Genomic DNA, 115,343 nt, shown 5'->3' with positions numbered 1-115,343 from the left:
ATCCAATTTTCAGGCATGGCAAGTGATCGAAGCACAATGGACTAGCGAACGCAAAAATACCGCACGCTTTGTATCCGAGCAAGCCCCGTATTCCATATTGAATCGAAGTATCGAATTCGATCTGCTTGCCGCAACCGCAAAATACGGAATGGGCGTAATGGTTTGGAGCCCACTTTCGGGTGGTCTGCTAACGGGAAAATACCGCTCGGGAGAAGCGGTTGCCCCAGATTCAAGAGCAGCGAGTTCTCTAGGGAAACTTTCAACAGTTGTAGATCCGAATCGAGAAGAAAATCGCATCAAGTTCGAAGCCATTGCTAAGCTCCAAACCCTTGCAGATGAAGCAGGATTAACTTTGCCACATCTTGCCATGGCATTTACACAAGCTCACTCGTCAGTTACTTCTGCTATAGTGGGGGCAAGAACAATTGAGCAACTACGTGAAACGCTAAAAGGCAGCGACATCCGATTAAGCACTGATATCCTGAATGCGATAGATGCTATCGTTCCGCCAGGAATAACCCTGGATGCCCTGGAAAAAGGTTGGTCGCCTGATTGGTTACAAGCAGACCGAAGAATCCTGGGTTAAATATATAAGACAGACCTCATACCTGTAATGTATTCACTTTTTTTTAAATCTAGTTTGCCGATCCTTCACTACATTGTATAATGATTATTCGAGGTGATGACGATGGCAAGATCAAAAGAATTTGAAGTTAATGAAGTATTAGATAAAGCAATACACCTGTTTTGGGCACAAGGATATGAGAAAACTTCAATGCAAGATTTGGTTGAGTTTATGGGCATTCACCGAAGAAGTATCTATGATACCTTTGGGGATAAGCATGCCTTATTTATGAAAGCTCTCGAACGATATGAAACGAAGCAGACCAGCAAAATGAGGTTTCTGATTGAAAAACAAGAACCGATCAAAGAATTAATTCGGGAGTTGTTTGAGGCGACAGTAAGAAATGAAGGAGAACCTCTAGGGTGTTTTCTCGTGAATTCAGGCGTGGAACTCGGCGTGTTGGATCCTGAAGTTGCATCCTTAGTTGATGAGAGTTATTCGCGAACGGAGGAACTCTTGACTAACCTTGTTCTGAAGGGTCAACAATCGGGTGAGTTCAAGGCTGACTTTGATCCTGTAGTTATTTCTCATTATTTAATGAATGCGTGGTTGGGGCTACGCACGTTGGTTAAGACAACAACAGATCAGCAAAAATTAAAGAATATTATTGATATGACACTGTCCGCGTTAGATTAAAAGTGGATTACAGCATGACAGGCAAAAGGAGTCACCTCAATGGAGGACTGTTTGTTTCCGTGATACAAGTCCTTTTTTGTCCCATTAACAAATGAAAGAACTTGTATCTTATGCCTCAAACAAGTCAAGGAATATCGCTCCAAAATTAAAATTCTTAGTCATAAAAAATTCTTTACTGTTCGTTCTAAAATTGTTATGCTAATAGCAAGTTAGATTTAACTGTTTCTTTACCCTAATAAGAATGATCGTTCTAAATAACTCTTTAAAACTCATTTACACTAATCTGCATGTTATGAAGGAGAGAATATTATGAAGTATACAGTTATTACAGGAGCAAGTTCAGGGATTGGATATGAAACGGCATTGGCGTTTGCTGCACGTGGCAAAAACTTAATCTTGGTAGCTAGAAGATTGGATAAATTAGAAGAACTCAAATCAGCAATTCTGGAAATTGATCCTACTATAAATGTTATTGTTCGTACAAGTGACCTGTCTGTTACAGATCAGGCCTACACACTATATAACAATTTAAAGGAATACCAAATTGAGACCTGGATTAACAATGCGGGACTCGGTGAAGCTTCTTTTGTAGTTGAACAGAATTTAGATAAAGTTGAAACTATGCTACGTGTTAACATTGAATCCTTGACAATCCTTTCTACACTATATGTTCGAGATTATGCTGATGAAGAAGGAACTCAGTTAATTAACGTCTCATCCGCACTCGGATATGCTATTGCTGTTGGGAGTGTTGCTTATTCTGCATCTAAATATTACGTTAGTGCCTTCACAGAAGGACTTGCAAAAGAACTAGAAATAAAAGGTGCAAAACTAATGGCAAAGGTTTTAGCACCAGCTATAACAGAAACGGAATTTGTGAAGAAATCATTAGATGCAGAAGATTTTGATTATAAAGCAAACATGCCTAAGTACCACACTGCCAAACAAATGGCGGGCTTCATGGTGGATCTTTATGACAGCAACGAAGGGATAGGGATTGTAGACCAGAACTATAATTTCAATCTCAGAGGTCAAATATATCCGATCATTTCAGAATTTTAAATTCAATTTATAGATCTGTTGAGTTTATTGAAAGAGGAGAGTATCCAATGAAAAAGTTGTGAAGTAAAACGAAGATTGGAAAAATGGAGCTGCCACATCGTTTAGCAATGGCACCAATGACACGTAGCAGATCGCAAGAAGATGGCACACCAGGAGAGCTAACACCTCTTTATTATGCTCAGCGTGCATCAATGGGACTCATTATTACGGAGGGTACACAACCTTCTGATGATGGTCAAGGGTACTTATGGACACCTGGGATTTATACGGATAAACATATTGAAGGATGGAAAAAGGTTACCGATGCAGTGCACGAAGCAGGTGGATATATGTATATTCAGTTAATGCATGCTGGTCGTATGTCGCATCCTGATAATACACCACATCATCGCCAACCTGTTGCACCATCTGCAATCGCGCCTGGTGTAGAGATGTTTACTGCTAAAGGTATGCAGGAAATCCCCGTTCCCCGTGAGTTAAGTGTAGAGGACATTCAAACGACTATAGCAGATTTCCGGAAAGCAGCAGCAGCGGCTATTAAAGCAGGTGCGGATGGCGTTGAAATTCATGGAGCCAATGGTTATCTGATTAATCAATTTATCGGAGAAAACTCGAATACACGAACAGATCAATACGGGGGATCTATAGAAAATCGTGCTCGCTTTGCGATCGAATTAACAAAAGCCATCGTCGAAGAAATTGGAGCAGAAGCAACAGGCTTCCGTATTTCGCCAGGGACACCTCTAGGTGGGATCCAAGACGGAGAACAAGGTCCTGAACTTTATCGCTATCTTGTAAAGGAATTAGCTCAATTGGATCTGGCTTACCTTCATGTCATGCATCTAGGAAATGAAAAGCTGCTCCAAGACATTCGCTCAATATGGACGAATCCATTGTTAGTCAATCGTGCAGGACGGGCTCTGGAAGATCTTAGCACGGATTTAGATAGTGGCCTTGCTGATATGGTGCCCGTTGGTGTGTGGTCATTAGCCAATCCAGATTTGGTGGAACGACTTCAAAAAGGAGCGCCATTGAACGAAGCAGACCCGACAACATTTTTTGGTCTGGGGAGTAAAGGTTACACGGACTATCCGACGATACGAGAATTAGAATCGCAAGAGGGACTACAATAGCAAAAAAGTGGAACATGGCGTACAACCGTAAATTGTACGCCATGTTTTTAGCCAATAGTTTCATGGTTATGCTATCTCCAAATTAGCAAAGGAAGAGGATGAATATGAGAGCAGCACAAATACAGAAATATTCAAAAAAAATCCAAGTGGAGTTAAATGATGTTGACATGCCACAGATCAACAACCATGAGGTGCTTGTCAAAGTAAAGGCAGCAGGTGTAAATCCACTGGATATCCTAAATTTGAATGGTAGTGTTCGGATGATTGCTGACTATAAGTTGCCATTAACTTTAGGGAATGAACTATCTGGGGTTATTGAAGCTGTTGGTGATGATGTTTTGAATTTTAAGGTTGGTGACCCTGTTTATACGAGGTTGCCGCTTAATAAAATCGGTGCTTTTGCCGAGTATGCGGCCGTAAATGAAGATGCTTTATCCATCATGCCTGAAAATCTATCTTTTATTGAAGCTGCTGCTGTACCCCTTACTGCCTTGACTGCTTATCAAGCATTGCACGATGTACTCCATGTCCAGCCGAATAAAAAGCTATTCATTCCTGGAGGAACCGGAGGATTTGGAGCTATGGCAATCCCCATTGCCAAATCACTGGGGTTATTTGTTATTACAAGTGGAAGTGAAAGAGGCAGATCACGTATACTGTCGATCGGGGCTGATCAGTTCATAAATTATAAGGCAGAGAATTATGCTAACATACTGTCCGATATCGATTATGTGATCGACACCTTGGGGACCAAAGAGATCAAAGCTGAACTGGGTATTTTAAAACCACAAGGGAAATTGGTATCATTGAAAGCCGGACCTAATTATCGCTTTGCGGTTGACAATCGTTTTCCCCTGTGGAAAAAAGCATTGTTTGGTCTGGTGGGTGCTCGCTTAGATTCTTTAGCACGCAAGAATCAAAATGAATATCATTTTTTATTTGTGCAAGCCAATGGAAGTCAATTACAAGATATCACTAAACTTGTTGAACAGAAAAATATAAAGCCCTCAATAGACTCGGCTTATACGTTTGGTGACATTAACAAGGCGTTGATTAAAGTGTCGACGGGCCACTCCCAGGGCAAAGTGATTGTGACCTTCTAAGTAAGTTCTAGTTCACATACTTCTCTATCGTGCTTCGGACTGCTCCGGGACCTGCCAGCATCTCATGAAACATGGCTTCAATCTTGTCGCCCAGACCGATTTCATATAATCGGACACCGAACAGTTTGTCATCCTCGAGGAGGCAGCGAACCTCGGAGGTCTGATCGCCCAGCTTCGTATTCTGCAAATATCCCTGCAACGTATCCAGTAACGGGTCCGGACTGAGTGTGAAGGGTTCTCCTTGATCATCCACTCCCAGCAAATAGCGACACCAGATCGCAATGGTCAAGGGAATAGCAGTCAAGTTCGTAGGATCAAGCCCTGCTGTGCTAGCATAAGACTTTATGGTTTCCCCAAAACGGATGCTCATCTTTTGAGAGGTATCTGTTGCAATCCGCTGTGGCGTATCCGGAATATAGGGGTTGGCGAAGCGTTCCTGCAATACCTCGTCAATAAATGGTTTCGGTTGGATAATACCGGGATCAACTACAACAGGCAAACCTTCCTTGTAGCCGATGGTTTCCACCAGACGACGCAATGTCTGATCCTTCATTTCATCTGCAATGAGCTCATACCCAAGCAGACACCCAGCGAGGGCCAGCGCTGTATGCAGCGGATTGAGACAGGTAGTGACTTTCATCTTCTCCACTTTGTCCACCGTATCCCGATTCGTGAAGATGATGCCAGCTTCCTCCAGTGCAGGTCTCCCGTTCGTAAACTTGTCTTCAATGACCAAATACTCGCTAACCTCAGCATTGACAAAGGGAGCCGTATACGTATGCCTGGAGGTAACGATTAACTCCATGTCGGCTAACCCCAGTTCCTGAAGAGCAGACTGTACTTGCAAGGAAGGGCGGGGGGTAATTTTGTCGATCATGGTCAGGGGGAAGGTTATTTTCTCCTCATTCTGCAGATAGTCTGCAAATCCTTCCTTTACCAGGCCTCTGCGAGTCCACTCCTTGGCGATGGCAATCATACTATCCTTTAACAGATCGCCGTTATGGGAGCAATTATCCATGCTCACAAAAGTCATTGGAAGTCGCCCCTTTAGATAACGCCGATAGGCAAGCGAAGTAGCTATGCTCATCACATGCGCTGGTTGTTCAGGGCCATTCATCAAATCCCTCTCTACAACAGCCAGATACTTGCCGTCGGGCCCGGTCAGAGCGTATCCTTTTTCCGTGACAGTAAAGCTGGCCATCTGCAGGGACGGATTCTCAAATATTTCAATCAGACGGAGGTAGTCGTCTGGACGATTCTGCTCTGCCGCGATTTCCTCAATGATGCTTGCGACCACGCTCTTGTGAAATCTTCCGTCTGCACTCATCAACACCAGTAAGGTTAAATTGTCGTAAGGCTTATAGGCTTTGTCGATCATTTCAAAATCAAAGGCTTCGGCTGCAATAATACCTGTATCCGCTTTCAAGTTATTCAGTAGTTGTTGCTGCGCATTGGCTATCAACCCTCGAAAAATATTGCCTGCTCCGAAATGCACCCATTGCGGTCGAAGTCGGGTGTTATGGGCTACAAGCTCCAGATCATATTTCGGCAATTCAATACCTGCTGCTTCCCAGGCCGCCTTATCTAAAAGGCCTTTCCGGTCAAGTTGGAGCATTTATTTCACTCCTTTGCCTTGAGAGAGACTATCCCAGACACCAAGCAAGTACATAACTCCCAGTGCACGGTCATACAAACCATAGCCTGGCCGACAATTCTTTTCTTCCCCCCATAGATGTCTGCCGTGATCTGGACGTACATATCCCTGATAGCCGTTCTCATGATAAGCTCTAACTATTTCCGGTACATCGACGCTTCCGTCCTTCCCGCGATGTGACACTTCAATAAAGTCTCCATTCTCAAACGCCTTGACATTACGAATATGCGCAAAATGAATACGATCATGAAACTCCCGAATCATGGCTGGCAAATCATTCTCAGGATTGCTTCCCAGTGAGCCTGTGCAGAAGGTTAGACCATTATATGGACTGCTCACTGCGTCTAGGATGCGCCGGATGGTCTCACGACTCCGGACAATTCTCGGCAATCCGAAGATGGGCCATGCTGGATCATCAGGATGAATGGCCATCTTGATGTCAGACTCCTCGCAGACCGGGATGATGCGCTCAAGAAAATACTTTAGGTTGTCAAACAACTTGTCTTCTGTGACATCCGCATAAGCAGCAAAAAGTTCATCCAGTCTCGCCAACCGTTCCGGTTCCCAGCCAGGCATGGTGAACTTCCCAGCTCCCTTGAGAATCCGATCCACCATTTGGCGGGGATCATCAGTAATGGCAGCCTTTTCATAAAAGAGGGCATTGGACCCGTCAGGCAGTTCCTTGTACAGCTCTGTTCTGGTCCAGTCAAAGACAGGCATAAAGTTATAGCAAATCACCTTAACTCCCACTTTGGCTAATTTTCGAATGGTGTCGATATAAATGTCAATATATTGATCGCGGGATGGTAGGCCGATTTTGATATCATCGTGGACATTTACACTTTCTACGACCGCCGAACTAAAGCCCTTGCTCGTAATCTGATCAGCTACCTCCTGAATTCGCTCCATTTCCCATACTTCACCAGCTACCTTATCATGTAAAGACCAGACAATGCCCATAACTCCAGGAATTTGCCGGATATGGTCCAGCGTAATATTGTCGTTGCCTTCTCCATACCATCTCCAGGTCATATTCATAACGATACCTCCCTGATTATATTTCGTCTGTCTTGTATACAAGATTGAGTTGATCATAAATTATAGGGTTTGTTCTTGTCAATGATAATTATAAAGGGATTTATCACCTCAAAATGCTTTATAATAGTTCTAGATTTATAAAGTGAAGGTAGGAATGAAATGTTGACGAAAGAAGAAATCAAGCAGCTTTTGAAAAATGATATTTTGTCACTGACTTTAAAGCCGGGTACTCTACTGAGTGAGACGACTTTGTCAGAACGCTTCCAGCTGTCCAGAACTCCGCTACGCGATGTATTAAAGTGGCTTGCGCTCGAGTCCTACATTGATATTTATCCCAAGAAGGGGAACATTGTGTCCTATATTGATCTGGAGTCCGTTGAGCAAATTATTTACTTAAGAAGCGCATTGGAAAAGGAGATTATGAAGGAGCTTTCTTCGCAAATTACATTAAGCGATGTGCAGGAGCTGAGCGATATTCTGGACAGACAGAGAGCTGTGATCGAAGAAGATCATGCGACGGATCAATTTCTCAGTTTGGATGATCAGTTCCACCAAACCATGTTCCAATTGGTGGGGCGGGAGTTTCTTTGGCAGCTCATTCAGCAGTCAAATGTTCACTATATCAGATATCGCAAGCTGCATATGCTGGAAACAGGGAAGCTGATGGGCATCTGGCATGAGCACCAAGCTATGCTTGAATACATGCTGAATAAGGAAACAACCAAAATGGATGATCTGGTTCATCATCATCTTAGAGAGGATATCCATTCGCTCGATTTTCTTCGGAAGTTCGCTGATTATATCAAGAAATAAGGCGGCTAGCTTAAATTAACTTGTATGAATATTGAGGAAGTGGGGGAGTCATGGAGGCTGTTCTACGAGTTGGATATATCGGTGAAAGAGCGAGTAAGAAATGCGAGACTGCAGCAAAATTTATGGGCGGAAACGAGCTGGCCTTTGTCATTCCGTTTTTGCTCGTGAGTATTGTTATTTACCGTCAGGCGGTGGCCAAACTGGAGGAATTCTCACAGGAGTTTTCAGACTTGTATACATGTCAATTGAAAAAATACTGTATTTCTATGATTTAAGTGAAAAATGCCAGACCAATTCTAGATTATAAAGGGGGTAACCGTATGTGTAGATATGCAATATGCGGCCCATATAAAGATATCTTTGCCTGCTTTACCTGCAGGAAAGTATATAAGCAGACATCACGGTTTGAAATGCCGAAGGATGAATATGAACGGATTGTCCATGTCTGTCCGCAATGCCAGGCATCCATGCATGACATGGGTCATGATTTTCAGGCCCCGAAGCAAACGGATATCAAACAGTGGAAAAAGGTAGAGCTACTATATCAACAAGGATACACTTACCACTCCTGCGGCTGTGGTGGCCCCGGGTACAGACCCTCTCGGCTGCTAGAGGTGCCTGGATTTCTGGAAACACAGCGAACGTTTGAGAATAAGGGAGAGGCGCTGCTGTACCGGCTTTTGCAAAGCTAGAACAAACGTAAGTGAAAGTAAATTTGGCAAAGGGAACAAACGTATTTTGAAGCGTATCCAACAATTCGAAGAAGTCTACTCGTGGACAGGTTTTCTATCGGAATTTGTTTGATCGAGCAAAGCAGGTGTTGTAAGGTAGATCGACTTGGAATGAGATAATATTCTATGTCATGCAGCACCTGTCGGGTAATAAGAATTTCATCCCATTCATTGCTGCGAAATCGCGGCTTTTTTTATTTTAAGAAGTGATAGCGGAAATCAAAAAAGAACCTGGATAGTTTTATCAGGTTCTTTTATATTGCATATAAAACAGACACGATGATATAATCAGATTATCTTTTATAAAGATGTAGTAGACATAAATAACACATCTTACAATTAAATCTTACCATGCCGCTAAACTCTTGTCAAATGTTTTTTTCTCAATTTAATGGTTAGGAGAGATGTTGAATGAATTCACTGGTTCTCGATTTTCAAGAAATGGATAACACTCAGCTTTTGCTTGTTGGTGGAAAAGGGCTACACTTAGGGGCATTAACCAAAATGGAAGGAATACAAGTGCCAGAAGGGTTTTGTGTTACAACAGTGGGATATCAAAAAGCCATCGAACAAAACGAAATGATTCATGCTTTGTTGGATCGGCTAACCACGCTTAAAGTAGAAGATCGAGAACAAATTTATGGAATTAGCAAGAAGATTCGACAGGCCATTATGGAAGTAGCCATTCCTTCCGATGTTGTGAAAGCAGTTGCTCACTATCTCTCCCAGTTTGGCGATGAATATGCTTATGCCGTGCGTTCTAGTGCGACCGCTGAGGATTTGCCGCATGCTTCTTTTGCTGGTCAACAAGACACTTATTTAAATATTATCGGCAAAGAATCCATCTTGGAGCATATCCGCAAATGTTGGGCTTCTTTATTTACGGAACGCGCGGTAATTTACCGAATGCAGAATGGATTTGATCACAGCCAAGTTTATTTATCTGTTATCGTTCAAAGAATGGTGTTCCCACAGGCTTCAGGGATTTTATTTACCGCTGATCCCATCACTTGCAACCGAAAGCTGCTCTCTATCGAAGCCAGTTTCGGACTTGGAGAAGCACTGGTCTCTGGCTTAGTCTCTGCCGATTGTTATCAAGTACAGGAAGGGGAAATCGTCGATAAGAGGATAGCAACCAAAAAATTGGCTATCTATGGACGAAGAGAAGGCGGAACAGAGACTCAACAAATCGATCTCGATCAGCAAAGGACTCAAACCCTTACGGAACAACAAATTTTACAACTGGCACACATTGGAAGACAGATCGAAGAACACTTCGGCTGCCCCCAAGACATCGAATGGTGTTTGGCTGATGATACATTTTATATTGTCCAGAGCCGGCCGATCACCACTTTATATCCCATTCCTGAAGCAAATGACCAGGAGAATCACGTGTATGTATCTGTCGGTCATCAGCAAATGATGACTGATCCTATTAAACCACTGGGGATATCTGTTTGGATATTAACAGGTGCCACGCCCATGTTTAGAACTGGTGGCGGAAGGCTGTTTGTGGATATCACGATGGGCCTGGCTTCACCGGCTGGCAGGCAAAATTTATTGGATGTTCTAGGGCACTCCGATCCGCTCATAAAAGACGCGCTTATTACCATCATAGAGCGGGGAAATTTTATAAAATCGGACCCATATGACACAAGCGAACCGGGGCCCGTTAAAAGCCATAAGGGTATGTCGTCTGCGGATATTTTGGAAGAAGCAGGAAACGACCCGGAAATTGTTGCTGTTTTGATTAAGAGTAGTGAGACATCGTTATCAGCATTAAAACATAATATCCAAACGAAATCAGGATTGGATGTATTTGATTGTATCCTGGAAGATATGCAGCAACGGAGGCAGCGAGCGTCAGAACTGAAAAATTTGAATGTGATTATGGCCGCCATGCATGCTTCAGCATGGATCAATGAAAAAATGAATGAATGGTTAGGTGAAAAAAACGTAGCAGACACACTTTCCCTATCTGTACCTAACAACGTCACTTCGGAAATGGGTATGGAGCTACTGGATGTTGCAGATGTGATTCGTCCCTATCCGGAAATAATTGAGTATTTACAACAGGTAAAGGATGATAACTTTTTGGATGAACTGGTTCAATTCGAAGGTGGGCAGCAGGTGCGTGATGCTATTGCTGTTTATCTCGACAAATATGGAATGCGATGTGCCGGGGAGATCGATATTACAAGAACACGCTGGAGTGAAAAACCAAGTACACTGGTACCTATGATCCTCAGTAACATTAAAAACCTTGATCCTGGCGCCAGTAAACGAAAGTTTGAGCAAGGGCGACAGGAAGCTTTGAACAAAGAACAGGACTTATTAGCCCGATTGAAACAATTACCGGGTGGTGAACAAAAAGCCGAAGAGACAAAACAAATGATCGACCTGATCCGGAACTTCATCGGTTATCGTGAATATCCGAAATACGACATTGTTAGTCGCTACTTTATTTATAAACAGGCTTTACTAAAGGAAGCGGAACGACTCGTACAAGCCAACGTTCTTCATGAAAAAGAAGATATTTACTATCTGGCTTTTGAAGAATTGCAGGAAACCATACGCACAAATAAACTGGATTACCAGGTCATCGACAAACGAAAAGATGAGTACAGATTATATGAAAAACTAACTCCGCCACGTGTTATCACGTCTGATGGCGAAATCATTACGGGTCAGTACAAACGAGAAAATATCCCTGCCGAAGCTATTGTAGGCCTCGCTGTTTCTTCGGGTATTGTAGAGGGGCGGGCACGTGTGATCCTGAATATAGAAGGGGCTGATCTGGAAGATGGCGATATACTAGTCACCGCCTTTACCGATCCTAGCTGGACTCCATTGTTTTTATCCATAAAAGGCTTGGTTACGGAGGTGGGTGGACTGATGACCCATGGAGCCGTTATCGCACGTGAATATGGCTTGCCAGCCGTTGTCGGAGTGGAGAATGCGACCAAACTGATAAAAGATGGGCAACGAATTCGCGTGCATGGAACCGAAGGGTATATCGAAATATTGTAATGGCTAAATACGCTAAGTAATAGCCTCTGTCATAATGGACGGTATTAAATGCAACCTGTCATGGATAAAAGGGCGATTATCCTGTCGTCCTTTTATCCATGACACAAAGTACTCCCCAAAAATATCAACTGATTTTAATTTTTGGGGGGAATAATTTAAGAACTTATTTATTTGGTGATCGAAAAAACACATTATTTAATGTGTAACAATAATCAGGAACCTTTAGGAGTTATCAATGGTTTCCCTTGCTGCGATCAACACAATGATTTATACATAGCTGATCCGATCTAAATCTCTTGTGCTGCTGTGTGATTATTTATGATCATCTAATTTATGCGTGCATGCAGAGGAAGACACACGGAAGTGTTTTTATTCAACAAAATCCAAAAGTGATTTCTATGATGTCCTACGTTATTGGGGTAAAGTGACAGACTTGACTTGAGCAGAGGTATTTCCGTAAATATCTTTAGCCAGCACGAGAATATGCAGCGTATCGGCCTGGTAGGCACCATCCTGCTTATATTTAGTAGTTGGAAGCGTTGCTGACCAATTGGTTTTATCTTCTGTAATAACGACACGAATGCCATTGACATAAACTTTAAGCTGTGCGATATCGCTTTGATCTGTGACTGAACCTTCCAAAGCGAGAACATCATCCGTGATTGAAGCATTCAACTTAAGTTCAGGGGTTCCTGTTTCCTTGCGTTTAGAGGGTGGGAGAGAAGTTTGCGGGTTATAGGAAAAGGTTTCATCCTCAAGCGCTGGCGTGCGTGCTGCAATAGGACGGTTTTTGGTAGCCTGCTCATAGGAATAAGCGTAACGAAGCAGGTCGTTATCGCTGTATGCGGCACCTGCCATTGTCAGATTAACGGGCATTCCGGTATCCTTCATAGCGCCCATACTCACAGACACACTTGGGATCCCGTACTCGCGTAGAATAAAATTCGTATTGGAGAAATAGTTGCCATTCTCCCAAGCCTCCTCATAGGATGTTTCATTCACATCGGAGTCAGCTTTACCGATATTCGAATTTGCCGGAAATACAATAAAATCAAGGTTGTTTTGCTTCATCCAATTTTCAAAATCAATCTTTCGTACATTTTCAAGCCCCCGTAGTCCTTCTTGAAACTGAGGAATTTGTTCGTAAGGGGTGACGCCTTTCTTTATGGTTTCAATAAATACGTCATAGTGGCCAAGGTCTCTGCCACGTTTGGCATCTACCGAACCGGGTGGATTCGGGAAGACGGTTGCAGGGTCTATATTAGCCCATGATGGGAAATTCGGATCGTCCACACTTTTAAGGAATTCCTCAGCTGCATAGGGATTAAGCAGCCCGAATTCCTTTTCAGCCCACTTTGCCGGCATTAAACCACGTTCTTCAGGTGTTTTCGCTGTTGCCCGGTCCTTCTCGCTGTTGGCCTGCAAGGGGAAGTCAACTTCCACAACCTCAGCTCCAAGAGCAGTTAAATCCTTTACAGCTTTTTCCCATAATGCCTGTATCGAAGGTCTGAATTTGATCGGAGTTGAGGTTTCATGGTCCTTACCGATATAGATTTTCGGAACGCCAATGCGTTTGCCTTGCAAAGCTTGAATATCTCGTAGTTCTAAATAGGATTTGGGACGGACACTGTTGACAGAAGGGAGCCGAACGGCTTTCTGTTCTCGCCAGAAATCACCCTTGGTGATCTTATCTTCTACAACGATCACGTCAAGCAAGCGGAGCATGTCCTCGATAGTCCTCGTATGTGGCACAACGACATCCCGTATAGGGAAGAGCGGCCAATTCCCCCGAATGGAGATTAGCCCTCGCGATGGCGTGTAGGCAATTAAACCATTGTTCGATGCTGGTGATCTTCCAGAGGATACCGTTTCTTCCCCCATGCCGAAGGCAGCGAGGTTGGCGGCTGTTGATACACCAGATCCGTTTGAGGAGCCGGAGTACCAGGCTGCAGCCAAATAATTTGGATTGTACGGACTTTCAGCACGGCCATAAACACCTCTTTGCATTCCCCCTGCTGCCATTGGTGGCATGTTGGTTTTACCAATGAGCACCCCACCGGATTTACGTATCTTCTCTACTGTAAAGGCATCCTCCTTTGCCATCAAGTTTTTGAAAGCCGGAGATCCAGAAGCGACAGTGAGTCCCTTAACCTTGTAACTGTCTTTAACCGTGTAGGGGATGCCTTGCAGAGGCCCGGTCTTAATACCTTGTGCCCTTAGTTGATCAGCCTGAGCAGCTTCTTTTAGTACGTCGGGGTTCAGAACAGGGATGGAATTCAGTCGAATGCCACTAGAATCATAGGCATATACCCGGTTAAGGTACAGGGCGGTGAGCTCGACACTTGACAGTGCTCCTGACTTCATCGCTTCCTGCATTTGAGCAATCGTAGCCTCTTGCAATTGAAATGTGACTAGAGAGGAGGCGGGGTCACTAGTTTTACTAGAGGATGAGGGTGAAGGAGCGGCGGATGCAAGCGGGCATCCCGTGAAAGTTAAAATCATACCAACTGCAATCCATTTGCAATAGTTGCTGACTACATTCCTTGTATTCGCTTTTAGCGTTCGTGCGTACATAGCATTTCACTCCTTAAAATTAGGTAGTATCAGGAATTTAAAAAGAGGGGGATGAGAAAGGCACTTTTATAGCATAAATGTTTCTAATTATACTACTAATTTTCATGTAGAATGTCAATTTTTGTAATGCGCAATACAAGGAAATTCGCTACTTTTAAGTGTGAAATCTAGTAATCCATGATTCAGATTGTTGCATCATCGCTGATTCAAGTTTTGAAATGAAAACGACACCGTTTTGGTGCCGTTTTTTCGCGGGAGGAGGCAATAGAGGCTTAATTCTTACGTTTTAATTTATGACTTGATTCCTTTTTAACAGCTCCCATAATTGATCAGCCACATCATTTGGCGATTGAGGCATGTTATTCAGAATCCACCATTGCTTCAGAAACAAGTAAGGTTGAACGTTTGGTATAGGAATAGGTTAAAAACCGATTGGACATAATTAAATGTGTTGGTGAACGGTTCTGGAAGGAAATATATGCGTACATATCATGACATTTTAATTCCTGCACCAATGAATAAAGAAGTAATTTTAGTAGGTAACTTTGTGTCAATGTACAACAGAAGTCTACATTATCTATATTTACATATGTACAAAATACGGGTTTTGTGAACATGTATAAAGAAAACCGTATAACAGCTTGGCTTTAGCGTGTTGTTGTACATTTGTACATTGACACAAAGTTCCTTACTTAAGCAGTTTAATCGGAATTTTGAGTAACTTAGTTTTTTTCTCCAAGCGAATGAGGTGATTTTTTTATTATCAAACTAAGTAGGAAACTTTGTGTCACTTATTTGACGAGCCCTACATTACTTATCCATATTATTAACCGTATTTCACATTTCTTCATCTGTTAAATGTGTATAGATCATGATTGTTTGTATTGAGGAATGTCCTAATTGGTTCTTCAATCTAGGCACATCATTGCTCTCTAAGTGGTAACGCGTTGCAAATGAATGTCTTAGAGAATGCACGATTAATGCTGGTTTTCCAAAAGCTGAAGCATACTTTTCAATTAGTTTTTCAATGGATCGCTGAGTTAAACGTCGGCTTTTTCCTTTACGACCTATGGGAGCTGCAATAAACAAAAAGCTTTCATTTTTTTCTGGGATATATCTGGATTCTCTAATCTGCAGATAAGTAACTCAAAGTTCGCATAATTTTGTAATCTCGAATAAATTTATCTTTTTCATTTGTCCTTGCTTAATGATGCTTATGAAACAATCGTTTCTGTGAGCATCATATCCAAAAAGGGAAATTAACTTATATTTCAATCATTCCCAAGAATTATGGTGTATTAGATTATTTAGATTACGACGTCTCTCCCAATTCACTTGCTCTAGGATTGGTTTTGTAGGATAAAAATCCGTATAACCTAATGAAACCAAAGCAATAGGATCAATATGTGGTGGAATATTTAGTATTTCCCGTACGTCTGTTTTCTTGTAAAAACTCACCCATCCCATAGCTATTCCTTCTGCATAAGACGCCAACCACATATTTTGGATACAACAGGCGACGGATAGAATATCTGTTTCAGGAATAGAATTTCGCCCAATTACATGTCCCCCACCTCTAGTTGGATCACATGTAATACAGATCGTTATAGGTGCTTCCCTTATACCCTCTAATTTTAACGAGAGAAATCTTGTCTTTTTTTCATCTTCATAGTGTATGGACAAGGCCTGTATTTCTTTATGACATGCATACGCCAATCGTTCTTTAACTTCTTGAGAGTCAATTACAATAAAATCCCAAGGTTGCATAAAACCAACGGAAGGTGCATGATGACCAGCCATTAATATGTTGTTTAACTTATCTTTGGATATGGGTTTTCCATTAAATGATCGAATATCTCTCCTTTCAAAAATGGCTTTAAATATTCCTTTTCTTTCATTATCATTTAACAATTTAATTCCTCCCTTAAAACAAAAATCCCCAGAATGCGCCAGTACTCAGATTATTATGACAGGGTTTCAGGTTCAAGTTTACATTGAAGTTGGTATTTTATGATATAACTCTTATGCTTGAAATCAATATTATCTCTTGCAGTTCATTATCAATCCATAGTCTAAACTGCCTGACCCTCAAAACAACGAACTACGATCACAAAATTATAAACTTTTCACAGACTGACTCAATTGAACAACCCCACATAAACTATCTGGGACTTCAAAGTCCGGCTTATCTAAAGATAAGGCTTTAACTTATCAATTGCGACTTGGAACAAATCATCCGGCAGCAGTTTATAGATATTGCCATCGATCACGTACATCTGCGTTGTCTTCCTGCGCTGACCAATAATTAAAATAGCCGAATAGTCGTTTTTCTTCCCGGCTTTGATAGCTGATCCAATGTACTTGGCAAGTTCCATTTCCTCAAACTCAGGCAACCTGTCCCAATACATGAGATTCTAAAATATGTATTCATCGCTTGCTGCACATCAAATAATAATAGTCCAAATACTCGCTCCATATAATCAGCGATTCTGCAAATACCTTGGCATTGTCAAGAACTCTTTCTATATAGGTCACAAAATCTGGTTGTAGTGCTTCTCCAAGTGCCACAGCTTTTGCTGCAATGACATTCATAAGTGGGCTCCCCTTGTATCCCTGGGATCAACACCATAAGAAACAAAATTATAAAAAAGTTATAGGAAACCATTATGATATCGCTTTGGGACTGCAAACCGGCAGCGGTAAGACTCTAGTTAGAAAGGTAACCCCAAGAAAGAGATTTTCGAAACAGTTACGAGTTCGCTGGCATTGGCGGCATCCAGATAATCCGCCCCCAATGCCAGAATTAGATTGTATTGTTCCTCACGCGACGCTTTGCCCTCTCAATGCACAGTCGGCCGTGGACAGTGGCTCCACTTTTGTGAACACGACAAAATCGGCGTCAACTTCATTAAGTGATCGTGCAACTTTATCCCAAATTCCCATTCATTTCGTGGAGGAGTGTCCGGTAACCATTATTGAATCAATCATTCACTCTTTGATATGCCTGAATCCCAATCTTCAAGCGCTGCAATCCATCAACTAGTCGTTTTTTAGGGCAGGCGTAGTTCAATCGAATGAAATCGTATCCATTGCCGCCATAAATGGCGCCCTCCGTGACATACAGCCCCGTTTCTTTCCTTATGAATTTACACAGTTGACTTACATTAGAAGTTATGTTCCGGCAATCGATCCAAGCCAAATAAGTCGCTTCCGAATGGATAATTTGGAGCTGCGAAAGTTTACTAGCCAAATAATGTTCGAGATATTGCTTGTTCGCCATGAGATATTCCAATAAGGCTTGCAGCCAGGGTTCGCCTTCCGTAAAGGCAGAGATTGCTGCTTCAATCGCAAAAAAGTTAGGTTCGGCCACTTCATCGGTGTTAATGCCACGGTGTACAAGTTTACGAATCTTCGAATTCGGCACGATAATACTTGAAGTTTGAATTCCCGCAAGATTGAAAGTTTTCGTCGGCGCCACACAGGTGATGCAATTTTGGGCGATCTCTTCCGATATTGAAGCGAAAGGAATGTATGGGTGGCCTGGGTGTGTTAAATCGCAGTGAATTTCATCGGAAAGGATAAGGACCTGATGCTTGACGCAGAGCGTGCCGAGTTTCTCAAGAATTTGTTTGTCCCACACTTTGCCTATGGGGTTATGCGGATTGCAGAAAATCATAAGCGTTGTGTCAGAATCGGCTAGCTTTTTCTCCACATCGTCAAATTCGATCGAATATCCATTGTCTTTGTAAATCAACTCACTTACTAGAACTTCTCGTTGATTGTTCTTTATGGAGTTGTAGAAAATGTTATAGACAGGCGCAAGCACTAGCACTTTGTCACCGGCTTTGGTCATTTTGCGTACGATAGATGATATTGCCGGCACTACCCCCGTGCAAAACATAATCCATTCTTTTTGGATCTGATATTGATGTCTCTTTTCCCACCAATGGGCAACCGCATTATAATAAGTATCTGGTATCGAGGTATATCCATAAATATGATGGTCTAATCTCTTTTGCAGAGCATCGACTACAGCAGGCGAAGTCTCAAAATCCATATCCGCCACCCACATCGGCAGCTCTTCTGGTTCAACATCCCATTTATAAGAGTTAGTGGCCAAACGGTTCGTCATTTCATCAAAATTAAAGGACAAATCGATCACCTGCTATATCCAGCTCATATCGGGTGTAGGCAGCGTTGATTTCTTCGTCATTGATGATGATTTCGCCGATATCCTTTGCTTTGATTTTCCCTGAGATTGGATTTTTCACGCTATCAATTGAGGTCTTGGTTTCCACATCAATGGTTGAATATTCGAATGCCAAGTCGGTATTCAGAATCGTTCCGTTCTCGATTACGAGACGGTCCATGTAGCACATTCCCTGATTGCTTTCGATAGTACAGTTGATAAAGGAGATGTTTTTCGAATTCCAGCCTAAATATTCTCCGATGATCAATGAATCATAGACGGTGACATTCTCGCAATTCCAGAAGGCGTCCTTTGAAATAATCTTCGCATTGCGAATCTCCATATCCTTAGCTCCGTCGAATGCGTAGTTCCCCGCTAATGTGAAATTGTCGATATTGATATTTGCACTATTCATTCCAAAGTAATCACCTTTTGCGGTCACATGATGCAAGTGAATATCTTCGCAATTCCATAAGGTTTCTTGCGCGTTGGGCAGATCGACATACGTCAGTCGGATTCCGCTCGAACGCCGAAATGTCTTTGGCGCCTCTATTACGCTGTCACTGATGACAATTTGATGTGTATACCATATTCCCGATCGGGCCATATCAAGGAAAGTGCTACGATTAACACGAATATTATTGCAATACCACAAGGGATACTTCCATTTAAAAATGCTATTATCGATAGTAATATCGTTGCTTTCCTTCAGGGGGGACTCGCCATCTGCAAAAATGGAATTAGTGACCATGAGGTTCTTTCTCTTGAAAAGTGCTCGTTCTCCGGTAAGCATTTGTTGATCGATCGTTTGCATAATACTGTCTCCAATCGCTCAGTACTAGCTTCAAATCTTCTCTGACCCCATAATTCACAGAATAGCAACAGAGGGTTTCAGATTTATTAGAAGCTTCTATATAAACGGCAGCATCGACGGCTGCCGTTTATATGTGTTAATTCATTTATTATAGCTTAATATATACTTCATCCAGTACGGGTTCTAACCAATCTGTTTGTCCTGGTGTAAGAGCTAAGTGAACAAACCAGCTGTCCTTTGTAGCCCCATGCCAATGTTTAATGAACGCTGGAATGTTTACCACATCGCCTGTTTTGAGTAATTGAGCTGGCCTTCCTTCTTCTTGATACCACCCCTCACCGCCAGTAACTAACAACACTTGCCCAGTGTGATGAGAGTGCCAGTTGTTGCGGGCACCGGGAGCAAAGGTTACATTCCCGATTGCTGTATTGAGTGGTGCTGGATCGGTAAACACCATTTGTAAGTACGCGTCTCCGATAAAGTTTTTTTCGACTTTTTGACCCAATGGGAAGAGTGTGCTATGGCTTAAGTGCTCGTTCTTCATTTTTCATCTCTACTTTCTTATATTTTTAACGTTATCCAACTTGAGCTGTTGGTCGAATGATCATCTCATTAATGCCCACATCCGATGGTTGCTCGATGGCAAAGGCAATGGCACGTGCGATGCTGTCTGCATCGATTGCTATCTTGTAAAAATCATCTAAGCCCGCTTTCATTGCCGGATCAGTTGTCGTCTCCAGCAGTTCGCTGGTCACAGCCCCCGGCGAAATATTGGTCACACGAATATTTGTACCACTCATCGCTTCTTCTTGACGCAAGCCTTCAGAGATTGCTCTTACGGCATGTTTGGTACCACAATAAACTGTCCCGCCTGGGTAGATGTTGTGTCCAGCCACGGATGAAAGGTTAATAATATGACCTGATTTCCGTTCTCTCATAGATGGAAGGACTGCCCCGATTGCGTACAATACCCCTTTGATATTGACATCGATCATTCGGTCCCATTCATCAACCTTTTTCAAAGCAAGAAAAGCCTGCGGCATGATTCCAGCATTATTGACTAAAACATCGATTTTTCCAAACTTGTTAAGCGCATATGCAGCAAGATCTTCCATTTGTTGGTGTAAACTTACATCCGTCACCTTATACACAGCTTCTCCACCGCTTTGTTCAATTTCATCTTGTAGTTTCTTTAACCGGTCTTCGCGGCGAGCGGCAAGAACCAATTTTGCACCTTTAGATGCCAGTTCTTTTGCAGCTGCTTCTCCAATACCGCTGGACGCTCCTGTAATAATAACTACTTTCTCTTGAATATTTGACATTTTAGATAAACACCCTTTCTTAATTTTAGGTATACTTTCATTTATAAAAAAATCTATTTTTTCGCTTAATTTCTCCTGCTATTCTGGAATGATTTCATTCACACAACTCAAAGCATTTAATGTTCTCGGAAAACCCATATAAGGAAGGCAATGAGTGATGGCAGTGATCATGATATCCTTGTCATTGCCTACATTCAGGTTGCCTTGCACATGTGCCTTGACTTGACTTTCACAACCGCCGAGACTACTCACGATACAGAGGGTCAGCAACTCCCGTGTTTTCAGATCAAGGCCTCCACGAGTATAGAAGTCACCAAAACAGAAGGCAGAAAGATAGTCTTGTATATGCTTTTGATTGTATGGAACATTCCCCCTGTTCTTTTCAATGATATCGCCAAAGATCTCTACCTGCACTGCAAGGCCTTTGTCTATCCGATTCTCTTCTTCAACCTGCTTTTGGCTTTCGAGAGGTAACTCGATATTTCTGGACTGGAAAACCTCATTAATCTCCGCGATGGCATTTAGCGTTTTAGGGAATCCTAAATAAGGGGCACAATGGTAAATGGCCTCTTTAATTTCTACCGGAGTTAGTCCAACGTTCAGTGCAGCATGAGCATGCGCCTTGAGCTGAGGTAACGTTTGATTCGTTACAAGCACCACCAGAGTGATAAGCTCACGTTGTTTATCGTCCAACTTCCCTTGATAAAAAACTTCCCCAAAAATAAAACGGCTCAGGATGTCCTGAAAATCAGGATCAGTAGCGTATGCTCCCGGCATTCCATTACCAAATAGCTGTTTAAATGTTTCTTCACTCTTTTCAATTCGATTCATAACTGTGCCTCCTGCTTGTTTTTTTTGTGGATGAATAAGACCCACTGAAAGAATGACGATAATTGCGACGCGGTAACCTCCAATTCCCGTCTCTATGATGAAGCCAACAGGCTTAGCATCACCATTCTTCTAGACAAGTTTAGGATTCAGCGCATAAGCCACATAATCCTTGGCACTTTGCTCTAGCTCCTCATCTGACAGGTGTTGCATTACACCATACAAGATATATGGTGTCAAATAGCGTGTTCCAATCAAGTTACTGGTTGCCTGAAGAGGTCGCAGCAGCTCGGAAACGGTGTATTTAAAATTACCGTCTGGTAAATAGTTTTCTTTAGCAGCGCCGGTAGAAACGGCAATCAGCAGCTCTTTTCCGTGCAGCTTGTCCCCTTTGCTTCCAAATGCCCAGCCATGAGTTAGGACTACATCCTCCCATTTTTTCAACAATGAAGGCGTACTGTACCAGTAGAAAGGGAATTGCAAAACGATGCGATCATGCTGCTCCAATAGCCTCTGCTCGGCAGCGACATCGATCTTCTCATTCGGGTATGCCTCATAAACACGATGAATTGTAACACCAGCTTGCTTCTCCATTTCTTCCGTTACGCGACGATGAACACGGGAAGCAGTTAAATCAGGGTGAAAAACAAGAATGAGTATTTTCATTTTAAATTTTTTCCATCCAAGAATTTTTTTTCTATCAATTATTTAAATGGATACCAAGTTCAAGAGCTAGTTTAATAATTGGGCAACTGTGTTCTTTATTTAGTACTCATTGATGGGAATCACGACCTGCTCACCAAAGCTCAAACAGCCATGACAAAGACGATGTACTTCTAATCCGGTATTACCAAGTTAACTATTTTACTCCTCATTTTTCAGTGGACTATTTACAGCTTTGTCTGCTAAAATCCGTCCTGCAACACCTATATTATCTAGTTCATTTTCCCTTACGAACACAAAGAATGCTTGTTCAGGTATATTCATGATAGTTGAAGCTGATGTAGTAAGGTCTTTTACTAACTTTCTTTTTTGCTCTTTAGTTAATTTAGCTGCTTCAATTGTAATTACAGGCATAATTTATTCTCCTTTATTGTGAGTTTATGTCTAATGACGACGAGCTGACACAAAAACTCATGTGCATCTCTCTTATCAAAGAGACCGTGCGACACCAATTTATATGAATTTAAAAATGACCAACGATTCGGTGCGGTACATATGGTTCTTCCAAAAACGCAATTTCTTCAGCAGTTAATTGAATAGATAGAGCAGCTTCTGCATCTTCGAGCTGGGATATTTTTGTCGCACCGACAATAGGAGCGGTTACCGGTTCTTTATGCAGAAGCCACGCAAGTGCGATGTGAACCCGGCGAACACCATGTTTCTCTGCCAAACTCGCAACCCGGTTCACCACCAATTGATCCGCATCTGTTGTTGCATCATATTTTTGTTTTGCAATTTCATCAGTTTCGGCACGATGTGTTGTTGTCTCCCGCGCCAATCTTCCTCCTGCGAGCGGGCTATAAGGAATGACCCCAATTTTTTCTTCCTTACAAAGTGGGAGCATCTCTCGCTCCTCTTCACGGTAAATGAGATTTAAATGATTCTGCATTGATACAAATCGGGTCCACCCATTCTTCTCAGCTATATGTAAAGCTTTCTCAAACTGCCATGCCCACATTGCAGAGGCTCCGATGTATCTTGCCTTACCAGCCTTAACTATATCGTGCAATGCCTCCATCGTCTCTTCGATAGGCGTGTTATAATCCCAACGATGAATTTGATACAGATCGACGTAGTCGGTTTTCAATCTCTTAAGGCTCTTATCGATTTCGCTCATGATCGCCTTGCGGGAAAGTCCAGCGCCATTGGGTCCTTGATGCATTCGTCCATGTATTTTAGTCGCGATGACAATTTCATCACGGTTCGAAAAATCCTTTAATACACCTCCAATTATTTCCTCACTTGTCCCTTCAGCGTACACGTTTGCAGAATCAAAAAAATTGATTCCAAGCTCCAGAGCTTTTTTTATGATCGGACGAGCGCGTTCTTCATCAAGTACCCATCGATGATGACCTTTTCGTGCGTCTCCAAAACCCATACAACCAAGACAAATCCGGGATACATCCAAGCCAGTATTTCCAAGTTTCGTATAATCCATTTCATGGTTCCTTCCTTTCGTTTGGTGCGATCTTGACTTGCCTCAGAACGGGTACGCGTACTGATCATTGAGTTTAGATAACTCCAAATAAAAAATGAACATTGATTGTTTAATCAACTTACGTTTATAATTCTAAACGGAAACAAAATGCTTGCAATAATCAATTTCTTTCGATGTGTGGATTACTCAACAAATTATCCGTAATTGCCGATTATCTCAGTAAGGGGACTTTAAAAATGACTAAAGTGGACAGAAGGGTACTCAAATCTCAAGAAGCCATAAAGAAAGCAATACTTGAACTGATGACTGAAAAAAACTTTGATGACATTACAATTCGGGATATTTCTGATAGGGCAAATGTTAATCGAGGAACAATCTATCTCCATTACATGGATAAATTTGACTTGCTAGATAAGATAATTGAAGAACATATAAACAATCTCCGTGAACTTTGCCACACAGCATCTGAAATGAGTTTCCAAGAAGGAAATTATGTCTGGTTCGAATACTTTGCAGACAATCATTTGTTCTTTTCAACCATGCTAAACACGAAAAGTTCAGCTTATTTTCGTACTCAATTCCTTGATTTAGTCGTCCAGGAGTACAAGGTAGAAGTCGATGTAACAGAAGGAAAAAATCAAGGCTTAAGTGAAGATGTCATTCTTCAATTTTTTGGGGCCGCGGTCGTGGGGATCGTAGAATGGTGGTTTAAGAATGGAATGTCAGTCCCCCCTCGTGTCATGGCAGAACAAACTGGGATATTGTTAGATAGAAATTTTTAAATTGCATTCCCAACAAATCTAGTAAATCGAGTAATTTCTTGTACTGAGGTTATTTAAACAAAATTCTCATCCTAATTTTGTGATGAGGGTAGGGTTTTGAATATTGTTCTCGCATTCGGAACTTGAACACTAGAGATAAGGCCCATACCCGGCACAGTACAAAAACATGAAGCGGCACCCGCTCCATGTTTTGTACTTAAATTCATAACTTTATTTCCTATTGAGAACATGATCCCGAATAACAAGAAAATGCTTACCACAAGAAGACTTGCTCATGTTAGTGAGAACAAGAGAATATATCGCATTTTAAATTAAGGGTCTTGTTTAGAAAAAGTTTGTAAGCGTCACATCTGGTCGACTGTGATTCCATCATCAACTAGCTATGGCTGTATAAACTTAGTCTAAATCTTCTCCATTGCTACTAATTACTTTCTTATACCAATTAAAGGACTTTTTCCTACTACGACTTAACGTACCATTTCCCTGGTCATCTTTATCCACGTAGATGAAACCGTATCTTTTGTTCATTTCTCCAGAGCTTGAGCTTACTAAATCAATGCACCCCCAGGTTGTATATCCTAGCAACTCTACGCCATCTTCTTTTACAGCAGCTTTAAATGCTCGGATATGTTCACGAATATACTCGATTCTGTAATCATCCGAGATACATCCATTTTCATCAGGCTTGTCCGCAGCTCCCAACCCATTCTCGACAATAAATAATGGTTTTTGATAGCGATCATACAATGCATTTAATGTAATTCTCAGCCCGAGTGGGTCAATTTGCCAGCCCCATTCACTTCTTTTTAAATGGGGATTTCGTAATGTCGGAAAGAGATTGGCAGCGGTTTGAGTATTAACTGCTGGGTCGGCACTTGTTAATCGCGAACCATAGTAACTAAATGAAACGAAGTCAACTGTATTATTTTTCAGAAGCTCATCATCATCATCTTCCATTTTCAGATGTATATTCATTCTTTCGAACATTTTTTTGGCATAATTCGGGTATTCACCACGAGATTGTACATCCACAAAGAAGTAATGCTCTCGATCCCTTGTTATGGCTTTCCATACGTCTTCAGGAGCGCAAGTATAGGGATAAGTGCTGGCACCCGCCAACATACATCCTATCTTGAATTCGGAATTTATTTTGCGTGCAATTTCAGTAGCTTTAGCACTCGCGGCCAATTGGTGATGAGCTGCCTGATACTTCACAGCTTCTTCATCTTCATCTTCATCAAACACCAATCCTGAGCTCCCGAATGGTAGGTGTAATAACATATTGATTTCATTAAAAGTTAGCCAATACTTCACTTTATCTTTGTAGCGAGTGAATAGTGTTTCGCATAGTCTTTCATAATAATCAACCATTTTACGGCTTCTCCAAGAACCGATGGTTTTTACCAAATGCATCGGCACATCAAAATGAGTGATCGTTACTAAAGGCTCTATATTATATTTTAAACACTCATCAAAAACATCATCGTAGAACTTCAAACCTTCTTCGTTGGGTAATGGATCATCCCCATTTGGATAGATTCGTGTCCATGCAATAGATAAGCGGAAGCATTTGAAGCCCATTTCTGCAAATAAAGCAATGTCTTCCTTATAATTATGATAAAAGTCGATGGCTTCATGGCTTGGATAGAAATGTTCATCATCACATTCCATCATTTTCATCTTACCTTTCATTACAGAAACGCGATCCTGTCCTGCGGGTATAACATCGACGGTTGACAATCCCTTATTCCCTTCCAAATATCCACCTTCACATTGGTTTGCAGCAGTTGCTCCTCCCCATAAAAAGTCTTTGACTAAAGTCATTTATAATCCACTCCTTGAATTTGATATGGTTACACTATTAGGACTAACAACTCATTGTTAAAATCAGTGACTGCACTACTGTTATTAGTTAGCACATCAGCATAACTGTAAGTATTCGTAACGATCACCGGGGTCTGGGTAACATATCCTTCCTCTCTGATTTTCTCCAAATCAAACGTGATTAGTGTCTGTCCCTTGGTAATTCTCTGACCCTCTTCAACATGAGCTTCAAAGTACTTCCCATTCAGTTTAACGGTGTTCAATCCTATATGGATGAGTATTTCAACCCCATCATCGGAGAGTAAACCGATTGCGTGTTTCTTGGGAAACAGCGAAACAATTTTCCCATCAAAAGGAGCGACCACTTTTCCTTCGCTTGGCTCAATGGCAACTCCTTTTCCCATTGCTTCTGTGGAGAAGGCCGCATCTTGAACATCCTTCAATGGAATCATTTCACCTTTGATAGGACTTGTAATAACCGTATTTTTAAGTGTGATGATTTTATCGTTTGTGGTGACTTTATTCTGCTCAGACGTTTCTTTCTCATATTTTAAGGTTAATAAGTAGGTAAGCACTGCAGTTATAACCGTTGTAATTAATAATGCGATGAGTATATTATAGAAATTCCAAATGTTTTCTCCAATATAAAGCGGAATAGCTGGAAGCCCTGATGAACCTGTTGCATAACGTGAAACTTCCATAACCCCTGCGTAAAGCCCTCCAGCAGCGGATCCAATCATAGCCGCAACAAGAGGATATTTTTTAGGTAAATTAACACCGTAAAGTGCTGCTTCTGTAATTCCCATTAAGCCTGTAATTCCACTTGTAGTGGAGATTTGCTTGGATACTGTATCCTTTGTTCTCCAACTGACAATCAACGCGGCTACACCTTGCGAAATATTGGATATCATGGCTCCAGGTCCAATGATATTTTCATATCCCAATGTCGTGATTTGAGCCAATGATAACGGAACGATACTGTGATGAAGTCCAAACATAACAAGGAGTGGCCAGAAGGTTGCAATTATGAAAATGACCACCCATGCTCCGTGCGATCCCAAAAAATCAAACCCCATTGCCAAATATGTTCCGAAGAAAGAACCTAGCGGTCCTAGTGCAGTTAAGGAAATAAATCCAACAACCAGAATGGTAAACATCGGAACAAAAATAATTTTTACAGCGTTAGGAATGACTCTTTTAAAGAATGGTTCAATGTAGGATTGCGCCCACACGGTTAATAGAATCGGAACAACCGATGAACTGTAAGCAACAAGTGTCAATGGAATATTAAAAACGCTAACATTATTACCCGCAGTTCTCAATAGATCCAGATTCGGATGAAGCAATATCCCAGCCAACACAAGTGCCAGTACAGGGCTGCATTTTAATTTGTTTGCAGCCGAATATGCTAATAAGAAGGGTAAGAAATAAAAAATGGCATCCGACATGAAATTGATTACATAGTAAGTTTGTGACGCTTTTGAAACTACATTAAATAAGATCAGCAAAGCCAATAGCGCTTTTATCATTCCCGCGCCTGCAATAGCCGGAACGATTGGACTGAATGTACCTGAAATAAAATCGATTAATTTGCCAAAAACGCTTACATTTTTTTCGTTAGATAATGTATCATCTATATTTTCTGCATGTTTTATATATTTGATCACTTCCTCATATACTTCTTCAACATGGGTGCCAATAACCACCTGAAATTGTCCGCCGCTTTCAATCGCATCAATCACGCCATCTAAAGCTTTAATAGCGTCTTGATCGGCTTTTTTATTTTGGTTTAGTGCGAATCTAAGCCTTGTCATACAATGAGTTAGTGTTGATACATTTTCACTACCACCAATCTTCTCTACAATATCCTGAGCTAATTTTTCATATTTTTTGCTCATTAGAAAATGCCCCCTCTTCTTGTTGTTGAACAATGAATTACGCCTTTTATTTATTAAACATAAACAACTTTACCTGCTAAATAAAAAAAGTTATTTATCAGTAATATTTAAAGGCTTCATTCAAGCTGCACCTTTAAGATATCACTAGATAAATAACCTTATCCAATACCTATAATCTATGTTTTATTATGCTTGTGAGGCATACTTGATTAATTGAATTAAGTGAGAAGTAGCCTGGTTAAAAATCTTGTGTTTCTTCCAAACAATAACACAACTAAATTTGAGTTCTGGAAAAAATGGTCTGAAGCAAAGATGTTTTGAACCTGTCATCGCAAGAGCACCTTCAATACAAATAGCAGTTCCCATACCATTATCTACAAAATTAACTATGTTAGAAATTAAGTTGTATGTGGCTAGAACATGTATATTTTCATATTCATCAGCAAACCAATTAGCAATTTCATTTTGTACTGTTGGACGACTAGAAAGAAGTAAAGGAACTCCAACAAGATCATTGGGAGTAACATATTCTTTTTGTGCAAGAGGGGATGAAGCCTGTGTTAGAATTCCCCATCGTTCCTTTTGAGGCAATCTGATGAAATCGTATTTTTCAATATTTATGGGCTCTAATAAAATCCCAATTTCAAGTAATCCTTTGTCTATTTTTTCCTTTATATCATCCCCTGTTCCGCTATAAATATAATAATTAACCTGTGGATACTCTTCATGAAAAGCTTTTAATGTTTGAAATAAATAATGCGATGTTAGTGATTCGACGCTTCCTATAGAGATAGTCCCTCCAACCAGATTATTTTGATCTTTGAATTCTCTCTCTGTTTTATCCGCAATCGTTAGGATTTCTTCTGCCCTCTGACGTAAAAGCATGCCAGCATCCGTTAATGACACCTTTTTTTTACCGCGAATAAGCAATTGAGTTCCTAAATTTTTTTCTAAGTCAGCTAATTGTCTGCTTAATGTCGGCTGTGTTACATGTAGTACATTTGCTGCATGCGTAATACTTTCCAAACGAGCGACTGTAAGAAAATAACGAAGCACTCTTAACTCCATGTTTCCCCCTGTTGACAATATGTGCTTATGAATAGATTCAATATGTCCTAGTAATTAACTTACCATCTTAAATACCGTTCTTTCAGTTTACTTTTTCACACACTTCTCTGCCATTATAACCATTAATCAGTTCTATATGCATATGTTTATATGTGGAATTGAATCGATATATGGGAAGGACTTGGGTACTGTTACGTGAACATAGTGTTGTTGGGTTTGAGCATTTTGTGATAAGGCCTCCCCAAAATTAGTTACGAATTTTCATGTTGCTGAGCCGTTCCACGTTTTCAGGATCGTGAAGGGATAAGATTAAACTCTCTTTGGAATCCAACGTAGCAATCCTTTCCATATCTTCCCTACTCATTTCAAAGTTAAAGATATTAAAGTTTTCGATAATTCTTTCCTTATGAACGGACTTTGGAATCGCAACAATTCCTCTTTGTATCAACCAACGTAAAGCAACTTGAGCCATGGATTTATGATGTTTCTCAGCTATTGATGCCAATACTTCATTTTTGAAAATGTCATTTTTCCCTTCAGCAAATGGTCCCCAGGACTCAATCTGAACATGGTGATCCTTCATAAATTGAGCATTTTCTACTTGTTGTGTAAATACATGCGTTTCAACTTGGTTTACAGTAGGAACGATTTCATGATGAACGATTAAATCCATCAGGCGATCATTTAGGAAGTTACTTACGCCGATTGCCCTGATCTTCCCCTCATGATATAATTCCTCCATCGCACGCCATGAACCATGGATATCGCCAAAGGGCATATGAATGAGATACAGATCCAAATAATCCAGTTGCAGTTTTTTCAGTGATGTTTCGAATGCTTTCCTAGCACTCTTGTAACCTGCATCCTGAATCCAAAGCTTTGTTGTAACGAATATTTCCTCTCTGGGCACGCCACTCTGCTTGATGGCACGACCGACTGCTTTTTCATTGCTATAAACAGCAGCGGTATCAATCAAGCGGTAACCTTCCATTAGGGCATTACAAACCGATTCTTCGCATACATTTTCATCATCAATTTGATAAACCCCAAATCCGAGTATCGGCATCTCGACACCATTGTTTAGTGTAACACTTTGCATTTTAGATCCTCCTGTTTTTTATACTCAAGTCTTAGAAAGCTGGGGCCTCGCATAGATCTTAATGTTCGCAAGCGATTGGTTAAGTATTGGATTCAAAGCTATTTTTGGTACCGGATAATTTTTTTATCCCTTTAACCAGAATGAGATAGGTAATTATAGATAATAAACTTGTAGAAAAAATAATAATTCCAAAAGGTATAGCAGAATTTTCGCCTGCAATTCCCACAAGTGGAGACGTAACGGCACCTAATGCGAATTGTAAAGTGCCGAGCACGGCGGACGCGCCCCCTGCAATATGCCCCTGCGATTCCATTGCTAATGTAAAAGAGATGGGGCCAATGATCCCAATGGATAAAGCGAATAAGAAGATCGAAATAAACATAGCTGATAATACTCCATGTACTAGTACTATAAATAAGACTGCAGCAGAAGATATAAACGCTAGTATTATTCCGATCAAAAACAATCGACTTTCCGTTACCCGGTCTGCAAGCAGTTTGACGAATTGAGATCCCAAGATAATAGCAAGGCCATTCAACGCAAAGAGGATTGAAAACAGTTGCGGCGACACGCCGTATATGTTTTGATAAATAAATGGGGTACCTGCAACATAGGCAAAAACACCTGCGAACAATATGCCATTGACTAGAGCATACCCTATAAAAGACCGCTTTCGGAATAAGCTATTATAATTTTTCATCAACGCACGGGGACTGCCTGAAATACGTTGTTGTACAGGTAAGCTTTCCTTTAACCCCCATATGGTTATCCCAGTTAACCCTATGCCTAGCACCCCTAAAAATATAAATACACCTAACCAAGAGCTGTATGACATAACCGTACTTCCAGCCGTAGGGGAAATTAACGGTGCCACATTGCTTATCATTGTCAGCAACGATATAAACTTAGTCATTTCAATCCCACTAAACCGATCTCGAACAATAGCGCGCGAAATAACAAGTCCAGCGGACGCAGCAACCCCTTGTATAAATCTTAAAGATATAAACCATCCTATGCTTGGTGCAAAAGCGCATCCAATAGAGGAAAGGATATATAGTATCATGGAAATCAACAAAGGCTGGCGTCTTCCATAAATGTCGCTTAATGGTCCCATTATCAACTGTCCTAGCCCTAATCCTAACAGACTAGTGGTTAAACTCGCTTGAACCGCAGTTGCGCTTGTTCCAAAAAAAACAGCGATTTGCGGAAGTGATGCAAGATACATATCGACGGTAAACGGCCCCAACGCCGAAAATATGGCCAATATTAGAGCAAAACCGAGAGAATTTTTTTGGGTCTTATATTTCATTCCTTTTACTCCTATGATTGTTTTAATGCTTTCTTTAAACTAACGCATTTGCTTTAGATGTTATGGGTTTGTTACTTCTGCCCCCATAGAATGAGCGATCTCACACCATGTGTCCGAGTCCACCAAATCCAACGACCGCTATATTTTAGCCGGAATCAACACCCCAATGGCGCAGCGGCGGATACGTTGTGATCCCAGTACATAAAAGTGGAGCGGCGACATCAAGATTAATGCCGTCTAGAATTCGAACCACGAAATCCTCCGTTATTACAACGATATGGGTGGAATAACCTCCCTGCGTATATTGTCCATATCTATCGATGACTCCGTAGGTACTCGTATGTCCATTAAGACAATATTGCTCCTTTCCTCTACGGCAACTCTCGCACTCTCCACAGGAATCAACCATACAGCCAACTCCTACCCGGTCACCAACAGTATACTTTGTGACTTCCAAACCAATCTGGGCGACAATTCCAGCGTGTCCTGGAACGGGAGGATATTGGACTGGCCCTCAATCTCCACGGGCAGTATGGATGCCAGAGTGGCAAATACCCGCATACTTGATCTCAATGAGAATATTATGCGGCTTAAGATCCCTGCGCTCAACTGTAGAACCTTCTGGACCGAACACAGCACGTGCATTAGCATTAATCATATATAACCTCCAATGAATAGAATTTTTATCAGTTAGCTATTTAGAAATTAGTAATTATTATCCACACTTCTTTATTAAACACCATGTGAACACCCTCTTTTCTAAATTTAAGTTCTCCTTTTTTTAGGTAAGTAAGCCACGGAGAGCGAATAAACAATACTGGTTGTTTTATCAACTTATGTCTATTATTATAAAAAAAGAAACCTAAGTTCAATGGTTAAAAAAGCGCAATTTGTTGAAATAGCAACATCATCACGAAAAGTGTTCATTATTTTTTGATCAGGGGGAAAAGACAAGATGATTAAAGTGGATCGGAGAATCCTAAAAACGCAAGAATCCTTAAAAAAAGCCGTTATTGAACTGATGGCTGTAAAAAACTTCGATGACATTACCATTCAAGACATTGCAAACAAGGCAAACGTAAACCGCGGTACAATTTATCTTCATTATCAGGACAAATATGATTTATTAGATCAAATCATGGAAACACACATTAATGAATTAAAAGAAATGGATACGTGGGCATGTCAGACGGAGTGGGCTGATGCTCTTGTTCCATATTTCGAGTACTTTGAGAAAAATTATTTGCTTTTTTCAACCATGCTAGCAGCATCAAAAGGTACACCTTCATCTTTTAGAACGCGGCTACTTGCTTATTTCATGGAAGGGTTCAAAGGGGAGATTGACAAAGAAAGCGGGAAAAATACGGAATTAGTCGAAGATGTGATGTTGCAATATGCTGGGACTGCTTATGTAGGGGTCATTGAATGGTGGATTCGAAATGGAATGCCCTATTCACCGCAAGTCATGGCCACACAAGTTGGCACCTTGTTAGAAAGAAGTTTTTAATCGGTATTATATTCTGTAAAGAAAATGACCTTTTTCCTTTTCAATAAAGGTCACAGTATATAACGAAACACTAAAACAACGGCAGCCGATTGGCTGCCGCTTCTGCTTGTTTTTTCATTTTTTTTAAAAGAGTTTTCATATTCTTTCTCGGTTACGTTTTCTAACCGGTCTGTATCACCCCAGTGTGAGTACTAAGTATACAAATCCAACTATCCTTCGTAACCCATGCCAATATTTTACGTTCGGTGGAATGTTCACCACATCGCCTGTTTTAAGGAATTGAACTGGTTTTCCGTCTACTTGATACCAACCCTCTACTCCAGTAACTAATAAAACTTGCCCAACATAATGAGAGTGCTAGTTATTACGGGCGTCTGATGCAAAAGTTACGTTTCCGATAGCTTTATTGAGGGAGACAGGATTGTTAAACACCAATTGTAAGAAGGCGTTAGCGATAAAGTTTTTTCTTCTTTTGACCCGACGGTAAAGATGGGGCTATTTCTTAAGTGCTCGTACGGAACTGTCAAAAAATAACTATGATGGAGGTTAATACAAAAAAATCTGTGATATTAGAATTTGAATCATTGTGTCTTGTATTGAGTTAAAAATCTCTAAGTTCAACTTCTCTATCTTGCCAACTAGCATCATGCTCTAACGAACAAAGAAATTTTTAAAGCTGCGGGTATTAATGAAAAAGAGAATACTCGTCTTATAAAGAGATGCTTGATGTGGGATAAAGATACAAATATCATCTGGGGTTTTAGGGCTCTCATACCACAAAAAAGAATTTCTAATTATCAAAGAAAAGCCCAAACTTCTGTGGACTTAAATGCTCGGTCATTCTGATCCCAAAAAAACCACACTTTACACCCATATTAGAAACGACGAGCAAAATCATATGGTGATCTTCTACACTTTAATTGGACAAAAAAAATTAAATCTAACAGATACAAAACATCGATATGTATTGTAGATTGGAACAAAAAATAATCATGTCATTCCACAAAGTAACTCTAACTATAGCCGCCCCTTTACGAAAGAGGCAAACTTGTTGTCATTCTCCCCTAAATATAAAAAAATCCTGATATTATCAGGACTTAGTTGGGGTAAACTTGTTGTCATTGTACAACATAGGCAATACTTAAAACCTGGAAATAAATAACTAAATTCACAAAACCTTTATTTTTTATCTGTTGTGATTTTGATCAGTCCGTTTTAATTGAAATCCGATGTTTTCTATGACTATAAATATAGAGTATCAAGAAGGCTATCTACTTTACTGTTTGTGAGACTGGTTGGGTAGGGCAGAACAATCGGTCAAAACGGCGCATCAATCCTTCAAGCGGACCAACAGGAAGCTTAGCAAACAACAATCCCAGCAACAGTGTAACAACTGCAACTATTACGTCGCCGAACGGAACTCCGTCCAGACTGTGCCCAATCTTTGCCAGATACAGAAACCAAACTATTACAAATTGAATGGCATACATGGTCAGAGCCATACGTCCGACTGCTGCAAAAGGCAATAATACAGTAGAGGCTTTTTTGGATATGAGACATGCAACGCCCAATACCAAGAATGAAATTCCTAATCCTATCATCGTTTGGAAGGTCGAAGCGGTGTGCGGAGCCGACTGCAAGAGCATATGCCACATTAGTGATTCCGTATTAAGCGGCCAAATTGCGTATTCATCCGGTGGCTGTACAGGAGCAACTCCTTGCATCCTTACCAGCCATTGTTCAAAGTGGAGACTCCAATTCGGAAGTACAAAAGCAGTCAGTGCTTTGCCAATAACAAGCATAACGATACCACTGCCTGCGAGTATGAGAGCTGTGCGTAATCTGGTCAGGTCAAAGCGGCCAATGGCCATACCAGTAACAAATGCAGGGATCAAGGCGATAGCAGACATTGGACCTCCTGCAATATCACCAAGAAGATAAGCTTTTGAGAAAATACTTGATCCCAGAATCATTAGCGGCGGGGCTGTCACGAGCAAAACTGCTGCTGTTGTAACAATGGTGCGGGTCGAACGGCGAAATAACATAAGGGCCAGCACAAACATAGCTGAATAGGCAGGCAAAATGATGCCATATGGAGTGTTCAGCATAATAAGCAAATAACCAATAATATCAACAAATACTGCACGGGCTAGCATTCGCGCACGGAAAGCGGCCGTATCCGCTCCCCGTTCCATCATGCGCTGTGCCATAATGGAATAAGATATCCCCCCGCACAATACGAATAATAGTGTCGTGTTTCCGGAAACAATCGCAGAAACGTTTGGGTTCGATCCGAAGTGCTGCAAATACATTCCCAGCACCGCCATTCCTCGTACTGCATCAAGTGCTACAAGACGCCTGGTGCCCCGCCTTCTTTTCGACTCTTCTACAGAGCTTCGAGAAGGAATATCGGTTTGTGTAACGTCGTAGGATGAATTGGATATACCTGCTGTATCTACTTCTTTATCATCTAATTTATTAGCAACCGTCTTTTCATTTACTTGATTTTCATTCAATTGGCTATTTACGGAAAAGGCTCGTATTTTGATATTGGCCTCTTCCTCATACTCTCTGACGGATCTGCTTATCAGTTTGATACTGCTTAGCAACTTGCATTCCTCCTTGAAAATCCTGGACTCGTATTTTTCATCAACCCGCATGTACAGGATGATGTTACGCTATAGTCCAATATATCCTGCAGATGTCGCTAAAGTTTGATCAAGTTGTAAACAAAATGTCACAGTAGGCGAAACCGTTTTATCGCGAAAACAGCCTTATTCACAGTTGATCACTGGAATAAGGCTGTTTGCAAAATTACTTAGGATTTGCTGGGAACAGCATTAAAAATGGAATTGGCCAGCAAACGGAATTGTTGCTGCGAATGAGCACCATTGGTGAGATCATTAGAGAACACAGTAATATTCTTTTTGTTTTCTATATAGGTGAAGGCCATAATCTTTCCTCTTGCAGCATCGTGACCTGGCCACCAGCCCGCTTTGAAGAAGTTTTCTTTATTACTAATGGTTGCAAGAATTTTTGCAGCTTTAGGTAGTTTCGTAATGTAAGAACCTGTAACGGTGTAGAAGTATTCTTCGTTATCGTAAGGGGCTGTAATCACATTATCCTGTTTGACATTCGCTAGGAAGACCCCTTCGTATCTTTCCCATGTCGGTCCAGCAAACGCAAATTGAGGAATACAGTTTTTCACGTTACCCATCCCCATATTTCCATAAGCAATGTATGGTTTCCCTTTCTCGACAAGTTTATCGGAATCGAATGTATTCACCAACACATCGGCATGCTGCTGATCATCGGTCACTTTAAAACCGAGATTTTTGAGCACATAAGCCGATTCGCCGAGAGCGGCTACCGTAGAAGGTTTAAGAACTTTACCAACGGGTTTGTTATTGCCGAATGCCGTGACATCAAGATAGTATTTCGAGGCCAGCGGGTTCAGATCATCATAGGCGACTGCAAAGTCACCCGCTTCATATCCTGTTCCGCTTTTGGATAGCATCGTAACCACTTTGCCGGATTTAAGCAATTCATTAACCGTTTTGATGGCATCGTTATTGGTGTTTAGGATTAAGACATAGGCAGAATCATTCGGCATTGGTGTGGCCGGAATCGATACGGAAGTCACCGGAGAAGTTTTGCCCGCAAACACTCCGGTTTCTCTAACCACATCACGTTCAAATCCTCGCAGGACAGGAAAATCCTGCACAATCTCGCCAGCTACGGAAGCATAATCTGAGACGTTAATACCATCATATAAAACCATGTTTGCAATGCCGTGTTTGGCCTGGTGCATATTTATGATAAATGAACCCGCAGGGTAGGTTTTGCCAGCAGTACTTACAGCTTCTGTCGAGCGTTCAACCGTTACTCCATTGCGGATAAGATATTCAATCATCCGATAAGCTTCCAGCGGATTTTTTTGAAGACTCTTATCGATCGGCAAAACGTAATACTCAGGAAAAAAATTCTCATTACCGTGACGAGGGCGGCCAATAACTTGATTTTTGACATTGACTAGATACCGATCTACGGCATAATCATCGATGTTATTGATTCCACGTTCATATACTTTTAGCTGGTTCAAAAATAAATTTTCTTTCTTTTGCATAACATAATCGGTTGCTGCAGCGACACTATAATACAATGCTTTGGTCGACTCTTCATTCGATTCAGGTGTTTCCAGCGTATGTCCCATTGCACCATGGTGCATGGCGAAGACAGCTGTATAGGCTGGAGACGCATCGTCCCATCCTGAAGAAGTCCCCTTGGAAACATATTTAGGATTTTCGACTGTTTTACGATGTTCTTCATAAGGAATATGGTAGTAATCATACTTTGTGTTTGCTATACCTGCTTCACCCATCGCTTTTGCCTGTTCTACCATGTTATCCATAAGCAGATCGTATTCAATATTCGGATCGTGAGGCGGTGTGGTAGGCTCAATCAGAAAATTCTTATCAAAGCCATGCAGATCTAGGAAAGAAATCGGCGACCACTTGGCAATTTGCTCTGTAACACTGCGTGTTTCAGGCTGGGTTTGATAAGAATTATCCCGATTCAAGTCAAAGTATTCAGCATTATAACGTTCGGTATGCACCCTTCCATCTGGATTTTCCGTATACAGGAACAGGAAAAACACATGTTCAAGCGCATCATCCATATTCAGAGTGACCGTACTCGATTTTCCATTGGACGAGGTGGTCTTGTACGTAACATTTTTATCGAGAGCCATGGTCTTAAAATAATTGATAATCGCATCAAAGCCCGGCGCTTCATTTGGATGAATATTGTTGATCCAGATGGGCACTTGATAATCTCCGAATGCACCGGATTGAATATCGTTCTCCAGCTTTGCAGGATCATTCAGCATGGCAGGATGAGTTACATTCTGATATTTGTCAATCGTTGCTTGATCTTTGGCAACCACAGTCATATACATATCGCGGCCTTCAACGGATTTGCCGATCGACATCGTTTTAATGTATCTGTCGTTTTTTTGAGCTGCTTGTGCCGTAATCGCATCAATCTCCGGCTTCAGTTCATCATACGTACGGAAGCTGTCGTATGGGACCAACTTAATGGGGGCCTGGGCAACGGTTTTGCCGTTGACTGCTGCAGCCAGTTCATAGGTTCCCATCAATGAGGCGTACAGTGGACGCTGCAGACTCGGTTCGGCAAGATTTTCCGTACCGTAAGTAAGACCAAAATTGATATTGGCAGTGACTTCTCCGTTTTCTGCTTTGACCTGAGTAACGGTGATAAAGGGGGCGCCATTATAATCGTGATCCTTGTACGATTTCCATTCCGATAATGGCTTGCCACCATAAGTCCAGCTTATTTTCTTTATATTGGTACCCTTCGGAAGCTTAAATCTAGCTTTAATGGTTCTTTTCTTCGTCATGGATGCCAGATTGTTATCCAATTTCAGTGTCGGGATATTTTTAACCTGCGTTGAGATTGTTTTTGTTGATTGACTCTGTTTATCGTTTAACAACGTGCTTTCTGTACGTTGTGCAGCATCAGCCATAGCCATGTGCGGAGCAGTGATCTCCAGAAGCATGGCGGCGGATATGGTTAACGCCAAGCAGAACCTTACTATTGGTTTTGTACCCATTCTTTTTCCCCCTATGGATAACCGGAAGACCATGTTGTGCTCATAAAGAGCATTTAACAGACTATTGTCCGGCAAATTACGATTTTATATATTGTCCAATCCTATTCAAGATCTGTTTTCTGCCCGGAAGGATTGTCTGTCATCGAATGAGAAGCGTCGGAGTTTATGGTACTTTGCACAAATTGCTTCAAATCAGTTCGACTTTTTACATCCAGAACAGCCGCTTTGCCCACATAAGTTTCTTTTAATAGCTTCATTGGCGGTATTTGTTCATTTCCCTTTAACGTACTTTGATACCCTACCGAAGCCAAATTCCACATATCGGAGACTGACAAATTGGTATCGATATACGGACTGATTTCCTCTAGAATGGAAGGAAGCTTCATAATGGAAGTCGTTGTTTTGACCTTCTCGGCTAATGCCGTAATAAATTCGCGCTGTCTTTCTGTTCTGGAATAATCGGACATGGCATCATGACGAAAACGGACATATTGAAGCGCCGTTTTGCCGTTGAAATGCTGCTGTCCCTGCTTTAAATTAATATCGTACTCATGCAGATCGGCCTTGCTTTCATAGTACATATCCTTTTCGACATAAAAATCGAGTCCGCCTACAGAGTCCACGAGTTTAATAAACCCCTGGAAATCGGTATATACATAAAAATGAACAGGCACCCCCAACAATTCGCTGACTGCTTTCATCGCCGTATCCGGCCCATGCGTAACAGCCGTGTTGATTCGGTTTTTGCCGTATCCGGGAATATCCGTATAAGTGTCACGCAAAATCGAAAACACATGGATATGCTTATCGGTAGGATTCAACGAAACAACCATCATGCTGTCGGATCTGGGTACCTCGCCCTTGTCGCTTCCACGGGCATCCACACCCATCAGCAAAATATTGACAGGCTCAGTTCCCTCCCATGCTGGAGCTTCCAGAGCTTCGGTATTATCGGTGCTTACATTAATGAACGGGGAGTTTGCCGGAGCCTTATTAAATCCTTCCAGCCCTTTGTAAATCGAAAAGAAATAATAAAAAATAAAGCTTACAGCAGCGACCACAAGTAACAATGTTACAATTAATATCCTCTTTTTCCTCTGTGTCATGTCATTCTTCCTTTCCGAATTATGAACGCGTCTGTCCCTTCTGTATTTAAGATTTTTGCAAGGCTGCTACGAGGAGTGAAGTGTAATATCGGCTACCCCCTGGTTTTAAATGGACGCCATCTCTATAAAAGTATTCATCTTTGCCTACACTGGCCGAATACCAGTCCACCACGCTGACGTTGCTAAACTCATCGGCAACCTGTGCAATCGTGTCATTCACCGTGTTTTGCCATCCTTTCGGAACCCGGGTGGTGACCAAGATTACCTGTCTGGCTCCAGAAAGGGATTGCAGTACGTCGTGCAGTTGGTCTCTGCTAAACGGACCATTGGTGCCGAGTTCGATAATGACTTGGTCTCCCAGTTTGCCTTGGGTGGCTAATTCATTAATGACTTTTACAGCTTGAGACATCTGCCGGCCAACCTTGCCGTCTACCGTCATATTCGGAAGCTGCTCTTTTAAATAAGGCTCAATTCCGACCGTAACCGAATCTCCAATCATCGTGACGCCCTCGCCGTTTAAGGACGCGGATGGTTGAGCTTGTTCTCCGCTGGTACTGGAAGCCCCAGGCTTTTGTGCAGCAGGCTGCATCGCATCAAAATTGTATAGAGAAGAATCCTTGCCGCGTGGTTCGTTATCATCCGAATTTTGCTTTGAATGTAGATGGAGGCCTATGGCTCCTATGACGATAAGAAGAATCATAAAACCCCATAATGCCCTCACTTTTCTGACATTTTTTTTGTTCATACCTAGTTCATCCTTTCCTTTAACATGCTAGTAGGTTTTATCCTGTTTGATAGCATCAATCAAAACCGAGGCATAATACTGAGCTCCTTCTGGTTTCAGATGGACACCATCGTCATAAAATAGATCCTTGCGGTTTTCGCTGGCCGAATACCAGTCGATAAGTCGTACATTTTGAAATTCACCAGCAATTTCACGCAGATTGTCATTTACGGTATTCTGCAACCCTCTCGGTACTCTGGTCGTTATCAGATAAATTTGCCGAGAATCCTGTAGTGAAGTCAGCAAGGACTTCAGTTGACTCTGGTTAAACACGCCGTTGGTGCCGAGTTCAATAATAATTTTATTGCCAAGCTTGCCCTGTGCCCGCAGGTCATCAAGCACATTCCCAGCCTGTGACATTTGCCGTCCCACCTTGCCATCAATGGTCATACCGGGGAGCTGCTTTTCCAGAAACGGGGCGGCATCCAGAATGACGGAATCTCCGATCGCCGTGACCCCCTCTCCTTCTGCGGAATGGACTGTATTTACATCGGAAAAGCCGGATTGCACCTTTTCTGTCTGGACGGGTTCCCGGCTTACAGTTGCTGGAGCATCAGGCACAGGATCTGGTGAATTCGTCTTCCATGATGTCAGGACCAGAATAATGGCGATAACAATGACGACAAGGCCTAACTGGCTGCCAGCGCCTGACCTGCGGAGTGATTTTAGGGTCCCGCGACGAATGGGCTCTTCGATGTATCTGTAGGAAAGACTTGCCATTATGAAACTGGCCGTTACCTGCAGAGCAATACGTATATAGCTGGCATCTTCGGTATTCACCACCGGACTTGACAAAATAATGATTGGATAATGCCAAATATACAGACTGTAAGATCGCTTACCGATCCAGCTCAGAGGCCGGCAACCGAGCCATCGTTCCAGTCGATTGGCCGGATGAACAAGTACAGCAATAATAACTGCAGTAATGAGTGATAAATAAAGAAAACCGCCGCGATACAGCGAATCATCAAACTGGTTGGTCTGACCGATCATGATAAACAGCATTACAATGCCCAGCACGCCAGTCATATCCAGCATGGTCCGTGACGAAGAGGATACATTTTCGCTCAGTCTCCAGCTGGGCCAGATTATCGCCAGAGCCGCTCCGATCAAAATGGCAAACACCCGCGTGTCCGTCCCGTAATACACCCTGCTCGGATCTGTTCCGGGTTCGTATATCACGGCCATGGCTATGGCGGATACGGCGGCGCAACCCAGAATGTATAACATCAGTCTTCCTCGTCGCGGCGCAAGGCACAGACCGATCAGTAGAACAAGCGGCCAGATGACGTAAAACTGTTCCTCAATGGAAAGCGACCAGAGGTGACCGATTGGAGAAGGCGGGCCAAAGCTCTCGAAATATGAAACATGATGAAAAATGAGATACCAGTTGTTTACGTAAAAAAGCGAGGATACAAAATGGCCTCTTAACGCCTGCAGTCTGGAGAAATCAGTAATTAAAAGCCACAGTGCCACTGCAGTCAGCATAAAGATCATGGCCGGCAGTAGTCTGCGCATTCGTCTGATCCAGAATTGTATAATGGAGAAACCACTGCGCATCCTCCATTCGAAAAGAATCTGATCCGTAATCAGATATCCTGATAGGACGAAGAAAATCTCCACCCCCAGCAGCCCACCTTCTGCCCATCTGAAATGAAGATGATAAGCAATAACAGCAAGCACAGAGATGGCTCTTAGCCCATCCAGGCCGGTCATATAACGTTTTATGGGTTGATTCAGGTGCAAATTCCGGTTTCCATTCACTATGGTCCATTCCTTGTCCTTATAGGCTAATGATCTTGCTTCATTTACTATAAAAAAAAGATGTCGCGAAAGTTTGATCAACATGTAAACAAATTGTCACAACGGTTGCAAAAAGAAAAACCTTATTCCGGCTGAACAACCGAAATAAGGTTTTTGACGTCTACAAACATGGCGATCCTCACCGCTATTTCAATTCAATGATCAATGACTCCTTGCTAGGAGAATCCGTTGACGCAGTCTGCGAGGAATCCAATTGTTTTAGTCCTTGAAGCAGTACACTTTTATTGTTCGGATTCCAGTATATATGCGTCGGCACAATTCCGCGATACACCGGTTCCTTATACAGTATATTTCTTCCCTGCACCTTGCCTACGTAAGTAACATTTTGATCATACTCGGTGTATGCGATATTTTTCCTGTCAGGCGAGAATTCAAAATCAAACACTTTTTCCAGAATGACGGAGAGTTCGCCGTTTCGCCGATCATATTCATACAGTGAATTATCCGTTCCGAGAAACACAAACTGGTCGTTATTCATCCAGGCTACTGAATCTCCACCAATCTGACGCTCGTATTGAAATTCAATATTCTTCCCGGAAACCTTCCCCATGGTTAGTATCTTTTTCTGACCTTTTTTTGCACCAAACAACTCCACCAGTATGCTGCGGCCATCATTTGCAATGTTAACACTCAAAAGCGTGTCTTCCTTCATAATGCCTTTTAACTGATACTTGCCAGAAGTTTGAGACCCCATATCGTAGATGTACAGGCTATCCGCTCCATTATCAAACGGATTTTCTACCAGGTAGCCGATATACGAACTGTTGGCCGACCAGGAAACATATTGTACATAAGACTCGTTTCTAGTACTGATCCTGTCTATTTCCTTTTCCTTGCCATCCTGCAAGGAAATAAGCCTTAGGGTTGTCTCCGAGGAAGAACGAGAAAATTCGCAAATATATTTCCCATCGGGAGAAAGTGTCGTATTGGAAGTTACCTTACCGATTCCGGGTATGGCCTTGCTCTGCTCATACGGATAAGTTAAACGTTCCACCGTGCCTCGCTTCAGTATGGTCATGGCTCCGAACGATGCGATAACGGCATTTCCAGACGACCATCCCAGTAGCTCCCCCCGATTTACAAAACGATCCGGAAGCCGATATATTTTTTGGACCTGAAACGGCCGAGAGCTTTGATCGGTACTGGAAACTTCATTGCTGTCGGCGATGACGACGGTCTCTGTTTTTGGTTCTGAACCGCATCCTGACAGCAGTAATACCACGAGAGATAGGACCAGCAGCATTACAACATATTTATTGCCCATTATTCATTCTCCGTTCCCCGCGGTTTCCAGCGCTTTAAATTCTACCGTAACGATGGTTTCATTATGCTCGTTTGCAATCGAGATGGAACCCGCAAATTCTTCAACGATGGATTTCACAATGCTGAGCCCCAATCCTACACTGCCTTCCTCCGCACTGTCGGAATGAGCTGGATAAAATGGCTGTAACAGGTGTGACAGATGTTCTGCCTCAATCGGATCGCTTGGATTGTTGAAAATCAAGCGGATCTTTTCTTCTGCCCGTACTGCTTTTACCGTTACTACCGAAAACGGCAAACTATATTTTATCGCATTATCTATCAAGTTGATGAACAGCTGTCTGATTCTGTCCCTATCGGCCAACATCATCAATTCCTCATTCATCTCATATTCAATGGTCTTTTTATAGCGCTGTGCCCGGATCATCATCGATTCACACACATCCTGCAGAATTAGCCCGATATCTACCCGATCAAGCTCATTGATCATGATATTTTTGCGTGAAACTTCCAGTAGTTTTAGCACCATCGCATGCAGGCGCTTGCTCTCCTCGATAATATGATTCATCCCTTTGCCAAAAAAAGCACGGTCTTTCTCACCGTTCATTCTGATCAGCTCCGCATATCCCAGAATGGAGGTTAATGGCGTTTTCAGTTCGTGAGTAATATTGTCAAAAAAGCGCTTTTCCTGCTGGTGAAGCTCTTTCAAATGGTCCCGGTCCTTCTCAATAATATGAATCTGTCTACTAATTTGATCAATCATATCGTTAAAATTCTCAGCCAGTCGGCCAATTTCATCCCTGCGTTTAAAGTGAAGGCGGATATCCAGATTCCCGTTTTTCACCTCAGTGGAGGCTTGCGTCAGTCTGGTCAGCGGGATGGTAATATGCCTGGAAAGAATATAGGAAAACAGAAAAGCTGCCGCAAAAATCGCCAGGGCAATATAGAGGGTAATCTGCCGAATCTGTCCGGTTTGTTCGTAGAGTGAGCTGAAATCTTTGTAAAAACGCAGTATGCCCACCTTTGAACCGTCTATAACAACCGGATAGGAGAAAAGGACAGTCGTCTTATTACGATCATAAGTAATGCTGTACGCTGTATTGCCACCAATCGCCTGCTGCAGATCGCTTTGCATGTGCTGCTGAAAAATGGAGCTGTCCGGGGCATAAAGCAATTTGCCCTCCACCGTATACACGCCAATACTGCTGTCCGTGGTATGGTTCAGATTAGTTGCTATTTCCCTCGCAATTTCTCCAAAATACAGCTCATTGCTACTGAAATGGTTAATCAGGAAAGCCTGACGCACATACACGTTGCTGTTATTTTTCAGTCCGATCAGTTCGGAGGTAACCAGATTCTGATTGCTTGTCCGGATAAATTCCTTGACTGTCTGATTGAGCACGACAAAAGAAAGCGAAAAAATCAGAAAAAAACCGATCAGGAATTTGATGCTGATTTTACGTATCATGCTTATCCACCCATTTTTTTAAATTTGTACCCGATTCCGAAGACGGTAGTAATGCATTCGGTGGCGTCTAGCTTTTTGCGGAGTCTCTGGATATGCGTATCAACCGTACGGGTATCTCCGACAAAATGATAACCCCACACCAGATCAAGCAGTTCGGAACGTGTAAAGGTTTTGCCCTGATGTTTAACCAGCATCATAAGCAGATCAAATTCCTTGGGGGTCAATTCAACAGGACGGCCTTCTATTTGGACGAGTCGTTCTTCTTCGATCACTTCAATATTGTCAAACCGAATGACGGCTTTCGTGGCTTCTTCCCTGTCCGAGCTGTTCGCCTGCTCCACTCTGCGCAAAATGGTTCGAATGCGTGCAACAACTTCGCGCAGATCAAAAGGCTTGGTAATATAATCATCGGCACCGAATTCAAGGCCTAGAATTTTATCGGTAATGTCCGATTTGGCTGTAATCATGCAGATCGGTATGTTATAGTCCGTTGTCACCTTTTTGCAAATGTCTAGACCGCTCTGGTCAGGTAGCATCCAATCTAACAGCAGCAAATCGGGCTGAAACGACTGCAGCTCATGCATTCCCGTTGCTCCACTGGCCGCTGTGCGTGTCTGGAACCCCTCCATAGAAAGCCCGTACGAAAGCAAGTCGGCAATCGGGGCATCATCTTCGATAATAAGAATCTTTGCTTTATTCATCGTAATCCTCATCTCTTTTTTTAATACGGTAGGTTTATGACATTGTCCATTATATTAATCATTCAGGGGAAAACAATCAAATGTATATTGTAAATCCTCATACCCACTATCAGCATATAGCCCCACCTTTTCTGTTATAAGAAGCCGTACCATGAGCGTTTTTCGATAAAAACTTAAGCAACATAAGCGATAAACAAACTAAGGTTGCTTATAGGAAGTTCATCCCAGTTCCAGCTGTTATTGGCCTATTCGAAAGGTCAATCATAAATAACGAAATCTTCGCCTGATGTGAAAGTGATGTGTCCGTTGTTTTGGAATAGCTGTTTGTTACCTAGCCAGCATTTTGTCCAGCAAGTCCTCCAGCTCGGTTGAAGGTCGTTGTGACTGAACCCGTTGAGTAAGAATTGCTCACGGTTCCGTTAGAATTGTATCCGACTAAACCACCAGCGCGGGACAGTCCATCCACTTGGCCAGTCGCATAACTTTGGCTGACGGTGCCTTGAATATTATAGCCTGCAATTCCTCCAACATATCCAGTAGATTTGGTTCCCCTCACGTTGACAGCCGATATAGACTTAGTAATCGACGCGTTGTTAACACCCGACCAGACCACTCGCATAATCATAGGTGCCCTCTCCGAGCGCTTCTACACTGCCGGATGCAAATACATTACTGATTTGACCGAAACTTGTACCAGTAACACTTCCTACGTTCCTATTTCCGATTATGTTAACATCCATTAACCGAACGTTACGAACAATACCTGTAGCCATTAAATTGCCAAAAAAACCGACATTCATTGACAAGGGCTGATTAATCGTCAAGCCGGAAATCGTGTATCCGTTCCCATCGAACACACCCGAGAAATTGGCAATCGGGTTCCAAGTACAATCCGTTAATTGGATATTAGCACCCAATTTGTAATAAGCGTTCGGATTAGTCCTGATACCATCCAGCATCGCCGCTGTCGTGATGATATAAGGGTTCTGTTCCGTACCGTTTCCCGTTCCGTAAAAAGCATGTGCCCGTGAAGGGGCGACGGGAACAATAGCTGCGGCAAGAATAATGACCACTAGGATTAATTTTAAATAAGAAGTAAGCTTTTGGTTTAGACGAAATTCCTTAATTAATGGTAACAATAAAAGTCCCTCCTTCTTATGCGACAAATAAAATCATCTGAATTGTTTAGGCTAATGCCACCTCATCTCATATAGTACTAAGTACAGCAACGCTATTTTCTCTCAAGGAAAAATTTAAATTTAAGCATGAAAAATAACCGTTCATTGAAAGAACGGTTACCCGCTTTTCAGTTTGTTTTATCGCCGCTGCCTTAAATAACATTCCCCTGGCCTACTAAAATCAGGATGCGATTATATGCATTGCAATATCGACATACATTAAATAAATATTATATATGAAACGATGCTGCTTTCCTGTTCACACAATCACTGTCTCCTTTGTAGGTTTTGGCTGTTATTTTGATACGAAGATTTTAGCATGGTATGACTGAACAAATTTTGAACATTCACACTTCTGCTTCTTCGAAGAATGCTCTAATCATAAACCTGGCTTAGATATTAATGAACCGAGAAGACTCAGCTGATATGTGACGGTTTCATTGCCCCTAAAGCCTCCATTTAGACGACTTCTAGAGCAACTTTGTATTGTCTACCAACAACAGCAAGCCACTAATCCTAGACTAACAGATTAGTGGCTTGTTCGTGGAGTTTATAAGGGACTCATATTAAAGTTCTCAGCGGAGTTTCTTGTTCAACGGGTCCTTAAATTTCTTTCCCATTTGACTCAACAACTTTTTTGTACCAATAAAAAGAATCTTTTTTATAACGCTTTAATTGTTTGATATCATCATCTGTTCGATCTATATAAATTAATCCATACCGTTTTTTATATCCGTTACTAGTGAATAATAAATCGATGGCAGACCACGGATTATAGGAAATGACCTTTACACCAAAATCAATCGCTTTTTTAACTGCGAGGATATGGTTTTTCAAATAATCAATTCTGTAATCATCATGAATCCTCCCATCAATGGTCAACTCGTCGTATGCACCAAGACCATTCTCTGTGATCATCAAGTGCATATTATATCTTGTATAAATATCACGCAAAATGTATTCCAGTCCAGTTGGATCTATAGCCCAGTCTGTAGTCTCCAGAGCAGGATTCTCGCACATTTCATAGAAGCCCGGATGTGTTTCGAAGCCAGATATTTCTCCCTTGATACCAGAGACATTAACTCCCGACCACTGTTCATCGGCAACCTCTGGACAGGCTTTGGCTGTGTCACTGGCATAGTAATTCAGAGTCAAAAAATCAGATTTTAAATATGAGTGGTTGATTTCAAATGGTTTTTCGCAATAATTTGTTACCTCTGGATCCATTCCAATTAATACCTAGTGATCATATTCTAGCTCTCCATAAAACGTGACTTCTCAGTTAAGCTTCTTACTAAAAGCAAACCATCTATTTACCCCAATCTTATTTAACTTGGTAGGTGTGTACATACATTCACCCCATTATGGGAGAAATTGTATCAATGAATGATTCGTCAAATACTTCAATATTCCTTTTTCTAAGAGAATCTAATTATGTCGAAATAAATCCTATAATTTCGATTAAAGCGAAATTATCTTATGTCATTCCCATAAGTAACTCTATCTAATAGCCGCCGCATTAAATATTACAAATTCCTCGTAAGGGATAAACTTGTTGTCACTGTACAGTTGCGCCATGCTGCACTTGACGTGTATATTTTCCCCACATATAATTGAAGTCAATAAAACACATGAACAATTGCTCATATGTTAATAAAATAGAAAGCTGGGATATGTATGGCAGGACATAATCATGGACATCGACACAACAATAAAAAAGTTTTGCTGATCTCCTTCATCATCATCACTACTTACATGCTGGTCGAAGCTTTTGGTGGATTTATTACCAATAGTTTAGCTTTGTTCTCGGATGCAGGTCATATGTTATCGGATTCTCTTGCGTTGGCGATCGCTTTGTTCGCGTTTAAGTTTGGAGAGAAAGCTGTCAATAAGGAAAAAACCTTTGGTTACAGGAGATTTGAAATATTGGCTGCAATGCTAAACGGTGTTACTCTGATTGCGATTGCCTTATACATTTTTTACGAAGCGATTGAAAGGTTTATAAATCCTCCAGAAGTAGCTACAGTAGGGATGCTAGTTATCAGTATTGTTGGCCTGTTCATTAATATACTCGTTGCCTGGATTATGATGCGAGGTAGCGATACAGAGCACAACCTGAATATGAGAGGTGCTTATCTGCACGTCCTCAGCGATATGCTGGGATCTGTTGGAGCGATTATTGCCGCTCTTCTGATGATGTTCTTGGGATGGGGTTGGGCAGACCCACTTGCTAGTGTAATTGTCGCAGTACTTGTCCTTCGCAGTGGTTACTTTGTTAGTAAGTCTTCCCTGCATGTGCTTATGGAAGGAACACCCCGTAACATTGATGTAGAGGAAGTCGTACAAGCCATTTCGCAGTTCGAAGGTGTGAAAGCCGTACATGATGTGCATATTTGGTCAATTACTAGCAACTTAAACGCTCTGACTGCGCATATTGTAGTTGATGGAAATAAAACAGTGTATGAAACCGAGGCCCTACTGCATAGTATCGAGCATATGCTGGAGCATAAGAACATTCCTCACTCTACTTTGCAGATCGAGTCCGAACAGCATAGACACGATGAATCCATTATGTGCACTATAGAGTCAGGTGCGCCGGATGCACATGCACATCATAGCCATTAATAAAAGGAGGACTGTTTGACTTTTTTGGAGCGGCTGAATCCTCGACCGCTCCCCTAAGTACCAATGCACTCCTTGGAAATTTGTTCTGTAGACTTAGATCCAAGTCTGTTAACGCAAAATGGGTCATTCCTTCTTAAATGGAGCGATGGCATCTAGTATAAACCTCATTATTTTCTCAAAAGTCAAATTCATATCTGAATCGAGATAATTCAAGTCTGCCCACCATCACAATACGGTTTTTCGTACGCATCTTTACCTACGCGATTGCCCTTTGATACGATTCAATCAGTGATTCAAGGTGACCTTATTATTTTTGAAATGGTGACTTTTCCGTTCTCTTTACATATTAATAGCACCTGAAGCTATTCCCTCTGACTTTTCCAATCCAAAAAAGAACTGACCGTCGTAGCTTCTTTCTTTTATATGTCCAGTAGTATATAAATAAAGATTAATAAAATGAGTGGACTGTTTAATCAGTGCCTTTCATAAAATTCTGAGTCAAATGGAGTGAAGTCTCTTTTAGAGTATTAATAAAAATACGTGTCGCAGCACTCAGGTATTTATCTTTCCTGTAGATAATTCCTATATATCGAGCAAGATTAACATTTAAAATGGGAATAATTCTGATACGAGGATGGTTAAGGTACTCTAAGTAAGGTCGCGGTAATATAGTTACCCCTATCCTATCTATAACCATATTAATTAAAGATTGCATGGTTGTAATTTCAAAGACCGGTTCTGGAATAAACCCCACATCTTTACAAGCTTTATTTATAAGCTGTCTTATAAAATATTGTTCAGGAAGTAAGATGGAAGGTGTTGTTTGCAAGACTTCTATACCTAATTTATCCTGATTCTCTAACGGGTGTCCAACAGGCACTGCAAACGCCATTTCCTCTCTATATAAAGAAATGGTTTCTAATTCATCCCCTTTCATAGGTAAAAAAACAATGCCTATATCCAGCTTATTTTCTAACAGTTGTTTTTGAATATCCCCAGTACGTAATCCAAACACAGATATCTTAACACCAGGATATAGATGATGAAAACTACGTAATGTGGGCGGAATGAGGTAATTTTCAACGGTTAACAAGGTGCCTATAGAAATGGTTCCTCTTTGAAGGCCATTTAGTTCATCTATTGAGGTTTTTGCCTGTTCCAGTTCATGAAAAATGTTACGTGTATACTTTAAGAGTAATTCCCCTGATTCCGTAAGAGCCGTCTTTTTACCAATGCGATCAAATAAAAGTGTGCCAATTTCATGTTCTAACAAACGAATTTGTTGACTTAAAGAAGGTTGAGAAATCCCTACCTTTTCTGCTGCTCTTGTAAAATGTAGCTCTTGGCACACAGCGTAAAAATATTCAAGTTGTCTTAACTCCATTCTTAAGCCTCCTGATTTAAACGGTAATAGTTCCTACCTTTACATTTTGCAAGTTTATTAACATGAATTTCAATAGGAATACTATAAACAATCTTAGATATTACACATTATATCATAGGTTAAACCTATGGTTATTATATAAATAATTGAATTGTACTATTGATTGAACTGTCTTAGACTATTAGTTGCACAGAGATCCATTTAATCCTAAAAGTATAAATTCTTTAAACTGTGTAAAAATTTTGTGGGGGTGATAAGATGGGTAGTCAAAAAACAGAGATTATCTACTACAGTGAGTTTTTAATAAAGAGTAGTAAGCCTGCCGTTCGAGCATGTTCATGGAAATGGAAAGACATTTATCCATTACTCAATTAATCTGTATCGGAAGGCTTTCTTTAAAGTGGCCGTGGAACATTGTCACTCATTCATAATCATACAGGGGATACGCATGGAACTTCATCAACTATGAAAGTAGTCGTCCAAATTTTTAAACCTGGTGGGCATAATAAAGCTCATCGTCATACTAATGTAGCTCTCAATCTAGTATTTCAGGGCGAGGGTTATAGTATCGTGGATGGAGAAAAGATTGAATTGAAAAAAGGCGACCTATTCTTAGCTCCTCCTTGCTCTGCTCATGAGCATTGCAACACTTAGCAAACAGAGGATGCTATTATTTACACGTTTCAAAATGTACCGGTTCTTACTTCAATGGGCACTTGGTTTTTAGAGAAACCGGTGGGTAGTACACCTCGTCACATAGTCAAACCAGATACACAAATAAAGAATAACTAGAAAAGATTAGTTAATACTTTTGGCCTGAAGAATGTAACCAAACTTTAAACAACATGAACATAGAACAATTTAGTCATTCAAATATACCTTTTAAAAATTATCTGAAAGGATTTAGTATTTGACCTTATGTACAAATTAGTTCTTGTAATGTATATACACTGGAGGATATAACTGATGAAAAATTTTAATGTTGCTATTCCAACTCCCTTTCGTGATGATGAGAGCTTATATTTAGAAGGATTCAATCCTATTGTTAAACATTTAACAGATAACGGGATAGATTCACTACTTGTGTCTGCTACGACAGGCGAACAAAATTCAATGAGCATTGAAGAGCGTATCCATATTATTGATTATTTTAATCAACAAAAATTTGAAAATGTTGAACTGATGTTTGGCGTATCAGCTACAACAACAAGAAATGCAATAAAACTGGTTAAAAAGCTTGAGGAATCTGTTTTTGATTCTATTCTAATTCAGTTTCCACCTTACATTCAGCCGACACAACAACAAGCTATTTCTTATATCAATGAGCTGCTACAACATACCACCAAAAACGTTGTCCTTTATAATAATCCTTTCCGAACAGGATTTGAGCTAAGTGCTGAATCATTAAAGACTGTTATTAACCAGAAGTACTCTAACCTTGTAGGACTTAAAGAAGAGAGTGATGCCAAACGTCACCATAATACTGACTTACCAGATGATTTCATCATGTTCGCTGGTGGAGATGTAAATCTTATAGAAAAGATAATGAATGGATGTAATGGACTTTCTAGTATGGTAGGAAATGTTTACCCACAAGAAATCAAACAAATTTTTAATGACTTATTAATGAATAAACCAGTAGACCTTTGGAAGATAAAACAATTAATTAATAAAGTTACAAGTGGTCAAGCCATCATAAACATAAAAAATCACTATAATTCTTTAGGTATAAAAGTAGGAGCTTGTCGTTCTCCTATTAACTAACGGGGGAAGTCCAAAAATTCGCTTAATTTAATTAAAATGTTTAAAAGTAACCGTCAAGTAGAAAACAACATTTTATTATGTTCTCTGCTTTACGGTTACTATTGTGGAACAATATGGAAGTGTGGCAATCCAAACAATAAATGAATTGATTACCTAATTTAGAAAAGCTTTAGTATTAAATACGGAGGATCTATAGCGATCATGGGTATTTCACAAAAAACCAATCAACTAGGACAACCGAAACCGGATCTAAAGCCTAGAATAGGATTACTTATTATAGGTATCATCCTAATGGGAGCCAATCTCAGAGCCCCACTAACATCAGTGGGTCCACTAATAAATTCTATACGTGACAGTTTAGGCATATCTAATATACTAGCAGGGACAATAACTACAGTACCTTTACTTACTTTTGCATTCTTATCCCCTTTTGCCCCTAAGTTAGCTCAACGTTTTAGTACGGAGTTTATCCTATTTATTTCTTTAATCTTATTAACCATTGGATTTGGAATACGTTCTTTTGGTGGTGTAATAACCTTATTTATAGGAACAATCTTAATTGGTTCATGTATTGCCATTGGTAATGTATTACTCCCCAGTCTTATTAAACATAACTTTGCACAAAATGTAGGAATGATAACAGGGATTTATATAGTCTCTATGAATTTATGTGGAGCTATTGGATCCGGTATAAGTATTTCCATCTCCTCATTATCAGGGTTAGGATGGTCAGGAGGTCTCGGATGCTGGGGAATCTTATCTCTTCTTACACTTTTCTTTTGGTTACCACTAATACAAAATCAACATAAATCTATTAGATTTGTACAAACTAAAAAGAAAGTTAAATCTATAAACTTATGGCATTCTAAACTAGCATGGAATGTCACGTTATTTATGGGTTTTCAATCCTTAATCTTTTATACCATGATAACGTGGCTTCCTGAAATTCTTGAACAAAAAGGGCTGAACACTCATGAAGCTGGCTGGATGTTGTCTTTAATGCAATTTGCTATGCTTCCTACTACGTTTATTGTCTCTATTTTAGCTGGACGTTTAAAGAAGCAGCATCCATTAGTACTGGTTTCAGTCATCTTGCTTATTGGAGGGGTATTCGGTATCTTACACGGAAGCACGATCCTTATTCCAATATGGATAATTATGGTTGGAATTGGAGTGGGATTTGCCTTTAGTTTAGCTATGATGTTTTTTAGTTTACGTACTCAAGATACGAATGAGGCAGCAGAATTATCCGGTATGGCTCAATCATTAGGTTATCTTTTGTCTGCTATCGGCCCTGTCTTATTTGGATGGTTGCATGATGTGACACATAATTGGAATACTTCCTTACTGATGTTAGTTTTAACTTCTGTTATTATCTTTATCACGGGTATAGGCGCAGGAAAAAATGAATATGTAGCATAGGATACCAGTTAGTAAACAAGAAAACTTGGTTTTTAACCCAGTCTCAAAAACATTTGTTTTTGGGACTTTTTTGTAATTGGTATTAATATATAAAGGGGAATGGATAGTTGAAAACAAGAGAACTTCTTACTGACTGTCGCTATTTTATTGAACTAACGTTTCCCGTGAGTTGGACAAGATTATTAGAACTGAATGCTAATCCGTTGAATTTATGAATCCCAGTTCCAAATTTGGCGAGATCATTTCTTTATTTCCTGGGATCTTTCGAATTGATCCACTTAATCATTAAGCTCCCTGGAAATGATTTAGTTTCCTCACTCAAGCTCATGGAAGCGCTGCATGCTATTGTGCCGAACGGTACGACATATTTCTTGCAAATTACAATTAATATCTATTTTACACAACTAAGATAAGCCGTCCCCGACCCTCAGCCTCCAGTCATTACATCGTATGGTAGTACCAACAGAGTATTCAAAATCACATTCACCAATAAGAAGAAGCCAAGCTTGCGACAAATGACATTAGAAGCAGGATTGCAAAAGCATGAATGAATTCATGTTGGTTTTCAGAATGGATAGAAGCTATGGCTTTCGCTGTTGCTTCTGTGGCTATCCCTCTGCCGATGTGTCTATGGCTTAAACCTATACTTACAATCAAATATATAAAATCCTTATTAAATAAAGACTAAATAATAATTTAATCAAACTAAAAGAAATACGGGTTTTGTGAAGATGTCTTAGAAAACCCGCATAGCAACGTGGATTCTTCATGAGATTCCCAAATTATTTTGCTATATCAACCTCAGTAGATTTGTTTTCATTTGGACTATGAAATTTCATATCTCATGGACTCTCTGAATCCTTTGCTAATAATTGATCTCATTGATATAACGATTTAATGTTCAGTGACACAAAGTATTCCCCTTTAAAGGATATTATAAATCAGGTAAAATTCATCAATCTCACTGTATTTATCCCTGAGGCTAGACTTAGGGAAGATTTGTGTCACTACAATCCTTAGTCCATATTCTCCCCATTTTTATCCAATGACAAAAATGTTCCTACATTAATGACGCAAAGTTACCTAAATAGGTTCACCGATTTCACATTGATCCTTGAAGTCCATTTGTTCATTTTAATTGCCTTGTAGCTGGCTCCCAGGATATTGTTAAGTATCTTTTGAAACAAAAAAGAACGACTACCTACTGGAAGCCGTATAAACCGTGCCAAACAGTTATACTATTATTAACTCACCCTTAATTCTATACTTCACCTTATTATTAGAATGCTCTTCTTCCCTCTTCGCCATATGTATCTCAGGTTCAATCAAAAACTCTTCTGTACATAATTTACTTTCATTATTCGGATCTTTGTACACCAATATGATATTCAAACTGAATAAATCCAAGTTTTCATTAAATGCCTTTATGTTCAATAAGTATATGTACCATTTAGGAAGATGTATTTTTATACCGTGTTTTTCTGCGCAACAGGATGAATCGTTCCCAAATCCTCAAGATGAAAACTGATTTCATGTTTGATATTTTCTACTTTATTAAATGAAATAACGACTTTTTCTTCTTCCTCAGAAAGATAAAATGAATGATTATCTTCATCATTGAAAGCGGTATGATATTTCATAAAATCATTTAATTCATCAAAATCAACCGCAATCTCAACCATGACATTTTCTGCTGGGATATTTCCATGATTATAAACTTCTAGATAAACACTAGATTTATCGTCTTGAAACGATGATTCCTCCACACCACTTCCCCAGTCCTGAAAGAGTGATTGATGGAGTTCAACTTCAAATGTTTTAGACGGTATGGCTAAGTTTACTTTTCTACTATTCTTCTGTTCGTCACTCGCCGTTTGATGACTCTTTTTCAATCGAAGCACAGCAAACACAGAAATGAATGTCGCTAATACTACTCCACCAATAGAAATGATTAGTACCAATAGTTGTATCTTCACCGATTTGTCCTCCGTTCCTATTTTCTTCATTATACACTATCCACTTATTCACTATATCTATGAATGGTGTCTAACTGCTAAAGCCCTATGTTTGATCACACAAAGATAACGTTAATGTTGCATAAAAAAGAAGCCACGTTTTCATGGGTTTTAATCAGTCCATTATAAGAAAATCCGTCATAAGGCAAGCAGGCTCTCCTTGTTCACCTAGCACCCAAAAGCTTACATCACTTTCTCATAACCTCTTATCTACGAATTTCGCAAATTTCTTTCAAATGTAAAGTATTTGTGAAAAAATTGACTATCCTGCCCTTTAGTTTAATAAAAGGGCCTCTGTCGCCGTCGATGAAATCCTATCGGGAATGTAACAATGTTCTTGTCACCCGACAAATGATAAATTGTCAATTAGCTGGAGAACATTATTTAAAAACACACCTAATACAAAATGCAACTCACCTCCATTTAGAAGTAAATGAACTTTGCCAAATTATTTTCTGATCTTGCTGATGAAAAATGGATATTTAGGGACCTTTTCGTATGATTTCCTATGTGAATGTGATATTTAGTATACTTATATATTCATTAAACTTGACTTTTGATGCCCATAATAAGAACGTGCATCGCTAATCCCTTCTGCTCTTCTGCATTACAGGTAAATAAGCTCTTCACTACAAATCCAGACGACCAAACTCCCAACCTAACTTTCCTCATCTCTTTTGTAATCTGTCGTGCTGATTGAGCACAACAAAAAAGAGATCAACGGTCGGAACACGTTGATCTCTTTTTGTCGTCTCACTCTGCTTTTCTTTTTCTACCGTTCTCGTCACTCGCAGACCGAGAAGATACAAACTCAGTATCCTCAGGGTTATGTGTCCCCCTCTGTTCTATTTCTAATGCCTACAGTTTTTTGGTGTTTGGATATACAATGTCACTGGATCATTTCAAACGGACAAAATGTATTTCTCCAAGCCTATTTTCAAACCGTCTTCATCATTACTCGATGTGACCCAGTCGGCAATTTCCTTAACTTCCTCTGGCGCATTCCCCATTGCAATTCCTAGGCCTGCGTACAAAATCATATCCATGTCATTATAGTTGTCTCCAATGGCCATCGATTCACGATAAGTAATATTAAATATCCCCTCGAGTTCCTGAATGGCATACGATTTGGACACCATCTCATCCATAATTTCCAGATAGGTTCCCTTGGATTTATAGACACTGATACCAGTAACTTCATTTTTGATTTGTTGTACAAGCCGCTCAACGTCTTCGGGAGGTCCCATGCATAAAATTTTGTGAGTTTCATGATCTTCTTCTATATATGAGGAAAGCACCCTCTGTATGGGAGAGCCATTAATAATTCCCGCTTCCTGAATTACCCAAGGATTTTGAGTGTTATCAACGATCCACTGGTCATAGCCATATAAGTTAAAACTAATAGAAGGATAATGATCCGATACAATATCGTATATTTGTTTAATGCTCTTTTTCGATAAACAGATGCTATGGAGGATTTCCCTATTACAGCCCAATATTAGACCACCGCTATAACAAATGACGGGAGCGTTAATATTGAGCTCTTGCTGAAGAGGAAAAATGCTGCTTGGCATTCTCGCTGAAACGAGTACAAAAGGGATATTTCCTCCCACAACCTTTTGGATTGTATTTTTGGTGTCGAATGTAATTTGATGTTTTGAATTTAACAACGTCCCGTCAATATCGCTAAAGATTGCTTGTATCATGGCCCATGCTCCCTTGCGATTTTTTATCACTTTTCTTCCTCAAGCACCTTGATAACTTCTACTCCGCTATCCTGCAACATCAGCAATGAATGCTTCGGGGCATCCTGATTTGTAATTAGAATATCAATTTCGGAAAAATTCAGACCTTTAAACGGGCTTGTTAAATTAAATTTTTTGAAATCGGCAAGTAAAAATACTTCTCTGGCACGCCTCGATACCAGCTTTTTAACTAAAGCATCATCACGGTTCGCAAAATACACTCCGTCTTCCATAATGGCGGCAGCTCCTAAAAAAGCTTTGTCAAAAAAAACATCGTTCAACTGCATAGCCGTGTCGTAGTCATAAAAAAAACGGTTTTCATGATTAAATTTGCCCCCGAGCAAATTTATGTTAATTTCACTTTTTGCTGATAAAGCTTCTGCATTATCCAACGAGTGTGTGTAAACCGTCAGATTCTTGTCCAATTGCCCACAGAGCAGTTGAATGGTAGTCGATACATCCATGAAGCATATATCTCCGTCAGCGATATGCTCAGAAGCTGCTTTTGCAATAAGCATCTTTTGCTTTGTTGCTGAGGTTACACGTTCCTTGTAGACTCTTATTTCTTCTTTTAATAAGGGTAAGGCAATACCTCCATGGGTTCTGATAACCCCCCCTTCATGAACAAGCTTAATAATATCCCTTCTTGCCGTATCTCTCGAGATGTTCAATAAATCGCAAATTTCCGAATTTGATAATTGGTTACGGCTTTGGAGATACTCCAAAATTTTCAAAAGTCGTTCCTCTTGGTGAATATAATCCCTCCCCCTTTCCCTATATTCATCATAAGCAATTTAACGCTTTTTGTTAAGTGTTTTTAAGTGTTTTTTCAAAAATTAAGCAAACCGCTTATATTGAGTATTTCACATGATAAGTCCCCGATCCGCATGCACATCGCATTAAGAGTCCAGGGACTTTATTCATTTTGCCTATTTATTGATAAATTCAATCTTTTGACATCTGCAGTGTCGGTTTTTACTTTTCGTAGTTGCGTGTTTCTCGCACGTTTAGTTTGAAGTGGATTGATTATAAAATGCTTGCACTCCTCGCGTATTAAAATAGGAAACTAATCCACATCTAATCCTACAACCGGCTCCATAACACACTCCCTAATATTAAAGTTGCGGCCACTCCCACGATGGTTCCCCCATAGCTTCGCTTGTGATACGAGATCCCTGTCTCAACCAGCTCAAACATGGTCATTGAGGGCAGTGAGAGAACTGTTTTCACGACGGGCCCGCCCCAATAAAGTCAACGTTCTCTCGGCTACCGCCATCATATGGTGCCTAAGAAAAAAGGCCAACCAGAAATCTCTGATTGACCTAATAACACGAAATAAAGTCCTAGACTGTCGCTAATTTTTATTGAGCTAACGTTTCCCGTTAGTTTGACAAGATTATTAGAACTGAACACTAAATCCGTTAAATTTATGAATCCCAGTTCCAAATTTGACGAGATCATGTTCCCTCAGAAATTTAACTGCAATTTTTACTTCAACTAAAATTATTGGATTAAGTCCTGATGTATTGTGAGAACCGTATACCATTTTGACGTTGGGTATTCTTGCAATCTTTTCTAATGAATTCACTAAATCAACAGGGTTCGTTGAAGGATAAAAGGCATATATTGGCGCTTCATCATAGAGCAGATCGCCAGTAAATAAATACCCTTTTGTTTCATCGAAAACTGAAATATGGCCAGGAAAATGTCCTGGAGTGTGATATATAATTAATCTTCTGTCCCCTAGATCGAATATATCACCATCCTTTAACAAACCTGTCGGCTTTCCTTTAAAGGGTTGGTATGTATCCGGATTAAACCTTTCTGGAGTAGGCAAGGTTATATCTCTTCTAATATTCTTCCTGATTTGCTCTATTGTTAAGCCTTGAATCTCGTTAATTAGCCAGTCTTCATCTTCTTTATGGACAAAGATCCGTTCAAATTCGCCATGGTTACCTATGTGGTCAGTGTGGACATGTGTCGTAATAACTTTTAGAGGTAAAGATGTCAACTGCTCTATTATTCTTTTGATACTATCAATCCCAAGCCCTGTATCAATTAATACCCCTTCTTGATTTCCCAATAATAAAAATGAATGTACTTTCTCCCAACGTCCGTATTCACTAATTGCGTATGTATTATCATCAATCCGTTGCACTGTAAACCAAAGATCTCTAATCATAGAAGCCTCCAAATTAGATTCTTTACGTCTTCTAAATTATACACTTAGCATTGAAATTTTGCCCGTTAGCTTAATGAAGCATCGTCAGTCTAATACTTTATTTTTCAGTCTAAATCTTTATTTTCTTTTACCCGCCGCGATCTAATAACTAACTCCATTTGCTTATTCGTCAGGGGCTACACTAATCTGCAGTGGGTCGATCTGAAAATCCTCTCCCTCCTGGGAAAATTGTTAAAAAACTTTTCCAATGTTCCCTTGTAAGACAGGTAGGATAATAGAAATTCCAGTCGCTCTCCCCCTGTTAACGCTCTCCTGATCATAGTGTAGCCTTCCTCTCGCAAAAACCTACAACTTAAAATGGTTGCAATATGCCGAATGCTGAAGTAAAGTTTTTTTAAGCTCATTTCATATAGGAGGATAACAATGATTTATAGAAACGCTACTGTTGATGATATATCTGCTATAGTGGAATTACAAAAAAAATATCACATTACAACCATTAGTGAAAAAGACAAACCCGATGGCTTCGTAACAACCTTATTTACAGAAGAACAATTTAAGGAATTAATTGAAAAAGAAAATGGAATTACAATTGCGTGTCATGGCCAGAAGATTATTGCTTATGTGATGGCTGCCTCATGGAAGTATTGGGCTAAGTGGCCTCTTTTTCAATTTATGATTGGCGATTTGAAAGATACAGAATATAAGGGAACTACGCTTTCTACTGAAAACACTTATCAGTATGGGCCAATTTGCATTGATATGGATTACAGGGGGACGGTAGTACTCCGAAAGGTTTTTGATTTTTCCAGAATGCAAATGAGTAAAAAATATCCGATATTGATAACTTTTATAAACCACATCAATCACAGATCATACGCTGCCCACACCAAAAAGCTTGGTCTTGACGTGATTAAAAGCTTTGATTACAACAATAATACTTACTATGAATTGGGTTGTTACACATCAGAGTGATTGCATGTAATTGTAATTTTGGACCATCCATAAGTTATTTTACCATCTCAATACCAAACCTCATGGAAATCGCCCTTCAACTAGCCTACCAGGCCAATTTAAGGGCGATTAGTATTAGAGATATTACCGATTAAGATCGAAACGACTAGCATTGAATCAGCTTAACTTACCGGTCAAAAATTGTGCCTCCCCTAGTCCAAAACTCCAATCATCATCATTATTTTCAACAATAGATACCATTAAATCGGTTGGTGCGATGCCGCATTCAGCTTCTAACCTTTCAGCCAGCAAGGAATAGAGCTTTTGTTTCTTCTCTTTTGGCCGGGATTTGCTTATTATGGAGAGAATAACTAGACTATCGGTACGGTTAAATCCTAGCCCAGTATCCTCAATAATCATATGGTCCGCCGGGTGTTCGTGAACGATTTGGTAACGATCTCGCTCAGGAACATCAAAAGCTTCCACAACAACTTGGTGGGCAACATCCAAAAGTTTTTTCAGGCTTGCTTTATCTCGTCCTTTAATAAGATCAAAACGAAGTAATGGCATTTTAACTTCCTTTCTTTAATAAAAATTATTTTTCCCTATTTATTATCAACCATTCTAATAAAAGAAAATTTTCGGACTAAGGGTACACGCTCCTCCAACAGTACCAGTAGCTGCTCTTCAAATGATTCTGAAAACTTCATATGAGATGGATTTTGAGCAGTTCTAAGTTTGATGCGGTATTTATTCAGATGATCTGTGACCGGTAAACTGCTTCTTCCGAATCTTCTGATTGCTCAGAGAAGTTTACTCCGAAAGGCTGGCAGACTTTTTAATTATATTCGTTAATAGCCTCCAATCTTTTGAACAGTTTATTAAACTCTTTTAATTTAGCCTTATCCTCGACTTTGACCCCTGAACAATAGAATGAAATATTGCCATTGCCTTCATCTAAAGAATTCATTTCTTCCAGTACTTTTTTTAGATTTTTTGCAGTACCATTATTTCCATCAATTATATTAACATCCGATGAAAATAATTTTCTAAATATATCTTTAAAGTAAGAAAAGTGAGTACATCCTAAAACAATAGTTTCATACTTACTTAAATCATATATAGATAATTGTTCTTGAAGATAAGGCAGCACTATTTGCTCGTTAAACTCAAAACTTTCTGCAAACTGGACTAACCTCGGAAGAGGTAATAAATCAACAGTATGTTCGATATCTAATTTAGTAATAAGATTTTGAAGTCTTTCTTCCCTTAGAGTCAAAGCAGTAGCAGTTACTAAAACTCGTTTATCTATATTTTTTTTTGATTTAACAGCTGGTTTTACGGCAGGCTCCATACCAATGATTGGAATACTGTATTTTCTCCTTATTTCTTCGATTGCTGTGCTTGTGGCAGTATTACAAGCAATCACTATCGCTTTTACTTTTTGCTGGCTAATAAATTCTATAGCATTTAAAACATACTTTTTAACTTCATCTTTCGTTTTGTGCCCATATGGAACATTTAATGTATCTGCGTAATACATATAATCTTCATTAGGTAAAACTTTTAATGTATCATGCAATACAGTAATGCCTCCAATACCAGAATCAAAAAAACCTATTTGCATTTTTTATTCCTCCAATAAGGAATCAATTCACCAATTCCATTTGTATCTGATTCCAAAGCAAACTGCCCAGGATCTAACTAAGCTCTTGACCAGGATGAATGTGAGCATGGTTTAAATTTCCTACCGCTCCTTTTTGACTTGAAATGACTGCACCGGATAGCGATATTATAGCAGCAACAACAAGCACCAAAGCGGCAAGAAGTAGTGATAGGTTGTAGCTATGCGCCATTTCCAACACGATTCCGGCTCCGATTGGACCGAGTATTTGACCTATGCCATAAAATCCTGTCATCAAAGCAATTGCTCTACTACCACTGGATGGTCTAGACATACGAGCCGCGGCGAGAGCAAGCATGGAAATGCCCATAAAAGTGCCTCCAAAAAGGACAGATCCTAACGTCACGCCGAATATATTGGGAAGCCATACCGGCAGTATGACTCCAACAGCCTGCAGGATAAGCGCAATAATCAATGGTTTGATGTAACCGACTTTACTCGCCCACCAGGACCAGATCACTGTTGATGGTACCGCCGCTATCCCAACGATAATCCAGCTAAAGTCAGCAAAAATCGACATATGAGGCATTTGCTTAACCATTGCTACAAGAAACGTCGCGCTTACAATATAACCTAACCCCTCGAGTCCATAAGCAATAAGTAGCCAGCCGAAAATAGATGGATTTTCCGCTGATGAACTCAGGGATTCAGCATTTTGAGTTATAGGTTTCGGCTCTTTATCGTGGATAAATGACCAAACGGGTATGATAAGGATGATACTAATGATCAAAAGGCCGATCCAAGGCCCCCTCCAAGTGAAAATGCTAAGAAAAGGCGTAAGTAAACCAACTAAAACAATACCAACGCCAACTCCTCCGTAAAATATACCTACCCATTTTTCACGCTTATCTGAAAACAACGCATCCAACACTAAACTTGATGATAGAACGAAAATAAGGCCGCTGCTAATTCCAGCAAGAAAGCGCAAAATCATCCACCATAAAAATGATGAAGTGATTCCCATAAGTCCCGTTAAAATGATGCAGAGTACCAATTGCATCCGAAGATGATAGGCTCTTCGGGATCCCCAGGTTATGAAACCTGCACCAAAGGCAGCGATAAGGTAACCCAAGTTATTACTCCCTGCCAAATATCCGGATTCCGTAGCGGATAGATGAGCTTGTGATTGCATCAATGGAAGTATGGAAGTATATGAAAAACGTCCGATTCCCATTGCAATAATGAGCATAACTAAACCACCGATCATGGTCTTTGTGGAATTAAACAATTTCGCATTTTTAGCTCCTGAATTCTCCATGAGACTGACCTGTCACCCTTCTAAATTCAATTTACCTCTCAATACATCAATTAATATGAACATAAATCCTAGTTAACATTAAAAAAATCAATTCCTATAACAAGAAATGACGGTAGAAACCATCCGGGATTTACCAACTTTTGAATCTTCAAATTCTATTGTTTTCCTAAAAAATCCAACATTAGTTCTCCAATTTCATATGCATGTGTTTCCAATGCAAAGTGCCCAGTATCTAATAAATGAATCTCGGCTTTAGGTAAATCTTTCTTAAAAGCCTCAGCACCAGCCGGAATAAAGGAAACATCATTTTCACCCCAGACTGCTAGCAAGGGCGGCTGATATTCACGGAGATACTGTTGAAACTCCGGGTACATTTTTACATTATTTTGGTAATTCTTTTTTTATATCCATTCTTAGGTAAATTCAATTTTCTTTTCAGACATCACATTGAATCTTGATAATTAGGGCTTTCTTAGCGGATCATGTTTTACGATGTTACGAGCAAATGAACGGCGAGCCTTGACAAAAACCATTGCAAAAGAGGCAAAAAGAGACCCCGAAGTCTCTTTTCAGGTTCATCACCAGCAGTTGTGTAAGCGCAAAATAGCCCCCACCTTGTTCCCAAGATGAGGGCCTGTTAGTCTTAGTTTGATTGAAATAGGCGGCACGTCAGTGGGAGCGAAGGCGACCATGGCAACAATTCGTCTAGCTCAACCGGATCTTTCGGATTCGCAAGCTGCGGAAGCTGTTCGAGCAGGTCCGTCAAATACTTGAAAGGATTTAGCCCGTTTTTCTTCGCTGTTTCAATGACACTGTAGATCGTTGCACTGGCTTTTGCTCCGTGTGGCGCATTGGAAAAAAACCATTTTTTTCAATGATAACGAGCGAATACCAGCCGCTTCCGTCCGGTGAAGAATAGACGGTCGAGTACGCAAACCACATCGCCCCGGCATCGTGTCCGCTGTCGATATGCAATTTCACCTTCAATTTGTCATTAGTCCTATTGGCGATCCGCCAACATTTTAACTTTATCTTGACTAGCTTAAACCATGCTATTAATAGTAAACAAAGTAACGAATTTCACCGATAATGTTACTTTGTTTACGGGATATCTTAACTCTGTAAACAACGTATTCAGCGTAGTGGTGCCTTTACAATGAGAGGCATCGGATAACCTTGCTAGGTAGGGCTTGCTGAACGGGTCACATTTTACAGTGGAACGAGCAAGCGGACCGCGAGTCTCAACCACAGCCATTGCAAAATAGACAAAAAGAGAACCCGAAGTCTCTTTTCGAGGTTCATCACCAGCAGTTGCAGCCCGATCACGGTCTCGTCGTCGTCTGAAGGTGTGCTCGAATACGGCCAAACCCATAACTGCGCTTGCCTTCGCCGAACTTGCCTTCCACCGCATTGCGTGCGGCTGCATCCGTCTTGGCGATTTTCTTTTTCTCCTGCTGATCGGCTGACGGACGACCCAACTGCGGTCCGCTTAAGCGAATTCCCTCTTTGCAGAAGCGCAAGTTGTCGCGGGTTCGATAGATCTGGTCGGCCAGCACCGCTTTGGGATAATAACCAAATCTGGCGCGGTAACGCTCTACGGCGTCCTGCAATGTCTGCCCTTCGTTGTAGCTATCCCACGACAGATGCTCGCGGAAAGCGTAGCCGTTCACCACGCTAATCGCCAGCTTCTCTCCGAACTCGACGTTTGCCCTGGCTTTGCCGCGCACGATCGGTCTGACATGTGGCTGTGCGATACTGACAATCCGATCCGATATGCTGTGTGTCCGCTTGTCATACATCGTTTGCTGCTGACGATAAAGCTCTTGAATGACCAGCAGTTCCTTGTACAAACGCCGCGGCAGGCCGCTCGTCATATCGGCGAGTTCGGCGATCATGCGTAGATCACGGGAAACGAACCTGAGCTGCTTGCCGATCGCTTTTCGTATCGCGCGCGGCTTCACGCGCCGCTGCTTGGCAACCGCCAGATAGGCTTGGCGGGCACGCTCTCGGTATGTTCTGGGCTTGCGGGTCTTTCCACGTTCCGGTTCGTGCAGGATGTCGATGATCTTCTCCAGCTTTTCTCTGGCCTGATTCAGTAACGACAAATTCGTCGGGTAGGCGATATCCGCCGGCGCGCAGGTAGCGTCCAGCAGCAGTTCGCCCTCGTTCGTCAGTTCCATCTGCTGTGGCTGCGTTTCTGAAGGCTTACCGGACGCTGCGTCAGTTCCGCTGCCAGGTTCATCGTCGTCCGATGAATCATCCGACACTTGCGCGCTTCTTCCAGAGCGATCCATTCATTCACTTCATCCAGAATTTCGCCACCCAATCGCTTGCGGAAATGCGTCATGAGAGAATGATGAAACGGGCGGCGGTACCGATATTCCGGCAGACCGAGGAAGTACTGCAGATACGGGTTCTCCAGAATCTGACGAAGTGTCTCCCGATCATCGGTGCCAAGCCGCTCCTGGATGATCAGTGCGCCGAGCGCGATACGGATCGAAACGGCTTTTTGGCCCTTGAGGCTTTTCTTGAAGTTTTTCGCATACTTCTCTTCGAGCATCCACCACGGAATCATCTGGGCCAGCAGCACCCAGCGGTTATCTTCTGCGAGCTTTCCGCCGAACGGCAGAAAAAAGTCGACGGGCAGGTTCATCTGGTTCTCGGTTCGCTGATACAATCCTGACGCCTCCAAGTGCACGGTTTTTCACGGGGCTGCCCCGTTTTCCTTCGACATAAGAGGCCCTAAACCCTTGTGCCTGTTGGAGTTTTGATTCGTTCAGCAAGCCCTAGGTAAACCGTGTCCTATGGGCATCGGCGCACGTGTTTAGACTCCGATGCCGCGAGGCTCATTGTCAAGGCGAATACGTTGTTTACATGTCTTCGATGTACACGCCCTTGATAATCAAGGATTTTCTAAAAGCGAGTTGAGATAATTAACGAAAATATACGCTAAGTATTAAACGGATTAATGACCCTTTGGCGGCTCAAACATCATATTGTTTAACTGGTTCACAAAAATACCTTCGTTCGGGCCCGGGTTGTTTCGAAATACTTTCGCTTCTTCCACTAGAACCTCGTCCGCATCCGTACCAAGTACCTTCATCGTTTCATCAATGAATGATGCTAGTAGCATAGAGCTCGGATCGTTATTGAAATACGTTTGAACCCCTGGCGGCGCAATTTCCAGGATTTTCACCGATGTGTCTTTAAGCATGTACCGTTGGGATAGCGTATAGGAATGGAGCGCTGCTTTCGTCGCACTATAAACAGCAGCACCCGCCAGTGGCACGAATCCAAGTGACGAAGTCGTGTTGATAATAACCGCTTCTTCTTTGGACTTCAAATGCTCGAGTATCTACATAACTTTTCACAAATAGTATATTGTACATATTTTTTAGAGAGAATGCCTGTTTTAGAACCTTCTCTTTGTTCTTATTCAAAAATTTAATTGTACAATTCTCTAGGGCCTGTACGCAAACCTATTTGAGCCATAAACGAATTGAAAGCAGCGTCAAAAAAGCCATGAACATGTGCGCTGTTTTTTCATAGCGAGTGGCCAAGCGTCGATAGTTTTTTACTTTGTTGAAAAAGCATTCAATTAAGTGTCGCTCTTTATACGTTTCAGAATCTAACGGGCGCTTTACCCGCCGATTGCGTTTGCTTGGGATAACCGGAGTGATCGCTCGGCTTTGCAAAAGCTCCAGAATGGCATTGGTATCGTAGGCGCGATCAGCCAACACTTCGCCCGGGCAGAAGTCCAGTTCATGAAGAAGGCGATAGCCGATGACAGAATCGTGGTCTTGTCCTGGCGTCAATTCGAAACGCAGCGGATAGCCGAGCGCATCCACCATCGCATGAATTTTGGTAGTTAATCCTCCGCGCGAACGTCCGATTGCTTGCCGGTCCTGCCCCCTTTTGCGCCCGCTCCATGTTGATGGACGCGGACGATGGTGGCATCGACCATGACCTGCTCCCAATCCGGCTCGATGGCGACATGCTTCAGTATTTCACCCCAAATATTCGCTTTTTGTAGCCGCCAGAAAAAGCTGTAGGCTGAAGACCAAGGGCCATAGTAACTCGGTAAATCCCGCCATGGCGTGCCCGTTCGAGCAACCCAAAGCACGGCATTGAGCATCTGGCGCCGATCCTTGGGCGGACGTCCTCCCTGTTTTTTTCGGGCTGGGGGCAACAGGGGGTCAACTATATTCCATTCTTCATCCGTTAACTCGTATCTTCGTCTCATGTGCCTTATTTTACTAGATTTCTACGAGTTGTACAGTTTGCGTACAGGCCCTAAAAAAATCGGGCTGAAAAAACGCATTTTTCAGCCCGATTTTGCTTATCTTTTTTTAAAATCCACCTTAGTTCTTACCGCCATAGCCCTTATAAGTAGAGTAAACTGCATCTGCATATTGATTGGCCAGAATAGGACGGCCATAAGAATCTGTAGCTCCCGGATACCAGTAATCTCCTCCGTTATAGTGTAATAAGCCGTTATATATATTGCCGAATTTAATAATCTTTTCATTTAAAATCAGGGCGCCCAAGTATACCTGATCTTGTTCACTGCCGTGATTATAAGCAGGGACAAATTTTGAACTGAATTGAGATAAATAAGCATTACGTGTGTTTGGTTCTACCTGCATCAATCCGTCGCCGGCTGATGGACTGCCTGGTAAGCCTGCTCCAAAGCTGCTTTCCTTTTTGATCACAGCACTCAGCAATAAAGCAAAATCTCCGCCTTTACCGAATTTATCGCCCGCATTCATTGTGTATGTCCATATGTGGCTTGGAACTTCGGAAGGCTTTGTTACTGAAGGACCTGTTGGTGGCGTTGTTGGCGGTGTTGTAGGTGGCGTAGTTCCGCTGCCGCCTTTCTCCCATAAAGCAGGAACAATAGGTGGTTTCCAACCTACGAGGGAAGTATGTGCCTGACGACAGGTATAAGTACTTCCACTATATGTTACTGTCTCATTTACTGCATAGGCAGTATTTGGTGCCCATGCTCCCCTAGCGGCTGCGCTCACCGGCAAGACTGCGCAAAAGGTGGATAAGAATACTGCTAAAACTACCAAAAGTGATGTGGCTTTAAAAGAAAACTTTTTGCTAGTCATTTTCAAACCTCCTTGTATTTTTCTTCTGATATTTTCCTGTGTTGCTCATTTTCAACATTTATCAGCACTATTTCCCCCCTTTGTTTTCACAAATACTTCAAGTTCATTCCATAATTAAAGAGCTTAAACAAATGATTACAATTCTGGTAATACAGAAACATGGAAATAATTCCAATAGGACGTAGGTTCTACTTTCTTGAAATTTTTGATTAGACTGGAAAGAGGCTAAGTCTACAGGTCATTAAAGTCAACCTAAAAACTTAGCCTCTTGATTTCATATTAAATTTTAAATAAACTTCAGTCTTCACATACCATTGTCTGCAAAGTCGATGAGACTACTATTTATTATTGCTGCTACATCCTTTTTGTAATCGTGTATAAAAAAATGATCCCCGTCAAACATATGAATTTTACAACTTTTGGACGTATAATCATGCCATTTTGCAACGTCAAAAATAGTGGCTCCCTTTTCTCTTTTTCCCCACAATACACTTATATCGCAGTCAAGCTTAGTGTTTTTTTCAATGTGCCTGTATGTGTCAGTAATTCTAAAATCCGCTCTGAGTATCGGTAAAAACAACTCCATTAATTCATTGCTTTTCAGAACCTCTTTGGGCGTGCCTCCCAGCTTAAATACCTCATCCACAAACTCCTTATCCGGCAAATCATAGAGTACCTTCTTCTTACTTACAAAACCCGGAGGATATCTGCCGGAAATAAACATATGGACAGGATATGGATGTCCGAGCTCCTTTATTCTATAGGCAAGTTCATATACAAGTACACTGCCCATACTGTGGCCAAACAACGCATAAGGTTGTTCTTCAAGGTTGCTTATGATAATACGGTGTATATCTTCAAGCGCTTCCTCAACACTTCCGTAAAACGGTTCACCAATCCTGCTGCCTCTTCCCGCAAGCTCAATCGGGAAAAGCTCAATCCTATCATGCAAGTATTGTTCCCAATATTTATATACTGCTGCAGAACCTCCTGCATACGGCAGACAAAACAATTTAATCTTATCCATTATATCTACCCCTTATATCTGAACTATTGGTTGATCTCTTCCAATATTTCTTTAATAATAGCCGCATTTTTATCTATATATCCTGTACTTAACATATCAAAATGACTGCCAAATCCGTTATATACTTTGAACTCTCCCGTTGTTGCCTCTCTCCATCCTTCACATAAATCAGCTTCACCTTCATTGTCTTGCTGCTGTGATATAATAAGATGGATATTGGAGTTTATCTGTCCCGAGTTTATAACACTTCTAGTGTATTTATGATAATTTCTCATTCTTTCAATGGCCTTTTCAATAACTGCCTGGTTATCTCCAAACATGCCTTTTATAAGTTTCTCATTTTCTTCTATAAATTCTTTATCCTGTTGCTCAGCAAGTTTCTTAGCATCTTCGCTTTCTTCCTCAATAAGGACAAATGATTTAGCCGAATCCAGAAAGATTATATCGGATACATGATGTCCAGTTTCAATTAATACTTTAGCAACTTCAAATGCCAGATTACCTCCTGCCGAGTAACCAAATAGAATATATGGGCCCTCGGGTTTGACAGAAGTAATTGCCTTCACATACTCCTCCATCCTGCTCTCATTTTCTATAAAGTCAAAGGAATATATGGAATAAGCATTCATTTGTTTTGATAAACTACCATAAGCTATTCCATTTCCTCCTCCTGGAGGGAATGCAAACATAAGACTCTCCATTGCTGAATTAAAATGAATTGCCGGACTTGGTGTAATATAATCATTGGCGTACGTATTGTGTATAAAACGGGCAATTTCCTTTATGGTTGGGGCCATATAAAAGTCTTTTAGTGGTACCTCAACATTTAACTGTTCATAAATTCTGCTTATAAGGGATATTGCCTTCAGTGAGTATCCTCCCAGTTCAAAGAAGTTATCATTCACACCAATTTTTTGTACTCCAAGGGCATCATGCCACAGCAGTGCAAGCTTCTCCTCAACTTCACCGCAAGGCTCTACATACTCTACTGATGTAGCCAAAGTACCGTCATTTTGGGGTAAATTATTCCGATCTATTTTGCCATTGGCTGTCAAAGGCAGCTTTTCCAGCTGAACAAAGTATTGTGGTATCATGTAATCGGGAAGTTCTTTTAAGAGAAGCGCCCTTAAATCTGATATTGTAGATTCACTTTCCCCTGCTATATAAGCACACAAATACTTGTTGCCCTCCTGGTCTGTCTTTGCAATTACCGCAGCTTCTTTTATTGAAGGATGCTTTAATAGCTGCACTTCTATTTCCCCAAGCTCTATCCTAAAGCCCCTAATCTTTACCTGATGGTCTACTCTGCCTATAAATTCGATGTTTCCGTCAGGAAGCCACCTTCCAAGATCACCGGTACGATACATTCTTTCTCCAGAGCTGAAAGGATTAGCTACAAATTTTTCCGTAGTCAATTCAAGTTTGTTCAAATAGCCTTTTGCCAGCCCATCTCCAGATATATATATTTCACCAGTTGTATTAACCGGTAAGATATTCATGTCTTCATTAAGTATATATATCTTATAATTCTGCAATGGCATACCTATAGGTATACTTGTTAGATTTCTCACCTTCTCACGGCTTAAATGGTAATAAGTTGAATCTACGCAGCATTCTGTTGGACCATAAACGTTTGTTATAGTAGGGTTATTATCTTTAAACCGATCATAGAAACCTTGTATACCTTTACATGAAAGTTCTTCCCCTCCGATAATAAACTGCATAACTGAAAGACTTTCGCCAGGCCTGGCAGTATCTGTTAAAAGCTTTATATGTGCTGGTGTTCCGTCTGAAACAGCAATTGAATTCCTGTTATAGTACTTTAGAAGGCCCTCACCATCTAGCCTTGTATCCTCAGGAACTATAAACAGTGTATGGCCAAGGAGAGAAGCCGCAAATATTTGTTTTACAGATGCGTCAAAAAAGTAAGGGGACACAAGGGCAACATTTAAATAATTATCATAATTTTCATAGACAAGCTTTCTTAGTCCATAAACCAAGTTAACTACACTTCGATGCTCTATCATTGAACCCTTCGGAACTCCAGTAGATCCCGATGTATAAATGATATAAGCTAAGTCCTCTGGTTTATTTATTTTATCAAGGTTTTCAGCACTTCCAATGTATATTTCAGGGGAATCAAGCAGTAATATATTACCGTAAAACTCTGCTTTATCCGCTAAATGTGATTGCGTCAACAGCATAGTTGCATTACTATCTTCCAGTAATTTTTTTATTCTTAGTTCAGGAATTTTGGTTGAAATTGGTAAATAGACACCTCCTGCTTTTAAAATTCCCAGTATTCCAACCTGCATATCTACGGATCTTTCTACCATTATTCCAACTATGCTGTTTTGCTTTACACCATTACTTCTTAGTGCTCTGGCAAGCTGATTTGCCTTTTCATTGAGCTGCCTGTAGGTTAATTGCTTGTCCTCAAACACTACAGCTACATTATCAGGTGTCCTTTCCACTTGGTCTTGGAACAGCTCATGTAGAGTCTTATCCCTAGGGTATTCTGCCTTTGTATCATTAAAACTATTTAGTATTTGCTGTTTTTCATCCTGAGATAGTATATTTATTTCGGACAGCATCTTTTCGGGGTAAGCTGTGATCTCTTCCAGTACATTGATGAAATGGACCCCAAGTTTTTCTATTGTCTCTTTCTTAAACAGACCAGTAGCATACTTTAACCCAAATACAATATTATTCTGGGTCTCTTGGGCGTTTAGGGTCAAATCAAATTTGGACGCCCTGAACTCATTATCATAGGGCATGAACCTTAGCCCATTCATCTTAAATTCTGATGCCTCTTTATTTTGCAAGACAAACATAGTATCAAACAGCGGATTTCTGCTCAAATCCCGCTTAATGCTAAGCTTCTCCACAAGTTCCTCAAATGGGTAATCCTGGTTTCCATAAGCCCTTAGAGCGTTTTCTTTTACTACCATCAAAAACTCGCTGAAATTCTTTTTACCTTGAGGGTAATTCCTCATAGCTAGGGTATTGACAAACATGCCTATGATGTCCTGCAAATCTGTATGTGGCCTTCCTGCTATAGGGCTTCCAATTACGACATCTTCCTGTCCGGTGTATTTGAAAAGAAGCACATTGTATGAAGCTAGAAGCACCATATACAGTGTTGCTCCATGATCCACGGCAAGCTTGTTCAGTTTATGTGCAAGTTCCCGGCCTGTTTCAAAACTGACCATATCGCCTTCAAAACTCTGTATAGCCGGCCTTGGGTAGTCTACCGGCATATCAAGTACTGGTATTTCTCCCCTAAATGCCTGGAGCCAGTATTCTTCTTGTTTACTGATTGTGCCGTCAGCAAACAATTTATTCTGCCATACGGAATAGTCCTTGTACTGAATCTGAAGTGCTGGAAGATTCATTCCTTCATACAAGCTTATGAATTCTCTTACCAGTATTTCATCCGACACCCCGTCAGATATGATATGGTGTTTATCAAGCATCATGACATGCCTGTCTTCTCTAATTTTTACGAGTCCTGCTCTTAGTAAAGGAGCCTTGCCAAGGTCAAATGGCCTTATGAATTCATTTGCTGCTTCTGAGGCTTTTTCTTCGCCGGTTTCCATGTACATGATACTAAATTCCACCTCATCATGGACCTTCTGCACCGGTTCACCATCTACCATATGGAAGGAGGTCCGGAAAGCCTCATGCCTTTTTACCAGCTGATCTAAGGCTTTCTCAAAACGTTCTATATCAATACTGCCTTCTAACAACATAAACTCTGGCATATTGTATGCCACCCTTGCTCCTTCAAGCTGATTTAATATATACAGCCTTCTTTGGGAAGACGACATAGGATAGTATTCCATTTCTCCAGTGGGCTGGATAGATTGATAAATACTCTCTTGGGCTTCCTGGATGTACTTGGCAATTTCTGCAATTGTCGGCAGCTTGAATATCTCCTTAAGAGATATATTTACATTGAACTCTTTGTGAATTTTGGCTGCAAAGTTTATTGCTTTTAATGAGTGCCCCCCAAGCACAAAGAAATTATCATTTCTCCCTATTTTCTCAACCCCCAGGATATCCTGCCACAATTGTACAAGCTTCTCTTCCACTTCACCTGAAGGTGCTTCATACTCTACTCCAGTATTTAAATGAGCAGCAGGGTGGGGCAAGTTCTTCCGGTCTATCTTACCATTGGCTGTCAAAGGCATTTCATCCAGCTGCATGAAGTATGCCGGGATCATATACTCGGGCAATTCTTTTGAAAGGCATTCCCTTAGTTCAGTTATTGTCAGTTCATTTTCCCCAACGAAATATGCACACAGATCCTTGTTCTTCTGTTGGTCTTCCTTTACAATAACCACAGCTTCTTTTATTGAAGCATGTCTTAATAGCTGAGCCTCTATTTCTCCAAGTTCTATTCTAAATCCCCTTATCTTTACCTGGTGGTCCATCCTGCCTAAAAATTCTATATTCCCGTCAGGCAGCCATCTTGCCAAGTCCCCAGTACGATACATTCTTTCTCCCTTTATAAACGGGTTAGATACAAATCTTTCTGCAGTAAGCCCCGTCTTGTTTAAATAGCCTTTGGCAAGACCATCCCCAGATATATATAATTCCCCAGCGATACCTATAGGATTTACTTCTAATTTCTTACCAAGTATGAATGCTCTGGTGTTTGGCAAAGGACGGCCTATGGGGATATTATCCAATCTACTAAGCCCCGCCGCAGTAATCAAATATTCCGTAGAATCCACACAGCATTCGGTAGGACCATAAACATTTGTGATGCAAGGTTGCACATCCTCAAATCTGCTTAGGAAGTCTTTTACTGCATCAAATGGAAGAACATCTCCGCCTATAATAAAATGTCTCACTTTTAGGTTATTATCTATAGGAGGAGAATTTAACATCATATTTACGTGTATGGGCGTTCCATCCGAAATATCAATCCTATTTTCACTATAGAAGTCCAGCAGCTTTTTACCGTCTTTCCTTGCTTCCTCCGGTACAATGTACAATGCATGCCCCATTAGCAGTGCTGCGAAAATCTGCTGCACCGAAGCATCAAAAACATAAGGGGCAATGAGGCAAACATTCAACGGTGATTCATATTTGCTATATATTCTCTGGAACAGACCCTCTACCAGGTTTAATACACTCTTATTATCAATGCAAACACCTTTAGGGTTTCCCGTTGAGCCAGAGGTATAGATGATGTACGCTGTATCACCAGGCTTATTTATACATTTTATATTCACATCGTTTATAAAATTATAATCATAATCAGATAAATCAATAATCTCACCATCGAAATCATCACGATCCATAAGATGATTTTGGGTGAGTAAAATTTTGGCCTTGCTGTCCTCCATCATATACCTTTTTCTTTCCAATGGATAATTAGGATCTACAGGAAGGTACGCCCCCCCAGCCTTGATTACTGACATTATACCTATAACCATTTCAGGCGAGCGGTCCACCATTATGCCTACAATATCATCAGGCTTTACTCCCTTTTCTCTTAATGCCCTGGCCAATTGGTTTGCCTTTTGATTCAGTTCTCGGTAGGTTAATTGTTTACCTTCAAAAACCACTGCAATATGATCAGGAGTCTTTTTCACTTGCTCCTCAAACATTTGGTGTATGGTTTTATCCAGGGGATATTCGAGAGCAGTATCGTTAAAGCTGTATAATACTTGCTGTTTTTCTTCCTGTGATAACATTTCGATTTCATAAAGCCTTTTTTCGGGGTATGCTGCAATTTCTTCCAGCAAATTGATGTAATGAGCCCCAAGTCTTTCAACAGTTTCTTTCTTAAACAGTCTTGTACAGTATTCGAGTTCAAAGGCTATACCATCCTCAGTCTCAAATGCATTTAAGGTGATGTCAAATTTTGATATTCTGCCTTCTATCCCTTTGTTGTACGGCTTGAAGCTTAGATCAGACGTTATGAGCTCTGCTTTTCCAACATTGTATATGGTAAACATGGTATCAAAGAGGGGATTCCTGCTCATATCCCTCCTTATGTCCAACTTATCCACTAATTCTTCAAACTGATAGTCCTGATTGTCGTATGCTTTCAAAGCATTTTCTTTAACTTCTTTCAAGAATTCAATAAAAGTCTTTTCTCCTTGCGGGTGGTTTCTCATGGCCAGAGTGTTTACAAACATACCTATGATGTCTTGAAGGTCAGCATGAGGCCTTCCAGCTATAGGACTTCCCACAATAATATCTTCCTGTCCAGTGTATCTAGATAACAGCACATTGTATGCAGCAAGAAGCGTCATATATAATGTAGCTCCATTGTCTGATCCAAGCTTGTTAAGTCTAACCGCAAGCTCGCTATCAGCTTCAAAGCTGATGTAGTCTCCTTCAAAGCTTTGTACTGCGGGTCTTGGGTAGTCGGTGGATAAATCCAGCACAGGGATCTCTCCCTGAAAGGTCTGGAGCCAGAATTCCTCCTGCTTACTTATGGCAGCTCCTGCAAACAATTCCCTCTGCCAAACTGAGTAGTCCTTGTACTGTATACGCAGTGGAGGAAGTATTTTCCCTTCATATAAGCTTATAAACTCTCTTACCAGTATGTCGTTGGACACTCCATCCGATATGATATGATGCATGTCAAACACCATAATTTGTCTGGCTTCTCCAATCTTTACAAGTCCAACTCTTAATAGTGGAGCCTTTCCAAGGTCAAAGGGCCTTATGAATTTCTCCACTATTTCGGGAACCTTCTCTTCACTGGTTTCCAGGTACATGATACTTAGGTCCGCCTTGTCATGGACTTTCTGAGACAGCTCTTCCTCGATCATATGGAAGGAGGTTCGAAAGCTCTCATGCCTTTCTATCAGACTATGAAAAGCCTGCTCAAAACGTGCTTTATCAACAGTACCTTCCAGCAATATTATGCCAGGTATATTGTAGGCGATTCCAGCTCCTTCAAGCTGGTTTAATATATATAGTCTTTTCTGGGCGGAAGACATGGGATAATATTCCATGTCCCCAGCACGTTGAATGGACTGATATAGGCTCTCCTTTGAGTCTTCAATGTAGCTGGCAATTTGTAAGATGGTTGGTGTCTTGAATATTTCCTTAAGAGGTATGTCTACATTGAACTCTTTGTGAATTCTTGCTACAAGGCTTGTTGCCTTTAACGAGTGTCCTCCGAGCATAAAGAAGTTATCATTTCTTCCTACCTTCTCTATTCCAAGGATGTCCTGCCACAGCAGCGCAAGCCTTTCCTCCACTTCACCTGAAGGCGCTGCATACTCTGTTCCTGTATTTATTCTTCCATCAGGCAGCGGCAGCGCCTTTCTGTCCAATTTTCCATTTATGGTTAACGGTACTTTTGCTATCCTCATAAAATAGGATGGAATCATATAATCGGGCAGCTCTTTAGATATAAGCTCCCTTATTTCGGTCACTGTCACTTCTCGGTCAGACACTATATAAGCGCAAAGATACCTGCCTACACTTGAATCCTCCCGGTCAATGACCACCGCCTCATTTATATCAGCATGCTTCAAAAGGGCTGCTTCTATTTCCTCAAGCTCGATTCTATACCCTCTTATTTTAACCTGGTGGTCTTTTCTGCCGGCAAATGCAATATTCCCGTCAGGAAGCCACTTTGCAAGATCTCCTGTTTTATACATCAGTTCTCCAGGCATAAATGGGTTCGGTACAAACTTTTCCCTGGTAAGTTCCGGTTTTTTCAAGTATCCTCTCGCCAATCCTGCCCCGGAAACACAGAGTTCACCCTCAACACCTATGGGCTTAAGATTATTGTTTTCATCAACTATAAACACCCGGGTATTGGTAATAGGTTTACCAATAGGTACCGACTTATCGGCCGTCTCACAATCATCTGCTTTCCATACCGTTGCACATACGGTTGTCTCAGTAGGTCCATAAGCATTTATATATGAAATCCTGTTGCTCCATTTCTTTAAAAGTTCGGGAGTGGAAGCCGAACCTGCTGCAATTACCTTCTTTAAGGAAGTTACTTTTTCCGGGTCCAGATTTGCCAGATACGGAGGTGGTAAAGTAGCAATAGTTATCTCATTTTCATTTAGGTATTCTTCAAATCTTCGATAGTCATTGATAATATCGCTTGAAGATATATATAGTGTTGCTCCTGCCAGTAGTCCCATAAATATTTCCCAAACTGCAGCGTCGAATGAAATTGATGCAAATTGAATAATCCTATCGCTTTCACTTACATTTAAGCGGGTCTTGAAAAACGCCTCCAGATTTGCTACCCCTTTATGTTCTACCATAACCCCTTTAGGTTTTCCTGTAGACCCAGATGTATAAATGATATATGCCAAATTTTGCGGTGAACATACCACTTCCAGGTTCATAGGGTTTCCGGCATAAAGGCTTTCATCTTCTATGTCTATATACTTCCCGTAAAACTCCACTTTCTCCAGGAATTGCTTTTGGGAAATCAGCCCCCCTATCTCGCTGTCCTCGAGTAAATATTCGATTCTTGCCTTAGGGTAGTCAGGATCTATAGGCATATATGCCCCTCCGGCTTTAAGTATGCCAAATATACCTATGACCATCTCCAGTGAGCGTTCTACCATAATACCCACTATGCTGTCTGGTTTAACTCCCTTATCCCTCAACACTCTTGCAAGCTGATTTGACTTCTCATTGAGTTCCCTATAGGTTAGCTGCTTACCCTCAAACACCACTGCCGCATTGTCAGGTGTCTTCACCGCTTGTTCCTCAAATAGTTGGTGAATGGTCTTTTCCCTGTGGTATTCCTCCGTTGTATTATTGAAGCAGTGTACTATTTCTTTCTTTTCCACTTCGGTGAGTATATCAATATTCCTAATATGCATATCGGGACTATCGGTTACAATTTCTATTACCGACTGAAAATGTCCCTTGATTTTTTCTATGAAATTACCATCATATACCAGTGAGTTGTAACTGAATTTAATAGATAATTCCTTACCGCCATCAACGAGTATCCCAAAATCATAATTCGTCTGCTCGAATATTTCCATTCCAACTACATTTAAAATGCCATTACTGGATGAAGCATTAACCGCTTCATCCATAGGGTAATTTTCAAAAGCCATAACATGATGTATCAAGGCATCTTTCAAGCATGTTTTTGACTGCACATCCGCCAGAGGATAGAAACTGTACCGGTCAGATTCAAGCACCGATTGCTGCATCTCTTTGATCAGTTCGGTAAAAGTTTTATCCTCATCACAACTCACCCTTACTGCAACGGTATTTATAAATAAACCCACCATGCTCTCAATTCCCTGTATTTCATGAGGCCTTCCCGATACCACCTCACCAAACACCACATCATCGGTATTGTTATACCGCTGTAATAATATCCCCCATATGGTCTTTATAATGGTACTCATGGTTGTATTGTTTTTGGCTGCAAACTTCTCAAGATCGCTAGTTATTTGTTCAGATATTTTAAACTCCGTTTCTTCAATCCTGAAATCATCACTTGCAGACCTGCCGTTTTGGGGAAGGACTGTCTGATGCTTGTAACCTTTAAGATAGGTTTCCCAGTAATCTGCGGCCTCGTTCTGATTTCTGCCTTCCAACCATTTGATATAGCGGCTGTAAGGATATACCTTTCCTGACTCCGGCTCCCGGCTATTCATCAGGGCTTCATAGTTTTCCATAAATTCTCTAAATATATTTGCGAGACTCCACCCATCAATAATGATGTGATGAAAGCTCCATACCATGTTATAAGATTGGTAGCCTGTTTTAATTACACTTAATCTTGTTAAAATATCCCTTGATAAGTCAAAGCCCTTTTTTCTGTCTTTAACCCTGTATTCTTCTATATACCTATCCCTTAGTTCTTCGGCAAGGGAGGTAATATCCTCATAGCTGACAGACAGCTTTCTTTCCTTCATGACTACTTGTAAGGGCTTGGCTACATTTTCATACAAAAAAATTGTTCTCAAAGCGTCATACTTTTCAATAATGATATTAACGCTCTTTTCAACACAATCAATGTCCAGGATGCCTTTTATAGAAAGTGATATCTGCTCAAAGTAGGCGTCTGAATTTTTATCCATCATATAGTGGTACAATATCCCTTGCTGCATAGGAGTGAGCCGGTACATATCTTTTATGTTTTGTTTCTTCAAATCACTCATAAGTACTCCTCCTTAAATACAAACTCTTTTTATTCGAAGTTATTCAATACGTCTTCAAACTCATCCATATTCAGATCGTCTACTGTAAAATCACTGAGTGTAGCTTCTGAATAGTCCATTTCTGCACAATGGGTTATTATGTTTACTAAATGCTTTTTAAAACTCACCGCTACCCCTTCAATAGTACTCTTCTCATACTCGCCCTGGTTGTAGCTAAAGTTTAATTCCAGCTTCCCGCCTTCTACAGTTCCGCCGTTAATATCAATACAATACTCACTTTTATAGTTTGGTCCTGTAGACTCTCCGACAGGAATATCAGACACTCCAAATAAATTGTCTACATTATCCTGGTTGAATTGACCGAGGTAATTGAAGCTTATTTCAGGGTTTAGATTAAAATTTAAATCGGCTTTGTTTTCCGGCAAGGTAAGATATTTTAGTATGCCGTAACCTATCCCTTTGTTAGGTATCTGCCTGATGTTTTCTTTTACCGATTTGATCATGCGGGAAATATCGAGTTGTCCGCTGACATCTAACACCACGGGATACTGGGTGGTGAACCATCCCACGGTCCTGCTTATGTCAATGTCTTTAATGATTTCCTCCCTGCCGTGCCCCTCCAGACTGATCAGAACCTTATCATTTCCGGTCCATTCCCTCACTGCTAATCCCAAGGCGGTAAGCAATATGTCGTTTACTTCTGTGTTATAAGCATGGTTTACCCGCTTTAGCATCTTCTCAGTCTCTTCAATACTCAGCTCGATCTTGACGCTATTGTTATTCATATACCTTCTTTCTTCAATCTCTCGGTCTTTTGGAAGCGGTATTGTTTCAGTTTTTTCCAAATTGGTCCAGTAATTTATTTCTTTTAATAGTTCAGGGCTATTGGCATACTCATCAAGCCTCTGTGCCCAATCTTTGAAAGAGTCGGTCTTGTTGCTGAATTTTATTTCATCATTGTTTAGCGCCTGTCTGTATCCTATGTCCAAATCTTCCAGTATGATTCTCCACGATACCCCATCAACTACAAGGTGGTGAATAGCTATTAGCAGGTGGTCCCCTTCTTTAGTCTTAAACAGACCAACCTTAACTAAAGGACCGTTATACAAGTCCATGCTCCTCTGAATCCTCGACGCTTCCAGCTCTATTTTTTCCCGGTAATTATAGCTGTCCCTAAGGTCTACAATTTCCAATGAAAAATGTTCACCTTCAAGGTTTTTGTTGTATTGGAGTATATTTTGATCCTCTATTTTTACCACTGTTCTAAAAATATCGTGGTGCTCTACAAGCTTTGACAATACTTTTCGAATAATAGCTTCTTCAAATCCGTTACGCCCATATATCATTATTTCCTGATTAAAATGATGGATATCCTTGCTGTCTTGTTTATACAACCATCTTTGTATAGGTGTTATCGGTACTATGCCTTCTACCGGGCCTTGATGAATTCTTCGGCTTGTAGATTGTATATATTCGACGAGTTCCTCAATTACAGGATGTTTGAATAAGTCCCGCATTTCGAGCTTTAGCCCATGGACGTTAAGACGCGACATTACCTGTATGGCTTTTATTGAGTCTCCTCCAAGGCTGAAGAAATTATCTTTTACCCCGATGTTTTCAGTTTTTAGTACGTCTTCCCATACTTTGGCCAGTATTTCTTCTCTTTCGTTTCTAGGAACTACATGCTCTACTCCGGTATTAATATTCCCCTGTGGTTCAGGCAATGCTTTCCGATCAATTTTACCGTTGGCATTAAATGGCAGCTGTTCCAGCTGCATGAAATATGCTGGTACCATGTAGTCAGGTAGTTCGTTTAAGAGATGCTCCCTTAGCTCGGAAATGGTCAATTCATTTTCCCCTACAATATATGCACACAGGTACTTCTTCCCTTGCTGCTCTTCCTTTGCAATAACCACTGCTTCCTTAATAGCAGTGTGCTTCACCAGATGTGCTTCAATTTCTCCAAGCTCTATTCTAAAGCCTCTTATCTTTACCTGGTGGTCGATCCTGCCCATGAATTCGATGTTCCCATCAGGAAGCCGCCTTACTAAGTCCCCTGTGCGGTACACTTTTTCGCCGGGAATAAACGGGTTAGGTACAAATTTTTCTGCTGTCAGTTCAGGTCTATTCAAATAGCCCCTTGCAAGACCGCTTCCACCTATCACAAGTTCACCGGCCACTCCTACAGGAGTTAATTGGTTGTGCTTGTCCAGTATATAAAGGTATACATTCTGTAAAGCTTTCCCTATAGGTACTGTTATAAGTTCTTCTGCTATTTTCTTTGTTATACTGTAACCCGCTGCATATATCGTGGACTCTGTAGGCCCATAGATATTTTCCAGAGATGTGTTCTCTGAGACATCGAAAAGCTCATGGACAAGCTTTTTGGGCAGCGCTTCTCCAGCAGCAAAAATATACCTGAGAGTTGATGGCAGTTTTATACCATTATCTTTTAAAGTTTGTACCATTATATTCAGCATTGATGGTACAAAGTTTACATGGGTTATCTTATGCTTGTTTATTACCTCTACTAACTCCATAGCTTCCTTTTCCACACCTTGGCGTGATATTACAAGCTTTCCTCCGTTGAGGAACCAGCCAAATATCTCAGCTACGGATACGTCAAAGGTATAAGTTGTTTTAAATAGAAAAGCGTCTTCCGCTTTAAGCGGATACATGGCCTGGAGGGCTGTAATTATGTTTACAACGCTAGTATGCTCAATCATTCCACCTTTGGGCTTCCCTGTCGAACCTGATGTATAAATGACGTACGCAAGGTCCGAGGGTTTGTTTACATTTTCAAGCTTTGAGTTCTCTTCATTTAAATATTCTTCCTCCAGATATATAATATCCGCATCAATCTGCTTATTTTCCATAAAGGTCCTGGAGGTCAAAAGGATCTGGGAACCACTATCGTCCAACAAATACTTTATCCTTGTATCAGGATAATTAGGATCTATCGGCAGATACGCCCCTCCAGCTTTCAATATGGCAAATATCCCCACAATCATCTCAAATGAACGTTCGGCCATAATTCCTACAATACGGTCAGGCTTTACCCCTTTGTTCCTCAATACTCTGGCCAAATGATTTGCCTTTCCGTTCAATTCCCTGTAAGTCAAGTGCTTGTCTTCATATACCACAGCTATGTTGTCAGGTGTCCTTTCCACCTGCTCAGCAAACAGCTCATGTATGGTTTTGTCCTGCGGATAGTCTTTCTTAGTATCATTAAAGTCTATCAGCAACTGCTTTCTTTCTTCATGACTTAATATAATAAGCTTGTCAACTGACCCTTTGGGGTTATGGATAAACATATTTAAAATATTAATAAAATAGTCTATACACTCTTCTGCCTGTTTTCTTTCCAATACTTTGTCCGAGTAGATCAAGCTTATATTAAGATCATCGAATGTATTACTTACTGTAAAGTCAAGACTTGTATTGGTTGCTTCATATTCATCAACTGAAATTCTATCTTTAACATCACCGATTTCTTTGTTTATTATCTCGTTATATATATGAAAATCCACATAATTGAATATGGTATCAAATAAAGGATTTTCCTCTTTGTTTTCTTTTCCGCCCAGGATATTTATGATCTCAAATAAAGGCAGTCTTCCATAAAGCTTTAAGTTTATTAATTTCTTTTCTGCAACTTTTATCAATTCCTCCCATATATCGATTTTATCAAAACACATTTTGACGGGAACCGTATTTAAGAAGCACCCCAGCATCTTATCTCCATCTTCGCATACAGGTCTGTTATTTTCTACCAAACCTACGACAAAGTCATCCTCGTATGAAAGCATATTGAGCATATAAGTGTATGCAGCAAAGCAAAGTGTCTTTAAGCTTACATCATATCTTCTGGCAGTACTTCTTAAATCACCTAAAAATTCCTGACTTAAATGACGTGTTACATGGTCTACTTTATAAGATTTTTTTGTTTTTCCATGAATATTTGCAGGCATATTCAACCTTTTATATTCACTTAATTCCTCTCTCCAATAATTAATTACTTCCTGGTTGTCCTTAATTGTCATTTGGTCTGCTATATAATCTTTATAGCTGCATTTAAGCCGTGTTGGTATATAATCTTTTTCTTGCTTAAGCTTAGAGTATAGGTTTGAAACTTCCGTAATCAATGAAGCAACACTCCAGCCATCCAGGATAGCATGGTGGAATATCAGAACCAGACAAATATGGTTTGCGTCAAGTTTGAATATTCTTATCCTCCAAAGGGGCTTTGATATATCAAACGGATTCGCTCTGTCATTTTCCAAATATTTGTTTATATACTCAACCTGCCCTGTCCTGCTAAAATTCATGATATCTATCTGCTCAATATCAAGACTACTGCCCTTGTAAACAATTTGCACAGGAGTTTCAAAATCCTCTAAATTAAAAACCGTCCTTAAAATATCATGTTTTGACGTCATTAGAAGCATCGCTTCTTTAAATGCTGGGAAATCAAAGTCTTTGTCATTCAGATGAAATGCAAATTGGTCATGATAAACTGCATTTTCATAGTCTTTTTTGGAATGATAAATCATACCCAGCTCTATGTGACTCATCGGATATATATCTTCCATGTCCGAAGGTAACTTTTCTGAGAGAGTTTCATTCATCAATATTCGCTGTTTAAATAACTCCAGTTCTTCCCTTGCTTTACCCATCTTACTGTTAAAAGCTTCCGTATCTTTTACTTTTAAGAATGCAGACAATCTCTCAATATCAGGATTCATGTATATATCCCTGATTTGGATGTTTATATCCAACTTTTTGCATATTGTGCTGACTAATGATATTGCACGTATAGAATCTCCGCCTATTTTAAAGAAGTTGTCCCTTATTCCTACCTGTTTTGCTCCAAGCACTTCCTGCCATATTTCAACCAGTTTCTCTTCCACTTCATTCCGCGGCGCTACATATTCTGTTCCCGTACTCATACTTCCGTCAGGCTCGGGCAATGCTTTCCTGTCTATTTTTCCATTAGGGGTCAATGGCAGCTTTTCCATCTGCATAAAGTAAGAAGGGATCATGTAGTCCGGGAGCTCTTTTGACAAGTGTTCCCTCATCCCCTGTACGGTTATTTCTTGATCCGGTACGACGTACGCACAAAGATACTTATTTCCGTCAGCTCCTTCTTTGTCCAATACCACTGCTTCTTTTATTGTTTCATGCTTTAATAACCGGTTCTCTATTTCACCCAGTTCTATCCTGTAGCCTCTTATCTTTACCTGATGGTCGATCCTGCCCAGGTATTCTAGGTTGCCGTCAGGCAGCCACCTTGCCAGGTCACCTGTCCTGTACATCCTTTCACCCGGTGCGAATGGGTTTGCTGCGAATTTTTCTTCTGTAAGTTCCGGTCTGTTCAAGTACCCTCTTGCCAGTCCATCCCCTGCTATACATAGTTCTCCCGCTACTCCTATCGGCTGCAGGCCCTTTTCCTTACTCACAACATATAACTTAATGTTATCTATGGGCTTTCCTATTGGTACAAGCTCCAATTCTTCTTCCGTAGAGCAGCCAAAGTAGGATACATCTACTGTTGCTTCTGTTGGTCCGTACAGGTTATGCAGGCTTGTTCCTTTTTCTTTGTACAGCAGCTTGTTGAACTTTTCTACTTGCTTCAGGTTCAGTGCTTCTCCACTGGCAAATACCTGCTTTAAGCTTGCTATTTCCTCTATTATCCCCTTTTCCTCTACATACTCTAAAAATACACTCAACATGGATGGTACAAAGTGCATTGTGGTAACTTTATTTTTTTCGATTGCCTTCACGATTTCTTCCGGATTTTTTTCTCCTCCCGGTATCAGCAGGCAGACTTTGGCCCCAGTAAAGCTCCACCACAATAATTCCCATACCGATACGTCAAAGGTATAGGGAGTTTTCTGCAGGATCACATCACCTTCAGCTATCGGGTATTGCTTCTGCATCCAGTTGATCCGGTTGATTACGGAGTAGTTCTCTATCATTACCCCTTTGGGTTTGCCGGTAGAACCGGATGTATATATTACATAAGCCAAGTTTTCAGGTTTACTAATTAACTTTGGATTTGATACATCCCCAGTAAATAGTTCCTGATTTTCTATGCTAATAAATTCAGCATTTCTGTAACTACCTTTAGCATTTATAAATTTATCCTGTATCAGAATAATTTGGCTGCCACTGTCATCAAGCATAAACTGGATCCTGTCTTCAGGGTATTCAGGAGCTATGGGTAAATAAGCCCCCCCAGCTTTTAGGACAGCCATGATCCCTATGATCATTTCCGGGGAACGTTCTACCATAATTCCCACTACACTATCAGGTTTTATTCCCTTTTCTCTTAATTTTCTGGCCAGTTGGTTTGCCTTTTCGTTTAACTCCCTATAAGTCAGCTGTTTATCTTCAAACACTACAGCAATATTATTGGGTGTCCGTTCCACCTGTTCCTCAAAAATCTGATGGATGGTCTTTTCCCGAGGGTATCCTGCTTTTGTATTATTAAATTCATATAATATTTGATGTTTTTCGTCTTGTGACAGCATATCAATTTCTAATAGCCTTTTTTCAGGAAAGGCTGCTGCCTCTTCCAATACATTAAGGTAATGGGCAATAAGCCTTATAACTGACTCTTTCTTAAACAACCTGGTAGCATACTCCAATTCAAATGCAATACCGTCCTCTGTTTCCTCAGCGTTTAAAGTCAAGTCAAACTTGGATATTCTTACTTCACTGTCATAGGGCATAAACCTTAGCCCATCCATCTTCACTTCTGATGCCTCGATATTTTGCAGTACAAACATAGTATCGAAAAGTGGATTTCTACCCAGATCCCTTTCCAGGTTAAGCTTATCTACCAGTTCTTCAAATTGGTAATCTTGGTTTTCGTAAGCCCTTAAGGAGTTTTCTCTTACTTCATTAAGGAAGTCCACAAAAGTCTTTCCACCTTGAGGGTGATTCCTCATGGCTAGCGTGTTTACAAACATACCAATAACGTCCTGAAGATCAGTATGCGGCCTTCCTGCAACGGGACTTCCAACTATAATATCTTCCTGTCCGGTGTACTTGGATAAAAGGACATTGTATGAAGCTAAAAGTACCATGTAGAGCGTGGCACCATTATTCACTGCAAGTTTGTTCAGTTTAACAGCAAGCTCCTTGCCTGCTTTGAAACTGATCACATCTCCCTCAAAACTCTGTATAGCTGGCCTAGGGTAGTCTAGCGGCATATTAAGCAAAGGAATTTCTCCTTTGAATACTTGGAGCCAGTATTCTTCCTGCTTACTAATTGTCCCATCAGCAAACAGCCTGTTCTGCCATACGGAAAAATCCTTGTACTGAATCTTAAGTTCCGGAAGTTCCTTACCTTCATACAGGCTCATAAATTCTCTTACCAGTATGTCGTCAGACACCCCGTCAGATATAATATGGTGCTTATCAAACATCATAATATATCTGTCTTCTCCAACTTTTATAAGCCCAACCCTAAGTAAAGGAGCCTCATCAAGGTCAAAGGTCCTAATAAATTCACTGGCTATTTTCGCAGCTCTTTCCTCATCGGTTTCCATATACATAACACTAAAATCCACATTGCTATGGACCTTTTGTACCGGTTTACCATCTATCATATGGAATGAGGTACGGAAAGACTCATGTCTGTCAACAAGCTCCCTAAAAGCCTGTTCAAAGCGCAGTTTATCGAGTTTGCCTTCAATTAGCATAATACCAGGCATGTTGTATGCCATCCCAACTGCGTCAAGCTGGTTTAGAATATACAGCCTTTTCTGGGCGGATGAAATTGGATAGTACTCCATCTCCCCAGCCGGCCCAATAGAATGAAATACACTCTCCTTTGCAATCTTGATGCACTCGGCAACTTCAGACATATTTGGGCTCTTAAATATTTCTTTAAGCGGTATGTTTACATTGAACTCTTTGTGAATCCTGGCAATAAGATTTGCTGCCCTTAAGGAATGTCCCCCCAGCTCAAAGAAATTGTCGTTTCTTCCCACTTTCTCTATACTAAGGATATCCTGCCACAACCCCGCAAGTTTCTCCTCCACTTCACCCAAGGGTGCGACATACTCTATTCCAGCATCGATATTGCCGTCAGGTTCGGGCAATGCCTTCCTATCTATTTTGCCATTGGGAGTCAGCGGCAGCTTTTTTAACTGCATAAAATAGGATGGTATCATATAGTCTGGAAGGTCCTTTAAGAGATGTCCCCTTAGTTCTGCTATTGTTAATTCATTTTCCCCTGCCACATAGGCACACAGATACTTGTTTCCCTTCTGATCTTCCCTTGCAATAACCACTGCTTCCTTTATTGAAACGTGCTTTAGCAGTTGTGCTTCTATTTCCCCCAGCTCTATTCTAAATCCCCTTATCTTTACCTGATGATCTACTCTTCCTAAAAATTCCATATTCCCATCAGACAGCCATCTGGCCAGATCCCCTGTACGATACATCCTTTCCCCTGGTATAAACGGGTTAGGTACAAATTTTTCAGCTGTCAGTTCGGACCGGTTTAGATATCCCCTTGCAAGCCCTTCTCCCCCTATGCACAACTCACCCAAAACCCCTGTAGGCTGAGGTCTCAAGTGTTTGTCAACAACGTAGTATTTTATATTTTGCATTGGCTTTCCGATAGGTACACTCCCGGATTCCAAATAGCTTCCCAGTCTCTTTTCGTAATAACTGGAATCTATGGTGGACTCAGTAACCCCATAGCTATTAACAACCCGCAGTTTCTCTCCATACCAGGATTGTAATCTTTCATAATCTTCCACAGAGAGAGTATCTGATCCAAGTATAAGCAACTTGAGGCTATCAATAATCAAAGCATTATCATGGATATAATCCATAAGAGGAATAATCAGTGCCGGTGTGGATTCAAAGATGGTTATTTTATGGGTTTTAATAAGTGAATATAATCGTGCAGGATCGTATCTCTCCTCGGATGAACAAATAACCATTTGGCCTCCGTTGAGCAGCGTTCTCGAAACATCTCCCACAAATACATCAAAAGAAAAACTTGCGATTTGCAACAGCTTTACATCCATATCCGCAAGCCTATATTCCTTTTTCCATGCGTAAGATATGTTGACAAGACTTCTATGCTCTATCATGATCCCCTTTGGCTTTCCTGTGGTTCCTGATGTATAAATGACATATGCTAAATTACAAGATTTATTAATGACAGGAAGATTTTCTGTTCTCCCGTTGTAATTCACACAGTCATCAAAGCTTATAATATCAAGATCAAATTTAATTTTTTCTTTATGATGTTCTTGCGTAAGAATAATTCCAGCCAAGCTGTCATCGATCATATATCTGATTCGTTCTTCAGGATATTCGGTGTCTATGGGTAAATACGCGCCTCCTGCTTTAAATACAGCAATTACACCTATTATCATTTCTATGGACCGGTCTACCATTATAGCTACTACACTGTCAGGTTTTAATCCCTTGTCCCTTAAGATCCAAGCCAGTTGATTGGCCTTTTCATTAAGTTCTCCGTAAGTCAAGTATTTATCTTCAAATACTACTGCTATGTTATCAGGCGTCTTTTCCACTTGTTCTTCAAATAGCTCTTGTATGGTCTTATCCTTAGGATATTCTACTTTTGTATCATTGAAGCCATAGATTATTTGCTGTTTTTCCTCCTGGGACAACATATTTATTTCCGACAACCTTTTAAACGGATTTGCGGTTATCTCTTCCAACACGTTAAGGTAATGAGCCGCCAACCTTTTTATAGTCTCTTTTTTGAAAAGCCGAGTACAATATTCAAAGCTAAAAGCCATACCATCTTCACGCTCTATTGCATCAATGGATAGGTCAAATTTTGATATTCTATACTCTAGCCCGTTATTAAAAGGTCTGAAGCTTATACCAGGTACTGCAAATTCTACCTTAGAGGCATTTTGCATGGTAAACATAGTATCAAACAGTGGGTTTCTGCTCATGTCCCTCTTCAAGTTAAGCTTCTCAACCAGTTCTTCAAATTGGTAATCCTGATTGTCATAAGCCCTTAGAGCGTTTTCTCTTACTTCATTCAAGAATTCTACAAAGGTACTATCTCCCTTGGGGTAATTTCTCATAGCCAAGGTATTTACAAACATACCAAGGATATCCTGCAGGTCTGAATGTGGCCTTCCGGCTATAGGGCTTCCAACGATTATGTCTTCCTGTCCGGTGTGCTTAGACAGCAATATGTTGTATGCCGCGAGCAGTGTCATGTAAAGCGTAGCCCCATTATCCCTTGCAAGCTTGTTTAATTTATTCGTAAGCTCACTGCCTGCTTCAAAGCTAAAAAAATCCCCTTCAAAGCTTTGTATTACAGGCCTTGGATAGTCTAGCGGCATATTCAGTACAGGTATTTCTCCCTGGAATGCTTGGAGCCAGTATTCCTCCTGGCTGCTAATTCCGCCCTCATCAAACAGTTTATTCTGCCATACAGCGTAGTCCTTGTACTGTATCCGAAGTGCTGGAGGGTTGTTTCCTTCATAAAGATCCATAAACTCACGAATCAGTATGTCCATGGAGACACCATCGGATATAATGTGATGCATATCAAACATCATAAGATGCCTGTCTTCTCCCGTTTTTACAAGCTCTACCCTTAGCAGAGGAGCCTTGCCAAGATCAAAAGGTCTGGCAAATTCCCCAGCATACTCTGCGGCTTTTTCTTCGTTAGTTTCAAAGTACATCACGCTGAATTCCACATGGTCATGAACCTTCTGGACCGGGTTACCATCGATCATGTGGAACGATGTTCTAAGAGTCTCATGCCTTTTTACCAACTGCCTGAAGACTTCCTGGAAACGCGCTGTATCAATGCTTCCTTCCAGCAGCATAATACCAGGCATGTTGTATGCTGTCCCTGCCCCTTCAAGCTGGTTTAGTATATACAGCCTTCTTTGTGCAGATGACATAGGGTAGTATTCCATTTCTCCTGCCGGTTGGATTGACTGATATAGGCTCTCCTTTGAGTCTTTAATATATCTGGCAATTTCTAAGATGGTTGGTGTCTTGAATATTTCCTTAAGAGGTATGTCTATATTGAACTCTTTGTGAATTCTTGCTACAAGGCTTGTTGCCTTTAACGAGTGTCCCCCAAGCATAAAAAAGTTATCATTTCTTCCTACCTTCTCTATTCCAAGGATATCCCGCCACAACAGCGCAAGTTTCTCCTCTATTTCTCCCGAAGGTACTACGTATTCTACGCCGGTATTAACATTGCTATCGAGCACAGGCAATGCTTTCCTGTCTATTTTTCCATTAGGGGTCAATGGCAGCTTTTCCATCCGCACAAAGTAGGAAGGGATCATGTAGTCCGGGAGCTCTTTTGACAAGTGTTCCCTCATCCCCTGTACGGTTATTTCTTGATCCGGTACGACGTATCCACAAAGATACTTATTTCCGTCAGCTCCTTCTTTGTCCAATACCACCGCTTCTTTTATTGCTTCATGCTTTAATAACCGGTTCTCTATTTCACCCAGTTCTATCCTGTAGCCTCTTATCTTTACCTGATGGTCGATCCTGCCCAGATATTCTAGGTTGCCGTCAGGCAGCCACCTTGCCAGGTCACCTGTCCTGTACATCCTTTCACCCGGTGCGAATGGGTTTGCTGCGAATTTTTCTTCTGTAAGTTCCGGTCTGTTCAAGTACCCTCTTGCCAGTCCATCCCCTGCTATGCATAGTTCTCCCGCTACTCCTATCGGCTGCAGGCCCTTTTCCTTACTGACAACATACAACTTAATGTTATCTATGGGCTTTCCTATAGGTACAAGCTCCAATTCTTCTTCCGTAGAGCAGCCAAAGTAGGATACATCTACTGTTGCTTCTGTTGGTCCGTACAGGTTATGCAGGCTTGTTCCTTTTTCTTTGTACAGCAGCTTGTTGAACTTTTCTACTTGCTTCAGGTTCAGTGCTTCTCCACTGGCAAATACCTGCTTTAAGCTTGCTATTTCCTCTATTATCCCCTTTTCCTCTACATACTCTAAAAATACACTCAACATGGATGGTACAAAGTGCATTGTGGTAACTTTATTTTTTTCGATTGCCTTCACGATTTCTTCCGGATTTTTTTCTCCTCCCGGTATCAGCAGGCAGACTTTGGCCCCAGTAAAGCTCCACCACAATAATTCCCATACCGATACGTCAAAGGTATAGGGAGTTTTCTGCAGGATCACATCACCTTCAGCTATCGGGTATTGCTTCTGCATCCAGTTGATCCGGTTGATTACGGAGTAGTTCTCTATCATTACCCCTTTGGGTTTGCCGGTAGAACCGGATGTATATATTACATAAGCCAAGTTTTCAGGTTTACTAATTAACTTTGGATTTGATACATCCCCAGTAAATAGTTCCTGATTTTCTATGCTAATAAATTCAGCATTTCTGTAACTACCTTTAGCATTTATAAATTTATCCTGTATCAGAATAATTTGGCTGCCACTGTCATCAAGCATAAACTGGATCCTGTCTTCAGGGTATTCAGGAGCTATGGGTAAATAAGCCCCCCCAGCTTTTAGGACAGCCATGATCCCTATGATCATTTCCGGGGAACGTTCTACCATAATTCCCACTACACTATCAGGTTTTATTCCCTTTTCTCTTAATTTTCTGGCCAGTTGGTTTGCCTTTTCGTTTACTTCCTTATAAGTCAGCTGTTTATCTTCAAACACTACAGCAATATTATTGGGTGTCTTTTCTACCTGCTCTTCAAACAGTTGATGTATAGTCTTATCCTTAGGATACCGGACCTTTGTATCGTTAAAGTCATATAGTATTTTCTGCTTTTCTTCCTGTGAAAGCATATCAATTTCTGACAACCTTTTTCCAGGATAAACCGTTATCTCTTCCAGAACATTAAGGTAATGGGCTGCAAACCTTTCTACAGTCTCTTTCTTGAACAGCCTTGTGGCATATTCCAAATCAAATGCAATACCTTCCTGGGTTTCCCGAGCATTTAATGTCAAGTCAAATTTGGATATTCTAAATTCATTTGTATAGGGTATAAACTTAAGCCTATCTATCTTCAATTCTGATGAGCCGGTATTTTGCAATACAAACATAGTATCAAAAAGAGGATTCCTGCTCATATCCCTCTTTACATTAAGCTTTTCCACCAGTTCTTCAAACTGGTAGTCCTGATTTTCATAAGCCCTTATAGAGTTTTCCCTTACTTCCTTTAGAAACTCAGCAAAGGTCTTTTCTCCCTGGGGATAGTTCCTCATGGCTAAAGTATTTACAAACATACCTATTATGTCTTGTAAATCTGTATGAGGTCTTCCAGCTATAGGGCTTCCCACTATAATATCTTCCTGCCCCGTATACTTAGACAGCAGTATGTTGTATGAAGCAAGCAATGTCATGTAAAGAGTAGCCCCATTATCCCTTGCAAGCTTAATAAGTTTTCCCGTAAGCTCACTGCCTGCTTCAAAACGGATAAAACCTCCGTCAAAGCTTTGAACCGCAGGCCTTTGGTAATCTACTGGCATATTCAGCACAGGAATTTCTCCATTAAATTCCTGGAGCCAGTATTCCTCCTGCTTCTTTATTTTGTCCCCAGCAAATAGTTCCTTCTGCCAAACAGAATAGTCCTTGTACTGTATACGGAGGGAAGAAGGGTTATTTCCTCCATACATATCCATGAACTCATGTACCAGTATATCCATGGACGTACCGTCAGATATGATATGGTGCATGTCAAACATCATGACATGCTTGTCTTTTCCCGTTTTCACAAGGCCTACTCTTAGCAGCGGAGCAATTCCAAGATCGAACGGCTTTATAAATTCTTTTACGATTTCCCCCACTTTTTCTTCGTCAGATTCTAGATACACTACACTAAAACCCACAGGATCATTGATCTTCTGGACGGGTTCACCCTCTATGAAATGGAAAGATGTTCGAAGGGTCTCATGCCTATTTATAAGCTGTTGGAAGGTCTTCTGAAAAAGCTCTAGATCAATACTGCCTTCAACCAGCAAGCTGCCTGGCATATTGTATGCTGTCCCTGCTCCTTCAAACTGATTTAATATATACAGCCTTCTTTGGGCTGATGACATAGGGTAGTATTCCATCTCTTTAGCAGTTTGGATGGATTGATATATACTCTCCTTTGCTTCCTTCATATACCTTGCTATTTCCGCTATAATTGGAGCCTTAAATATTTCCTTAAGAGGCATGTCTATATTGAACTCTTTGTGAATTCTCGCTACAAGGCTTGTAGCCTTTAAAGAGTGTCCACCTAACATAAAGAAGTTGTCATTTCTTCCTATCTTCTTAATTCCAAGGATGTCTTGCCAAATCAGTGCAAGCTTCTCTTCAAATTCGCCTATAGGCGCTTCATACTCTATTCCCGTATTTATATTACCTTCGGGTTCAGGCAATGCCTTCCTGTCTATCTTGCCATTAGCTGTCAATGGCATTTTTTCAAGCTGCACAAAGTATGATGGTACCATGTATTCGGGCAGTTCTTTTAAGAGATGCTCCCTTAGTTCTGATATTGTCAGCTCATTTTCTCCCGCTATATATGCACACAGGTATTTACTGCCCTGATGGTCTTCCTTTGCAATCACCAAAGATTCCTCAATTGAAGGATGCTTTAGCAGTTGTGCTTCTATTTCACCAAGCTCTATCCTAAAGCCTCTTATCTTTACCTGGTGGTCTATTCTACCCAGGTATTCCATTTCTCCATCAGATAATAACCGGACCAGGTCTCCAGATCTATATAACCTCTCTTCCGGCTTGTACGGATTTTGAACGAACTTTTCCTTTGTAAGCTCCGGTCTTCCAAGATATCCTCTGCAAACTCCGTCTCCTCCTACACAAAGCTCTCCGGCTACTCCAATGGGAACAACTTTCATGTTCTTATCCATTACATATGTTGTAAGGGTTGGTATAGGCCTTCCTATGCTGCTCACATTAGATCTAATTTCTTCCTCTTCTATCTCTTTATATGTGACATGCACTGTTGTCTCGGTTATTCCATACATATTGATGAGTCTAGTCTGCGGGTACTTCTTTCTCCATTCCTTCAACAATGCAGGCTTTAATGCTTCCCCTCCGAATATGACATATCTTATCTTAAGTTCTTTTTCTTCATATGATACTTCTTCATTGGCTATATTATAGAAGGCTGAAGGTGTCTGATTTAATACGGTCACCTTCTCATTCCTTAGAAGTCTCAGATACTCTACATTGCTGCGTGCTGTCATTTTAGGAACTACCACCAATCTGCCCCCATATAACAACGCCCCGTACATCTCCCATACGGAAAAATCGAAACTCATAGAATGAAACATAGTCCATACATCATTTTCGTTAAAATCAAACTGCATTTTACTGTTAAATAACAGCCTTACTATGTTTCTATGCTCTATCATTGCCCCTTTGGGTTTACCTGTAGAGCCTGAGGTATATATTAAGTAAGCTAGATCGGAAGGTTTATTTACCTCCGATAAGTTATATTGTTCATCTGAATATTCCTGCTCATCTTCTAAATTTATTACTGTACCTATTGATGTATATTTGTCTATAAAATGTGATTGGGTCAACAGGATCACTGCCCGGCTGTCTTCCAGCATATGACTTATTCTTTCCTCAGGATAATCTGGATCTATGGGAAGATATGCCCCTCCTGCTTTTAATACCCCTAGGATTGCTACTATCATCTCAAGTGAGCGTTCTGCCAGAATACCTACGATACTGTCCGGTTTGACTCCTTTAGCCCTTAATACATGGGCCAACCCATTTGATTTTTTATTGAGTTCACTATATGTAAGCTTTTTACCCTCAAATACCACAGCTACATGATCAGGGTTCTTCTCTGCCTGCTCTTCAAAAAGCTGATGGATAGTCTTGTTTTTAGGATACTGTGCCTCTGTAGCGTTAAAGGTATATAGGATTTGCTGTTTTTCTTCCTGTAACAGTACATCAATTTCCCACAACCTTTTTTCAGGGCATGCCGTTATCTCTTCAAGAACGGAAATGTAATGGGTACCAAACCTTTTTATTGTCTCCTTCTTAAACAGCCTGGTACAATATTCAAGGTTAAATGTTATACCTTCTGGACCCTCTACCACTTCAAGCATAAGGTCAAATTTTGCCTTTCTGCCTTCCAGCCAGTTGTTGTATTGTTTGAAGTTTATACCCGATGCTGCAAATTCTGTCTTGTTTGAAGTGCGCAGTGCAAACATAGTGTCAAAAAGAGGATTCCTGCTCATGTCCCTCATGAGATTAAGTTTTTCTACAAGTTCTTCAAACTGGTAGTTCTGATTTTCAAAAGCCAAAAACGCATTTTCCCTTACTTCCTGCAAGAATTGGACGAAGGTCTTTTCTCCCTCAGGATAGTTCCTTATGGCCAAGGTATTTATAAACATACCAATGATACCCTGCAGGTCAGCATGGGGCCTTCCGGCTACAGGACTTCCAACTATGATGTCTTCCTGTCCAGTGTATCTGGACAGGAGTACGTTATATGCAGCCATCAGTACCATGTATAAGGTAGCTCCATTATCTGTTGCAAGCTTATTTAGTTTGACTGAAAGTTCAGGGTTTATTTCAAAGCTTACAGCATCTCCTTCAAAACTTTGTACCGCCGGTCTTGGATAGTCAGTAGGCATATCCAGTACCGGTATATCACCCTTAAATGTCTGGAGCCAGTATTCTTCCTGCTTCTTTATTGAGTCTCCGGCAAACATCTCCTTCTGCCATACAGAAAAATCCTTGTACTGTATCCGTAGTGGCAAAAGGGTCTTCCCTTGGTACAAATCCAAAAACTCACTCATAAGTATATTGACTGATATACCATCTGATACTATGTGGTGCATGTCAAACATCATAACACGCCTGTCTTCGTTCGTTTTTACAAGTCCTACTCTCAGTAATGGAACTTGGCTAAGATCAAAGGGCGTTATGAATTCTTTGACTATTTCTGCTGCTTTTTCTTCATCCAGTTCCAGGTACGTAATACTGAAATCCACGTAATCATGAACCTTTTGTACTGGTTCACCCTCAACCATATGAAATGATGTGCGCAGAGCCTCATGTCTTTTTACTAGCTCCTTGAATGCCTGTTCGAAGCGTACTGCATCAATGTTTCCTTCCAGCAGTACGACGCCTGGCATGTTATATGCAGTACCTGCTCCTTCAAGCTCGTTTAGTATATACAGCCTTTTCTGGGCAGATGACATAGGGTAAAATTCCTGCTCTCTGGCAGAAGGTATTCCAGAAAAGGCATTTGGCGTATATTTTGAAACATCTTTTCCTTTTTCTTTTAGCATCGTCTCAAATAGCTTTCTTTTTTCTGGAGAAAGAGATTCTATTCTTTTCATCAAATTATCCATAACTTCGTCCCTCTTCTCTATTTCATCTCTTTTAATTCCTATTTATAGATTTTCAATCATGCTTAAAATTTCTTCGATTTCCACTGTATCGTTAAGTCTATTTTTAATACTTTTTGCTATTGCCGAAATTGTAGGACCCATAAACACTTCTTTTAATGCAAATTCTATGTCAAATTCTTTATGAACCCTTGATACAAGATTGGTTGCCTTTAATGAGTCTCCTCCTAATTCAAAGAAGTTATCATTTACTCCAATCTTCTGGACTCCAAGGATTTGGCTCCATATCAGTACAAGCTTCTCCTCAATTTCACCGAATGGTGCAGCATAGTCTACCCCTGTATTAATATTTCCATCAGGGGCAGGCAGGGCATTTCTATCTACCTTGCCATTCGCTGATAAAGGCAGTTTTTCCAACTGTACAAAATATGAAGGGATCATGTAGTCTGGCAGATCTTTGGAGAGATACTCCCTTAATTCCGGTATTGTCAATTCACTTTCTCCAACTATATATGCACAGATGTACTTGTTCCCTTGGGGGTCTTCCCTTGTTGCTGCCACAACTTCTTTTATTGAAGAATGTTTTAGAAGCTGAGCTTCTATTTCTCCAAGCTCTATTCGGTATCCGCGGATCTTAACCTGATGGTCTATTCTGCCCAGGAATTCGATATTCCCGTCAGGCAGCCATCTTCCCAGGTCTCCTGTTTTGTACAGCCTTATCCCCTTTTCTTCTCTGAAAGGATCTTCAAGGAATACATGGGCTGTTTTTTCAGGGTCATTTAAATAACCCCTTCCTACACCTGTTCCAGAGACGCAGATCTCTCCTTTTACTCCGATAGGGCACAGGTTCATGTTTTTATCTGTTATATATAGATTCATATTTTGTATAGGCTTGCCTACAGGAATGTTCTCTCCTTCATGAGCAGCTTCCATAGTATATAGAGTAATATCGTCCGCTGCCTCTGCAGGTCCGTAGGCATTAACTACTTTAGTATTTGGACATAGGTCAAACCATTTCCTTACTATGCCGGATTTTACGGTTTCTCCCGTTATCAGCAAGTAATGAAGTTTTTCCGGTTTATTCCCTGTATTTTCCACATACTCAAGCATTAAAGCAAGGTATGAAGGTACCACCTCAAGGACCGTTATGCCATCTTCTATGATCCGATTCGTAAACCTTGCAACATCCTTTACTATTTCATCTGGATAGATGATAATTTGAGCTCCTATGGTTAGGGCTGCAAAGAACTGCCATACAGATACATCAAAGTATTGAGGCGAGTTCTGGGATATTATGCTGTTGTTAGTTATACAAAGTTCCTTTATTTCCGCATGGATGTGGTTTATCATGCCAAGATGCTCTATCATAGCTCCCTTTGGTACACCAGTTGAACCAGATGTATATATAACATAGGCCAAACTATTTATGTCTATATCTAGATCTAGGTTTTCGCCACTTTCAGCCTCAATCTCTTTTTCACACTGGTCAAGGTATATAATTCGGCCTTTATAGTTCTCACTAAGCTGCTGGGTCACATAATCTGATAAGGTCAACACATAGGCAGCTTTAGATTCCTTAAATATATCAAGCACCCTTTGTGTAGGGTATTTTGGATTTACAGGTATGTAAGCCCCCCCTGCTTTCCATATACCAAGTACCGATTCTACAAATAAGGGTCCCCTCTCCAGCATGACAACTACGGCTTCTTCTCTACCAGTGCCAGCCTTTAGCATGTACCTTGCTATCCTGTTTGCCCTTTGGTTGATCTGGCCATATGTAAATCTACGGCCTTCATACGCTACTGCTATATTGTCTGGACGTACTTTCGTCTGCTGCTCAAACAGGTGGTGTACCGTCAGGTGATGTTCAAATTCAACCTTCGTATCGTTAAAGCCGTATATTATTCGCTCCTTTTCTTCTTGGGATAACATATTGATTTCTGATAGTTTTTTTTCAGGGTTTGAGGTTATCTCTTCAAGGATATTAAAGTAATGCTGAACAAGCCTTTCTACCGTCTCCTTCTTAAACAGACGTGTAGCATATTCCATCCATAATATTATATTATGACCATCTGGTATCAACTGGAATGTTAGGTCAAATTTTGATGTTTTACTTTCAACCGGATATTTGGAATACTTTAATTCACCACGATGTTCCATAATATGCTCATCAGAAGGAACAATATTAAACATAACAGTAAATAAAGGATTTCTGCTTGAATCTCTCTTTACGTTAAGTTTTGTCACAAACTGATCAAACCTGTATTCCTGATTTTCATATGCTTCTAAGGAGCTTTCTTTTACTTCTTCCAAGAACTCAGTAAAGGCCTTATTTCCCTCTGGGAAATTCCTTAATGCCAGGGTATTTATAAACATCCCCAGTATTCTTTCAGTATCAAAATGAGTTCTTGCCGCTATAGGAGTACCAATAATTATGTCTTCCTGTCCTGAGTATTTATACATTAGTGTATTTAATGCCGCAAGAAGTATCATATACACGGTGGCTCCTGTTTGGGAGGAAAGTACATTTAATTTATCCATCAAATGACTGTCTAAATCAAATAGCAACCTATTTCCTTCAAAGCTTTGAAGGACAGGCCTAGGATAATCTGTAGGCATATCAAGGATAGGAATTTCACCCTTGAACCTATTAAGCCAGTATTCTTCCTGCTTTTTGTAAACCTCAGTGCTAAACAAGCCATTCTGCCACTGGGCAAAATCCTTATATTGCACCTCCATTGCCGGAAGGCTTTCACCACTTAATATAGAAACTATTTCATCAAAAGTCCTGATTATTGAAGTTCCATCCGAGACTATATGATGTACATCAAGCAAAAGTATTTGCCTGCTAGCATGGATTTCTATAAGACCTACTCTTATTAAGGGTGCTTTGCTTAAATCGAACGGTCTTACAAATTCATCGATTATTTTCTCTACTCCGTCTTCCTCAGACTCAAAATATTCTATAGTAAAATCAACTTCATCTTGTATCCTTTGCACAAGCTCCCCATCAATCATCTCAAAGGATGTCCTAAATGCTTCATGCCTTTGTATCAATGTTTTTAATGCTTCCCCAAGGGCAACCCTTTCAATCCCACCTTCAAATAAAATTCCCACAGGTATGTTATACCCAATGTTGTTACCCTCAAGATTATTAATGATATACATCATCTTTTGTGCAGATGAGGTTTCATAGTACTCTTTTTCAGAAACTTTAGGTATTCTTTCAAGCTCAGCCTTACCCATATTTAGGGAACCCTGTTCTGAAATCTTTCCCGATTCGTATAGCTTTGATATCATTTGCTCGGAAAGATCGTATATGCTGGAACCCTTAAGAAGTTCTACTATGGAAACAGGTGTTTTAAAGGCAACCTCCATCCTGTTTTTTATTTCGGTGGCCATTAATGAATCCATCCCAAAAACAGTTAGTGGTTGTTTGGTACTTAGATCCTCAGGATTATAACGCAAAACCTTCGCTACTATTGTTTTAATATGCATTTCAACGATATTCTGCCTGCTCTGTATTGGAGATGAAATAATATCCTCCAGGATATCAACATCCACCTTTGATTTATTTATATTCTCTTGTTGTCCTGACTCATCTTGCAAAAGAGTTTTAAGCACATGTGGAGAACTCATGGGTGAGAACCATTTTTCCCCAAACGTTTGCCACGAGAGTATAGGTAGAACCACAGACTGTGCAACAGCTTCTCCAACAAGGTGCTCCATAGCCCTAATTCCCTTTTCTACCGTTACAGATTCTATGGATTTTTGTATATAATACTCCGGATCACGTTCCATAAACCTTGCAGCCATTCCAACCTCTGACCATGGTCCCCAATTGATACTCAGTGCAGGAAGTCCTCTCGATAAACGGTAATGTGCAAGTGAGTCCAAAAAGGCATTCCCAGTTGCATATGCTCCCTGGCCTGGTGAACCAAATACAGAAGCAACTGAAGAAAATAAAATAAAGAAGTCAATAGGCCGTCCCTCTGTCATACGGTGAAGGTTCCATGCACCATTTACCTTAGGCGAAAGGACCCTATAAAAAGTCTCATCTTTACTAACCTCAAGAAATTGATCATCCGTAATACCAGCAGAATGTACAACACCTCGAATAGGAGGCCTTTCTTCCTTATCAAAATCTTTAAAAAATCCAGCAAGCTTTTCCTCATCAGTTACATCCACTGATCCAATATATACTGTTGCCCCCTGGGACTCCAGCTTACGAACAAACTCAATCCTCTCTGCAAGGCTGCTGCCTGGCTCTACATTGTTCCATTCAGAACGTTTTGGAAATTCTCCGCGTCCAAGCAGTACCAGATGTCTTGCTCCCTTGGCAACCATCCACTGGGCTGTAATCATACCTATGCCACCAAAAGCACCTGTAATAACATAACTTCCATCGGGGCGAAGATGTACGGGTACTTGATGCTGCATATCAATCCGCAGTTTATCGATTCTTGCTGCAAGTCTATTCCCATTACGGAAAGCAATTTGGTTCTCTCCATTACCTAAGACTTCTTTTAACAGCATTTCCATTTCACCCGCATTGGCCTCTATGTCAAGGTCTACAAGGCCTCCCCAATTTGAAGGCAACTCATGGTAACCTATGACGGTGCCAAGGCCCCATACCAACGACTGTAAGAATGCAGAATTTGGAGTAGCCCTGTTGATCATTTGGGCTCCTCTTGTAATAACCCACAGCTTAAAATTTAATCCCAGATTTGTGGTTGCTTGTACCAGGTGTTTTAATACAAACAGGTTTTCAAAACAAGCTTTTTCTATAGCTGTATTGCTAACTTCCTGGATCTCAAGGATATTGAGGCTCCACATATATACAATACCTGTTAGCTTCGTTTTAATTTTTGAGAATTCATCAAACAACGCTCTAAGATCCTCAATGCTTCGAGGGTTTATATATATCTCACGCTCTTCATACTGCCAACCAAAATTCTCACCAGGATATACCATAAAGCATTCTTCTCCCCTTTTTTCAAGGAGATTTGCCAGTTCTTTTCCTGCTGCTTTATGATCCACAAAAATAAGCCATGCTCCAGAGTTAGCAGCAGCTGTGCGGGTATCAACTTCTTCACTTTTTAGAAGCTCCCAGTTTATCTCATAAAGATAATCCTTAACTCTTCCAGCATCAGACCCTCCACTATTTCCAAGTTCCTTAGTTCTTATGCCCAGTATTTCGGCGATTAGATTTCCGTCCTCACTATATAGACGGATGTTGGCGTTCAAATTATTATCTTTCCTATCTACCATCTGCGTATGACAAAGCATGACAGGCTCCGGCCTTCCATAAAGCTGCACCCTGTCTATTCCTACAGGTAGGAATGATTGGCCTTCGTTATTTTCATCTTCATTAAGTGGTGCAACTGCCGCAATGGTAACCTGGAAACAGGCGTCCAATACCGCCGGGTGAAGACCGTAGATAGAGCTATCAATCTCCAGTATTTTAGGGATCTCGATCCTGCCAAGAGCTTCGTTATCACCTTTCCATATCTTGTCTATACCTTGGAAATAAGGACCATAATGGAAACCCATTTGATAGAAGGTTTTATAACATACTTCTTTTCCGTATTCTTTGGTACAATTGCCAAGTATTTGAATCAACTCATCTTTAGCAGTGATCTTTATGTTTTGCCGTTTTCTTATTGTGCCGGATGCATTGCATGTCCAAGTCTTATCTTGTCCCGGTATCCTGCTTGAAATCTCGAATTTTGCGGTTTTTGGATCCAAAACCACCTGCACCACAGGTGATACTCCTTGATTTAAAAATAAAGCATTTTCAAACTTTATATCTTCAACTGTATAAAAACCCTCTCCAAAATAGCTTCTGGCACAAGCCATTCCCAGCTCTACATACCCTGCTCCGGGGAAAACTTCTATACCTTGTATTTTATGATCAGAAAGATACGTCATATAGGTAGTATTAAGTTCAATCTCCCATATAGGGCTGGAAGTTTTCAAACGGCGTCCTAAAAACTTGTGCTTATTTTTTCCCTGCCTAAATTCACTTGATTCCTGCGTTTCCATCCAGTATTTATCCCATTGCCATGGATAAAGAGGGAGACTTACAAACTCACCTTGGTACCGGTAAATCTTGTTCCAATCTATAGGGTATCCCAGTGCATATAGATTTCCTAAGTTCTCCAGTATTGAAACCTGTTCGTTTTCATTTCTTTTTATAGAGAACAACTTCTTACCTTCAACGTTTTTAGCTGACAGACAATTAGAAATAGAAGCTGCTAAAACAGGGTGAGGGCCCACCTCAATAAATAAGTTATAATTCAACGAAATCATTTCATACATTGCTGCTTCAAAACGTACCGGCTCTCTTACATTTTTATACCAGTAATGTCCATCACACTCTGTACCCGTCAGCATTTTCCCTGTAACCGTGGAATATATCGGTATCCCGGCAGGCTGGGACTTTATTCCTTTTAATGCCTCCAATAGCTCCTGCTCATATGGTTCCATTTGGTAACTGTGATACGCTACATTGACCTTTAAAAGCCGCGCAAAAACCCCCTTATCCTGCAACTGTTTTTGGATCTGCTCAAGGGCATCAGGATCACCTGACAAAGTTACCGAATTTGGGCTATTGATTGCTGCCATTGAAACACCTTTTATGTTCTCATCCAGCAGGGCCACAACTTCTTTTTCTGGTAAACCTACCGCCAGCATTGTGCCCTTGTTTACTGCTTTTTGCTGTGCACGGCTTCTGTGAATACTTACCAACATGGCATCTTCAAGGCTGTAAATTCCTGCAACATATGTAGAAGCCACTTCTCCAACACTGTGTCCTACCACCGCATGGGGTATAATACCCAAGGATTTCCATACTTCAGTCAAACCCACCTGAACAGCAAAATTGGCAGGTTGAGCAAACTGGGGCTGGTCCAGACGTGAATTCTCCTCATCGGCGAGAAGTTCCTCCAGTAGAGACCATCCAGCATACTGACGTGTAAGTTTATCGCATTTTTCTATCATATTTCTAAACACAGGGTCTTTTTCAAGGAGCTGTCTGCCCATAGCCCACCATATGGGCCCCATACCTGTATATACAAAAACAGCTTTATTGTACTTTCCTGCCTCAACATTTCCCGCAGACATCCCCTGGCGTGCTTGTCCTTTAATATACGCTTCCAGGTTTCCTGCAAGTTCTTCCTTTGAAGATGCCGAAACTGCTAGTCTATAGTCATGATGGGTGCGCTTTTTGCTCATCATGCTTCCAATATCATATAAAGAAATACTTTCTCCACTTCCATTAATAAAATCAACATACTTTTGCGCATAGTTTTTTAGCGCCTTTTCTGAGCGCGCAGATATGGGAATCATATATGGCCATCCGGTATTTACATTAACTTCAGGAGTACCCTGTTTTTGGAGATCTGTAGCTTCCTCCAAGAGGATATGGGCATTTGTTCCTCCAAAACCGAATGAATTTATGCCAACCAATGCGGGTTGCGGCAAAGGCTCCAGGGTCTGAGGAATTCGTATACATAAATCGTCAAAGGGAATTTTAGGGTTTGGATTCTTAAAGTGCAGATGTGGAGGTATTTGCTTATGCTTTATGATTAGTGAAGCTTTTATCAGTGCGGCAACTCCTGCAGCGGCCTCAAGGTGGGCAATGTTTGTCTTAACAGATCCGACAATACACTTTTTATCTTTTGGCCTGTCTGTTGAAACCACTCGTGCTATTGCATTAGCCTCAATAGGGTCTCCAACCGGAGTGCCGGTGCCGTGAGCTTCAATATATGTTATATCTGAAGGTGATATTCCTGCCTTTTTGTATACCTCCTTCATTAAGTTTTCCTGAGCCTGCCCGTTTGGAACAGTAATCCCGTCTGTGTGGCCGTCCTGGTTTACACCCGATCCACTTATTACGGCATAAATCCTATCTCCGTCTTCGATAGCATCTGACAGGCGTTTTAAAACCACAACGCCGGCTCCTTCTCCTCTTGCATAACCGTTTGCACTGGAATCGAAAGTTTTGCACCGTCCATCGGGAGATAAAAAACCACCCTTACTTTCCGCTATGGTATACTCAGGTGTAGCTATAACACTTACTCCGCCTGCTATTGCGAGATTACATTCATTATTCAATAAACTCCCGCATGCAAGGTGTGTTGCAACCAAAGAGCCCGAACACGCTGTATCTACAGACAAACTTGGACCTCTGAAATCATATATATATGAAATCCTGTTGGACAACATTGTCATCATCATACCCGTTGCCGAATGTGTATCTAAATTTTCAACCGATTCGTTTTTAAATTGTATTGCTTGATAGTCAAGGGTGAAGCCGGCTACAAAGACACCGGTATTGGTTCCTGCTAGCTTGGCCGGATCCAAGCCTCCATCTTCCATTGCTTCCCATGATGTCTCCAGCATCAGTCTTTGCTGTGGATCAAGAAAGGCCGCTTCCCTTGGAGAAATACCAAAAAACAAAGGGTCAAACTCATCTATTTTATCTAAAAATCCACCATGACAGGTGTAATGCTTGCCTGGCTTTGATTTGTCAGGATCATAAAACTTTTCTAAATCCCAGCGGCCTTCGGGTAAATCGGAAGTCATATCTTTTCCCGCAGTCAATGCTTCCCAGAACTCCTCAGGCCCCCTTATTCCTCCTGGCAAACGGCATCCTATTCCTATAATGGCGATTTTATCCATAACTTTCGACCTCCAATACTTTATTTATATTCTCTTGAATAGCTTGTCTGATAATTGAACAACCCTGCTGCAAAAGTTCAAGCTCGATGGTTAACGGAGGCATAAGTTTTATAACACTGTCTTTTCTTCCTGCGCTTTCGATGATTAAACCGTTTTGGTAACATTCCTCTACTACTTTTTGCGTGATTCGCTCATCCTCCACATTGGAAAAATCAATACCCCAAATCAAACCTGCACCCCGAATGGTCAGGCCCTTATGTAATGACAAAATCTGCTTGGTTAAATATTCTCTTACAAATGCTTCCTTATATTTCACAGACTGTTCCAAATTATTCATTTCCCAATATTCCAACGCAGCTGTAGCTCCAATGAAAGCAAGCTGGTTTCCCCGGAACGTACCGTTATGCTCACCAGGCTTCCAGACATCAAGTTCCGGTTTCATCAGCAGAATAGACATGGGAAGGCCATACCCGCTGATTGACTTGGAAAGCAGTACAATATCAGGGATCATCCCGGCACGTTCAAATGAAAAGAACGGTCCGGTGCGTCCGCAGCCAACCTGAATGTCATCGCAAATCAGTAGAATACCGTGTCTGTCGCTAAGTTCCCTCAGCCTGAGCATCCATTCGGGTGAAGCTATATTTACGCCGCCTTCCGCCTGAATGGTTTCAAATATAATAGCCGCCGGTTTTTCGATTCCCGAGTGACCGTCGTTTAGAACGGCTTCCATGTATTCAATAGTATCGAATGAGTCAATTGGACTCTCGGAGTATGGGGAAAAGGTAACATCGGATAATGCTATGCCGGAGGAAGATCTTTTCTGAATGTTGCTGGTAACAGCCAGACTCCCCAGCGACATTCCGTGAAATCCTCCCATAAACGCAAATATACCAGTCCGTTTAGTGAATGGCAGTACCAAGATACGGAAAAATTTCTTCCCCAATTACTTCATGTCTTGAGAAATAAGTGATGAGTCTTTCGTATCCGTATTTATCCTTTATGTGTTCTTTTAAAAAGTCCTGATCGATCATGTTTACACTCAATGATAATACAGTAATATGAAAATAATTCCAATAGGTCATAAGTTCTACTTTACTTGAAATTTTTATCAGGCTGGAAATCTTAAAATGAGAGCAACGTATTATAGCAAGGAAGCCACCTACATTTTTTGAGCGTGTATCGGGTTTGTAGAAGTAAAAAGGTATCCTTCTAATAAAAACTTCTTTAGTTACAGGTTGGTAAGCAATATTATCGTCAACGCTCCACTACCCGCCGGATATATATCGCTAGCTCCAGAAGTTTGGGCTTACCGGACGCGCTGGGGTTATGGCGGCAGCCGCAGGACCGATCGATGAGGATCGGACGGATTGACGCGGCATCAATGCGTCAAAGTCAAGAGGCCGCTGAAGAGCTTTCGTAAGCTTTTTTCTGTTGCGGACGGAACCACGAGGCAGCAAGAGCGAGTAGAGAAGTCCCTATTAATGCGATGATGACCCAGCGGTAACCGTGAATGACGAAAGCAAAATCAACGGCAGAAATCACATTGTTCTTTCCGGAATACAGCACGTTCTTCAGGTGGGCTGGCAGCGCTGCGCCGACGATGGTTAAAGAAAGAGCCGTACTCAGCACTTGACCCAAGTTATATAGCATGGACCGCAGTCCATTCGCCACCCCGCGGCTTTGCTCCGGAACGCTTGACATGATCTCCGTCGTATTGGGGGTAAGGAATAAACCGGTCCCGACCCCGATTAACAACATGCCGCAAGCGGTGACCCCGTAAGAGAAATATCCACCGACCACGAATAGGAGTAACCGCCGGTGTCAGCACACGATCACGCTTTGATCGCTTGCTGTAGCCGGGAACTGAGAATGTAGTCTGCAACTGGCTCTTCATCCCCCATTTAAATAAGCCGCCAAGATACCCAGACGTTACCTTGCTCTACACCAACCTGGTAACAACCTTGTTTCCTTGATCGGCCAGTTACGGATTTACTTGATTTTTATGGTGAAAATAGAAGGCTCAATTTTGATTTTTGTCCCAGTCCAAGAAAACAACTAATAACAATAAATGAAAAAAGCCGCAAAAGTCGCGGCTATTGTGAAATACACTGTCAATACAAAGTATTACCACGAATCTTATAGAATTCGGCAACAACCAGTGGCTGAAATACAGTTTATAATAGTATAGCTTCTTGCTCTAAACTCTTGCCCGTACACAACATCTCTCGAATTAATCCGTGAAACTAGGAATTATCCGTGTTTTCCAGTAGCTGCTCCAATTTGACTTGATAATCTGCAGTGAAGGTTTCTGCCCAATCCAAATGCTGATGGAAAGTAGTCTTATCCATACGATAGGGTCGTAGTTGTGGAAACACTGATTTTTGCAAATGCCGGAATATTTGGAACCCTCCCCAATCGATGTCGCCCCAAAACTGAACTTCAATCTGAAGACCATTTTTATCAAATTTATCTTGGATTTGCCGAAGAAAAAATCGTTTATCCGGTCCTGGAAAACTTCCAAGATAAACAACAATGATCTTCTTCTCTAACAAATTACCAATTCTCGATAACGATTGGATATATTCATGAAATACAGTTTTATTTCCAATGATAAGAATGCGTTCAGCCCTCAAATCTATCACGCGGCCTGCTTTCATTAATTGCGAGTGAACCGTCACACCAAAGAATAGTCGCTCCGGGAGAGATTCACCCATTTGTAATTCAATTCCGTACAAGGCTTGAAGTAACAATTTAGTTTGGACATAATCTTTACTTCAACTGAGATAAATTTGTCAATACTGACTACTAGATCAAAGTTGGAGGAATAAGCACATGGTGACCTGAAGCGGATTATTGTCAAAACAAGAATTACGTCAATTCGTAAAAGAGCATAATTTTCAATCGGCAGAAGATATTCAATGGACATTAAAGGAATTATTTGCAGATGTACTTCAAGAAGCATTAGAAGCCGAACTGGATACGCATCCCGGTTATGAGAAACATGATGTAAAAACAAACAAACGAGAAACAGCCGCGACGGCTACAACAGTAAGAAAACCGTAACCTCCGAATACGGTGATGTAGAATTTGAACCTGTAGTCGTGAAGAAAAATCAAACGAATGTGACCGGCATTGAGGAGCACATATGTATGCGAAGGGTATCAGTACACGGGACATTCAGGATCATTAGAATAAGTCAATATCTCCGAAACGCTGGCTGATTAATTCTCGGTACTGTCCGTTCTCTATGCGTAATTCGTCCAAAGCATCTTTATACGTACTTATAAGCTGTGTTAAATGAGTAACCTTGGCTTGCAATTCCCGGTGCTCCTGGGCTACAATCTCAGGACTTGTAATCGTTGGTTCTCCTTTAGAGGCCGAGTCTAGGATTAATTGTATTTCCTCATTCAATTTGGTGAACCATTTTTCCAAATATTCCTTATAGGAACCCGTCCACAACATTCGCGAGCTTTTCAATCTGATTCGCGGGCGTTTTGCAATCATATCGTACACATCTGATTTTGAAAGACGCGATAATCGCCCCTTTTTGACATCATTTAAAAGCTTTCTTTTTACTTGTGCACATTCCCATGCCAAGTCGCTGCTACTGAAAGAAACCGGACGAGCCAATTTACTTTACCTCCCCACTTAAAATATAACAAAGCACTTCTGCATTAGTTGGATTAGGCTTCTCTTTAGACTGTTCACGAAAGTATGCCTTTGCTTTCTTAAAGAGCAATGAATGCAGTTTTTTCGCCTCATTTGGCGGCATTTTAAATTTATTTACCCAGAGACTTCTTTCTGTTTTGTTCAACCGTTCCTTTATATCCTCAGCCTTCTGAAAAACCATTTTTCGTTGTCCTGTGGACTTGAAATTTTTCTCTGCATCGAGACAATAGTAATAATGCAACATTTCACGAAATATGTCGGCCTTGTGCACATCTTCTGTATCCTCATCAGGACTATAATCATCACATGCTCTACAATGCCCGGGTGTATGACCACAGTTTAGCAAGACATGTGCATTACAATTATGCGTATAACCACCTACGTTAACCTCGTGTAACTCACCTTCCAAATCAATAACTTTACCTTGGAAACGTGGTGATTCCTCTATAATTTTCTGGGTTAATTTATATGCTTCATCTAGCTTTTGAGGCGTGACCTCAAACTTAGATGAAATTTCGGTTATCTCATCAATGGCTACATATTCAGTAGACGAAATTCCAGCCCCTTCTGTCTTATCAGCATCCTCCCCTTCCGGTTTCTTTCTCCAAACGCCTTTTTGAAGTAGATGACCAAACTTTGCAACTTCTTCTGCAGGCATTGTTTCCGTATAAGGCTTTTTTGAGGAAGGATGACTATGTCCGGCCTGCCTCTCTAGTAGCTCATCATTGTCTCCTAAGATACGCCGATAAGTAAGATGGAGCGCTCTTAGATTATGGGGTGTGAAATATGGCTTCCTAAGTTCAGGCCATAACTTCGATTGAATGCGAGTTAAAAAATTATACAGTCCGCTAGTTCGTATAGGGCCATCATTATGTTTTGAAGCCAGTAAACGAAGTTCCGTAAGGCCATCCCCACCCCACTCTCTTGGAAAAAATATAGGTTCTGATGGGGCAAAATGAATCAATTCGTTAAACCATCTTGCAGCATCGCTCTTCACTAGAGCGTGATGAACCCATTCATAGCCGTTTCGATCGGGTTGATTGCGAATGGTCTTGGTTTTGTGAAAACGAATCCAGGAATTATCCTGCGAATCTATAAATAAAGCATTCTGAAGCAAATTAACTATTTCATGAGGCCTTGCTGCAGTTGATAACATCAACAGGCAAGCCCGCCTATGACGAAAGTCCATCAGAATGTTCTCGTTAATTAAAGGAGTTTGATCGTTCATTAAGGTCTGCACAAGAATATAAGCTTTTGACATACTAAATACTCGTCCATGATCTTTTGACATAACACGTCTAGGTCTTGGCATAATCCGTTCTATGTTGTATGAAGCATTTGTAGTTCTTATAAGCCACCTAAGCCAATGTCGAAGCGCCACTCGGAAAAACGTCTTATCTTCTTGTCCCTTCATCTGGCCAAAAATCTCTGTGTATACTTCTGATATTGAATTCTCGCTTATGTCAGTAAGACCTTTTGATCGACATTTGATTGCAAAATACCGGATGTACTTGACTATCGCTTTCCAATAATTTATGCTGATAGTTTTTTTACCGTATCTGAAAAGTAAATTTCCTTCATCGTCGTAATAATCATCAGTTATTGAATTATTCACACGTTGCCTCAAGTAAGAAAATGCAAAGGTATAGAGACTCTCCTCAAACGGCGTTTGGGTTGGATATATTCCCGCGGCTATCCAGACACTTCTTTCCGCTTCATCGCAAGGTATGACCGGTTTATTTTCAATCAAGGAATCTGTTTCTTTAGCTAACATCTTACCTAGGAGGGTTAAACTACTTCTATGATATTTAGCGATCTTACTTGCTTTTGCTAATACAGAGGAAGTAATAATATGATTACCCTCTAACCCTTCCTTAAGGGCGTAACCTGCGAACCATAAGCAAACTACAGTTCGAAGCAAAGGAATCCTTTTCTTTGCCTTTTGTAGTTGTTTTTCGCTATCCATCGGATACAATACCGGATAGTATTTATCGTAAAGCGCATCAAAGTACTCAAAATTCGGTAACTCGGGAAAAGGAAATTTATTGAATCCGGTCTTGGTTGGAAATACGATCTCTAAAGGCAAACTGATCCGTTGTAAAAAGGCAAGCAGTAATACGTAATCTCTTTGGGTGCCGGGTAACTTGAAAAATATTGTGGGTTGTACCAAATCCGTTAAGGAGCTTGATAAAATAGGTTCAACCCGTCCCCAAGTCTCTGCCGATCTGTATTGTTCATACTCCGATCTTGTCAGATGCTCTCTACTCTCGAATTGTCCCTTTCGCCTTACAGTAATGGGTCCAAATCTCAGGGATTGCCAAGCTAATATTTGCGACACGATTTCACCTCTTTCCAATCTAAGCTCAGACTAGTCGACTGATAACCTCTATTTGAATCTGTTCGTCACTATAGCCGAAATGCCGAATCATGTCCCCAAGCAACGCTATTTGCGTAGCTAATCCGGCCGCCTTGGCGTTTTTGGTTGTAAAATCCCGACTGCCTCGCATCATGTTCCACATGTCCTTGGTTAATCTGGCCAAAGTATGAAATGCCTGTGCTGCTTCACTTTTTCGTATGGCGAAATGATGACAGGAAAAACACTTTGCCTCAAAAAGGCAAGCCCTCTGTATTAAACATCTTCCTACACCTGTAGGAGCTGGAAGCCCGAATTTTGCAAAGAATTCATCTAAAGATAGCTCTTCAGATCCCAAAGCTTTTATCAATTCGTCAGGCTCAGTTTGTTCGCTGGCAAGTGCTTCGAAGATTCGCCAAATAAACCGTCCCGCAATCTCACCATCCTGATATTTCTTAATAGTAGCAAATAACAATGCTTGACGGGAGAGATTACTTCGTAAGTATCGATTCAGCATGGTTTGATTTTCATGACCTGCAGCAAGTCGTGCTAACTCACTGTTCCCGGTTTCGATTGCAATGTGAGTTATGAGATAGTGTCTGTAACCATGAGCCTTCCCTTTTTTATCTCCATGTCCAATAAATTCTGCTATCTTGTAAAAAACCTATATATTTGTCTTTCATTCAAAATCCAGGGATATTTCTCCAGTTGAAAAAGATGCACATACGATGCATCCGCTCTTTCGTTCCGTATCGGTCGGAAGGCTTTATCGCTCGATCTTTTCTGTAAAAATTCGACCGCTCTAAGACCTGCAGAATCAATTATAGGAAATTGGCCGTTACGATGTTTAGCTTTCTCAATACCTGAATATGGGCTGTATAATCCTACCGCTGATGGAGCATTAGGCAATGGCAGCATACATTCTTCAGCCTGAAGATTGAGCAGATACGTTTTACGCACCGGTGATGAGGCAATAATTAACCAAAAAGCGCGACATAAAACTTCAACATCATCTTCGGGATGATAATTTTCAATTGCTTCCTTCATGAGCATCGGGAAGTTTGGGTCATCAAAAGCGAGGCCATCACCGGAATATGTTTCTTCTTGGGCCTCACGATGAATTCCAGAATATAAATCACTGGGCCAGTCAACGTATGTTGGAAAAAATGTATGAGAACCTTTCCCCCAATCAAAGAATAACTTTATGTGTAGAAGATTGTTCCCGGTATACTTAGCTGAAAACTCCTCTCCATCGTTATTCTTTGAAATGTAATCAAACAAATCGAGAAAATCTTCATACTCGAGAGATGAAGCATCCGACTCCCCGTGCTGGTCAAGCCATTTGAAAAATTTATGCAAAGCACTGCCCGCTTTACGAATATAATAGTCTAGCGAATTACTTCGTTTTAAATGCTCGCGAAACTCACGTGCGATATCCCCCCACTTTGGATGCTCACAGCAATCGTCAAACAGTATTCTTTGCCTACGTCTTCCTGGTTCATCCGAATATCCAAGCTCAAAAAGAATGTCCTTTAAACACTTGGCGTTATAACGTTTGTCGTTCGGACGCATTACATCCGCTAACGCTATATCTTCTTCCGTGAAATCGCCCAGCGGTTTCATAACACCTAGAAGGTGTATAGATAGTTTGTTGAACAAACCTATACGGTTTGAGTCTTTTTTGCGGATGTTTTCTGCTTCTGAATTTTTGAGGAGGCCCATTTTGACGGGGAAATCCGACAGATTAACACGACCTCTGGTTGACAGGTAACAAACCAAGTCGTTTCGACGATATTGTGCTACTACATCATTTCCCTTGCAAAAACCTGTATGCCAAGCCCAGAAAATGACATACCATAGGTCTCGACTGTCGCGATGCCGAAAGGTTGGTCTCTCTTCAGGCGGTACAGCTAACCAGTTATCCGGGGCCGGAAATGTAGTAAATAATTGAAGGACGGGATTTTTTATAGAAGAAAATACTTGATTCACATGATTCAAACGCAGCGTGTTTTTTAAAAATTTGCGAAATTCCGATAATGGAGTCCATTCTAGTGTCATTCCGAGTCCTCCTCATGCGCGTGGATTCCCTCTGAGATCTCCGCCTGTCGCATAAATACCCTCCCTAAATGATCTACTTTACCTTTTTCTGTGTCATTATTTGACTCAGGTATCTAATGAATATATGTATCGCGCGTAATCACGACAGAAGAATGCCCCAACCACTTGCTGATCTCTTCGAATGGTCTGCGATATCTTAGGAGAAGTGATGTCGCGAATAAGTGTCGGAAGGTGTGTGGATAGTAGGAACGTAGGTCTACGCTTCCCCCAGTTCGTTGAAATAAGTCATCAGCCAAATTATTATACTTACTGTAAACGCCTTTCTTACTTAATGGCTTCCCTTTTGAATTGTTTGACTCTGATACAAATAGATAGCCATGATCTTCACTTGTGTAATAAGACAAAAGTTCCCGCCGCTGAAGAAGTGCCCAATACAGAAGATCAGTGAACTCCTCTTGTGTTGGAAATCGGATATTTTTCCTGCTAAATGGATCAATTGTTTTGTGAGTTATCAACGCCACGTCCCTGCAGGAAGCCTTCGTTTTCCATCCCGTATCAATGACCCAATTCCCCCGCAACCCGCGTTCTTTTACAAACTGCAAGTTCCCGGAAAGAGACTCGGTTAATTCCTCTCTTGCTGTATGATACACGTTTAAGTTGGAAGGAATTGTTGACGGCTCAATTCGAATCTCAGCTGCTTCACCAGGGCGTAATCCAAAGTAACGCAATATCGCAAAGAGAAGAAGATCCAAAGCATTTTCATACGGATCGAT

At 40.9% G+C, this 115,343-nt stretch carries 65 protein-coding genes and 10 pseudogenes (2 of these 75 running past the window's edge); 17 read left to right on the top strand and 58 right to left on the bottom strand.

Translation table 11 applies throughout. The annotated features are described in order from the left end of the window. From MKY75_RS12605 to MKY75_RS12585, 5 genes are all read left to right on the top strand, one after another. Nucleotides 1-586, top strand: the 3' portion of a protein-coding gene (locus MKY75_RS12605) for an aldo/keto reductase (protein WP_340885542.1). Its footprint begins 449 nt before the window's first position; the window shows 586 of its 1,035 coding nt (coding positions 450-1,035); the start codon falls outside the window, past its left edge; it ends in the stop codon at nucleotides 584-586. Nucleotides 587-688: 102 nt separating this feature from the next. Then, nucleotides 689-1,261: a TetR/AcrR family transcriptional regulator gene (locus MKY75_RS12600; RefSeq protein WP_340885539.1), complete on the top strand. Its 573-nt coding sequence runs from the start codon at nucleotides 689-691 to the stop codon at nucleotides 1,259-1,261. Nucleotides 1,262-1,570: 309 nt separating this feature from the next. Continuing rightward, the gene (locus MKY75_RS12595) at nucleotides 1,571-2,323 is read left to right on the top strand and encodes an SDR family NAD(P)-dependent oxidoreductase (RefSeq protein ID WP_340885536.1); all 753 of its coding nucleotides are present in this window, start codon (nucleotides 1,571-1,573) and stop codon (nucleotides 2,321-2,323) included. Between the two features lie 83 nt (nucleotides 2,324-2,406). Next, on the top strand, nucleotides 2,407-3,456 hold the full coding sequence (locus tag MKY75_RS12590; protein WP_340885534.1) for an alkene reductase: 1,050 nt from the start codon (nucleotides 2,407-2,409) through the stop codon (nucleotides 3,454-3,456). Nucleotides 3,457-3,560: 104 nt separating this feature from the next. After that, entirely contained in the window at nucleotides 3,561-4,559 is a 999-nt protein-coding gene (locus MKY75_RS12585) for an NADP-dependent oxidoreductase (protein ID WP_165146469.1), read from the top strand. A gap of 7 nt (nucleotides 4,560-4,566) precedes the next feature. Here MKY75_RS12585 and MKY75_RS12580 read toward each other — a convergent pair whose 3' ends face one another. Together MKY75_RS12580 and uxuA are read right to left on the bottom strand one after the other, a co-directional pair. Continuing rightward, nucleotides 4,567-6,174 (bottom strand): mannitol dehydrogenase family protein, encoded by a 1,608-nt coding sequence (locus MKY75_RS12580; RefSeq protein ID WP_340885532.1) that lies wholly within the window; start codon nucleotides 6,172-6,174, stop codon nucleotides 4,567-4,569. Continuing rightward, nucleotides 6,175-7,251: a mannonate dehydratase gene (uxuA, locus tag MKY75_RS12575; protein WP_165146463.1), complete on the bottom strand. Its 1,077-nt coding sequence runs from the start codon at nucleotides 7,249-7,251 to the stop codon at nucleotides 6,175-6,177. A gap of 159 nt (nucleotides 7,252-7,410) precedes the next feature. On the opposite strand from uxuA, the gene MKY75_RS12570 reads away from it, so the two are divergent. The 4 genes from MKY75_RS12570 to ppsA all read left to right on the top strand — a co-directional run bounded on the left by MKY75_RS12570 (nucleotide 7,411) and on the right by ppsA (nucleotide 11,825). Then, the gene (locus MKY75_RS12570; protein ID WP_029515188.1) at nucleotides 7,411-8,064 is read left to right on the top strand and encodes a GntR family transcriptional regulator; all 654 of its coding nucleotides are present in this window, start codon (nucleotides 7,411-7,413) and stop codon (nucleotides 8,062-8,064) included. Between the two features lie 50 nt (nucleotides 8,065-8,114). After that, entirely contained in the window at nucleotides 8,115-8,339 is a 225-nt protein-coding gene (locus tag MKY75_RS12565) for a hypothetical protein (RefSeq protein ID WP_165146460.1), read from the top strand. Nucleotides 8,340-8,384: 45 nt separating this feature from the next. Continuing rightward, nucleotides 8,385-8,756, top strand: a complete 372-nt coding sequence (locus tag MKY75_RS12560) for a hypothetical protein (RefSeq protein WP_165146457.1) — start codon at nucleotides 8,385-8,387, stop codon at nucleotides 8,754-8,756. A gap of 450 nt (nucleotides 8,757-9,206) precedes the next feature. Then, on the top strand, nucleotides 9,207-11,825 hold the full coding sequence (ppsA, locus tag MKY75_RS12555) for a phosphoenolpyruvate synthase (RefSeq protein WP_340885531.1): 2,619 nt from the start codon (nucleotides 9,207-9,209) through the stop codon (nucleotides 11,823-11,825). Between the two features lie 411 nt (nucleotides 11,826-12,236). Here ppsA and MKY75_RS12550 read toward each other — a convergent pair whose 3' ends face one another. The 12 genes and pseudogenes from MKY75_RS12550 to MKY75_RS12495 form a co-directional block, all read right to left on the bottom strand. Beyond that, the gene (locus MKY75_RS12550; protein WP_340885529.1) at nucleotides 12,237-14,399 is read right to left on the bottom strand and encodes an amidase; all 2,163 of its coding nucleotides are present in this window, start codon (nucleotides 14,397-14,399) and stop codon (nucleotides 12,237-12,239) included. Between the two features lie 837 nt (nucleotides 14,400-15,236). Then, nucleotides 15,237-15,539: pseudogene (locus MKY75_RS12545) on the bottom strand (tyrosine-type recombinase/integrase); the annotation flags it as partial. A gap of 135 nt (nucleotides 15,540-15,674) precedes the next feature. Beyond that, the gene (gene bluB / locus MKY75_RS12540; protein WP_029515198.1) at nucleotides 15,675-16,310 is read right to left on the bottom strand and encodes a 5,6-dimethylbenzimidazole synthase; all 636 of its coding nucleotides are present in this window, start codon (nucleotides 16,308-16,310) and stop codon (nucleotides 15,675-15,677) included. A gap of 284 nt (nucleotides 16,311-16,594) precedes the next feature. Continuing rightward, a pseudogene (locus MKY75_RS12535) lies at nucleotides 16,595-17,012 on the bottom strand (hypothetical protein); the annotation flags it as partial. A gap of 367 nt (nucleotides 17,013-17,379) precedes the next feature. Beyond that, a complete protein-coding gene (locus tag MKY75_RS12530; protein WP_340885527.1) occupies nucleotides 17,380-18,531 on the bottom strand; it encodes a MalY/PatB family protein in 1,152 nt (383 codons plus the stop codon). A 10-nt stretch (nucleotides 18,532-18,541) separates the two neighbouring features. Then, the gene (locus MKY75_RS12525) at nucleotides 18,542-19,402 is read right to left on the bottom strand and encodes a DUF3737 family protein (RefSeq protein ID WP_340885525.1); all 861 of its coding nucleotides are present in this window, start codon (nucleotides 19,400-19,402) and stop codon (nucleotides 18,542-18,544) included. A gap of 148 nt (nucleotides 19,403-19,550) precedes the next feature. Next, nucleotides 19,551-19,946 (bottom strand): cupin domain-containing protein, encoded by a 396-nt coding sequence (locus tag MKY75_RS12520; RefSeq protein WP_029515203.1) that lies wholly within the window; start codon nucleotides 19,944-19,946, stop codon nucleotides 19,551-19,553. 31 nt (nucleotides 19,947-19,977) lie between these two features. Next, on the bottom strand, nucleotides 19,978-20,724 hold the full coding sequence (locus MKY75_RS12515; RefSeq protein ID WP_029515205.1) for an SDR family oxidoreductase: 747 nt from the start codon (nucleotides 20,722-20,724) through the stop codon (nucleotides 19,978-19,980). 78 nt (nucleotides 20,725-20,802) lie between these two features. Further along, entirely contained in the window at nucleotides 20,803-21,555 is a 753-nt protein-coding gene (locus tag MKY75_RS12510; protein ID WP_340885523.1) for a carboxymuconolactone decarboxylase family protein, read from the bottom strand. A gap of 129 nt (nucleotides 21,556-21,684) precedes the next feature. Then, nucleotides 21,685-22,218 carry an NAD(P)H-dependent oxidoreductase gene (locus tag MKY75_RS12505; RefSeq protein WP_340885521.1) on the bottom strand — a complete coding sequence of 178 codons (534 nt, stop codon included), beginning with the start codon at nucleotides 22,216-22,218 and terminating at the stop codon, nucleotides 21,685-21,687. Nucleotides 22,219-22,416: 198 nt separating this feature from the next. Further along, on the bottom strand, nucleotides 22,417-22,629 hold the full coding sequence (dmpI, locus tag MKY75_RS12500; protein ID WP_061828371.1) for a 4-oxalocrotonate tautomerase DmpI: 213 nt from the start codon (nucleotides 22,627-22,629) through the stop codon (nucleotides 22,417-22,419). 109 nt (nucleotides 22,630-22,738) lie between these two features. Next, nucleotides 22,739-23,713, bottom strand: coding sequence for an aldo/keto reductase (locus MKY75_RS12495; protein ID WP_029515209.1), 975 nt, complete (start codon nucleotides 23,711-23,713; stop codon nucleotides 22,739-22,741). 236 nt (nucleotides 23,714-23,949) lie between these two features. Between MKY75_RS12495 and MKY75_RS12490 the strand changes: the two genes are divergently transcribed. Further along, on the top strand, nucleotides 23,950-24,495 hold the full coding sequence (locus tag MKY75_RS12490; RefSeq protein WP_069011866.1) for a TetR/AcrR family transcriptional regulator: 546 nt from the start codon (nucleotides 23,950-23,952) through the stop codon (nucleotides 24,493-24,495). Between the two features lie 396 nt (nucleotides 24,496-24,891). Here the strand turns inward: MKY75_RS12490 and MKY75_RS12485 are convergent, their stop codons facing one another. The 6 genes and pseudogenes from MKY75_RS12485 to MKY75_RS12460 all read right to left on the bottom strand — a co-directional run. Next, nucleotides 24,892-26,319: a 6-phospho-beta-glucosidase gene (locus tag MKY75_RS12485; protein ID WP_340885519.1), complete on the bottom strand. Its 1,428-nt coding sequence runs from the start codon at nucleotides 26,317-26,319 to the stop codon at nucleotides 24,892-24,894. Nucleotides 26,320-26,348: 29 nt separating this feature from the next. Then, entirely contained in the window at nucleotides 26,349-28,217 is a 1,869-nt protein-coding gene (locus MKY75_RS12480; protein WP_069011870.1) for a beta-glucoside-specific PTS transporter subunit IIABC, read from the bottom strand. Nucleotides 28,218-28,403: 186 nt separating this feature from the next. Further along, nucleotides 28,404-29,285, bottom strand: coding sequence for a LysR family transcriptional regulator (locus MKY75_RS12475; RefSeq protein ID WP_029515212.1), 882 nt, complete (start codon nucleotides 29,283-29,285; stop codon nucleotides 28,404-28,406). 247 nt (nucleotides 29,286-29,532) lie between these two features. Beyond that, nucleotides 29,533-30,384 carry an aldo/keto reductase gene (locus MKY75_RS12470; RefSeq protein WP_069011872.1) on the bottom strand — a complete coding sequence of 284 codons (852 nt, stop codon included), beginning with the start codon at nucleotides 30,382-30,384 and terminating at the stop codon, nucleotides 29,533-29,535. A gap of 79 nt (nucleotides 30,385-30,463) precedes the next feature. Beyond that, nucleotides 30,464-31,693 (bottom strand): multidrug effflux MFS transporter, encoded by a 1,230-nt coding sequence (locus tag MKY75_RS12465; RefSeq protein WP_069011874.1) that lies wholly within the window; start codon nucleotides 31,691-31,693, stop codon nucleotides 30,464-30,466. A 69-nt stretch (nucleotides 31,694-31,762) separates the two neighbouring features. Beyond that, a pseudogene (locus tag MKY75_RS12460) lies at nucleotides 31,763-32,351 on the bottom strand (alcohol dehydrogenase catalytic domain-containing protein); the annotation flags it as partial. A 297-nt stretch (nucleotides 32,352-32,648) separates the two neighbouring features. On the opposite strand from MKY75_RS12460, the gene MKY75_RS12455 reads away from it, so the two are divergent. After that, nucleotides 32,649-33,200 carry a TetR/AcrR family transcriptional regulator gene (locus MKY75_RS12455; protein ID WP_165146430.1) on the top strand — a complete coding sequence of 184 codons (552 nt, stop codon included), beginning with the start codon at nucleotides 32,649-32,651 and terminating at the stop codon, nucleotides 33,198-33,200. A gap of 1,271 nt (nucleotides 33,201-34,471) precedes the next feature. Here MKY75_RS12455 and MKY75_RS12450 read toward each other — a convergent pair. The 11 genes from MKY75_RS12450 to MKY75_RS12400 form a co-directional block, all read right to left on the bottom strand. Beyond that, nucleotides 34,472-35,809: a DUF418 domain-containing protein gene (locus tag MKY75_RS12450; protein WP_340885516.1), complete on the bottom strand. Its 1,338-nt coding sequence runs from the start codon at nucleotides 35,807-35,809 to the stop codon at nucleotides 34,472-34,474. Nucleotides 35,810-36,018: 209 nt separating this feature from the next. Then, complete coding sequence (locus MKY75_RS12445) at nucleotides 36,019-38,832, bottom strand: M14 family metallopeptidase (RefSeq protein WP_165146424.1); 2,814 nt, start codon at nucleotides 38,830-38,832, stop codon at nucleotides 36,019-36,021. A 101-nt stretch (nucleotides 38,833-38,933) separates the two neighbouring features. Further along, nucleotides 38,934-39,938 carry an LCP family protein gene (locus MKY75_RS12440; protein ID WP_029515222.1) on the bottom strand — a complete coding sequence of 335 codons (1,005 nt, stop codon included), beginning with the start codon at nucleotides 39,936-39,938 and terminating at the stop codon, nucleotides 38,934-38,936. Between the two features lie 46 nt (nucleotides 39,939-39,984). Further along, nucleotides 39,985-40,683, bottom strand: a complete 699-nt coding sequence (locus MKY75_RS12435) for an SGNH/GDSL hydrolase family protein (RefSeq protein WP_340885513.1) — start codon at nucleotides 40,681-40,683, stop codon at nucleotides 39,985-39,987. 27 nt (nucleotides 40,684-40,710) lie between these two features. Continuing rightward, on the bottom strand, nucleotides 40,711-42,486 hold the full coding sequence (locus MKY75_RS12430; RefSeq protein ID WP_340885511.1) for an acyltransferase family protein: 1,776 nt from the start codon (nucleotides 42,484-42,486) through the stop codon (nucleotides 40,711-40,713). 184 nt (nucleotides 42,487-42,670) lie between these two features. Then, nucleotides 42,671-43,810 carry a hypothetical protein gene (locus MKY75_RS12425; RefSeq protein WP_340885509.1) on the bottom strand — a complete coding sequence of 380 codons (1,140 nt, stop codon included), beginning with the start codon at nucleotides 43,808-43,810 and terminating at the stop codon, nucleotides 42,671-42,673. A 3-nt stretch (nucleotides 43,811-43,813) separates the two neighbouring features. After that, nucleotides 43,814-45,274: a sensor histidine kinase gene (locus tag MKY75_RS12420; RefSeq protein WP_340885506.1), complete on the bottom strand. Its 1,461-nt coding sequence runs from the start codon at nucleotides 45,272-45,274 to the stop codon at nucleotides 43,814-43,816. A gap of 2 nt (nucleotides 45,275-45,276) precedes the next feature. Next, nucleotides 45,277-45,975 carry a response regulator transcription factor gene (locus MKY75_RS12415; protein WP_069011890.1) on the bottom strand — a complete coding sequence of 233 codons (699 nt, stop codon included), beginning with the start codon at nucleotides 45,973-45,975 and terminating at the stop codon, nucleotides 45,277-45,279. A gap of 331 nt (nucleotides 45,976-46,306) precedes the next feature. After that, on the bottom strand, nucleotides 46,307-46,600 hold the full coding sequence (locus MKY75_RS12410) for a GLUG motif-containing protein (protein WP_245231639.1): 294 nt from the start codon (nucleotides 46,598-46,600) through the stop codon (nucleotides 46,307-46,309). After that, complete coding sequence (locus tag MKY75_RS12405; RefSeq protein WP_245231640.1) at nucleotides 46,569-47,114, bottom strand: hypothetical protein; 546 nt, start codon at nucleotides 47,112-47,114, stop codon at nucleotides 46,569-46,571. The genes MKY75_RS12410 and MKY75_RS12405 overlap by 32 nt, the downstream gene beginning before the upstream one ends. 642 nt (nucleotides 47,115-47,756) lie before the next feature. Next, complete coding sequence (locus tag MKY75_RS12400; RefSeq protein ID WP_340885504.1) at nucleotides 47,757-48,380, bottom strand: family 1 glycosylhydrolase; 624 nt, start codon at nucleotides 48,378-48,380, stop codon at nucleotides 47,757-47,759. A 450-nt stretch (nucleotides 48,381-48,830) separates the two neighbouring features. On the opposite strand from MKY75_RS12400, the gene MKY75_RS12395 reads away from it, so the two are divergent. Continuing rightward, entirely contained in the window at nucleotides 48,831-49,778 is a 948-nt protein-coding gene (locus MKY75_RS12395) for a cation diffusion facilitator family transporter (protein ID WP_025679519.1), read from the top strand. A gap of 469 nt (nucleotides 49,779-50,247) precedes the next feature. On the opposite strand, the gene MKY75_RS12390 is transcribed toward MKY75_RS12395, so the two are convergent. Next, entirely contained in the window at nucleotides 50,248-51,162 is a 915-nt protein-coding gene (locus MKY75_RS12390) for a LysR family transcriptional regulator (protein WP_029515234.1), read from the bottom strand. 465 nt (nucleotides 51,163-51,627) lie between these two features. Between MKY75_RS12390 and MKY75_RS12385 the strand changes: the two genes are divergently transcribed. The 3 genes from MKY75_RS12385 to MKY75_RS12375 all read left to right on the top strand — a co-directional run bounded on the left by MKY75_RS12385 (nucleotide 51,628) and on the right by MKY75_RS12375 (nucleotide 54,348). Continuing rightward, nucleotides 51,628-51,816: a cupin domain-containing protein gene (locus tag MKY75_RS12385; protein ID WP_165083947.1), complete on the top strand. Its 189-nt coding sequence runs from the start codon at nucleotides 51,628-51,630 to the stop codon at nucleotides 51,814-51,816. Nucleotides 51,817-52,128: 312 nt separating this feature from the next. Next, the gene (locus tag MKY75_RS12380) at nucleotides 52,129-52,926 is read left to right on the top strand and encodes a dihydrodipicolinate synthase family protein (RefSeq protein WP_029515236.1); all 798 of its coding nucleotides are present in this window, start codon (nucleotides 52,129-52,131) and stop codon (nucleotides 52,924-52,926) included. 201 nt (nucleotides 52,927-53,127) lie between these two features. Beyond that, nucleotides 53,128-54,348 (top strand): CynX/NimT family MFS transporter, encoded by a 1,221-nt coding sequence (locus tag MKY75_RS12375; protein WP_340885501.1) that lies wholly within the window; start codon nucleotides 53,128-53,130, stop codon nucleotides 54,346-54,348. Between the two features lie 1,466 nt (nucleotides 54,349-55,814). On the opposite strand, the gene MKY75_RS12370 is transcribed toward MKY75_RS12375, so the two are convergent. The 4 genes from MKY75_RS12370 to MKY75_RS12355 form a co-directional block, all read right to left on the bottom strand. Next, nucleotides 55,815-56,354, bottom strand: coding sequence for a hypothetical protein (locus MKY75_RS12370; protein ID WP_340885499.1), 540 nt, complete (start codon nucleotides 56,352-56,354; stop codon nucleotides 55,815-55,817). 911 nt (nucleotides 56,355-57,265) lie between these two features. Continuing rightward, nucleotides 57,266-58,069, bottom strand: coding sequence for a Cof-type HAD-IIB family hydrolase (locus MKY75_RS12365; protein ID WP_340885495.1), 804 nt, complete (start codon nucleotides 58,067-58,069; stop codon nucleotides 57,266-57,268). Nucleotides 58,070-58,095: 26 nt separating this feature from the next. Continuing rightward, nucleotides 58,096-58,842, bottom strand: coding sequence for a DeoR/GlpR family DNA-binding transcription regulator (locus MKY75_RS12360; protein ID WP_340885493.1), 747 nt, complete (start codon nucleotides 58,840-58,842; stop codon nucleotides 58,096-58,098). Between the two features lie 665 nt (nucleotides 58,843-59,507). Then, on the bottom strand, nucleotides 59,508-60,290 hold the full coding sequence (locus tag MKY75_RS12355) for an MBL fold metallo-hydrolase (RefSeq protein ID WP_340885490.1): 783 nt from the start codon (nucleotides 60,288-60,290) through the stop codon (nucleotides 59,508-59,510). A gap of 423 nt (nucleotides 60,291-60,713) precedes the next feature. On the opposite strand from MKY75_RS12355, the gene MKY75_RS12350 reads away from it, so the two are divergent. Further along, nucleotides 60,714-61,265 (top strand): GNAT family acetyltransferase, encoded by a 552-nt coding sequence (locus MKY75_RS12350; RefSeq protein ID WP_340885487.1) that lies wholly within the window; start codon nucleotides 60,714-60,716, stop codon nucleotides 61,263-61,265. A 156-nt stretch (nucleotides 61,266-61,421) separates the two neighbouring features. Here the strand turns inward: MKY75_RS12350 and MKY75_RS12345 are convergent, their stop codons facing one another. The 17 genes and pseudogenes from MKY75_RS12345 to MKY75_RS12265 all read right to left on the bottom strand — a co-directional run bounded on the left by MKY75_RS12345 (nucleotide 61,422) and on the right by MKY75_RS12265 (nucleotide 109,225). Continuing rightward, entirely contained in the window at nucleotides 61,422-61,814 is a 393-nt protein-coding gene (locus MKY75_RS12345) for a tautomerase family protein (RefSeq protein WP_340885484.1), read from the bottom strand. A gap of 268 nt (nucleotides 61,815-62,082) precedes the next feature. After that, complete coding sequence (gene murI, locus MKY75_RS12340) at nucleotides 62,083-62,871, bottom strand: glutamate racemase (RefSeq protein ID WP_340885481.1); 789 nt, start codon at nucleotides 62,869-62,871, stop codon at nucleotides 62,083-62,085. Nucleotides 62,872-62,944: 73 nt separating this feature from the next. Continuing rightward, the gene (locus MKY75_RS12335) at nucleotides 62,945-64,186 is read right to left on the bottom strand and encodes a YbfB/YjiJ family MFS transporter (RefSeq protein ID WP_340885478.1); all 1,242 of its coding nucleotides are present in this window, start codon (nucleotides 64,184-64,186) and stop codon (nucleotides 62,945-62,947) included. A gap of 155 nt (nucleotides 64,187-64,341) precedes the next feature. After that, nucleotides 64,342-64,581 (bottom strand): annotated as a pseudogene (locus tag MKY75_RS12330) (alpha/beta fold hydrolase); the annotation flags it as partial. A 248-nt stretch (nucleotides 64,582-64,829) separates the two neighbouring features. After that, nucleotides 64,830-65,057: pseudogene (locus tag MKY75_RS25595) on the bottom strand (transposase domain-containing protein); the annotation flags it as partial. Continuing rightward, nucleotides 64,967-65,167 carry a hypothetical protein gene (locus MKY75_RS12320; RefSeq protein WP_264218275.1) on the bottom strand — a complete coding sequence of 67 codons (201 nt, stop codon included), beginning with the start codon at nucleotides 65,165-65,167 and terminating at the stop codon, nucleotides 64,967-64,969. The gene MKY75_RS12320 and the pseudogene MKY75_RS25595, both read right to left, overlap by 91 nt. Nucleotides 65,168-65,395: 228 nt before the next feature. Then, nucleotides 65,396-66,863, bottom strand: a pseudogene (locus MKY75_RS12315) (IS5 family transposase). Between the two features lie 288 nt (nucleotides 66,864-67,151). Then, nucleotides 67,152-67,538, bottom strand: a pseudogene (locus tag MKY75_RS12310) (SDR family NAD(P)-dependent oxidoreductase); the annotation flags it as partial. Nucleotides 67,539-67,668: 130 nt separating this feature from the next. Continuing rightward, nucleotides 67,669-68,399 (bottom strand): annotated as a pseudogene (locus MKY75_RS12305) (IS5 family transposase); the annotation flags it as partial. A gap of 148 nt (nucleotides 68,400-68,547) precedes the next feature. Continuing rightward, nucleotides 68,548-69,300 carry a carbohydrate-binding protein gene (locus tag MKY75_RS12300; protein WP_340885472.1) on the bottom strand — a complete coding sequence of 251 codons (753 nt, stop codon included), beginning with the start codon at nucleotides 69,298-69,300 and terminating at the stop codon, nucleotides 68,548-68,550. 304 nt (nucleotides 69,301-69,604) lie between these two features. Continuing rightward, complete coding sequence (locus tag MKY75_RS12295) at nucleotides 69,605-70,327, bottom strand: thioesterase II family protein (protein ID WP_318628285.1); 723 nt, start codon at nucleotides 70,325-70,327, stop codon at nucleotides 69,605-69,607. A 23-nt stretch (nucleotides 70,328-70,350) separates the two neighbouring features. After that, nucleotides 70,351-80,460: a non-ribosomal peptide synthetase gene (locus tag MKY75_RS12290; RefSeq protein WP_340885470.1), complete on the bottom strand. Its 10,110-nt coding sequence runs from the start codon at nucleotides 80,458-80,460 to the stop codon at nucleotides 70,351-70,353. A gap of 29 nt (nucleotides 80,461-80,489) precedes the next feature. Next, entirely contained in the window at nucleotides 80,490-97,808 is a 17,319-nt protein-coding gene (locus tag MKY75_RS12285) for a non-ribosomal peptide synthase/polyketide synthase (RefSeq protein WP_340885467.1), read from the bottom strand. Nucleotides 97,809-97,850: 42 nt separating this feature from the next. Then, nucleotides 97,851-106,490 (bottom strand): non-ribosomal peptide synthetase/type I polyketide synthase, encoded by an 8,640-nt coding sequence (locus MKY75_RS12280; RefSeq protein WP_340885465.1) that lies wholly within the window; start codon nucleotides 106,488-106,490, stop codon nucleotides 97,851-97,853. Further along, a pseudogene (locus MKY75_RS12275) lies at nucleotides 106,483-107,391 on the bottom strand (aminotransferase class III-fold pyridoxal phosphate-dependent enzyme); the annotation flags it as partial. The pseudogene MKY75_RS12275 and the gene MKY75_RS12280, both read right to left, overlap by 8 nt. A gap of 491 nt (nucleotides 107,392-107,882) precedes the next feature. Beyond that, nucleotides 107,883-108,248: a hypothetical protein gene (locus tag MKY75_RS12270; protein ID WP_029515260.1), complete on the bottom strand. Its 366-nt coding sequence runs from the start codon at nucleotides 108,246-108,248 to the stop codon at nucleotides 107,883-107,885. A gap of 485 nt (nucleotides 108,249-108,733) precedes the next feature. Then, nucleotides 108,734-109,225, bottom strand: a complete 492-nt coding sequence (locus MKY75_RS12265) for a Wadjet anti-phage system protein JetD domain-containing protein (protein ID WP_161626963.1) — start codon at nucleotides 109,223-109,225, stop codon at nucleotides 108,734-108,736. A 118-nt stretch (nucleotides 109,226-109,343) separates the two neighbouring features. Here MKY75_RS12265 and MKY75_RS12260 point away from each other — a divergent pair. Then, nucleotides 109,344-109,677: pseudogene (locus MKY75_RS12260) on the top strand (transposase); the annotation flags it as partial. Here MKY75_RS12260 and MKY75_RS12255 read toward each other — a convergent pair. The 5 genes from MKY75_RS12255 to MKY75_RS12235 all read right to left on the bottom strand — a co-directional run. Then, entirely contained in the window at nucleotides 109,677-110,120 is a 444-nt protein-coding gene (locus MKY75_RS12255) for a hypothetical protein (RefSeq protein ID WP_340885463.1), read from the bottom strand. The pseudogene MKY75_RS12260 and the gene MKY75_RS12255 overlap by 1 nt on opposite strands. A gap of 1 nt (nucleotide 110,121) precedes the next feature. Then, the gene (locus MKY75_RS12250) at nucleotides 110,122-112,497 is read right to left on the bottom strand and encodes a site-specific integrase (RefSeq protein WP_340885460.1); all 2,376 of its coding nucleotides are present in this window, start codon (nucleotides 112,495-112,497) and stop codon (nucleotides 110,122-110,124) included. 25 nt (nucleotides 112,498-112,522) lie between these two features. Beyond that, nucleotides 112,523-113,029 (bottom strand): hypothetical protein, encoded by a 507-nt coding sequence (locus MKY75_RS12245; RefSeq protein ID WP_340885456.1) that lies wholly within the window; start codon nucleotides 113,027-113,029, stop codon nucleotides 112,523-112,525. Nucleotides 113,030-113,160: 131 nt separating this feature from the next. Further along, complete coding sequence (locus MKY75_RS12240; protein WP_340885454.1) at nucleotides 113,161-114,570, bottom strand: hypothetical protein; 1,410 nt, start codon at nucleotides 114,568-114,570, stop codon at nucleotides 113,161-113,163. 113 nt (nucleotides 114,571-114,683) lie between these two features. Beyond that, nucleotides 114,684-115,343 carry the 3' portion of a tyrosine-type recombinase/integrase gene (locus tag MKY75_RS12235; protein WP_340885452.1) on the bottom strand. 375 nt of this gene lie beyond the right edge of the window, so the window shows 660 of its 1,035 coding nt (coding positions 376-1,035); its start codon lies beyond the right edge, outside the window — the gene reads right to left on this strand; the stop codon is at nucleotides 114,684-114,686.

Origin of the sequence: Paenibacillus sp. FSL L8-0663 (genome assembly GCF_038008125.1) — a bacterium.
In the GTDB taxonomy this organism is placed as follows: Bacteria; Bacillota; Bacilli; order Paenibacillales; family Paenibacillaceae; genus Paenibacillus; species Paenibacillus polymyxa_D.
The sequence above is the reverse complement of the archived record's forward strand: the minus strand, read 5'-3'. Positions and strand labels throughout refer to the sequence as shown.

What these genes read in the sequence shown, in the direction of transcription:
- MKY75_RS12570 (WP_029515188.1), top strand. Translation starts at nt 7,411, where the DNA reads ATGTTGACGAAAGAAGAAATCAAGCAGCTTTTGAAAAATGATATTTTG.
- MKY75_RS12440 (WP_029515222.1), bottom strand. Translation starts at nt 39,938, where the DNA reads ATGACACAGAGGAAAAAGAGGATATTAATTGTAACATTGTTACTTGTG.
- dmpI (WP_061828371.1), bottom strand. Translation starts at nt 22,629, where the DNA reads ATGCCTGTAATTACAATTGAAGCAGCTAAATTAACTAAAGAGCAAAAA.
- MKY75_RS12350 (WP_340885487.1), top strand. Translation starts at nt 60,714, where the DNA reads ATGATTTATAGAAACGCTACTGTTGATGATATATCTGCTATAGTGGAA.
- MKY75_RS12245 (WP_340885456.1), bottom strand. Translation starts at nt 113,029, where the DNA reads ATGCTGAATCGATACTTACGAAGTAATCTCTCCCGTCAAGCATTGTTA.
- MKY75_RS12375 (WP_340885501.1), top strand. Translation starts at nt 53,128, where the DNA reads ATGGGTATTTCACAAAAAACCAATCAACTAGGACAACCGAAACCGGAT.
- MKY75_RS12455 (WP_165146430.1), top strand. Translation starts at nt 32,649, where the DNA reads ATGATTAAAGTGGATCGGAGAATCCTAAAAACGCAAGAATCCTTAAAA.
- MKY75_RS12510 (WP_340885523.1), bottom strand. Translation starts at nt 21,555, where the DNA reads ATGAATCGAATTGAAAAGAGTGAAGAAACATTTAAACAGCTATTTGGT.
- MKY75_RS12560 (WP_165146457.1), top strand. Translation starts at nt 8,385, where the DNA reads ATGTGTAGATATGCAATATGCGGCCCATATAAAGATATCTTTGCCTGC.
- MKY75_RS12490 (WP_069011866.1), top strand. Translation starts at nt 23,950, where the DNA reads ATGACTAAAGTGGACAGAAGGGTACTCAAATCTCAAGAAGCCATAAAG.
- MKY75_RS12550 (WP_340885529.1), bottom strand. Translation starts at nt 14,399, where the DNA reads ATGTACGCACGAACGCTAAAAGCGAATACAAGGAATGTAGTCAGCAAC.
- MKY75_RS12480 (WP_069011870.1), bottom strand. Translation starts at nt 28,217, where the DNA reads ATGAGCAAAAAATATGAAAAATTAGCTCAGGATATTGTAGAGAAGATT.
- MKY75_RS12470 (WP_069011872.1), bottom strand. Translation starts at nt 30,384, where the DNA reads ATGCAAAGTGTTACACTAAACAATGGTGTCGAGATGCCGATACTCGGA.
- ppsA (WP_340885531.1), top strand. Translation starts at nt 9,207, where the DNA reads ATGAATTCACTGGTTCTCGATTTTCAAGAAATGGATAACACTCAGCTT.
- MKY75_RS12240 (WP_340885454.1), bottom strand. Translation starts at nt 114,570, where the DNA reads ATGACACTAGAATGGACTCCATTATCGGAATTTCGCAAATTTTTAAAA.
- MKY75_RS12285 (WP_340885467.1), bottom strand. Translation starts at nt 97,808, where the DNA reads ATGGATAATTTGATGAAAAGAATAGAATCTCTTTCTCCAGAAAAAAGA.
- uxuA (WP_165146463.1), bottom strand. Translation starts at nt 7,251, where the DNA reads ATGAATATGACCTGGAGATGGTATGGAGAAGGCAACGACAATATTACG.
- MKY75_RS12420 (WP_340885506.1), bottom strand. Translation starts at nt 45,274, where the DNA reads ATGATACGTAAAATCAGCATCAAATTCCTGATCGGTTTTTTTCTGATT.
- MKY75_RS12390 (WP_029515234.1), bottom strand. Translation starts at nt 51,162, where the DNA reads ATGGAGTTAAGACAACTTGAATATTTTTACGCTGTGTGCCAAGAGCTA.
- MKY75_RS12300 (WP_340885472.1), bottom strand. Translation starts at nt 69,300, where the DNA reads ATGACTAGCAAAAAGTTTTCTTTTAAAGCCACATCACTTTTGGTAGTT.
- MKY75_RS12565 (WP_165146460.1), top strand. Translation starts at nt 8,115, where the DNA reads ATGGAGGCTGTTCTACGAGTTGGATATATCGGTGAAAGAGCGAGTAAG.
- MKY75_RS12335 (WP_340885478.1), bottom strand. Translation starts at nt 64,186, where the DNA reads ATGGAGAATTCAGGAGCTAAAAATGCGAAATTGTTTAATTCCACAAAG.
- MKY75_RS12345 (WP_340885484.1), bottom strand. Translation starts at nt 61,814, where the DNA reads ATGCCATTACTTCGTTTTGATCTTATTAAAGGACGAGATAAAGCAAGC.
- MKY75_RS12505 (WP_340885521.1), bottom strand. Translation starts at nt 22,218, where the DNA reads ATGAAAATACTCATTCTTGTTTTTCACCCTGATTTAACTGCTTCCCGT.
- MKY75_RS12370 (WP_340885499.1), bottom strand. Translation starts at nt 56,354, where the DNA reads ATGAAGAAAATAGGAACGGAGGACAAATCGGTGAAGATACAACTATTG.
- MKY75_RS12355 (WP_340885490.1), bottom strand. Translation starts at nt 60,290, where the DNA reads ATGATTAGAGATCTTTGGTTTACAGTGCAACGGATTGATGATAATACA.
- MKY75_RS12425 (WP_340885509.1), bottom strand. Translation starts at nt 43,810, where the DNA reads ATGGGCAATAAATATGTTGTAATGCTGCTGGTCCTATCTCTCGTGGTA.
- MKY75_RS12495 (WP_029515209.1), bottom strand. Translation starts at nt 23,713, where the DNA reads ATGGATTATACGAAACTTGGAAATACTGGCTTGGATGTATCCCGGATT.
- MKY75_RS12380 (WP_029515236.1), top strand. Translation starts at nt 52,129, where the DNA reads ATGAAAAATTTTAATGTTGCTATTCCAACTCCCTTTCGTGATGATGAG.
- MKY75_RS12395 (WP_025679519.1), top strand. Translation starts at nt 48,831, where the DNA reads ATGGCAGGACATAATCATGGACATCGACACAACAATAAAAAAGTTTTG.
- MKY75_RS12410 (WP_245231639.1), bottom strand. Translation starts at nt 46,600, where the DNA reads ATGATTATGCGAGTGGTCTGGTCGGGTGTTAACAACGCGTCGATTACT.
- MKY75_RS12385 (WP_165083947.1), top strand. Translation starts at nt 51,628, where the DNA reads ATGAAAGTAGTCGTCCAAATTTTTAAACCTGGTGGGCATAATAAAGCT.
- MKY75_RS12435 (WP_340885513.1), bottom strand. Translation starts at nt 40,683, where the DNA reads ATGAACAAAAAAAATGTCAGAAAAGTGAGGGCATTATGGGGTTTTATG.
- MKY75_RS12590 (WP_340885534.1), top strand. Translation starts at nt 2,407, where the DNA reads ATGGAGCTGCCACATCGTTTAGCAATGGCACCAATGACACGTAGCAGA.
- MKY75_RS12600 (WP_340885539.1), top strand. Translation starts at nt 689, where the DNA reads ATGGCAAGATCAAAAGAATTTGAAGTTAATGAAGTATTAGATAAAGCA.
- MKY75_RS12585 (WP_165146469.1), top strand. Translation starts at nt 3,561, where the DNA reads ATGAGAGCAGCACAAATACAGAAATATTCAAAAAAAATCCAAGTGGAG.
- murI (WP_340885481.1), bottom strand. Translation starts at nt 62,871, where the DNA reads ATGCAAATAGGTTTTTTTGATTCTGGTATTGGAGGCATTACTGTATTG.
- MKY75_RS12485 (WP_340885519.1), bottom strand. Translation starts at nt 26,319, where the DNA reads ATGACTTTAGTCAAAGACTTTTTATGGGGAGGAGCAACTGCTGCAAAC.
- MKY75_RS12580 (WP_340885532.1), bottom strand. Translation starts at nt 6,174, where the DNA reads ATGCTCCAACTTGACCGGAAAGGCCTTTTAGATAAGGCGGCCTGGGAA.
- MKY75_RS12415 (WP_069011890.1), bottom strand. Translation starts at nt 45,975, where the DNA reads ATGAATAAAGCAAAGATTCTTATTATCGAAGATGATGCCCCGATTGCC.
- MKY75_RS12290 (WP_340885470.1), bottom strand. Translation starts at nt 80,460, where the DNA reads ATGAGTGATTTGAAGAAACAAAACATAAAAGATATGTACCGGCTCACT.
- MKY75_RS12465 (WP_069011874.1), bottom strand. Translation starts at nt 31,693, where the DNA reads ATGAAATATAAGACCCAAAAAAATTCTCTCGGTTTTGCTCTAATATTG.
- MKY75_RS12270 (WP_029515260.1), bottom strand. Translation starts at nt 108,248, where the DNA reads ATGTTGTTAATCGGGGTCGGGACCGGTTTATTCCTTACCCCCAATACG.
- MKY75_RS12445 (WP_165146424.1), bottom strand. Translation starts at nt 38,832, where the DNA reads ATGGGTACAAAACCAATAGTAAGGTTCTGCTTGGCGTTAACCATATCC.
- MKY75_RS12530 (WP_340885527.1), bottom strand. Translation starts at nt 18,531, where the DNA reads ATGACGAACCGTTTGGCCACTAACTCTTATAAATGGGATGTTGAACCA.
- MKY75_RS12475 (WP_029515212.1), bottom strand. Translation starts at nt 29,285, where the DNA reads ATGGAGTTAAGAGTGCTTCGTTATTTTCTTACAGTCGCTCGTTTGGAA.
- MKY75_RS12295 (WP_318628285.1), bottom strand. Translation starts at nt 70,327, where the DNA reads ATGGATAAGATTAAATTGTTTTGTCTGCCGTATGCAGGAGGTTCTGCA.
- MKY75_RS12280 (WP_340885465.1), bottom strand. Translation starts at nt 106,490, where the DNA reads ATGGATAAAATCGCCATTATAGGAATAGGATGCCGTTTGCCAGGAGGA.
- MKY75_RS12515 (WP_029515205.1), bottom strand. Translation starts at nt 20,724, where the DNA reads ATGTCAAATATTCAAGAGAAAGTAGTTATTATTACAGGAGCGTCCAGC.
- MKY75_RS12400 (WP_340885504.1), bottom strand. Translation starts at nt 48,380, where the DNA reads ATGGATCCAGAGGTAACAAATTATTGCGAAAAACCATTTGAAATCAAC.
- MKY75_RS12595 (WP_340885536.1), top strand. Translation starts at nt 1,571, where the DNA reads ATGAAGTATACAGTTATTACAGGAGCAAGTTCAGGGATTGGATATGAA.
- MKY75_RS12365 (WP_340885495.1), bottom strand. Translation starts at nt 58,069, where the DNA reads ATGATACAAGCAATCTTTAGCGATATTGACGGGACGTTGTTAAATTCA.
- MKY75_RS12525 (WP_340885525.1), bottom strand. Translation starts at nt 19,402, where the DNA reads ATGCAAACGATCGATCAACAAATGCTTACCGGAGAACGAGCACTTTTC.
- MKY75_RS12520 (WP_029515203.1), bottom strand. Translation starts at nt 19,946, where the DNA reads ATGAAGAACGAGCACTTAAGCCATAGCACACTCTTCCCATTGGGTCAA.